The 115,343-nt window shown below is 37.4% G+C and carries 113 protein-coding genes, 15 tRNA genes, 3 rRNA genes, 1 pseudogene and 1 other annotated feature (1 of these 133 running past the window's edge); of the genes and pseudogenes, 116 read left to right on the forward strand and 16 right to left on the reverse strand.

The annotated features are described in order from the left end of the window. The first annotated feature begins 140 nt into the window (after positions 1-140). The 15 genes from ACLHK8_RS00005 (at position 141) to ACLHK8_RS00075 (ending at position 6,234) form a co-directional block, all read left to right on the forward strand. A 16S ribosomal RNA gene (locus ACLHK8_RS00005) occupies positions 141-1,718 on the forward strand. A gap of 90 nt (positions 1,719-1,808) precedes the next feature. Then, positions 1,809-1,883: transfer RNA gene (locus ACLHK8_RS00010), tRNA-Ile, on the forward strand. A gap of 13 nt (positions 1,884-1,896) precedes the next feature. Next, a tRNA-Ala gene (locus ACLHK8_RS00015) sits at positions 1,897-1,969 on the forward strand. Between the two features lie 174 nt (positions 1,970-2,143). Further along, positions 2,144-5,066, forward strand: a 23S ribosomal RNA gene (locus tag ACLHK8_RS00020). Between the two features lie 92 nt (positions 5,067-5,158). Then, positions 5,159-5,275, forward strand: a 5S ribosomal RNA gene (gene rrf, locus ACLHK8_RS00025). Together the 16S, 23S and 5S rRNA genes with 12 tRNA genes alongside form the textbook arrangement of a ribosomal RNA operon. A gap of 6 nt (positions 5,276-5,281) precedes the next feature. Next, a tRNA-Asn gene (locus ACLHK8_RS00030) sits at positions 5,282-5,354 on the forward strand. A 15-nt stretch (positions 5,355-5,369) separates the two neighbouring features. Then, positions 5,370-5,459: transfer RNA gene (locus tag ACLHK8_RS00035), tRNA-Ser, on the forward strand. Between the two features lie 13 nt (positions 5,460-5,472). After that, positions 5,473-5,545: transfer RNA gene (locus ACLHK8_RS00040), tRNA-Glu, on the forward strand. Between the two features lie 7 nt (positions 5,546-5,552). Next, positions 5,553-5,625, forward strand: a tRNA-Val gene (locus ACLHK8_RS00045). 11 nt (positions 5,626-5,636) lie between these two features. Further along, positions 5,637-5,711 (forward strand) — tRNA-Asp (locus ACLHK8_RS00050). Positions 5,712-5,738: 27 nt separating this feature from the next. Continuing rightward, positions 5,739-5,811 (forward strand) — tRNA-Phe (locus ACLHK8_RS00055). Between the two features lie 5 nt (positions 5,812-5,816). Next, positions 5,817-5,899 (forward strand) — tRNA-Tyr (locus tag ACLHK8_RS00060). 10 nt (positions 5,900-5,909) lie between these two features. Further along, positions 5,910-5,983 (forward strand) — tRNA-Trp (locus tag ACLHK8_RS00065). 6 nt (positions 5,984-5,989) lie between these two features. Beyond that, positions 5,990-6,062: transfer RNA gene (locus ACLHK8_RS00070), tRNA-His, on the forward strand. Between the two features lie 86 nt (positions 6,063-6,148). Next, positions 6,149-6,234, forward strand: a tRNA-Leu gene (locus ACLHK8_RS00075). 392 nt (positions 6,235-6,626) lie between these two features. On the opposite strand, the gene ACLHK8_RS00080 is transcribed toward ACLHK8_RS00075, so the two are convergent. The 4 genes from ACLHK8_RS00080 to ACLHK8_RS00095 all read right to left on the reverse strand — a co-directional run bounded on the left by ACLHK8_RS00080 (position 6,627) and on the right by ACLHK8_RS00095 (position 9,074). Further along, complete coding sequence (locus tag ACLHK8_RS00080; protein ID WP_057773643.1) at positions 6,627-7,835, reverse strand: site-specific integrase; 1,209 nt, start codon at positions 7,833-7,835, stop codon at positions 6,627-6,629. A gap of 136 nt (positions 7,836-7,971) precedes the next feature. Beyond that, positions 7,972-8,412, reverse strand: a complete 441-nt coding sequence (locus tag ACLHK8_RS00085; protein WP_057773644.1) for an ImmA/IrrE family metallo-endopeptidase — start codon at positions 8,410-8,412, stop codon at positions 7,972-7,974. Positions 8,413-8,502: 90 nt separating this feature from the next. Beyond that, on the reverse strand, positions 8,503-8,646 hold the full coding sequence (locus tag ACLHK8_RS00090; RefSeq protein ID WP_156406516.1) for a hypothetical protein: 144 nt from the start codon (positions 8,644-8,646) through the stop codon (positions 8,503-8,505). A 14-nt stretch (positions 8,647-8,660) separates the two neighbouring features. Next, positions 8,661-9,074, reverse strand: coding sequence for a helix-turn-helix domain-containing protein (locus ACLHK8_RS00095; protein ID WP_323707397.1), 414 nt, complete (start codon positions 9,072-9,074; stop codon positions 8,661-8,663). Positions 9,075-9,368: 294 nt separating this feature from the next. On the opposite strand from ACLHK8_RS00095, the gene ACLHK8_RS00100 reads away from it, so the two are divergent. The 15 genes from ACLHK8_RS00100 (at position 9,369) to ACLHK8_RS00170 (ending at position 16,582) form a co-directional block, all read left to right on the forward strand. Continuing rightward, entirely contained in the window at positions 9,369-9,584 is a 216-nt protein-coding gene (locus ACLHK8_RS00100; RefSeq protein WP_057773647.1) for a helix-turn-helix domain-containing protein, read from the forward strand. Then, positions 9,574-9,894 carry a DUF771 domain-containing protein gene (locus tag ACLHK8_RS00105; protein ID WP_057773650.1) on the forward strand — a complete coding sequence of 107 codons (321 nt, stop codon included), beginning with the start codon at positions 9,574-9,576 and terminating at the stop codon, positions 9,892-9,894. The genes ACLHK8_RS00100 and ACLHK8_RS00105 overlap by 11 nt, the downstream gene beginning before the upstream one ends. Before the next feature lie 14 nt (positions 9,895-9,908). After that, a complete protein-coding gene (locus tag ACLHK8_RS00110) occupies positions 9,909-10,976 on the forward strand; it encodes a DUF3102 domain-containing protein (protein ID WP_057773652.1) in 1,068 nt (355 codons plus the stop codon). Positions 10,977-10,995: 19 nt separating this feature from the next. Further along, positions 10,996-11,667: an ORF6C domain-containing protein gene (locus ACLHK8_RS00115; protein ID WP_057773654.1), complete on the forward strand. Its 672-nt coding sequence runs from the start codon at positions 10,996-10,998 to the stop codon at positions 11,665-11,667. 10 nt (positions 11,668-11,677) lie between these two features. Further along, positions 11,678-12,592, forward strand: coding sequence for a phage replisome organizer N-terminal domain-containing protein (locus ACLHK8_RS00120; RefSeq protein WP_323707396.1), 915 nt, complete (start codon positions 11,678-11,680; stop codon positions 12,590-12,592). Continuing rightward, positions 12,593-12,751 carry a hypothetical protein gene (locus ACLHK8_RS00125; protein ID WP_323708998.1) on the forward strand — a complete coding sequence of 53 codons (159 nt, stop codon included), beginning with the start codon at positions 12,593-12,595 and terminating at the stop codon, positions 12,749-12,751. It abuts the gene before it with no gap. Between the two features lie 18 nt (positions 12,752-12,769). Further along, positions 12,770-12,949, forward strand: coding sequence for a hypothetical protein (locus ACLHK8_RS00130; RefSeq protein WP_323707394.1), 180 nt, complete (start codon positions 12,770-12,772; stop codon positions 12,947-12,949). A 4-nt stretch (positions 12,950-12,953) separates the two neighbouring features. Then, positions 12,954-13,286: a DUF5839 family protein gene (locus ACLHK8_RS00135; protein ID WP_323707393.1), complete on the forward strand. Its 333-nt coding sequence runs from the start codon at positions 12,954-12,956 to the stop codon at positions 13,284-13,286. Positions 13,287-13,306: 20 nt separating this feature from the next. After that, a complete protein-coding gene (locus ACLHK8_RS00140) occupies positions 13,307-13,759 on the forward strand; it encodes a hypothetical protein (RefSeq protein WP_057773660.1) in 453 nt (150 codons plus the stop codon). Between the two features lie 13 nt (positions 13,760-13,772). Beyond that, positions 13,773-14,042 carry a hypothetical protein gene (locus tag ACLHK8_RS00145; protein ID WP_434520328.1) on the forward strand — a complete coding sequence of 90 codons (270 nt, stop codon included), beginning with the start codon at positions 13,773-13,775 and terminating at the stop codon, positions 14,040-14,042. A 225-nt stretch (positions 14,043-14,267) separates the two neighbouring features. Further along, positions 14,268-14,486, forward strand: a complete 219-nt coding sequence (locus ACLHK8_RS00150) for a hypothetical protein (protein WP_057773664.1) — start codon at positions 14,268-14,270, stop codon at positions 14,484-14,486. Between the two features lie 13 nt (positions 14,487-14,499). Further along, positions 14,500-15,024, forward strand: coding sequence for a thioredoxin domain-containing protein (locus ACLHK8_RS00155; protein ID WP_057773666.1), 525 nt, complete (start codon positions 14,500-14,502; stop codon positions 15,022-15,024). 18 nt (positions 15,025-15,042) lie between these two features. Beyond that, positions 15,043-15,351, forward strand: coding sequence for a hypothetical protein (locus tag ACLHK8_RS00160; RefSeq protein ID WP_323707391.1), 309 nt, complete (start codon positions 15,043-15,045; stop codon positions 15,349-15,351). Then, positions 15,329-16,366 carry a hypothetical protein gene (locus ACLHK8_RS00165; RefSeq protein ID WP_144010366.1) on the forward strand — a complete coding sequence of 346 codons (1,038 nt, stop codon included), beginning with the start codon at positions 15,329-15,331 and terminating at the stop codon, positions 16,364-16,366. Before ACLHK8_RS00160 ends, ACLHK8_RS00165 begins: the two co-directional genes overlap by 23 nt. Positions 16,367-16,378: 12 nt before the next feature. Then, the gene (locus ACLHK8_RS00170) at positions 16,379-16,582 is read left to right on the forward strand and encodes a hypothetical protein (RefSeq protein WP_323707390.1); all 204 of its coding nucleotides are present in this window, start codon (positions 16,379-16,381) and stop codon (positions 16,580-16,582) included. Here ACLHK8_RS00170 and ACLHK8_RS00175 read toward each other — a convergent pair. After that, the gene (locus ACLHK8_RS00175; RefSeq protein WP_434520483.1) at positions 16,571-17,455 is read right to left on the reverse strand and encodes an IS3 family transposase; all 885 of its coding nucleotides are present in this window, start codon (positions 17,453-17,455) and stop codon (positions 16,571-16,573) included. The two genes, ACLHK8_RS00170 and ACLHK8_RS00175, sit on opposite strands and share 12 nt — an antisense overlap. Further along, positions 17,440-17,697, reverse strand: a complete 258-nt coding sequence (locus tag ACLHK8_RS00180; protein WP_017866964.1) for a transposase — start codon at positions 17,695-17,697, stop codon at positions 17,440-17,442. The genes ACLHK8_RS00175 and ACLHK8_RS00180 overlap by 16 nt, the downstream gene beginning before the upstream one ends. 739 nt (positions 17,698-18,436) lie before the next feature. Here ACLHK8_RS00180 and ACLHK8_RS00185 point away from each other — a divergent pair. The 20 genes from ACLHK8_RS00185 to ACLHK8_RS00280 all read left to right on the forward strand — a co-directional run bounded on the left by ACLHK8_RS00185 (position 18,437) and on the right by ACLHK8_RS00280 (position 39,230). After that, complete coding sequence (locus tag ACLHK8_RS00185; RefSeq protein ID WP_323707388.1) at positions 18,437-18,745, forward strand: hypothetical protein; 309 nt, start codon at positions 18,437-18,439, stop codon at positions 18,743-18,745. Beyond that, positions 18,738-19,214 (forward strand): hypothetical protein, encoded by a 477-nt coding sequence (locus ACLHK8_RS00190; RefSeq protein WP_323707387.1) that lies wholly within the window; start codon positions 18,738-18,740, stop codon positions 19,212-19,214. Before ACLHK8_RS00185 ends, ACLHK8_RS00190 begins: the two co-directional genes overlap by 8 nt. A 174-nt stretch (positions 19,215-19,388) precedes the next feature. Next, positions 19,389-19,934, forward strand: a complete 546-nt coding sequence (locus tag ACLHK8_RS00195) for a hypothetical protein (RefSeq protein WP_323707386.1) — start codon at positions 19,389-19,391, stop codon at positions 19,932-19,934. Positions 19,935-20,012: 78 nt separating this feature from the next. After that, positions 20,013-21,977, forward strand: coding sequence for a MobP2 family relaxase (gene mobP2, locus ACLHK8_RS00200; protein WP_434520484.1), 1,965 nt, complete (start codon positions 20,013-20,015; stop codon positions 21,975-21,977). A 253-nt stretch (positions 21,978-22,230) separates the two neighbouring features. Further along, positions 22,231-22,914 carry a hypothetical protein gene (locus tag ACLHK8_RS00205; protein ID WP_323707384.1) on the forward strand — a complete coding sequence of 228 codons (684 nt, stop codon included), beginning with the start codon at positions 22,231-22,233 and terminating at the stop codon, positions 22,912-22,914. An 11-nt stretch (positions 22,915-22,925) separates the two neighbouring features. Further along, positions 22,926-24,164: a hypothetical protein gene (locus ACLHK8_RS00210; protein ID WP_434520329.1), complete on the forward strand. Its 1,239-nt coding sequence runs from the start codon at positions 22,926-22,928 to the stop codon at positions 24,162-24,164. A 27-nt stretch (positions 24,165-24,191) separates the two neighbouring features. Next, positions 24,192-25,352: a toprim domain-containing protein gene (locus tag ACLHK8_RS00215; RefSeq protein WP_323707382.1), complete on the forward strand. Its 1,161-nt coding sequence runs from the start codon at positions 24,192-24,194 to the stop codon at positions 25,350-25,352. 108 nt (positions 25,353-25,460) lie between these two features. Beyond that, positions 25,461-25,889 (forward strand): hypothetical protein, encoded by a 429-nt coding sequence (locus ACLHK8_RS00220; protein ID WP_323707381.1) that lies wholly within the window; start codon positions 25,461-25,463, stop codon positions 25,887-25,889. Positions 25,890-25,903: 14 nt separating this feature from the next. Further along, positions 25,904-26,542 carry a Fic/DOC family protein gene (locus tag ACLHK8_RS00225; protein ID WP_323707380.1) on the forward strand — a complete coding sequence of 213 codons (639 nt, stop codon included), beginning with the start codon at positions 25,904-25,906 and terminating at the stop codon, positions 26,540-26,542. 137 nt (positions 26,543-26,679) lie between these two features. Beyond that, complete coding sequence (locus tag ACLHK8_RS00230; RefSeq protein WP_434520330.1) at positions 26,680-28,779, forward strand: DNA topoisomerase; 2,100 nt, start codon at positions 26,680-26,682, stop codon at positions 28,777-28,779. A gap of 9 nt (positions 28,780-28,788) precedes the next feature. Beyond that, positions 28,789-29,139 (forward strand): hypothetical protein, encoded by a 351-nt coding sequence (locus tag ACLHK8_RS00235; protein ID WP_323707378.1) that lies wholly within the window; start codon positions 28,789-28,791, stop codon positions 29,137-29,139. Beyond that, positions 29,117-30,973, forward strand: coding sequence for an ATP-dependent Clp protease ATP-binding subunit (locus tag ACLHK8_RS00240; protein ID WP_323707377.1), 1,857 nt, complete (start codon positions 29,117-29,119; stop codon positions 30,971-30,973). The genes ACLHK8_RS00235 and ACLHK8_RS00240 overlap by 23 nt, the downstream gene beginning before the upstream one ends. Positions 30,974-31,024: 51 nt before the next feature. Continuing rightward, positions 31,025-31,237 carry a hypothetical protein gene (locus ACLHK8_RS00245; RefSeq protein WP_323707376.1) on the forward strand — a complete coding sequence of 71 codons (213 nt, stop codon included), beginning with the start codon at positions 31,025-31,027 and terminating at the stop codon, positions 31,235-31,237. Between the two features lie 90 nt (positions 31,238-31,327). Next, positions 31,328-31,654 (forward strand): hypothetical protein, encoded by a 327-nt coding sequence (locus tag ACLHK8_RS00250; RefSeq protein ID WP_323707375.1) that lies wholly within the window; start codon positions 31,328-31,330, stop codon positions 31,652-31,654. A gap of 135 nt (positions 31,655-31,789) precedes the next feature. After that, on the forward strand, positions 31,790-33,913 hold the full coding sequence (locus tag ACLHK8_RS00255; protein WP_434520331.1) for a hypothetical protein: 2,124 nt from the start codon (positions 31,790-31,792) through the stop codon (positions 33,911-33,913). Beyond that, complete coding sequence (locus ACLHK8_RS00260; protein WP_434520332.1) at positions 33,897-34,268, forward strand: hypothetical protein; 372 nt, start codon at positions 33,897-33,899, stop codon at positions 34,266-34,268. Before ACLHK8_RS00255 ends, ACLHK8_RS00260 begins: the two co-directional genes overlap by 17 nt. A 202-nt stretch (positions 34,269-34,470) precedes the next feature. Next, positions 34,471-35,202, forward strand: coding sequence for a class A sortase (locus ACLHK8_RS00265; protein WP_323707372.1), 732 nt, complete (start codon positions 34,471-34,473; stop codon positions 35,200-35,202). 1 nt (position 35,203) lies between these two features. Continuing rightward, positions 35,204-36,463: a hypothetical protein gene (locus tag ACLHK8_RS00270; RefSeq protein WP_434520333.1), complete on the forward strand. Its 1,260-nt coding sequence runs from the start codon at positions 35,204-35,206 to the stop codon at positions 36,461-36,463. A gap of 15 nt (positions 36,464-36,478) precedes the next feature. Beyond that, positions 36,479-37,273 (forward strand): isopeptide-forming domain-containing fimbrial protein, encoded by a 795-nt coding sequence (locus ACLHK8_RS00275; protein WP_434520334.1) that lies wholly within the window; start codon positions 36,479-36,481, stop codon positions 37,271-37,273. 1 nt (position 37,274) lies between these two features. Next, the gene (locus tag ACLHK8_RS00280) at positions 37,275-39,230 is read left to right on the forward strand and encodes an isopeptide-forming domain-containing fimbrial protein (protein WP_434520335.1); all 1,956 of its coding nucleotides are present in this window, start codon (positions 37,275-37,277) and stop codon (positions 39,228-39,230) included. A 58-nt stretch (positions 39,231-39,288) separates the two neighbouring features. Here ACLHK8_RS00280 and ACLHK8_RS00285 read toward each other — a convergent pair whose 3' ends face one another. The 3 genes from ACLHK8_RS00285 to ACLHK8_RS00295 all read right to left on the reverse strand — a co-directional run bounded on the left by ACLHK8_RS00285 (position 39,289) and on the right by ACLHK8_RS00295 (position 42,297). Then, positions 39,289-40,887 (reverse strand): GW dipeptide domain-containing protein, encoded by a 1,599-nt coding sequence (locus ACLHK8_RS00285; protein ID WP_323707368.1) that lies wholly within the window; start codon positions 40,885-40,887, stop codon positions 39,289-39,291. Between the two features lie 13 nt (positions 40,888-40,900). Then, positions 40,901-42,040, reverse strand: a complete 1,140-nt coding sequence (locus ACLHK8_RS00290; protein WP_323708990.1) for a hypothetical protein — start codon at positions 42,038-42,040, stop codon at positions 40,901-40,903. A gap of 86 nt (positions 42,041-42,126) precedes the next feature. Further along, positions 42,127-42,297 (reverse strand): hypothetical protein, encoded by a 171-nt coding sequence (locus ACLHK8_RS00295; protein ID WP_323707366.1) that lies wholly within the window; start codon positions 42,295-42,297, stop codon positions 42,127-42,129. Between the two features lie 1,186 nt (positions 42,298-43,483). On the opposite strand from ACLHK8_RS00295, the gene ACLHK8_RS00300 reads away from it, so the two are divergent. The 24 genes and pseudogenes from ACLHK8_RS00300 (at position 43,484) to ACLHK8_RS00415 (ending at position 66,773) form a co-directional block, all read left to right on the forward strand. Beyond that, entirely contained in the window at positions 43,484-43,798 is a 315-nt protein-coding gene (locus ACLHK8_RS00300; protein WP_323708989.1) for a hypothetical protein, read from the forward strand. A 10-nt stretch (positions 43,799-43,808) separates the two neighbouring features. After that, positions 43,809-44,234 (forward strand): hypothetical protein, encoded by a 426-nt coding sequence (locus tag ACLHK8_RS00305; protein WP_323707363.1) that lies wholly within the window; start codon positions 43,809-43,811, stop codon positions 44,232-44,234. 185 nt (positions 44,235-44,419) lie between these two features. Then, entirely contained in the window at positions 44,420-47,290 is a 2,871-nt protein-coding gene (locus ACLHK8_RS00310) for a VirD4-like conjugal transfer protein, CD1115 family (RefSeq protein WP_323707362.1), read from the forward strand. Positions 47,291-47,474: 184 nt separating this feature from the next. Then, on the forward strand, positions 47,475-50,009 hold the full coding sequence (locus ACLHK8_RS00315; RefSeq protein WP_434520336.1) for a pLS20_p028 family conjugation system transmembrane protein: 2,535 nt from the start codon (positions 47,475-47,477) through the stop codon (positions 50,007-50,009). Positions 50,010-50,139: 130 nt separating this feature from the next. After that, positions 50,140-50,475: a hypothetical protein gene (locus ACLHK8_RS00320; RefSeq protein ID WP_434520337.1), complete on the forward strand. Its 336-nt coding sequence runs from the start codon at positions 50,140-50,142 to the stop codon at positions 50,473-50,475. After that, entirely contained in the window at positions 50,402-51,115 is a 714-nt protein-coding gene (locus tag ACLHK8_RS00325) for a hypothetical protein (protein WP_323707359.1), read from the forward strand. Before ACLHK8_RS00320 ends, ACLHK8_RS00325 begins: the two co-directional genes overlap by 74 nt. A gap of 15 nt (positions 51,116-51,130) precedes the next feature. After that, entirely contained in the window at positions 51,131-53,092 is a 1,962-nt protein-coding gene (locus tag ACLHK8_RS00330; protein WP_323707358.1) for a conjugal transfer protein, read from the forward strand. Positions 53,093-53,107: 15 nt separating this feature from the next. Continuing rightward, positions 53,108-53,341: a hypothetical protein gene (locus ACLHK8_RS00335; protein ID WP_323707357.1), complete on the forward strand. Its 234-nt coding sequence runs from the start codon at positions 53,108-53,110 to the stop codon at positions 53,339-53,341. A gap of 69 nt (positions 53,342-53,410) precedes the next feature. After that, positions 53,411-54,550, forward strand: a complete 1,140-nt coding sequence (locus tag ACLHK8_RS00340; RefSeq protein ID WP_323707356.1) for a phage tail tip lysozyme — start codon at positions 53,411-53,413, stop codon at positions 54,548-54,550. A gap of 16 nt (positions 54,551-54,566) precedes the next feature. Beyond that, positions 54,567-55,208, forward strand: a complete 642-nt coding sequence (locus tag ACLHK8_RS00345; protein WP_323707355.1) for a hypothetical protein — start codon at positions 54,567-54,569, stop codon at positions 55,206-55,208. 119 nt (positions 55,209-55,327) lie between these two features. After that, positions 55,328-55,522, forward strand: coding sequence for a hypothetical protein (locus tag ACLHK8_RS00350; RefSeq protein ID WP_323707354.1), 195 nt, complete (start codon positions 55,328-55,330; stop codon positions 55,520-55,522). A 21-nt stretch (positions 55,523-55,543) separates the two neighbouring features. After that, entirely contained in the window at positions 55,544-56,359 is an 816-nt protein-coding gene (locus ACLHK8_RS00355) for a DNA/RNA non-specific endonuclease (RefSeq protein WP_434520338.1), read from the forward strand. A 93-nt stretch (positions 56,360-56,452) separates the two neighbouring features. Beyond that, positions 56,453-57,142: a CPBP family intramembrane glutamic endopeptidase gene (locus tag ACLHK8_RS00360; protein WP_323707352.1), complete on the forward strand. Its 690-nt coding sequence runs from the start codon at positions 56,453-56,455 to the stop codon at positions 57,140-57,142. A 70-nt stretch (positions 57,143-57,212) separates the two neighbouring features. Continuing rightward, entirely contained in the window at positions 57,213-57,455 is a 243-nt protein-coding gene (locus tag ACLHK8_RS00365; protein ID WP_323707351.1) for a hypothetical protein, read from the forward strand. Positions 57,456-57,557: 102 nt separating this feature from the next. After that, positions 57,558-57,628 (forward strand) — tRNA-Cys (locus ACLHK8_RS00370). Between the two features lie 857 nt (positions 57,629-58,485). Next, positions 58,486-59,463 (forward strand): LacI family DNA-binding transcriptional regulator, encoded by a 978-nt coding sequence (locus ACLHK8_RS00375; RefSeq protein WP_323707350.1) that lies wholly within the window; start codon positions 58,486-58,488, stop codon positions 59,461-59,463. A gap of 82 nt (positions 59,464-59,545) precedes the next feature. After that, positions 59,546-60,946, forward strand: a complete 1,401-nt coding sequence (locus ACLHK8_RS00380) for a 6-phospho-beta-glucosidase (protein WP_323707349.1) — start codon at positions 59,546-59,548, stop codon at positions 60,944-60,946. Positions 60,947-61,344: 398 nt separating this feature from the next. Further along, a complete protein-coding gene (locus tag ACLHK8_RS00385; RefSeq protein WP_323707348.1) occupies positions 61,345-61,995 on the forward strand; it encodes an ArsR/SmtB family transcription factor in 651 nt (216 codons plus the stop codon). 252 nt (positions 61,996-62,247) lie between these two features. Beyond that, a complete protein-coding gene (locus ACLHK8_RS00390) occupies positions 62,248-62,895 on the forward strand; it encodes a DsbA family oxidoreductase (protein ID WP_323707347.1) in 648 nt (215 codons plus the stop codon). A 1-nt stretch (position 62,896) separates the two neighbouring features. Then, a complete protein-coding gene (locus tag ACLHK8_RS00395) occupies positions 62,897-63,049 on the forward strand; it encodes a hypothetical protein (RefSeq protein WP_323708986.1) in 153 nt (50 codons plus the stop codon). Between the two features lie 801 nt (positions 63,050-63,850). Continuing rightward, positions 63,851-63,912 (forward strand) — tRNA-Cys (locus tag ACLHK8_RS00400). Positions 63,913-64,614: 702 nt separating this feature from the next. After that, entirely contained in the window at positions 64,615-65,085 is a 471-nt protein-coding gene (locus ACLHK8_RS00405) for an NAD(P)-dependent oxidoreductase (protein WP_063697859.1), read from the forward strand. 3 nt (positions 65,086-65,088) lie between these two features. Continuing rightward, a pseudogene (locus ACLHK8_RS00410) lies at positions 65,089-65,633 on the forward strand (GNAT family N-acetyltransferase). 477 nt (positions 65,634-66,110) lie between these two features. Next, a complete protein-coding gene (locus ACLHK8_RS00415) occupies positions 66,111-66,773 on the forward strand; it encodes an IS3 family transposase (RefSeq protein ID WP_105782202.1) in 663 nt (220 codons plus the stop codon). 182 nt (positions 66,774-66,955) lie between these two features. Here the strand turns inward: ACLHK8_RS00415 and ACLHK8_RS00420 are convergent, their stop codons facing one another. Further along, positions 66,956-67,126: a hypothetical protein gene (locus ACLHK8_RS00420; protein ID WP_057775338.1), complete on the reverse strand. Its 171-nt coding sequence runs from the start codon at positions 67,124-67,126 to the stop codon at positions 66,956-66,958. Between the two features lie 2,120 nt (positions 67,127-69,246). On the opposite strand from ACLHK8_RS00420, the gene ACLHK8_RS00425 reads away from it, so the two are divergent. Continuing rightward, positions 69,247-69,317 (forward strand) — tRNA-Cys (locus ACLHK8_RS00425). 137 nt (positions 69,318-69,454) lie between these two features. On the opposite strand, the gene ACLHK8_RS00430 is transcribed toward ACLHK8_RS00425, so the two are convergent. Beyond that, positions 69,455-69,664: a hypothetical protein gene (locus tag ACLHK8_RS00430; protein ID WP_057775513.1), complete on the reverse strand. Its 210-nt coding sequence runs from the start codon at positions 69,662-69,664 to the stop codon at positions 69,455-69,457. Positions 69,665-69,803: 139 nt separating this feature from the next. Here ACLHK8_RS00430 and ACLHK8_RS00435 point away from each other — a divergent pair, with 139 nt between their 5' ends. After that, complete coding sequence (locus ACLHK8_RS00435) at positions 69,804-70,232, forward strand: CopY/TcrY family copper transport repressor (protein WP_057775515.1); 429 nt, start codon at positions 69,804-69,806, stop codon at positions 70,230-70,232. Then, positions 70,229-72,244, forward strand: coding sequence for a heavy metal translocating P-type ATPase (locus tag ACLHK8_RS00440; RefSeq protein WP_156486336.1), 2,016 nt, complete (start codon positions 70,229-70,231; stop codon positions 72,242-72,244). The genes ACLHK8_RS00435 and ACLHK8_RS00440 overlap by 4 nt, the downstream gene beginning before the upstream one ends. A gap of 83 nt (positions 72,245-72,327) precedes the next feature. Here the strand turns inward: ACLHK8_RS00440 and ACLHK8_RS00445 are convergent, their stop codons facing one another. Continuing rightward, the gene (locus ACLHK8_RS00445; RefSeq protein WP_057775610.1) at positions 72,328-72,837 is read right to left on the reverse strand and encodes a hypothetical protein; all 510 of its coding nucleotides are present in this window, start codon (positions 72,835-72,837) and stop codon (positions 72,328-72,330) included. Between the two features lie 205 nt (positions 72,838-73,042). Here ACLHK8_RS00445 and ACLHK8_RS00450 point away from each other — a divergent pair, with 205 nt between their 5' ends. From ACLHK8_RS00450 to pepF, 5 genes are all read left to right on the forward strand, one after another. Continuing rightward, positions 73,043-73,783 carry an MBL fold metallo-hydrolase gene (locus ACLHK8_RS00450; protein WP_057775608.1) on the forward strand — a complete coding sequence of 247 codons (741 nt, stop codon included), beginning with the start codon at positions 73,043-73,045 and terminating at the stop codon, positions 73,781-73,783. A gap of 333 nt (positions 73,784-74,116) precedes the next feature. Further along, positions 74,117-74,515 carry a transcriptional regulator SpxA gene (spxA, locus tag ACLHK8_RS00455; protein WP_063697853.1) on the forward strand — a complete coding sequence of 133 codons (399 nt, stop codon included), beginning with the start codon at positions 74,117-74,119 and terminating at the stop codon, positions 74,513-74,515. Positions 74,516-74,640: 125 nt separating this feature from the next. Continuing rightward, complete coding sequence (locus ACLHK8_RS00460; RefSeq protein ID WP_063697851.1) at positions 74,641-75,354, forward strand: adaptor protein MecA; 714 nt, start codon at positions 74,641-74,643, stop codon at positions 75,352-75,354. Positions 75,355-75,452: 98 nt separating this feature from the next. Then, positions 75,453-76,565, forward strand: coding sequence for a competence protein CoiA (locus tag ACLHK8_RS00465; RefSeq protein WP_063697847.1), 1,113 nt, complete (start codon positions 75,453-75,455; stop codon positions 76,563-76,565). Positions 76,566-76,607: 42 nt separating this feature from the next. Continuing rightward, positions 76,608-78,410 carry an oligoendopeptidase F gene (pepF, locus tag ACLHK8_RS00470; protein ID WP_057773016.1) on the forward strand — a complete coding sequence of 601 codons (1,803 nt, stop codon included), beginning with the start codon at positions 76,608-76,610 and terminating at the stop codon, positions 78,408-78,410. Positions 78,411-78,489: 79 nt separating this feature from the next. Here pepF and ACLHK8_RS00475 read toward each other — a convergent pair whose 3' ends face one another. Further along, positions 78,490-79,104, reverse strand: coding sequence for a DsbA family protein (locus ACLHK8_RS00475; protein WP_063697844.1), 615 nt, complete (start codon positions 79,102-79,104; stop codon positions 78,490-78,492). Between the two features lie 273 nt (positions 79,105-79,377). Between ACLHK8_RS00475 and ACLHK8_RS00480 the strand changes: the two genes are divergently transcribed. From ACLHK8_RS00480 to mgtE, 4 genes are read left to right on the forward strand one after another with little or no spacing between them, the layout of a single operon-like run. Next, the gene (locus tag ACLHK8_RS00480; RefSeq protein WP_057773020.1) at positions 79,378-80,028 is read left to right on the forward strand and encodes a GTP pyrophosphokinase; all 651 of its coding nucleotides are present in this window, start codon (positions 79,378-79,380) and stop codon (positions 80,026-80,028) included. A 6-nt stretch (positions 80,029-80,034) separates the two neighbouring features. Beyond that, complete coding sequence (locus tag ACLHK8_RS00485; protein WP_063697841.1) at positions 80,035-80,841, forward strand: NAD kinase; 807 nt, start codon at positions 80,035-80,037, stop codon at positions 80,839-80,841. Continuing rightward, complete coding sequence (locus tag ACLHK8_RS00490) at positions 80,831-81,736, forward strand: RluA family pseudouridine synthase (RefSeq protein WP_063697838.1); 906 nt, start codon at positions 80,831-80,833, stop codon at positions 81,734-81,736. The genes ACLHK8_RS00485 and ACLHK8_RS00490 overlap by 11 nt, the downstream gene beginning before the upstream one ends. A gap of 18 nt (positions 81,737-81,754) precedes the next feature. Next, on the forward strand, positions 81,755-83,107 hold the full coding sequence (gene mgtE / locus ACLHK8_RS00495) for a magnesium transporter (RefSeq protein WP_057773027.1): 1,353 nt from the start codon (positions 81,755-81,757) through the stop codon (positions 83,105-83,107). Between the two features lie 52 nt (positions 83,108-83,159). Here mgtE and ACLHK8_RS00500 read toward each other — a convergent pair whose 3' ends face one another. Together ACLHK8_RS00500 and ACLHK8_RS00505 are read right to left on the reverse strand one after the other, a co-directional pair. Then, on the reverse strand, positions 83,160-83,807 hold the full coding sequence (locus ACLHK8_RS00500; protein WP_105782200.1) for a copper homeostasis protein CutC: 648 nt from the start codon (positions 83,805-83,807) through the stop codon (positions 83,160-83,162). Positions 83,808-83,837: 30 nt separating this feature from the next. Beyond that, complete coding sequence (locus ACLHK8_RS00505; protein ID WP_063697835.1) at positions 83,838-84,863, reverse strand: lactonase family protein; 1,026 nt, start codon at positions 84,861-84,863, stop codon at positions 83,838-83,840. Between the two features lie 138 nt (positions 84,864-85,001). Here ACLHK8_RS00505 and ACLHK8_RS00510 point away from each other — a divergent pair, with 138 nt between their 5' ends. The 5 genes from ACLHK8_RS00510 (at position 85,002) to ACLHK8_RS00530 (ending at position 90,630) form a co-directional block, all read left to right on the forward strand. Further along, complete coding sequence (locus ACLHK8_RS00510) at positions 85,002-85,364, forward strand: PTS glucitol/sorbitol transporter subunit IIA (RefSeq protein ID WP_063697832.1); 363 nt, start codon at positions 85,002-85,004, stop codon at positions 85,362-85,364. Between the two features lie 15 nt (positions 85,365-85,379). After that, on the forward strand, positions 85,380-86,525 hold the full coding sequence (locus tag ACLHK8_RS00515; protein WP_057773031.1) for an AI-2E family transporter: 1,146 nt from the start codon (positions 85,380-85,382) through the stop codon (positions 86,523-86,525). 143 nt (positions 86,526-86,668) lie between these two features. Next, entirely contained in the window at positions 86,669-87,514 is an 846-nt protein-coding gene (locus ACLHK8_RS00520) for a methyltransferase domain-containing protein (protein WP_057773033.1), read from the forward strand. Between the two features lie 237 nt (positions 87,515-87,751). Further along, positions 87,752-88,264, forward strand: a complete 513-nt coding sequence (locus tag ACLHK8_RS00525) for a tRNA (cytidine(34)-2'-O)-methyltransferase (RefSeq protein ID WP_057773035.1) — start codon at positions 87,752-87,754, stop codon at positions 88,262-88,264. Between the two features lie 44 nt (positions 88,265-88,308). Beyond that, positions 88,309-90,630, forward strand: a complete 2,322-nt coding sequence (locus ACLHK8_RS00530; protein WP_057773037.1) for an FtsK/SpoIIIE family DNA translocase — start codon at positions 88,309-88,311, stop codon at positions 90,628-90,630. 178 nt (positions 90,631-90,808) lie between these two features. Here the strand turns inward: ACLHK8_RS00530 and ACLHK8_RS00535 are convergent, their stop codons facing one another. Next, the gene (locus tag ACLHK8_RS00535; RefSeq protein ID WP_082623250.1) at positions 90,809-90,928 is read right to left on the reverse strand and encodes a DUF4044 domain-containing protein; all 120 of its coding nucleotides are present in this window, start codon (positions 90,926-90,928) and stop codon (positions 90,809-90,811) included. Positions 90,929-91,264: 336 nt separating this feature from the next. On the opposite strand from ACLHK8_RS00535, the gene mraZ reads away from it, so the two are divergent. The 25 genes from mraZ to recD2 all read left to right on the forward strand — a co-directional run. After that, the gene (gene mraZ, locus ACLHK8_RS00540; RefSeq protein ID WP_057773039.1) at positions 91,265-91,696 is read left to right on the forward strand and encodes a division/cell wall cluster transcriptional repressor MraZ; all 432 of its coding nucleotides are present in this window, start codon (positions 91,265-91,267) and stop codon (positions 91,694-91,696) included. Positions 91,697-91,706: 10 nt separating this feature from the next. After that, entirely contained in the window at positions 91,707-92,654 is a 948-nt protein-coding gene (rsmH, locus tag ACLHK8_RS00545) for a 16S rRNA (cytosine(1402)-N(4))-methyltransferase RsmH (protein ID WP_057773041.1), read from the forward strand. 13 nt (positions 92,655-92,667) lie between these two features. Next, positions 92,668-93,057 (forward strand): cell division protein FtsL, encoded by a 390-nt coding sequence (gene ftsL, locus ACLHK8_RS00550; RefSeq protein ID WP_063697829.1) that lies wholly within the window; start codon positions 92,668-92,670, stop codon positions 93,055-93,057. Further along, entirely contained in the window at positions 93,054-95,228 is a 2,175-nt protein-coding gene (locus ACLHK8_RS00555; RefSeq protein ID WP_063697826.1) for a penicillin-binding transpeptidase domain-containing protein, read from the forward strand. Before ftsL ends, ACLHK8_RS00555 begins: the two co-directional genes overlap by 4 nt. Positions 95,229-95,245: 17 nt before the next feature. Then, on the forward strand, positions 95,246-96,214 hold the full coding sequence (mraY, locus tag ACLHK8_RS00560) for a phospho-N-acetylmuramoyl-pentapeptide-transferase (RefSeq protein ID WP_231908600.1): 969 nt from the start codon (positions 95,246-95,248) through the stop codon (positions 96,212-96,214). Positions 96,215-96,240: 26 nt separating this feature from the next. Continuing rightward, positions 96,241-97,617, forward strand: a complete 1,377-nt coding sequence (murD, locus tag ACLHK8_RS00565; RefSeq protein WP_063697823.1) for a UDP-N-acetylmuramoyl-L-alanine--D-glutamate ligase — start codon at positions 96,241-96,243, stop codon at positions 97,615-97,617. Positions 97,618-97,619: 2 nt separating this feature from the next. Continuing rightward, complete coding sequence (gene murG / locus ACLHK8_RS00570; RefSeq protein ID WP_057773052.1) at positions 97,620-98,714, forward strand: undecaprenyldiphospho-muramoylpentapeptide beta-N-acetylglucosaminyltransferase; 1,095 nt, start codon at positions 97,620-97,622, stop codon at positions 98,712-98,714. A 17-nt stretch (positions 98,715-98,731) separates the two neighbouring features. Beyond that, entirely contained in the window at positions 98,732-99,739 is a 1,008-nt protein-coding gene (locus tag ACLHK8_RS00575; RefSeq protein ID WP_057773054.1) for a cell division protein FtsQ/DivIB, read from the forward strand. 153 nt (positions 99,740-99,892) lie between these two features. Then, positions 99,893-101,239 carry a cell division protein FtsA gene (gene ftsA / locus ACLHK8_RS00580; protein WP_063697819.1) on the forward strand — a complete coding sequence of 449 codons (1,347 nt, stop codon included), beginning with the start codon at positions 99,893-99,895 and terminating at the stop codon, positions 101,237-101,239. Positions 101,240-101,265: 26 nt separating this feature from the next. Continuing rightward, positions 101,266-102,552 carry a cell division protein FtsZ gene (gene ftsZ, locus ACLHK8_RS00585; RefSeq protein WP_057773058.1) on the forward strand — a complete coding sequence of 429 codons (1,287 nt, stop codon included), beginning with the start codon at positions 101,266-101,268 and terminating at the stop codon, positions 102,550-102,552. An 83-nt stretch (positions 102,553-102,635) separates the two neighbouring features. Then, entirely contained in the window at positions 102,636-103,061 is a 426-nt protein-coding gene (locus ACLHK8_RS00590; protein ID WP_057773060.1) for a cell division protein SepF, read from the forward strand. A 13-nt stretch (positions 103,062-103,074) separates the two neighbouring features. Continuing rightward, positions 103,075-103,326 (forward strand): YggT family protein, encoded by a 252-nt coding sequence (locus ACLHK8_RS00595; protein ID WP_269084003.1) that lies wholly within the window; start codon positions 103,075-103,077, stop codon positions 103,324-103,326. 68 nt (positions 103,327-103,394) lie between these two features. Beyond that, positions 103,395-104,186: an RNA-binding protein gene (locus tag ACLHK8_RS00600; protein WP_057773062.1), complete on the forward strand. Its 792-nt coding sequence runs from the start codon at positions 103,395-103,397 to the stop codon at positions 104,184-104,186. Positions 104,187-104,199: 13 nt separating this feature from the next. After that, entirely contained in the window at positions 104,200-105,024 is an 825-nt protein-coding gene (locus ACLHK8_RS00605; RefSeq protein WP_320532048.1) for a DivIVA domain-containing protein, read from the forward strand. Next, positions 105,023-105,234: a binding site (T-box leader), on the forward strand. It overlaps the preceding gene by 2 nt. A 45-nt stretch (positions 105,235-105,279) precedes the next feature. Further along, positions 105,280-108,075, forward strand: coding sequence for an isoleucine--tRNA ligase (gene ileS, locus ACLHK8_RS00610; protein ID WP_057773064.1), 2,796 nt, complete (start codon positions 105,280-105,282; stop codon positions 108,073-108,075). A 187-nt stretch (positions 108,076-108,262) separates the two neighbouring features. Further along, positions 108,263-108,496, forward strand: a complete 234-nt coding sequence (locus tag ACLHK8_RS00615; protein WP_057773066.1) for a cold-shock protein — start codon at positions 108,263-108,265, stop codon at positions 108,494-108,496. A 22-nt stretch (positions 108,497-108,518) separates the two neighbouring features. Beyond that, positions 108,519-109,058, forward strand: a complete 540-nt coding sequence (locus ACLHK8_RS00620) for an NUDIX hydrolase (protein WP_320532049.1) — start codon at positions 108,519-108,521, stop codon at positions 109,056-109,058. A gap of 9 nt (positions 109,059-109,067) precedes the next feature. After that, complete coding sequence (locus ACLHK8_RS00625) at positions 109,068-109,355, forward strand: hypothetical protein (protein WP_320532050.1); 288 nt, start codon at positions 109,068-109,070, stop codon at positions 109,353-109,355. A 9-nt stretch (positions 109,356-109,364) separates the two neighbouring features. Continuing rightward, positions 109,365-110,051: a 5'-methylthioadenosine/adenosylhomocysteine nucleosidase gene (locus ACLHK8_RS00630; protein ID WP_057773071.1), complete on the forward strand. Its 687-nt coding sequence runs from the start codon at positions 109,365-109,367 to the stop codon at positions 110,049-110,051. A 51-nt stretch (positions 110,052-110,102) separates the two neighbouring features. Continuing rightward, entirely contained in the window at positions 110,103-111,266 is a 1,164-nt protein-coding gene (locus ACLHK8_RS00635) for a cysteine desulfurase family protein (protein ID WP_320532051.1), read from the forward strand. Continuing rightward, on the forward strand, positions 111,266-111,607 hold the full coding sequence (locus tag ACLHK8_RS00640; protein ID WP_057773074.1) for a DUF1831 domain-containing protein: 342 nt from the start codon (positions 111,266-111,268) through the stop codon (positions 111,605-111,607). Before ACLHK8_RS00635 ends, ACLHK8_RS00640 begins: the two co-directional genes overlap by 1 nt. Before the next feature lie 186 nt (positions 111,608-111,793). Next, positions 111,794-112,921: a tRNA 2-thiouridine(34) synthase MnmA gene (gene mnmA, locus ACLHK8_RS00645; protein WP_320532052.1), complete on the forward strand. Its 1,128-nt coding sequence runs from the start codon at positions 111,794-111,796 to the stop codon at positions 112,919-112,921. 395 nt (positions 112,922-113,316) lie between these two features. Further along, positions 113,317-113,991 carry a histidine phosphatase family protein gene (locus ACLHK8_RS00650; protein WP_057773078.1) on the forward strand — a complete coding sequence of 225 codons (675 nt, stop codon included), beginning with the start codon at positions 113,317-113,319 and terminating at the stop codon, positions 113,989-113,991. An 8-nt stretch (positions 113,992-113,999) separates the two neighbouring features. Continuing rightward, on the forward strand, positions 114,000-114,689 hold the full coding sequence (locus ACLHK8_RS00655; protein WP_320532054.1) for a tetratricopeptide repeat protein: 690 nt from the start codon (positions 114,000-114,002) through the stop codon (positions 114,687-114,689). Further along, positions 114,689-115,343: the 5' end (the start) of an SF1B family DNA helicase RecD2 gene (recD2, locus tag ACLHK8_RS00660; protein WP_063697797.1), read on the forward strand. 1,826 nt of this gene lie beyond the right edge of the window; 655 of the gene's 2,481 nt are visible here — the first part of the coding sequence; it begins with the start codon at positions 114,689-114,691; its stop codon lies off the right edge, out of view. The genes ACLHK8_RS00655 and recD2 overlap by 1 nt, the downstream gene beginning before the upstream one ends.

Genomic DNA, 115,343 nt, shown 5'->3' on the forward strand with positions numbered 1-115,343 from the left:
AGTAGACCTTTGAAAACTGAACAAAGTTTCGACAAAGTAAAATGTGTAGGGTCTTCAAATGAAAATTTTGAAGCAAACATTTGCGAAGTCAATTCGTTTTAAACAATGAAACAACAAATGAGCTTGTAAAAACTCAAGTATAATATGAGAGTTTGATCTTGGCTCAGGATGAACGCTGGCGGCGTGCCTAATACATGCAAGTCGGACGCACTTTCGTTGAATGATTTAGAGATGCTTGCATCGAAGATGATTTTAACTATAAAGTGAGTGGCGAACGGGTGAGTAACACGTGGGTAACCTGCCCAGAAGTGGGGGATAACACCTGGAAACAGATGCTAATACCGCATAATAAAGTAAACCGCATGGTTTTCTTTTAAAAGATGGCTTCGGCTATCACTTCTGGATGGACCCGCGGCGTATTAGCTAGTTGGTGAGATAAAGGCCCACCAAGGCTGTGATACGTAGCCGACCTGAGAGGGTAATCGGCCACATTGGGACTGAGACACGGCCCAGACTCCTACGGGAGGCAGCAGTAGGGAATCTTCCACAATGGACGAAAGTCTGATGGAGCAACGCCGCGTGAGTGATGAAGGCTTTAGGGTCGTAAAACTCTGTTGTTGGAGAAGAACGTGTGTGAGAGTAACTGCTCATGCAGTGACGGTATCCAACCAGAAAGCCACGGCTAACTACGTGCCAGCAGCCGCGGTAATACGTAGGTGGCAAGCGTTATCCGGATTTATTGGGCGTAAAGCGAGCGCAGGCGGTTTCTTAAGTCTAATGTGAAAGCCTTCGGCTTAACCGAAGAAGTGCATTGGAAACTGGGAAACTTGAGTGCAGAAGAGGACAGTGGAACTCCATGTGTAGCGGTGAAATGCGTAGATATATGGAAGAACACCAGTGGCGAAGGCGGCTGTCTGGTCTGTAACTGACGCTGAGGCTCGAAAGCATGGGTAGCGAACAGGATTAGATACCCTGGTAGTCCATGCCGTAAACGATGAATGCTAAGTGTTGGAGGGTTTCCGCCCTTCAGTGCTGCAGCTAACGCATTAAGCATTCCGCCTGGGGAGTACGACCGCAAGGTTGAAACTCAAAAGAATTGACGGGGGCCCGCACAAGCGGTGGAGCATGTGGTTTAATTCGAAGCTACGCGAAGAACCTTACCAGGTCTTGACATCTTCTGCTAACCTAAGAGATTAGGCGTTCCCTTCGGGGACAGAATGACAGGTGGTGCATGGTTGTCGTCAGCTCGTGTCGTGAGATGTTGGGTTAAGTCCCGCAACGAGCGCAACCCCTATTATTAGTTGCCAGCATTAAGTTGGGCACTCTAGTGAGACTGCCGGTGATAAACCGGAGGAAGGTGGGGACGACGTCAAATCATCATGCCCCTTATGACCTGGGCTACACACGTGCTACAATGGACGGTACAACGAGTTGCGAGACCGCGAGGTTAAGCTAATCTCTTAAAACCGTTCTCAGTTCGGACTGCAGGCTGCAACTCGCCTGCACGAAGTTGGAATCGCTAGTAATCGCGGATCAGCATGCCGCGGTGAATACGTTCCCGGGCCTTGTACACACCGCCCGTCACACCATGAGAGTTTGTAACACCCAAAGCCGGTGGAGTAACCTTCGGGAGCTAGCCGTCTAAGGTGGGACAGATGATTGGGGTGAAGTCGTAACAAGGTAGCCGTAGGAGAACCTGCGGCTGGATCACCTCCTTTCTAAGGATATTTAGAAACGGAAACCTACACATATGTCGAAACTTTGTTTAGTTTTGAGAGGTCTACTCTCAAATGTATACCGCGCGAAACGGGCCTATAGCTCAGCTGGTTTAGAGCGCACGCCTGATAAGCGTGAGGTCGATGGTTCAAGTCCATTTAGGCCCATTGATACATTTTTGGGGAATTAGCTCAGCTGGGAGAGCGCCTGCCTTGCACGCAGGAGGTCAGCGGTTCGATCCCGCTATTCTCCATTGACGGCTTAGCCGTCGAATTTGTTCTTTGAAAACTAAATAATATCGAAAAATTTTCTAATTTTAATTATCAGATAATTAAACCGAGAACATTGCGTTTTATAGAGTTTTACAACAAGATTAGTTCTTAAAATAATCGCTAAACTCAAAACCACTTTATCTTCGATAAAGTTAGGTTAAGTTATAAAGGGCGCATGGTGAATGCCTTGGCACTAGGAGCCGATGAAGGACGGGACTAACACCGATATGCTTCGGGGAGCTGTAAGTAAGCTTTGATCCGGAGATTTCCGAATGGGGAAACCCAACAACATTAATCCGTTGTTACCACTACGTGAATTCATAGCGTGGCTGGAGGTAGACGTGGGGAACTGAAACATCTCAGTACCCACAGGAAGAGAAAGAAAAATCGATTCCCTGAGTAGCGGCGAGCGAAAGGGGAACAGCCCAAACCAGGAAGCTTGCTTCCTGGGGTTGTAGGACTGAACATTTGAGTTACCAAAGATTTTCATAGCCGAACAGTCTGGGAAGACTGGCCAGAGCGGGTGATAGCCCCGTAGGCAAAATGAAGATCCCTCAGTTCAGGATCCTGAGTACGGCGGAACACGTGTAACTCCGTCGGAATCCGGGAGGACCATCTCCCAAGGCTAAATACTCCCTAGTGACCGATAGTGAACCAGTACCGTGAGGGAAAGGTGAAAAGCACCCCGGAAGGGGAGTGAAACAGTTCTTGAAACCATGTGCCTACAAGAAGTCAGAGCCCGTTAATGGGTGATGGCGTGCCTTTTGTAGAATGAACCGGCGAGTTACGTTTGCATGCCAGGTTAAGTTGAAGAAACGGAGCCGTAGCGAAAGCGAGTCTGAATAGGGCGACTGAGTATGCAGATGTAGACCCGAAACCAAGTGACCTACCCATGTCCAGGTTGAAGGTGCGGTAAAACGCACTGGAGGACCGAACTCGTGTACGTTGAAAAGTGCTGAGATGAGGTGTGGGTAGCGGTGAAATTCCAAACGAACTTGGAGATAGCTGGTTCTCTCCGAAATAGCTTTAGGGCTAGCCTCGGACTTAGGATCATGGAGGTAGAGCCACTGTTTGGACTAGGGGCCCATCTAGGGTTACTGAATTCAGATAAACTCCGAATGCCATTGATTTATGTCCGGGAGTCAGACGGTGAGTGATAAGATCCATCGTCGAAAGGGGAACAGCCCAGACCACCAGTTAAGGTCCCTAAATATATGTTAAGTGGAAAAGGATGTGGAGTTGCATAGACAACTAGGATGTTGGCTCAGAAGCAGCCATCATTTAAAGAGTGCGTAATAGCTCACTAGTCGAGTGATTCTGCGCCGAAAATGTACCGGGGCTTAAACATATTACCGAGACTGTGGATGCCACCGTAAGGTGGCGTGATAGGAGAGCGTTCTAAGGGCGATGAAGGCAGACCGTGAGGACTGTTGGAGCGCTTAGAAGTGAGAATGCCGGTATGAGTAGCGAAAGACAGGTGAGAATCCTGTCCACCGAATGACTAAGGTTTCCTGGGGAAGGCTCGTCCTCCCAGGGTTAGTCGGGACCTAAGTCGAGGCCGAGAGGCGTAGACGATGGATAACAGGTTGAGATTCCTGTACTAGTTAAACTTGTTTGAACAATGGAGGGACGCAGTAGGCTAAGGAAAGCACACAGTTGGATAAGTGTGCCCAAGCAACAAGTCTTAGATAGAGTCAAATGCTTTATCTTTTAAGGACAAGTTGTGATGGGGAGCGAAATTTAAGTAGCGAAGTTCCTGATGTCACACTGCCGAGAAAAGCTTCTAGTTAGAGTTTAACTACCCGTACCGCAAACCGACACAGGTAGTCGAGGAGAGTATCCTAAGGTGTGCGAGAGAACTCTCGTTAAGGAACTCGGCAAAATGACCCCGTAACTTCGGAAGAAGGGGTGCTGATCGCAAGATCAGCCGCAGTGAATAGGCCCAGGCGACTGTTTATCAAAAACACAGGTTTCTGCAAAATCGTAAGATGACGTATAGGGGCTGACACCTGCCCGGTGCTGGAAGGTTAAGTGAATGAGTTAGCTTCGGCGAAGCTTTGAAATGAAGCCCCAGTAAACGGCGGCCGTAACTATAACGGTCCTAAGGTAGCGAAATTCCTTGTCGGGTAAGTTCCGACCCGCACGAAAGGTGTAACGATCTGGGCACTGTCTCAACGAGAGACTCGGTGAAATTATAATACCCGTGAAGATGCGGGTTACCCGCGACAGGACGGAAAGACCCCATGGAGCTTTACTGTAGCTTGATATTGAGTGTTTGTACAACTTGTACAGGATAGGTAGGAGCCGTAGATACCGGAACGCTAGTTTCGGTGGAGGCGTTGGTGGGATACTACCCTCGTTGTGTGAACCCTCTAACCCGCGCCACTAAGCGTGGCGGGAGACAGTGTCAGGTGGGCAGTTTGACTGGGGCGGTCGCCTCCTAAAGAGTAACGGAGGCGCCCAAAGGTTCCCTCAGAATGGTTGGAAATCATTCGCAGAGTGTAAAGGCACAAGGGAGCTTGACTGCGAGACAGACAGGTCGAGCAGGGACGAAAGTCGGGCTTAGTGATCCGGTGGTACCGTATGGAAGGGCCATCGCTCAACGGATAAAAGCTACCCTGGGGATAACAGGCTTATCTCCCCCAAGAGTTCACATCGACGGGGAGGTTTGGCACCTCGATGTCGGCTCATCGCATCCTGGGGCTGTAGTCGGTCCCAAGGGTTGGGCTGTTCGCCCATTAAAGCGGTACGCGAGCTGGGTTCAGAACGTCGTGAGACAGTTCGGTCCCTATCCGTCGCGGGCGTAGGAAATTTGAGAGGATCTGTCCTTAGTACGAGAGGACCGGGATGGACATACCGCTGGTGTACCAGTTGTTCCGCCAGGAGCATCGCTGGGTAGCTACGTATGGATGAGATAAACGCTGAAAGCATCTAAGTGTGAAACTCGCCTCGAGATGAGATTTCCCATTCCATTTATGGAAGTAAGACCCCTGAGAGATGATCAGGTAGATAGGTTGGGAGTGGAAGTGTAGTGATACATGGAGCGGACCAATACTAATCGGTCGAGGACTTAACCACAAAGTGGTGTTCTCAAAGAGAAGATTTCGATATTATTTAGTTTTGAGAGAATAAATTTCTTTCACACGAGCCGCGGAAGTGGATCGGAGAAGTGTGGTGACGATAGTGAGAAGGATACACCTGTTCCCATGTCGAACACAGAAGTTAAGCTTCTTAACGCCGAGAGTAGTTGGGGGATCGCTCCCTGCGAGGGTAGGACGTTGCCATGCGAATATTCCGGCATAGCTCAGTTGGTAGAGCCCCTGACTGTTAATCAGGTTGTCGACGGTTCGAGTCCGCCTGCCGGAGTTTAGTTTTGGATATGGAGAGTTGTCCGAGCTGGCCGAAGGAGCATGACTGGAAATCATGTAGACGGATTTATCCGTCTCAAGGGTTCGAATCCCTTACTCTCCGTTGTAATTAGTATGACCCGTTGGTCAAGTGGTTTAAGACACTGCCCTTTCACGGCAGTAACATGGGTTCGAATCCCGTACGGGTCATTTTTATGGAGAGTTAGCTCAGTTGGGAGAGCGTCTGCCTTACAAGCAGAGGGTCACAGGTTCGAGCCCTGTACTCTCCATTTAAATTATTGGTTCCATGGTCTAGTTGGTTTAGGACGCCTGCCTGTCACGCAGGAGATCACGAGTTCGAGTCTCGTTGGAACCGTTAAATGAATATTATATGTCATTTTTTGGCGCGATAGCTCAGTTGGTAGAGCAACGGATTGAAGCTCCGTGTGTCGGCAGTTCGAATCTGTCTCGCGCCATATATGGAAGGGTAGCGAAGTCTGGCTAAACGCGGCGGACTGTAAATCCGCTCCTTCGGGTTCGGTGGTTCGAATCCACTCCCTTCCATTTTTATAATAGGGATATAGTTTAATGGTAGAACTGCGGTCTCCAAAACCGTCGATGTGGGTTCAACTCCTACTATCCCTGCCATTGTTGGCGGTAGTGGCGAAGTGGTTAACGCACCGGTTTGTGGATCCGGCACGCGTGGGTTCGATTCCCACCTACCGCCCTTAGGATGATTGAGCGATTTTTAATCGTCCGTAGGTTAGAAGCTCATTAAGTTGAACTTAGGAAACCGATTAAATATAAAAAGATGCCGCTGTGGCGGAATTGGCAGACGCGCTGGACTCAAAATCCAGTTCCCTTTACCGGGAGTGTGGGTTCGACCCCCACCGGCGGCATTATTGCTCCCTTGAGGGGCTTTTTTTTTACCCTAAAATCCTATTAAACCGGCATTTGATAGAAACGGCGGGCTCCTAAATTACCCTAAAAAGCCCTAAAAAATCCATTAAGTGTGAACGTTTTGTGTACGCCATGTCTCTTGATTTTTCTCTTATTTCAAGAATGCCTTTATACCGGCGTTTATGAGCCTCTCTAAAATAGGAAATGTACACATAGTATTTATTTTTGTACGTAATTCATTGATCCAATCCCTTGGCGTTGTAGGGGATATATCGGGTCATTCAAAAAACTAAGTCGTACACATTTAAACTACAAGCAAATCAAATCATCAAGTAGAAAAGTTCTCTGTAATCGTGACCTAATTAACGCTTGTCATTTTCTTTAATGTACCTTAGTTTTGTGGATCTTTTACAAAGACATGATCGAGAATTGCAATTGTTTTATTACTTTCTTTATCCGACAAAGAACGCAAGAGGTGCGAGTATGTGTCTAGGGTGACGGATATTGATGCGTGGCCCAATCGTTTGGAGATGTAGTAGATAGATACACCCTCAGAAATAAGGAAACTGGCATGAGTGTGACGTAAAGCATGAAAAGTCACTTTCTTGATACCCAAACCGCCTTGGCTTTTAGGACCAGCTAATTTTTTTAATAAGTTACCAACACCGTTAGATCCAACAATATTTTGTCTATCATTTAAAAAAACTAAATTAGTTGGATTTTCTTCATTATTCTTGAAATGTGTCGATCGATTTTGCTTCAGATCGTAACAATTAGATAACCCGGTTTCTTCAAAATAAGAGCTCTGAATTAATTTCCAACTTTTAAGTTGCTTTACCAATTCCTGATTGATATCGATTGTGCGTTGAGAGCTTTCATTTTTTGTTGGCATGAATCCGCCATGATTTGCATAATCCCAGGCGCGTGAAACAGTTAATCGTTTTTCATTTAGGTCTATTTTATCCCAAGTGAGGGCACCAACTTCTTCAATTCGTAGACCAGTATAAAGAGCAGTAGTGATCATGATCTTTGATGCTGCTGAAATACGCAAGTCCTTACGACAATATGCTAAAAGTTTAAGCATGTCATCTTTTTCGAGATATTTTTCTTCTTCTGTTTTACCAGGCTGACCGTATACCGTGGCCGCCTCTGTAAAGTCCCGATGAAGCTTTCCGGTACGGACAGCTGCACGAATACTTGCTCGTGTCTGCGAATGAACCTTAGACACAGTTGCCTTGGCATGTTTTTCACCGAAATCTTTTAAAAATTTTTGGTATTTATCAAAAGTAATATCTTTTAGTGGTGTGTCCTGCCAGTAGCCTACCAGAACTCGATAGGTTTCTTTATAGCGCTTTTTGGTTGCTGACCGTAGACTAGCTTCTTTATACAAATGAAACCAATTAATAAAGTAGTCTGGTAAAGACTGCATGCTTTGAATGACGGCATCACCATTAAAATCACTTATCTCTTGAGAATTTGCCCAAATTTTAGCTTCCTTTTTTGTTCGAAAGCCTTGTTTACTAATTGGTTTTAAAACACCTCCTTGATTAACTCTCAGACGAGCTTGCCATCCAGTATTTCTTCTTGTAATGCTTGCCATAAAAAGAACCTCCGTTCGCTTTCTAATCGGAGTTCCTCATGCTAGAATGAACTTATAAGGGCACATCTGATTAGGGTGCTCCAATATTTATGATAAAACACACTAAACTTCTTGGCGGGAGAGAGTGTGTTTTTTGTTATACTAAATAATCTTCTAAAGAATAGGGAAGACCTAAATGATCTAGTTTTTCAAAAGGAGTTAGTTGATAGTAACTATCTTCTTCTCGTAACTGTGAATCCAATATTTCCATTGCAAAAGTGCTTGCTTCTTTTTCAGCCCAGTTTATCATTCCACTACTAGGCGTGTTGCGATAAAAAGTAGTGGAGAAGCCATGGTGTAAATAACAATGTCCTAACTCATGCGCAAGAACAAAATTTTTCCACGCAAAATTAATGGTTTGATTCAATGTAATTATATCAGTTCTTTTATAGTGATTTCGAATAGCGTAGGTGATATTCCCCATATCTGCTTCAAGAACAGTGATATTAGCTTTTTTAGCAATCAAAAAAGGATCATGTGTATCGTATTTTTTCATAATACGATCAGCTTCTGAAATTTCGTTTTTTTCAAATGCCATTGTTTATCAACTCACCCTCGAGTTTCATTTGTGCTACCTGTTTTATGTGCATATTGTTCGGAATGAGAAAAAGATAAGATAAAAGTTGAATTAGTTTTTTTTAAGTTTGTCTTTTTCAATCTCTAATAAAGTTATGTCCTCTGGATTCATATCATTGAAATCTGTACATTTACTAAGAATATTCAACACTTCTTGTGCTCTTTTTTTTAATTTTTGTTTATTGTCTTTTTCCATATAGTAACCATCCTTTACTTTCGGTATTTTTTTGGTGTGAATTTTTTCCGAGATTCGATCTGAGCAGCCTGTAAAGCAGCCTGCATAGCAATTCTAAGTTTTTGTTTATCTTCCTCTGTCATTGGTTCTCCATAGAAATTAGTTTCGGACTCGGAATCTAACCCTTCTAGCATACGATCGACTTGAACACCGATATCCACAATATCTTGCTTATTTAAATCGTAGTAATTAGTTTTGTTGGATCTACCAAGGAGGTAATCGGTAGATACATTCAAATAGTCCGCTACTTTTTGTAAACGGTCAGAGGTTGGTTGTTTTTTATCCCAACGATAAATTGTGTTTTCTCCCATACCAAGCTTGATAGAAAGTTGTTTTAGGTTGAGGTTCCTTTTGTTGGCTAATTCTTTAATTCTTGAAACAGTACTCATCGCTGTCACCTTTCTATATAAAAGAAGTATCGTTAATGATAAAAAAATCTTGACAAGTACCACGTGTGGTTCTAAACTGAATTTAGCATAAGAAATAAATCAACAGTTTATATTTCCAGTTTGGTGATATGTCAGGGGTTATTCCTACATTTCAATGAAATATTAAGGAAAAAAATAGAAATTAAATATCACGGCTAGATAGGATATTAACTTTTATTTCTGTATGCTTATATAGTATCACAAGTGATACCAAACGTAAACAAAAATATCAAATAAAGGAGAAAAAAGTGAAAATTGAAAGAATCTTTAGTCAAAAATATTAGAAAAGCCGCTGCATTAAAAAATTTAACACTTGAACAAGTTGGTGAAAAATCGGGAGTGGGTAAAAAGTCTATATATAGATGGGATAGGGTGCAGCCCAAGATTAGTAGTGTTGAAAAAGTTGGTGAATTTTTGAACATGGATTATCGCTTGTTACTACCAAAGGAGGTCAAAAGTTTTGCAAAGTAAAACAATAGCTGTCGAATTTCCAGTTCCTGATTTTTCTGAGTCACTTTATAAAAAGGCAATGGAGTCGGTTGAAGGTCGTTGTTGGAAAATGGCCGACTTAAGAGATTGGACTGGTGGAAAAAAAGAAGAATGGATAAAGAAATACATTATAGAAAATCCAAGATATAGTCGGGAAATAAACAAAATGGAAAAGAATGGACAAATTATTGTTAGTAAGGGAAGTGGTAGTCCTTGGAGATTTAAAGCAACAACAATGGCTTGCTTCCTTGAACGCCATTTTGAAGAGTTACCTTGGGATAAGTCTAAGTAATGGGAGATGGAAAAATGAACGGAGCAGCAACACAAAATGATAGTAATAAAGTCCCAAGTTTAAGTACTGATATTAATGTAATTTCGTCGGAAATTAAGGGATACCAGCAAATGGCAGGACAGTCAATTTTTGAAATTGGGCGTCGGCTTAGTTGGGTAAAAGAAAATGATTTAGTACATGGTGAATGGCTTAACTGGCTTGATTCAATAAATATTGAAAAAACGTTTGCTAAACGTGCCATGAAAATTGCAAAGGAGCTAAATGGTGCCCCGGGGCACCATTTGAATCAGTTAGGTGTGAAAGCTTTGTATGAGATTGCTTCTTTGCCTGAGGAGGAACGTGATAAGGATCAAGTTACGTCCGCTGGTGAAATTAAGAAGCCTGATGAGATGACTGTTCGTGAATTGCGTGATCTTAAGAAAAAGTTGCATGAAGCACAGGGAGATTTACATCAAGTTTCAGCTGAAAATGAACAATTACAAAATCAAATTGAGACTCATGAAGAAACAATCGCGAAACAAAGTCAAAAATTTAATGAACTTTTGAGTAAAAAACAAGAAGTCAAAGAAGTTCCAGGTGATCCAGTTGAAGTTGAACCAGCTGATTATCAAAAAATTAAACAGGATAATCAAAAAATGATTAGTGAAAAGAAACAAATGGCTCGTCAAGTACAGGCCGCTAAGAATTCTGAACAGTTTCAAATGGCAAAGGTTCAGGCCCTTCAAAAGCAATTAGATGACACCAAGGAAGGTACCGAAGAATTTAAAACCATGAAAAAACAGTTGCAAAATCTGCAATCCAAATACTCCGATGCTAGTAACAAATTAACTGGTGTTCAAGATTATCAAAAAGTTTTTGAAGCCGCTACGAAACTTATTTCAACGGTGGCACCAATCATGTATTCCGGAACGCTTAAGTATGTAGATGCTGACTCACTAGCGGCACAGAAGGCCGATGATATTGCTAATTCCATGATTGATTTCGGGAATGCCCTGCATGAAAGGATTCCACACCATGGTGAAAAACAACGTATAAATATCGGTAAAGACAATGTTATCGAAGGTGATATAGATGAACAGTGATTTGAGAGGAGCAAGCAGCATGAATAGTGATAAAGAGGTTTCAGTTAGCAAGAATACGGAACCAGTTAATGAAAAGCTTCCAAAGGTTTTTAAAGAAATTGGTCATAGGTTACGTAACACGGATGAAAAACTGATTGATCATGACTCACGTTTAAAAAAACTAGAAGGTCAGGAAAGTATTAACGCCATTGAGGGTGGTCGCTTGGACAAAACAATTGTTAAGCGGGCTACAAATATTGTTGGTGGCTATCAGTCAAATGCTTATCAAGATGGACACACCTATGCCATGATTTCTCGAGAATTACGTAAAGCCGTTACACGCAGATTCGGGGTTAAAAGTGCCAAAGAAGTATTACGCAAGGACTTAGATAGTGCTAGTGAATTGGTGGAGAGTTGGCAACCATCTTCTGATATTTCTGATGACATCGCGCTTGTAAATGCTGGGCCACGCGTTGAAAAAAAGAAGTCTCCTAAGTTAACTACAAAGCAGCGTAAAACTTTGGAGGTGTTCTTAAATGCATTAAATAAACACACTGCCAGTAGTATGAATCGATTAGATCAGGTCTTGAGTAGTTTAGATAATTTGAGTGGTGTAGAAGACGATAAATTCGATGCGGCAATGGATAAATTTGACAGTTTTGTGGATAGCATTGCACGCTCTGAGAGGCCAAATAAGCACGTTAAAAAGTAGGTGGTGAATTATGGCTGACAAGCGATACTACTGGATCAAGGTTAGTTCTGATTGGTTTCAGAGCCCAGAAGTAAAGGTACTAAGAAAACTTCCGGGTGGTGATACCTATGCATTGATTTACCTTGAAATGATGGTGCTCTCAGCTCCAGATGGCGGTTATATTTATTTCGAACATATCGCTAGTGATTTTGCTGAAGAATTGGCAATTCGATTAGATGAAAAAAAAGAAGCCGTATCAATTTTGCTTAGCTGGCTGGAAGCAAAAAAATTAGTTTCGGAAGGTAAATCAACAGATATTATTCATTTTGATCGAATTGATGAAATGACTGGTTCCGAAACAGATGCAGCACGAAGAATGCGATTAAAACGTATGAGGCATCCAAAACTAGTAAACAATAATACAAATTTGAAACTAAATAATACCAACAGCCTCCCACGTAACAATGTTCAAAAATGTTCGACATCTAGAGTCAGAGATAGAGACAGAGTTAGAGATAAAGATAAACTTAAAAAGCTACAAAATAACTTCGAGCAATTATGGAATCTGTTCCCGGTAACAAGAAGAGTAGGTAAAGAAGACGGTCTTAAAGCATATATCAAAGCGGTAAACGAAGGCATTAAAGAAAACGAGATTAGTCGAGGTACGAAAAATTATTTGAAATTCGTTAAAATTCAAAATTATTCTGAAACATATATTAAGCTAGTCTCCAACTTCTTCATTTACAGAACTTGGAAGCAATATATGTCATTACCTGAAGCAGCTTTAAAAAAACAAGGGGACAAAGTTAAAGAGCACCTTCCTGATTGGGCTCAAGGGGATAGTCAAACAAAACTTACAGAATCTCCAATTAATCCAGAAGCAAAGAAAAAATTAGATCAGCGGTTAGCTCAAATACGTAATTTTAATAACAATGAGGTGAATTAGATGTTACAAAAACGATCAAAAATAGCGGTTCAAAATTTCCGACTGAAAACTAAACGTGAACAAAAGATCGGGATGGCATTGTTGTATTTGATATCGATTTTAGTAGCTTCTGGAATTTTAATCGTTTTACTGAGCACATTGGGAGAATTACAATTTTAAAAATAAGGAGTGGTGAAGATGATTCAAGTAGGAGATCAAGTGAAATGGATAGATCATTTAGTTAAGAATAAAAGAGTATTTTTGAAAGGCAAGGTAGTTCGAATTATTGATCATGGGGCATATTTAACAGGCCAGATTAATCGACATAATCAAGAGGTTCCGTTAGATCAGCTAATTTTAACTTCGAGAGGAGATTAATATCATGAAAAGAAATGAAGAAGATCCTTTATATTTCAATACCGTTGAAGTTCACTTTTTTCAACCAGTTACAGAAATTTTGATTGCACATCCAACTAATGGAAGATTACTTAAGAAAAAAGGGTATGTGTTCCATCTTCCGAAGAGTTTACGTTCTTCAGGAATTGAGAGTGGATCAGTAGTCGTAGTTGCTTCCCAAGGCAGACTTAATCATTCAAACGTCAATTATGATCAGGCAGTAGTAACGAAGGTTTGGCGTGAAGAATTTGAATTGACTGATCGAAAATACAAGCCAGTGGTCGCCAATCTTTATTGTGATTACCGAGGTAAGTTCTAATGACGGGGAGGAGTGGCCTATTGAATTCAGATAAATTATTTTATTTTGAAGAAATGAAAGCGATACTCAAGGAACTAAAAACTGCCAATAAACAAGGCTATCAAACATATGAAGACCAGAAGGTAAACGAGAGCGTTATTAAAATTTTTTTAGACAGCATGGAAAAAAGGTTTGTGCGGGGGACCGGGCGTAAACCAGAGTTGCTCTGGCATTTGATGCGCGTCCATATGCAGGCCGATGCTACTCTTTTTACCGTTTGTGATTTGATGATTGATAATCCTAAGCAAAATGGTGTGGAACTTTGGGGACTTACTTGCGTTGATTTGGCAAAAGAGCTTTGTAATGATTCTGAGAATCGTTATCAACAAATTCTTAAGGCTGCATTTGTAAACGGTAATCTTGGGGTTGAACAAATTGCGGTTCAGGTGTGGTTACAAAATAAGCATTATCTGGTTAGAAAATTAAAAAGATAAGAAGGTAATCATTATGAATATCTATCCAGTAGAAGGTACACATGGAAATTGGAAAGCAAAGACTGAGCATGTTTTTGATTTAAATGATCATGTTAGTTTTCCAAAGCAGATTATTGCGGGACATTTGGTTAATCCAGCAGGTGATGGAATTGTTATTGGACATCATGCACTTAGTGAAGATGATCCAACGATTGTTGATGAGATTCACACCAAAAAAGGAAATATTCGAGTTTTTAATCGAGACTGCAAACTATTCAAAAAAGAGGCCGATATTGATTCCTAATGATGGTTAAAGCAGACGGCAGATTTTGTGGCGAAATTTACGCACTATTTAAAAAAAGAGAACCTAGACGATCCAGTATGATTTAGCAAGCTACGCTAATCTAAGGGATCTTGTTGATAATAAAGAAAAATATAGAATGATTGATAACAATAGTGAAAGACCAATAGTTACTTTAAAACAATTGACAGAGAACAAATAGTATTTTTTAAAGAAAAGAGTGATTAAGTGCTGAAATATATTATTATGAATGCCATTACGAAAGATCCATTAAAAAATGAGTTTGATCAAATTATTGAATTTACGAGTCGAGCTAATGCTAGCAGATGGTTAAAACAGGAATTTCCAACGCTGGTTAAAACCAATAATCACCGTTTTAAATTCGGCCTTAGACCGCCCATTACAGTGCTGCACGATCCGGTCAAAATTGTGAGAGTAACAAAATAAAAAGAGGTTAGTTATGAAAATAAAACAATTATTTACGGAACATTTTAAATTTGTAGTTATTGGATTAGTAATTTTATTCTCGCTTATTGACTTAATGGTATTTGCGATTGTAAAACATCAGCGAGCGGTAGTTTGGCAACAAACACCAAATGTTTCACAATTGTCGAAGGCTTCAACGATGAAATCTGGTAAATATGTAGTGCTGTTTTATCAACGTGGATGTGTTTATTGTCAGAAGGCCATGCCAACGATTCAGAAAGAAAAAAAATTAGCTGCAAAGCATCACGTTAAATATTTACAGGTTAATACCAGATCAAAATTGGGACGTGAGTTAACTGGTGATTACACGATCGAAAGTACACCTACTTTTTTACTGATCAATAAAGAAAAAGGTAAGAAAGTTCAAATTGCCCCGGTTTCTATCACGTACGATAAGAAAAAACAAAATAAAAAAATCAATCCAAAAAATATTGGTGTGAAAACAAAAACGATTAAGTCAGCTATGAAAGGTGATTGGAGTTGGATGAACAACTATTAAACGCCAGAGGTGAAATTTATGTTATTAGTAAAAGGCAAATTTTTAAAAACTCATGGTTTAACAAACTTGGCGTATAGTTTTGAAGTTCCGATTGATCTACCACATGATCAGATTACACTTTTTAGCCCAGGAATAATTTGCTTGGTAGAAATACCCAATCTTGAATTCGTCAGTGCTATCAAAGTTGATACAGGATCGTTATTATCGTGCCAAAAAAAAAGCGATTCACCTGATTCACCTGTTGGCAAAATTTTGTGGGTTTTATCCGCCGATAATAGTGATCAAATTATTCAAGATTTGGCCAATGAACAACAGAAAACAAAATAAGATTTTAAGAAGGGTGGAGGTTTTAATCAAACAACTTCAAGACAGTTCTTTTTTTAAAAAATTAAAAAATAAGTATAGTCGTTTTCAGGATTGGCATGATGAACACGTTTCAGTAATCAGAATATTGACCGTAATTAGTTGTGTTGCAATTATGGGATTATTGTTGCTTGGAACCAAATTTGCTCCCGTGCCACTCCAAGTTAATGTGACCGGAGTTAATAAGACGTTAGATTACGAAAATGAAAGTGGCTCAATTAAATTACTGAGTAAAATGTATAACCCTAAAGAAAATATCATGGTTCTTAGCATTCAAACAACCCGGCAATTGGATGCAGGCAGTACAGTACCGATTCCACAAAATCAGTTGAAATTTAAATTACAAACATATAATCCTGAAAAGGCAACTATGCAAATTATTCCAACAACTTCTGACAAATTCACTTTGGTTGTGCGTCATTTGACACCGAAGTATAGAGCTTTAAAAGTGAAGGTAATCAACAATACTCCAACATCGACTCCATACGTTGATGGAGATGATAGTGATACACCAGCACAAAAAAGAGCCTATAAAAAAGCTGGAAAAACAGTTACTTTGCGAGTGGTTACTAATAAAAAAATGATTAATAGTTCGATTCGTGATAGTGGACGTAAGACGTTTGCTATTCAAACAACAAAACGCGAAATTGACCATCAACAAAATTTAATCACAAGTAACAAAAAGAAAATTATCGCCGCTAAGAAGTTAATTTCAATTGATAAAAATAATATTGCAGCGAAAAAATCTGATGATCAATATAATACAACGGGTGAGAAAAAATCCACGCAAGATACTCTTGATAATTTGCAAAGTGACATCGCTTCTCAAAACGCCACGATCAAAACAAACCAGGATGCTATAAAAATTCATAATCAGAAAATTGAATTGCTACAACAACAGATAGCAGATGTTCAAAGTGGCGTTTACAAATTACCTGGTGAAATTCAAAGTACTCAGAATCAAAACTTCGCTAAATAAGTAGGTGATTGAATGAGTAAGATTTTTAAATTGGTGCAACAAAAAATCACAGAAAAATGTGGCTTGGGTTCGGCACTTATGGCTAATTTAGTGTTTGTTTTGGTGATTATTTTGCTTGAAATTATAGGCAGCCTTTGTTATACAGGCTTTGAATATACAACTGTTGGATTTAGGTCAAGAATCTGGACACATTTTATGTATAATTTAAGCGACTAATTTTTCCTTTTCATTTGGAGTTAAATAATCAATGCTACTGTGAATTCGAGCACTGTTATAAAAGCTCTCAATGTAGCTGAATATTGCAGCATTTGCTTCTTCAAAATCCTGATAATGGTGTTGGTAAACCTCTTCTTTTTTCAAACTGGCGTGAAATGATTCCAAACATGAATTGTCATAGGGACAGCCACGCTTGCTATAAGAATGGCGAATATGGTGTTGCGCTAAGATCTGTTCAAAGCCAGCACTGCGGTACTGGCTACCCAGATCGGTATGCACAATTAAGTTATTAGTCGTCTTTCTAGTTTCAAAGGCTTGTTGAAAAGTGCTGATCACAAGATCAGCAGTCATATGACGGCTGATTTTATGGGCAATGATTTTACGTGAATATAAATCCTGAATGCTTGATAAATAACACCAGCCATTGGCTTTGGTGTGAATATAAGTTATGTCTGCACACCACTTTTGATTTGGACTGGTTGTACGAAAATCTTGCGCGAGTATATTTGAATAATCAGTCGCATCAATATCATTAGTTTGTTGATAATGCCACTTCTTGCGCGTGATTGATTTTAACCCCATTTGGCGCATTAATCGTTGAACTAGCTTAATACTGGCAGTCTTACCTTCTTTTTGTAACGCTTTTAGAATTTTAGTTGCCCCGTAGGTACGTCTAGAATTAAAGTAAATGCGTTTAATCGACTGGCTAAGTGTCTTACGACGCTTGGCTTGTGGCGATACATGATTCTGCTGATGTTCATAGTAAGTTGAGCGTGGAACTGAGAGTACTTTACAGGTTTCTTTGATACTATGGTGCTTCAAATTAATATCAACGGCTGTCTGCCAGTCATCTGGGTTTACTTTTTGGCGAATATGGTTAAGGCTTTTTTTAAGATGTCATTCTCACTTTCTAGCTGTTTCAAACGTTTTTGCAACGCTAAAACATCTGATTTGGAAATTCCACTTCCTTTGTCTTCTTTATATAGATTAATCCATTTGTAAATAGTTACATTTGATACACCATATTCGTCTGTAAGATCAGCTACCGGGGCGCCATCCTGGTACAGCTTGACAATCATTTTTCTAAAATCTACTGAGTACTTTTTCTTGGTCATAAAAACACAATCCTTCCTATTATGGAATTATACTAAATCGTGTCCATGATTTCATACTACCTTCATGTTGACGGCTGCTGGGGTATCTAATGTTTTTGAACTTGATAAAAGTACCATCCTCAAAATTGGAACTATTTTATTATCCAACAAAGGGTTACTTGAATATTGGTTTCTCGCACAAATCGGTATTTTTTTTATGTTAATGCTTTTAATTTTTATAACAATTAGAACTTGGTTTAACGCTTTGAGTGTGGGTAGTAAAGAAATCAATATTGCCAAATGTGATATAGATTATTTAAAGACAGACAACTTGAATAATCAAACGAGTGAACATTTGGACCGAATGAAATTTTTAAGTCAGAAACATTCAATTCGAAAAAAGAAAGAAGTGCATTAAGTGTTGAACATTTTTTTGTAGAATTGCGTTAAGAACTATCCTGAGTCAATTCAGGGTAGTTCTTTTCTAAAAGTGGGAAGAACAAATTGCTTGTGTAAGAATTGAGGTATGCAAATAGGGTGCAAAAAGGTATGCAAACAGGGGGCACCCGCGAAAATTTGTGGGACTCTGGAAACGCCGACACTGTCGGCTCCACTGCGTAGCTGTGGACTGTTTCCCTTATGCTCTTTCTTCAAGACTGAAGAAAAGGGCCCATAAGAACTTATGGGAAAGTAGTTGATGGCGAATTTGCGGTTGGCTCTGGTGAATTAGTTTTAAAAAAAGGAGGACTTTTAAAACAGCATGATCGAAAAAAGTGAAATAAGAATTCGCAATGTTGATATAAACGTGAAGCAAAAATTAAATGAGATGGCAAAAAAAGAAGGCTATCAGAGCTTGAGTCAATTCATTTATGATTTGTTAGATGAGTTTGTTGAAGATCAACAGATGGAGAGTACAAAAAATGTAATGGCGCCAATTTTAAATGAAGTTATAAAGAAATTAAATTTGGCTACTGAAAATCAAACAAGAATCATTGAACAGAATGCAAATATTCAATCAGCTTTAACAGACATGTTCGAATTTTTTGGAATGGGTGGTAGTGATGACTGATAGATTAACAATCAAATTGACGGAAGAAAATCAAGAGAGGTTTAGTGCGATTGAAGCTTATGCAAAATTAAACGGAATGGGATTTGGAAAAACGCCAGCCCATCTTTCGAGAAATAAAATTCTGAACCTAATTATTGAAAACTTTTATGAATTATTTTTAAAATCTGAAAATGATATACAGCATAACTATCGTAAACAACTTGTAAAATATATACGCGTTCGTGATCGTAAGATGGATCCTAATACACAAAAGTTGAATCGATTAGATCTTATAACGACTCAGAATTTATATATGGTGTTGGAATTGTATCGAGCCCTGGTTCTTGACCAAGATCAAATTGATAAGATGGAGAGTATGTTCATTAAAGACTCGGCGGAGTTCAAGATGGTAAAACTGCTAACTAATCAAATTGTTCAGGACAAGAATCGAAACTTTAATCTAAAAGGAAAAAAAGGAGTAATCAAATGAATCAACATTTGATATTGGAAATATTAATAACAATTTTTTTGATCATTTCGGTAATTTTGATTCCTATTTTATATCTTGGAAAGAGGAAAACTGGAAAAGGATTGTGCGTGATTGGGGATATAGCGCTTTGCACAATTTTCCTTTTTACTAACATGTGGTCAGCAGCAATTTTCTTTGGCATATCAGGAATTGCTTGGATGGTTTTGCTATAACAAAAAAGTAAAAACGGGAGAAGAAAATATTATGAGAACACAAGAACAAATTTTAGCAAATTATACAAAAATTACTCGTGTAGAAGAGCTTCTAAGTGATCTAGAAAAATATGACACAGTAAATGATCATTGGTATGAAGAAGTAGGTGAAGATGTGAATGGAAAGTTTTTAAAATATGCCTCCGAACTGCACGATGGTCATGGTAATTTGTTTGATCAAAACAGAATTCATCAAATTCGTATGCAGCGTAAAACGCTGTTGGAAATTCGAAAAATGATTGGCTTTAATGAATATCATCCTCATGAGCAACGAGATAGAATTGTAAGTCTGTTTGGAATTTATAGACGATTTGGAGAGTCATATGAAAAAATTGCGGAATTGACTAATCGAAAAGTTTCTTATTTCAGATCTGCATATTTTAAACAGAGTGACTATTCTTCTTCAGTTCTGTTCACAAAAGAGAATTTAGTTGTTTTGAACGAAAAATTAAAATTAGCCTTTATATAAAAAATGGAGTGTTGCTGAACGGCCAAAAGGAAATCAAGTTATGTTTTTAAAGAAGATATCCGTAAAGATGCGGAAGTTATTTTAACTATGAAGTTTACAAAACCAGGAGCAGGATTTAGTGGATTTGTTGATTACACGCAGCGCGATGGCGCCGTTGATGTTGGAAATGATTATGATCTAAGTGATGAAACTAGTTTTGAAGAAAAAAAAGAGTATGCAGGCTATGTTGATTATATGAAAAGGAATAAGGCAACACAGCTTGAAAGCCAGTTAACTAATCAAGAATTGCTGCCTACGTTCACGGCGACCAAATTAAATATTACTAAAAGTGATGAAAACGAACTACGTAAAAAATTAAGTGAAGCCGAAAAACAAGATCATTTACTTTTCGAAGGCGTGGTTAGTTTTCGAACCGATTTGATGATCAAACAAAAAGTATACGATCCAAATACTGGACATGTTGATCAAAAAAAAATTAAAAAAGCTCTACAAAGTTCTATGCCCGAATTTCTTAAAAAAAATAATTTAGAAAATGCGACCTGGTGGGGTGATATTCATCTTAATACAGATCATTTGCACATTCATTTTGGGATTGCTGAAGATAAAAAATCTAATCGGCCGCTTGTAAAAAATGGGGAAGAAAAGGGAATGCTGAGTGAAGCCAGCATGCGTCAATTACGAGGCCGGTTTTATCGAAACTTATTGCAAGCTGATCAGCAGGCAGTAATTGAAAAAGTACAGGATCATCAAGGAATGCTTCGGAAAAAAATCAAAGAGTCTTCCAAATTAAATACACATAAATTTATAAATGACGAGCTACTAATTAAAGCTTTTCAGAATTTACCAGATAAGAAATATCGATTTAGTTCAAATGCCAAAGATTTGAAGAAATCAAAACAATATTTGAACGAGTATATAAACACTACACTGATTCAAAATCCGGAATATCAAGCGTGGACTAAAGGGCTTCGCTCTGAACGCAATCGGTATAAAAAAATATATGGTGAAAATAATCAAGACTATGCAAATAATCAAATCAAAACTTTAAAAAAACAAGTTGGCAATGAATTATTAAAAAATTTGTATAGTATTTCACCAGAAGATTTAAAGACGACAGAATTAGACACTGCAAATAAGACAACAGTGGCACAAGATAATTTTGCAATTGAGTTGTTAAAACGTCAAATTGCAGATTTGAGAAAAGTACCTAATGCTAATAAAGGGAAATTAGGAAAATTACGCTATGAACTGGGGGTTCGAAGAGGTAAACTTCGAAAGAAAAATATTCAAATTGCAGACAAATTAATATTAAATAATATGGATGTACTTAATTTGGCCGTTGATAACAAGTCCGTTAGTAAAGACGATGAGCTACTAGTTTTTAAAAGCAACGAATTTTCTGGATTATTAAAGTTACACCAGTTTGAGTTGCAACCTAATTATAAATTAGCCACCAAGGAGAAAAATAAGAAACGAGAATTACAACGACTGTTTGTAGACCCTATCGAGATACCTATCAATTCCAGATTGTTAATGGAAGTGGATTTGTACAGTAGAAAAATTAATCGGGAAATTAAAGCACTTCGAAATACGAGAATACAACCAGCAACACTTCAAAAAATATACGGTGAAGCTAGTAAAAGTAAAATTGAACGAAACCTTGATCTAAAATTGCAAAGCTGGTTGTTGAAACGGAAGATTGCTACCAATAATCAAGATATCAAAAATAAACCAAATAAAAAAATGAATCTACAACATAAAAATGGATTGCTTTTTTCTGAGTTGAAAGACTTATATAAACGTATTGGCGTTGATAATAAAAAAATTTCACAGGAAAACAACCAAAAATTTAAACAGATTGAAAAGGGGTATCTTGCTAAGCTTCCTAAACGAAAAAAATCGAGGCCAGAAAACAAGTCCTTGAGGTCTTTAAGCAACATTTCGCAGGCTGCAACAAGTGACAGAGTGCGAGCACTTTTCGAACATGAACAACTTGAAGAGGCCGTAGAACGAGATGTTGAACGTGAAGAACAAGAACGATGAAATAATTATTTTTTCTAATTCTTGGCTGAATTTTATGATTAAGTTAAATTAGGATTGCGGGATAGTGTAACGGCAACATAGCAGGTTCATTCCCTGAATATCTCGGTTCGACTCCGAGTCCCGCAATAATAAATCAACAAGGTAAATAGAGAATTTGAAGAAGGCTTTTGCCTTCTATTTTTTTGTTCTTTTTTTGGTATTAAATATGTTCTTTTGGGTAGGTTATTGACGCCCAGAAAGGATGATAAGTTTAATGACAGAAAAGGCAGTAGTTGAAAACTATGAAGAGGAGGTTAAAGCGAGACTTATCAATGGTACTAAGTTCTATCATGGCAGTGATCAGAAGTTTACAAAGTTTGATCTGGAAAACTATGGAAAAAACGGTGTGGCCGGTGGACGAGGAATCTACATTACCAGCAGCAAAAAGTTTGCGGATCAATATACAGGAAATATTGATAAGACTGGTTATCTTTATCAGGTTGATTTTAAGCCTGGACGGGAACTTTCTGCAAAAAAATTAACACTCACGAAAAGAGAAGTTAGTCGCTATGTCACTATTTTAGATCGCAAATATAATTATCTAGAAAACTGGGGAGATGTTGAATTTGAAGGCCGTCAAGCGGTTAAAAACGAAGCTGTTTCTGGACTGATGGAAGGTAATTCTAACGATGTCGATCTGTATAACGAAGTGATTAATGAAGTTGGTGGTCAGCCAGAAGCACTTCACGCTTTACGGCAAGTTGCTAATTTTACACACTCCATTGTTACGCATGATGAGTCACGGTCAGACTATGACGAGGTTGTGGTGTTAAACCCAAATGATCTTAAAATTCAGAAAATGGAAATTCGAACCCCTAAACAAAATCTAAAACAAGGCTTGAAAGCGGGTATCCAAGGTATTGGCGGTATTAACCCAAAGGATAAGTTAACAAGATAAGGAGATTTCAAATGGAAACACAACTAGCAGATGAGAAAATTAGACAATTGGATAATTACACGTTATATGCTGCCAACACGTTTATGACAGCTACTAGGACAGAAACTAGTGAAATGGCAAACCAAAAATATAATGATCTACTGCAAAATTCACCTTATGATCCGAATAGTGATAAATTTGAAAAGTTGGGGTTGGCTTTGGACGAAGCAGAAGACAGGTCTTCAAATGCATTTTTTCGAAAATCATTAGATAACGAATTAATTGCAAGGTTAGTAACTTACCATAATACAGATCTCGGTACTGGGAAGAATTTAGCACAAGACTATCCAGAGCTAACAGGAAACGATATGCGAGCGTTAAAGGAACAGAAAGGAAGAGACAATGAAATGGTTAAAGAACAGCAATTGAATCAGCGGGAGGTTCGAAGCAAGGCATCAACTGACTTACGGAAAGTGTATGCACAGGCTAAGACTAACCAAGAAACAGCATTTAAATCTGTTGAAAATTTAAAGAGCTATGTACAAATGATTGGTTCATATCAGCAGACCTATAAACAACATTATGATTTAGGCCAAGCAAATGTGCTGGCTGCACAAGGATTAAGTGGTAAACAAATTGTAACCAGTTCTGCCTTAGAAAAGAACTTCATTTCTTATAAAGGTAAGAAACAAGTTGGAGCGGTAAATGTTAGACACAAGGATGAACATGATAACTTTACCGAACATATTGAACCTGTATTTGACTTAAGTGATTTTGATAAAAAGGCACGCGCAAAGATGGCAACCGCTACGATTGATGATTACAAACGATATTCATACGAAGAGAAGAAAGCTGCTAAGGATGCTTTCTATAACCAAGATGGTAATCATCGAAGCTTTAAAGCAACAGGAGATCCCAAAAAGGATTTACAAGTTGCTAAAAATCGAACTGCTGACTATCTTGCCAATGTTCAACTTGGACTTTGGAAAAAGACAACCAAGCCAAATTATGACAAGTTAAACTTTGATCCATCTAAAATAGAAGTTAAGGAACAGTTTGAATTTATGAATAAGGCATTTAAATCATCGCGAATCATCACCGGTGGGGTTCAAAAGCAAATTGATGAGGTTCATCAAGAACGCGCAAAAGAACGTGCGGAGAATGTAAGAAAGCAACGGCAAAATCAACCCAATGTTGGAGTTGAAAAATCTGGATCAACCAGAGTAAGCCGAGTTGGTTTAGACCATTCAAATACAGGAGTTCAACGATAATAAGTAGTTAAGAGGCCTTATCCAGAAATGGATAAGGTTTCTTTAAAAGAAAGGAAGATGCTGATCACAGCTAAAAATACGAATGAAATTCTGGACTTTATGGATTATACTGGCATCAAATATGATCATGATCGAACTGAGGCGTGGCCGGTGGAACATGATTCTCTCAAGATTGCATTAAAACCAGGTAAAGATTATTATAATTGGTATTCTCAAGGTACCTGGGGCCATCTCTATGATTTTGTCCAAGAGTATAATGACTCGACTTTCACACCAGCAAAGAATCGTCGGGAAGCTGCAAAGTTGATCAAGCAATTTCGTAAAGAACGCGGCGTAGGAAAGATTCGCAGTTTTGACGTAGCCAAGGATCGTCAATTTGATCCAAAAGAACTTGTCAAATCACCAAATGCTACGCGTTTGATGAAGTATTTGCATGGTAAGCGCCGTTTGGATTCTGGAATTTTGAATAAACTGATTCAGGCCGGAAAATTAACTGAAACGGTTAGCAAGTACAAAAAAGATGGTAAAGAATATATTTTTCACAACGCGGCCTTTTTATGGCGTGATCACACTAATAAACTGGTAGGAGCAGATATTCAGGGTACTAATCTGAAAAATAATCATCAAGGTAAACATGATAATATCAAGCTAATTCAAACTGGTTCCAAGCATGATTTTGGGTGGAACTTTAAAGCAGGCGATAAAAAGAGTACTGATAAATTGGTAGTCACAGAAGCTCCAATCGATACCATCAGTTACTATCAATTATTCCGTCGTGATATTGGTTTAGTAGGGCAAAATGTTGCTTACACATCACTTTCTGGAGCCAGCACCAAAATTGAAGGTGTTGGGGCAATGACCAAGGATTTAGTTGAGAGTAACGGCAATTTATTAAAAGAACTGCATTTTGCTGTTGATAACGATAAGGCCGGACGCCAGTTTATCAAAAAATGGACGGATGCAGGGTTGCATGATAGCAAAGATTTACGAGTATTTGTGGACATTCCAAAAAAAGGGCATAAAGATTGGAATGAGGAATTAGTGGCTGGTGATCATGGGAAAATACAAATGACTATTGACCAATTTGCTAAACTTCAGGAAAAACCACAAAAGGTACAGATCAATGAGCATCCAAGAACCATCAAACGGGCACAACCATTGGAGCGTAAAGAAACTATCTATCGATAAGGGAATTGTTGTTTTTATTAATGTTGGCTTTGCTTTCTAACGTTCTATAACGATATTTGGTTATTTTACAACTAAATTGTGGTATAATACAGTTGTAGAGGTGATATTATGGATTATACATTACAGCAATATTTAAAAGTGGAAAATGTACCGATGATACAGGTTAGCAAAAAGTTGAGAATGCCAACAAGTACTTTTCAAGCACGAGCTAAAAAGGCATTAGGCAAAGTATCGTTAGAAGAGATTCAAGCAATTGCTGAAATTAAGAATAATGATATTAAAGAGGTCGTAGCTAAGATGGTTGATTTAACAGATAATGAGGATATGTTGGAAACAAGTTTACATGATTTGACTATTTTAGGGGTGAAATTTCCGGATGCCAAAAGCTATTGGGACGTTAGAAACGTTTTGACTAGTAGTATTTGGGAGGGTGGCAACGTTACTAGAGATCAAGTGACAGACTTACGTGATAATGCCCACATGTCTTCTGAAGAACATTTCCAGTATTTGCTAAAAAAAATGCATCTTAATAAGTAAGCGAAGGTGAAGCTATGAATTTTTCAGACACCTTATATTCCAACGGAACCAAAAGAAATAAACTTGGCATTAAAGATAAACAAATTTTAAAAGAGCTAGAGTATCAAGAGGCACAATTTCAAGGGATCAAGATTCTAAAAGATAACCCTGAAATACAGAATTTGAATGATCTTAAAAAAATTCATAAACAATTGTTTGAAAATGTTTATGAGTGGGCAGGAGAGTTTCGTACATATGATATGCAAAAAAATGGTCACACTTTCCAGCCGTATGAAACTTTTCCTGAGGGCATGAATTTTTTAAATAATATGATTAAGCATATTAATCACAAGCAGTATGTGAATAAACATTATTTGGCAGTTGATTTGGGTGGTCTATTATCTGATTTGAATGAATTACATCCTTTTCGAGAGGGTAACGGTAGGAGCCAAAGAATCTTTATGCAGTTGTTGTCTCAACAGAAGGGATATAGATTACATCTGGGCAAAGATAGAAAATCGTACCAGATGTATTTGTCGGCGGCTGTTCATGATGATCGTCAGGAGATGCAACATGCGGTGGAAAAGTCAATGACGCCAATTGTACCGAATGGTGGGAACAGGTCGTTGGATAATTTTATTGGATTAAAACACCATAGAGGACCAATACGGTAATTAAAGAATTAGTTATAATATAAGAAATAAAGGACATCGATCAGTTGGTCGGTGTCCTTTTTCTATATCTTTGCCAGCTAATCGCTTTTGTATATTTTGAAATTATGAAAAATAAAATATAGAAAGTGTGTGGTGAAATGAAAGTTTTATTGGCTGAAAAACCAGATCAAGCGGAGAAATATGCACGAAGTTTTGAGAACGCTAAGAAACAAAAAGGAGTATGGATAGTCAATGATTCACAACTTGGCGAGATCCATATTGTGAATGCGCTGGGACACTTGTTCGAATTGAATGAACCAGAAGCTTACAATCAAAAATGGAAACAATGGAATATGGCAGATTTACCAATTATCCCTCAGGAATTTGTCTGGCATTTGGACACAAAAAAAGCACGTGCATTCAAGACGATCAAACAAGAAGTTGAAAAAGCTGATGGAGTGATTATTGGGACAGATGCAGATCGTGAAGGCGAAAATATTGCCTATTCAATTTTAAGCCATATTCCAAATGGTACTTCTAAAATTACCAAAAGATTGTGGATTAATTCTTTGACGAAAAAGGGTATCAATGATGCTTTTCAAAATTTAAGGAATGCTTCTGAAACCAAAAATTATTATTACGAAGCTCGGGCACGACAGAAATCAGATTGGTTAGTTGGTATGACTATGAGTCGTTTGACTACCATTCAATTGCAGAATCATGGATTCGACATAAAGGGTGGATATCCTGTTGGCCGAGCACAAACGGCAACTGTTGCTTATATTGTTAACAATGATACGTTGATTAAAAATTTTAAGAAACATAAATTCTATGAATTGGAGCTTACTGACAATAATGGTATTGTCTATCAAAATAGTGAACAGAAATTTAAATCATTTGATGAAGCCCAAAAGGCTTTAAGCAGTCTATCTGCTAATTCATTGGTCAAGAGTTTTGAGGAAAAAAAGGACCAACATAAATCAGCACCAAAACTAATGGCTTTAGCACAAATCAGTAAGGTGGCCGCCAATCGTTGGGGATATTCGGCCAAACAAACTTTAAAAATAGTACAAAGTCTATATGATGTCCAAGGTGTTGAAGATGGCTATATGTCATATCCACGAACGCATTGTCGAATGATCACAGAAAATGAGTTTAAATATTTAAGTGAAAATGTTAACCAGTATCAAAATTTATTGAACTTTCATTTTAGCGTTAAAAATCCGCAACCACGAAAAAAGTACGTTGATGGGACTAAAGTTAAGGAACATTATGCCTTAATTCCAACGGCTGCTTTACCCATACTGGATAAATTAAGCGAACCGCAAAGAAATATCTATGAAACGATTGTGAAACACACTCTGCTCATGTTTGCTGGTGACGAAATTTCAAATCAAAGGAAAATTACTTTGCAAAACCAAGGTTATGAGTTTGTAGCTACTGATAAAAGGATCACTGATCCGGGTTTTATGGCTTTAGTAAAAGAGTCTGTTTCGCAATCACGTAAGAATGATTTTCCCGAATATGAGATTGGTCAACAAGTGATGGCTACTGGAAAGATAGTAGAGAAAGAAACGAAACCAGTAAATCGTGTGACTGAAGCAAATTTGTCTGATCCAATTCTTCCCAAATTAGGTATAGGAACACCAGCCACTCGTGCGGACATGATCGAATTGATTAAAAAGCATGGATATGTGACTAAAAATAAGAAAGGTGAACTGCTTCCAACGGTCAAGGCATATGTGCTTTGCCAATATCTGGAAGGAACTATGTTTACTAAGCCAGAATTAACTGCTGGTTGGGAAAAGTATTTGGCAAAAATTTGTGTCGGTAATGGGACAGAAAATAAGTTTGTTGGTGAAACTGAAAATCTAATTACTAAGTTAGTTCAGGAACTCCCTCACCGTCCGCTTCATATTAGCGCAATGGAAAGGCAAAAAGTGATCACACCTACCCGCGATGTCGTAAACGATTTTGGTGAATGTCCTAAGTGTCATAAAGGCCGTGTCAAAGAAATTAACGGGAATAGTCGAAATGGCAAATATCATGGCTATTTTTGTGACAATGAAAAATGTGAATTTGGAATTCCGGGGACTTGGGGTGGTACGATTGTTTCCGAAGAAATGGTTACTCAGTTGTTAGAAAATGGGAGAACTCCAGTTTTAAAATTTAAAAGTAAAAAAGGAACCACTTACCAGGCTAGTCTGAATTTAGATAAATCATTAAAAGTTATTATGAATTTTGTAAATAAGAAATGAGGTGGCTATATGGATAACGATAAAAGTAATTTAAAAGTGGTTGATGAAGTTGTGACTGATCCAGAAAAATTGACCAAGAAAATAAGGATCCCAGAGTTTACGGTGGCGGAGCCGGAAGCAGTAGTTCCAAAACCCAATTTAGAAATTGACCGTAAAAAAACACATGTAAATGAATTTGATTTCAAAGATAACGACGTTAGCGCTGCTAAAACCACAATACCGGAGGAGACCTTTGAAGAAGACTTCGACGCCAGTGAATCGGATTCTGATACTAATGACGATCCATTCTCCTCCGAAAGCGTTGATCCAACTGTGGAAGGGGGACAAGAAGGAGCTGATGATGACGATGGAGACTTCTGAACAAATTCAAACACCATTGTTGGATCAGTATACAACTGATTTGACCGATAAAGTAATGATGGCACCGGATGAATATCAAGCAATTGGACGAGGGCAACAAATAAGGGATCTTATTCATTCATTGACGAGAAAAACAAAAAATAGTCCTTTACTCATTGGTGAGGCAGGAGTTGGAAAAACGGCAACGGTCGAGGGGTTGGCTAAGGAAATCTGGTTAAACAATGTTCCAGATCGTTTACTGAATCACCACATTCTGGTTTTAGAAATGGCTTCAATTCATAGTGATTCAAGTGGGACTTTTTCTGAAAAATTTAATGGTCTAATTCAAGAACTAAAAAAAACTAAAGGCCGTAATATCATGTTTATTGATGAGATTCACGAAATTGTCAATACAGGAGCGTCAAGTAATGGCAGTGCTTTGGATGCCGGCAATATTCTTAAACCTGCATTAGCACGTGGTGAAATTTCAATCATTGGATGTACGACCATTGACGAGTTTCACAAATATCTTGAACAGGATCGTGCTTTGCAGCGACGATTCCAAGTAATTGAATTACCAGAACCAACTACAGATGAAGCAATTCAAATTATTTCAGGAATTAAAAGAAATTACGAAAAGTTTCATGGGGTAAAGTATACAGATCGTGCAATCAAGGAAACAGTCTTGTTATCAAAGCGATATATTACAGATCGTTTTTTACCTGACAAGGCCATTGATTTGTTGGATGAGGCTGGTTCTATTGCTGAAAACAAATCAGATAAAACAATTAGGGCAAGAGAAATTGCTGAAGTTTTGAAAGATTGGACTGGTATTCCGGTCACCACTATCCTCAAAGATGAAGCAACTCGGTTACTTAATATAGAAAAAAAATTAAGTGACCGCGTTAAAGGCCAATCACAGGCAGTGCACGAGGTGGCCGATGCAGTATCTATTGCCAGTGCTGGTTTGCAGGACGTGTCTAAACCGATCGCTTCATTTTTATTTCTGGGGACGACTGGGGTTGGCAAAACAGAAATGGCAAAAGCCCTAACGGAGGCAATGTTTGATCGTGAAGATAACTACATTCGGTTAGACATGTCTGAGTTCTCCGGTAAAGATGGGGTAGAGAAACTGATCGGTAAAGGTGATCATAAAGGTGTACTTACTGAGGCTGTTAAGCATCAGCCATATGCAGTGGTGCTATTTGATGAACTGGAAAAGGCAAGACCAGAGGTTTGGAATTTATTACTGCAAATTCTAGATGATGGAAGATTAACTACTGGTGACAACACCAAACGTTTGATCGATTTTAAAAATACGATCATCATTATGACTACTAATGTTGGTTCTGAGTTTATAAAGGATATTAAGGATTTTAAAGGTACTGAGGAAGCGAAAAATAAAGATCGTCAATTCCAAAAAAATGTGAATGCTGAATTGATTACTGCATTTCATCGTCCAGAATTCATTAACCGAATTGATCATATAATTGTATTCAATGTGCTGGATAAACCGGTTATACGAGTAATTGCTCGTAAACGACTCGCCGAACTACGACAGAAGCTGAACAATCAAGGATATGAATTACATTACCAAGATGAAGATAAACAAGACAGCAAATTAATTGATTATCTGGCAGATATTGGTACTGACGTAGACAATGGTGCTCGGCCTCTAGCTAGGGCAATTTATAATGTGATCACGGCACCCATTGCCCATATTGTTTTGCGATTTGATCGATCTAACCCGCGAAACTTTCACACATTTTTTATTGATATCAAAGGTAAATCGGCTGATGAAATTGAAAACAGTTTGATTGATGAGCGTAAAGTTATTTTCCATGCTCGTCCTTAGTGTTATATAACTTCGACATAGAAAAATAGAAAACAGAAAAGAGGAGTTCATATGAATATCGAAACGCAACTAGCTAAGGCCAAAGAAAAGGTTGCTGAATTAGAAACTAAGCGAAAAAAGTTACAAACTAAGAACTACGAAAGAATTGGTGTTTTAGTTTGTAAGCAACTGAATTTAGATCCATTTGATTTAAAAGAAAGTTTGGCTAAAATTAAGCAAATTAATGAGTCTAATGAAGAAAAAAATCGGGGCACCGAGAATTAGTTTCTAAAACTTGGTGATTAGAACATCATTAAATAAATTAAGAACGATTAATAGTGATGTGCTATTGATGAGTTTAATTGATAGGGGGAATTGCGAATCACAAGTTTTGGGACGATTTTTTTAAGCACTTTTATTAGTAAGACCGCGGAATTGCAATCTAGTGTGTTGCTAGCTAGTAACCCATTAAGCAACTTTGCCACACTATTTAAAGGTTGGAATGGACCAGGAAAACTGTTAGTTTCAGCTGCGGCTGGATTGATGGTCATATTATGGTCAGCTATCCACTCTACTGGTGGTGAGGGTGCAAAACGTAAAGCCAAAGATGGTTGGTTAGCTGCTGGGGTTGCGGTGCTAGTAGCATATGCAGCTGTTTCGGCACTATCTTTCTTGAGTGCTCAAAGTACAAAGAGTTTCTAGTTATATTTACGAGAGCTTCAATCTTGATGATTGAGGCTTTTTCTTTACCTAATTTTCTATAAGTTTGTGAACTCACAGCAATTGATTATTTTGAGAAGGTAAATTTCAGTCAAAAAAATAAGGAGTGAACGTAGAATGAAATTTTTCGATAAGTTTAAGAAAAATAAAGATATTTTCCCTGATGAACTAATAGTTCTTCAAATCGATAATTTAGAGAACGTAAGTAGTAGCACGCTGCAAGATGCAGGAAAAGTATTGACCGAGAAAAATGAACCTAGTATTCAAGAAACACTACCAAAACTAGATTTGATGCAGGCCAATATTTTGATTCAAAGAATTTTTGAGTTGCAGGTAGCACCAAAGGCAACCGCATTTGTTATCCCAGAAGTTGTGGTTCATCGAATGGATAATTCTGACGAATTTACGATCCACAATTTTACGATTGACGTTGATTTTCAAAATATGACCAAGATTATTATTGATGCTTTGTTTAATGAACACGAATTAGAAAATACGGAATATAAAGATAAGGTTGAATTCGCACGCTTTTTTCAAAACGCTTATGAGCAGAAGTTAGGTGTGGACGATCAATCAGTTGCGCAAATTCCTAGTGAATTTGAGGTAGAAAAAGGGAAAGTGTCAACCTCAGTACCTTCATTAAGCTTGGGAAAAGAATTGAATCTGGGCGCAGGTAAAACTGCTGTTCAAAAAGGAGTTTCGAAACTTCCTAAGTCTCCCTTTGTTAAAAAGACAAGTGAGAAAAACTCAAAAGAAAAAAATAATAATTCTACACCAAGCTTTTCACGTGAAGTCATACACGCTAACGAAGCGAATGGCAATATTGTCACACTTGGGGAAGATGTTAATAATCAAGTTGAAAGCAGATATCAGATTATTTTACCTAAATTTGCAACATCTAATATGGAATCTGTTTCTCCAGAAAGCGATCAATATGTGGCTTACCGTCAGAATCAAAAAAAGATTGAGTTTAATCAATTCTTGATTGAAAAAGAAAAGCATCTTAATGCAAAACTCAAACGAGAGATCTTGGCGTTACGTCAACAGCAACAAAACTATTTAAATGAGCAGTTGGCTGAATTTATTAAAAAAAATGATGGTCGCAATCAAGTTCATGATCAAGTTCTGGCAAAAATGAAAACCGTCAGAAAGCAAATGCTAAAGGACAAGCAAAGCGACATTGACAGTGAACGTGATAAAAAAATTACGGCGGAAAACAAGCGACATAACGATATTTTGGTCCAGATCAAAACTAGTGCAGAACAAAATATGGTTACGGCTGAAAAATCTATAACGACGGATATTGCCAATAAGACCAATACGGAAATCGATGCAGAAATTAATAAACAGACAGAAGCATTGGAGAAATCACAAAAGAGCTTTGCAGCTGATTTGGAAAAAGCTCAAGAAACTGATGTTGAAGATTTGGCGCTTTCTGGGCAAACAAAGGGAACAGATTATGGTGGTGAATTATTTAAGAAACTATCAAATTCGTTAGATAGTTTTACAACTCAGCTAGTTAATGAACATAGCAATGCTAACGAATCATTAGCTGCTAAACGACGCGCAGAGAATAATGGAAAAGATATTGATGCTAAATTCAAGGAAAATAGTGTGTTGAGTGAAGAGAACAGGCAGTTGCGTGCGAAAGACGCGACTACGATTACAGAACTAGCTCGCTTGAAAAGCGAAAACGCTGAACTAAAAGCTAATGATCACAGTGCAGACTTTTCCAAATTACTTTTGGCTTCACAGCAAGGCAGTACACAAAAGTCTCCTGAACAAGAACAAATGGCGAGTCTACTTCAGCTGGCTATTGCAAAGCAAATTGGGTCAGCCTCTGAAAAAAACACGGAAGAAAAATCTGATCGTGGCAAGAACAATGGAGTAAAAAATTGGTTAATTGGTGGGCTTGCTGGTCTTATATTATTAGTGGGTGGAGGAACTGGGATCATTGTTCATAATAATGATCAAAATAATATCCGAATGGCAAAAATTGAGGCTAACCAGTCAAGCGAACATTCTCGAAATAATCAATTACAAAGTAAAATTAAAACGGAATCTTCAAAACGAACGGACGCGGAGGCTACTGCTTCTGCTTCAGAACAAAAATACGAAAAACAGAGTGAAAATTTAACAAAGGCCAATAAACAAATTCAAAAACTTGAAAAAGCTGCTAAGAACACCAATACTTCAAGCAGTGAACGGAACGGAGGTTCTAGTGATGCCAATGTCAATTAAAGTATCAAAAGAAGAGCAACAATTTGAATATAATCTTGAGAAGTTATATCTACAGCTGTCGTTGAAACAGAAGCTGTATGTTAATTCATACTGGAGTCAGCAAAAAGCGATGAGAAACCTGTGGCAGATTAAACTTCATCCAAAAATACAAAATACGAGTAATCTAGATGAAGCCCTCACTTTCCATACTTTGTTGAAGAAGAATTCTCAAAAGAGATGGCGTGAACTGTCTAATAAAGAACAAGAAGATATGAATGTTCAAACATTAACTAGCATGATTGATCCTATTCAAGGTAATAGTTTAATCCTGATGGGAAAAGTGATTATTCGAAATTATCAAGAAGTCAAAATATAAAAGCTTGACTAAATAAAGACAGTAAATTGCGAAATAAAAGATCATAAAACTTGATCTTCTATTTTTTTGCCAAAAAATTATTTTTACTTATTCTTACGTCAGTTATTTAAGAAAGGGGAGTTTTGACTGACCAAAAAATTAAAGACAAATTCTGAATTGCATGTTTTAACATTGGATCATCATGGAGGCGAGGCAATATAGAGTGAGAAGAAGAATATTTGCGATTTTTCTAATTATTATCGGAATTGTTTTGTTTGTAGCTGGAAGTAATTGGCGAAAGATTGGTAATGCAGTGGTACGCCATGAAAGTACCAATATTGTAAATAAGCAAAAGTGGCATATTCATAAACCAAGTCAAAAGCAGAGTAAGAGATTGGCGTATGGCAATGAAAAAGATAAGCTTTCTAGTCCATATCAAATTTGGAAGTATGCCCATGCCAATCATTATCCGTTGTACCTAGCAGGATACATTGCAATCCCGTCGAGAGATGTTTTGTTACCTATTAATCATGGTAATTCTAACCGAGTATTGGCGGTTGGTGCTGGAACGTTGAAGGACAGTAATGCGCCAGCTCCATACAATGAAGCAGATGTAATGGGGAAAAGTAACTATGCATTGTGCGGACATAATATGGACGATAAGTATACTTTGTTTTCACCAATCACTCATATGAGTAAGGGAGAGAATATCTATGTAACCAATGGAAAACAAATTTTCGTTTATCGAAAAATCAGTACCCATGTTATTCCACCCACAGATATTCAGGTGATTTTTAATACCAAAGAAACAAATCAACATCCGGTTATAACATTAACAACGTGCAACTGGACAGGTTCTATGCGTTATGAAATTCGTGGAAAGTTAATTAAAAAAATTAGGTGGAGACAAGCCAGTCAATATCAACGAAGCTTGTTCCCACGGAGGAGTGTATAGAATGAAAAATATCAGTAAAACAACAAAATTACGTAATCGGATTACCGGTTTCATCATGTTGGCAGGCTCATTATCTACAATTGTTGTTGCACAAGTAGCAAATGCTGCAACTGGTGCAACGGATGACGGTTGGGGAACCTCATCAGATGATAAGGCGGTAACTACAACAGCCGATTCTAATGGAAAGACTATTAATTTAGTTAATCAATTACATTCAAATTATGGTGATGCAGTTACCTATCCAATGTATTTTACATTTCCAAATAATGAAAAGATGACAACAGCTGGTTTCCTAGATAATCTACCTGACGGAATTACGTATAAAGATGTTAAAATTTATCATCTTAATAAAACTATTTCCTCATCAGATGATCTCAAGGGATTAAATCTTAAAACAGATGCAACGGACGTTACAAGCAGTGGCACTACGGACAAACAGGATAACGGTTTTAAGTTTACCTTCAAAAATGCGTCTGATACTTTCGGCCAAAGCTATGCAGTTATGGTAACAGCAACTATGGATGCTGACGGGACGGCTAATTTAACTAAGTATGCTGATGCAAATGGAGTTATCAAGATCCCTAATACTGCTCATCAGTTCTGGAACGATACAGATAAACCAACACCAACACCAGTTGTGATTCCACCAAAGACCGTTACACCAACTACAGATAAGAAAATTGTTGGAGCAGATGGTAAATTGGTTGATAATTTACAAGTCGATTTTAACAAAACATATCACTATGCGATTACTAATAATGCTGGATCAAATACTCAATTAGATAAAATTGTATCTACTGATGATTTGGAAGACGTAATCAACTTAGAGGGTGTAACGGTACATGATGGTTCCTCAGTTACTGGTAAAGATATTTCTAGTCAATTCGATATTGCAATTGATAAGGATAAAGAAAGCTTTACTATCACGCCAAAAGTTAAAACTGACTGGGCCAACAAGGAATGGACAATTGATGTTAGTGGTAAATTACAAAACACATCTAAGTTAATGGATTACCTTAAAAATGGTATTCCAACTGTACCAAACAAAGCTACTTTAAATATTAATTCAAAAATCTATACGACACCAACCGTTACTGTTACAGTGCCTAAGATTTCTAATAATGCGCAAAAATATATTGAACAATCCACGACATCTAGTTCAACGAGTAAGTCTACTGATTCTAGTTCAAATGCATCGAACAGTTCAAGTAGTAGTTCAAGCTCAGCTAAAACAGTAAGTACATCTAGCTCAAGTAAGTAATTGGAGGTGAATTAAATGAAGAGAGGAATGCGAAGAAAGCTGGCAACTGGAGTTACAGCCGTACTTAGTACGATGATGTTTATGACACCAGTATTTGCGAGCACGTCTAGTGCAACAACAGCTAGTTCAAGTTCATCTTCTGTTGCCACTAGTTCTAGCAGTACTGATTTAAGTAAGGATTTTAGTTTGCCTAAATCTACTAAATTAGTCAAAAGTAAGTTTGCTAATCGTGGGTCAGTTGTGACGTTTGATTTGTTCTTCCAAGTTGGAAACCAGGAAACAAGTAAGTCATTGGAATTAGTCGATCCGTTAAATAGCAACTTTCAATTTTTAAAGACAAAAGTTTTCTATAATAAAATCGATGCTGACGGTAATAGTCAAACAGTTGATGTTACCGACGAAGGCAAAGCAGCCTTTGATTCTAAGACCAATACCACGAATTGGAAAGCTAACAATGCTTCAGATTGGTTTGGTCAAACGCTAGATATGCGTGTCAAAGTAAAGGTAAACAAACAAGTTGATCTTAGTAAGATCCCTAATCAAGGCTACAGCCTTGTTAATGGCAAGAAAATTCCCACTAATACAGTGAATGTTGAAACATTGAAGCCTGCTAATCCTAAACCTGTTGTCAAAACGCCTACGCCAACTGTTACTAAGCAGGCAAAGGTTGCACAACCAGCAAAAGAAGGACTATTACCGCAGACTAAACAGATGATTGAGAATCATCCATGGATCGCAGCTATTGGTGCAGTAATTATTGTGCTTGCTGGCGTAACTCTTTGGCGAAACAAGAAGAGAGGGGGAAAATAGGATGGATTTTTCTAAAAAATCAAAGTTTAAAAGCTTCTTGAAAAGGCCACTGGTGCTGTTAGCAGTTGTAGCAATGGTCGCTAGTAGTTTGGTTGGAAGCTTAGCAGCTTTTACTAATAAAGCCAGCGCAGCCTCCATTACTACTGCACCGAATGCCACAACTATTAAATCGGGTATGATGGCAGACGCAAAATATAACTTTATTGCACAATGGAATGGCTCTGGTAAAAGTACAGTTTCTGTTTTTGGTACTCCAAACAATTATGATGCTAGTGCAATGATTGCTCATTATAATGGTAAAGTGAGCTCAAATGCGACTAGTCTCAAATCGGTTAAAACGGGATTTGTACCCAAAGCATCTTTGAAGGGTAAGGCTGGTTTTACTTTTTCGAATGTTGGCTATGTTGGAACACAAAATGTAGATTTACGGGCAACCATGATGAATTATACTTTGGCAAGTGATATGGGTAGTTACAAACCAAATATCGGTGTCAAACCTAATGAAATTGGTTTTTTTGAATCAGCGCTATTAAATACAAAATGGAAATATGAAATTGTCAAACACGGTACAACAACTTCTGTGACTACAAGTGGTTTTTATACATTTAATGATCTAGACGCAGGTCAGTATATTACCTTTGATAAAGCAACTGTAGCGGGTCTGCAAAATATTTATGTGCCAACGGCAACAATCCCTACCGGTAAATATATGGGCGGGAAAAATACTAACTGGATTAGTTATAGCAAGGGAACTGATGGATCAGAAAAGTTCTACACCAACGTTCCTGTTATTACGTCGGGTGCAAATACAACTCAAGCAAATTCATCTAGCGATATGGATAAATATGCTATGTTTACGGCTACGTATAATAGTTTATCCGCCGTCACATTCACATATGGGGAACTACACAACAACAAAGATGGTTCGGCTGCTAATAAAGCTGTTAATCATGCTGTTTGGTACTTTGGCTATGCTGCTTCAAAGCCATTACCTTCTGCACCAACCCCGCCAAAGAAGTTGGTTAGTGATTCGGATCAGAAAAATGTAACGGATAATACGTTGACGTCTTCAGTAGAGCCATACACATATACTATAAGACAATTGATTAATAAAGAAATTTCAGAAAACTATTACTCAAATGCTGATTTCACTGACAATGTAGACTCACGAGTTAAAGTAACAGGTGTTAAAGTAGTACTTGCAGGTACTTCAACAGATGTTACTTCAAAGTACTTTACAAATAAAACATCTGGAAACAACGTAAAACTATCTGCTACAGCGGCTGCACTAAAGGATAGTACTTTCTATGGTAAAAATTATGATGTTCAAATTAGTGTAAAGCCTAATGGGGGGAATACGACGAAACTTGATATTCCTAATACTGGTAGTTGGAATATTAATAAGCAACCAGTAACTTCTAATAAGGTTATCACCCATATTCCCCCTAAGGTTGATACTGGCATAACCAAGACAGTTTCTACTGATAACGAGACATGGGGCAACACAGCTACAATTGATGATCTTACTAAAGATTATTTTTATAAATCTGAAGTAACGGTTGGTGATCATAATGGTTCTGATGTTGTTAGTTCAGTTGCGGTTCGTGAAAACTTTGAAAATCTTCAGAGCTATTCAAATCTTAAAGTGAGTGATAGTACTGGAACAGATATTACGGCGAATGGTACGGTTACTAAATCAACAAGTGGTAAAACAACTCAAATTACTTGGACGGCAAAAAACCCAGCAACTTTAGTTGGTAAAAAAGTTATCATGACCGTGAATGCTAATCTCAAATCGGCTACAACAAGCCAGTTAGAGGATTACATGACAAGTGGTAAGATTCAAATTCCAAATACTACTGATGCAGTTATTAACGGTACAGCTACTCCTTCGAACAAAACGGAAGTAACACCAAAACTTATTAAAGATTTTCAGGCCAAATATTTGGAAAAATAAATTTTTGGTGAATAAAAAGTCCACTTCAAACGAAGTGAACTTTTTTTGCATATAGTTTTTACTCTTGAATTATAGGGGATAGCCATCCTTTTGGAGTTCCAAAATCAACGACGGCTTCTAACCCATATTTGCTGTTGATAACGCCGACCCCAACATCTTTATAAGGATTTAGCATGATACTTGCATGATTGGGGCTAACTTTCCAGATATCAACAAAGCTTTGTGCTGTTTTGGCATTAGTTTCGCATTGGAATCCCTGGGTTAAAATTTCGGCTGTACCATCACCAGTTGACGCAAATTGAGGGTCTACTGGGTAACCACTCTGATCAATGGCTGTAAAAAACTGTGTACCATCTGGACGCGTGTGAGAATAGCCATTTTCTGTTGCAATTTCTTTAATTCGTACATTTGCGGCCTGATTGAGTTGACTATTTTCAGTAAATGACCAATACTGTTCATTTAAATCTGTGACACCCTCTTGCTTGGCTTGTGCGAAACGATAAGCATTGATGTCTTTAACAATGTCTTTTTTGATTTCAGCAATATTAACATCATCAAAATGTGGTTCTATATAACCATCATTGTCGTCACTAGAGCTGCTAGCACTTGAAGCTTTTGAGGAACTAGAACTTGTAGGCTTGCTAGAACTGCTGGCTTTTGAAGATGAACTAGAAGTTACCGGTTTGCTGGAAGTATTATTAGCATTAGTAGATGACGATCCATTCTTTGGTGGAGTGATTGTGTTACTTGTACTACTTGATTTTTTAGAACTGGATACTTTATTAGCACTGGTAGTATTGCTACTTGAGCTAGTAGTGTTCAAAGCGTTTTGGTGAATCCAACCATAGTTCTTTCCATTATAATAGACACGATAATAGTAGCCCGAAACACCGGATTTTTTAGCTTTCATATCGGTAGTGAACTTTTTTCCATGATAGCTTTCACCAAAATGGATCAAATGGTTGAGATAATTACCGCGGTTTACATGATTATAAAAATCGTTAGTTGCGTTTGTTTTGACAGTTACAGTTGGTTTACCATTAATTGCGGTATAGGTAGTTTTGCTACCCTTATAAGTTACACCGTTCTGATGAATCCAGCCCCATGTTTTACCATTATATTTAACCCGTAAATAATAACCTGAAGTACCACTTTTTTTTGCCAACTTGTTAATTTGCATGCGATGGTTGCGATAATTGTGTCCATAGTGTTTCAGGAATGATTTGTAATCACCCTGATTTACATGATTGTAGAAATTAGTTGTATTTCCATTGACTGTCACGTTCCCGGAACCATTGATATAGCTGGTATTCATACCTAGGTAACCATTCCAGATCCAACCAGTATAGCCTGCTGGGCTTTTAACATAATAATAGGTTTTGCCGCTGATCTTGGCTGACTTAATCAATGTAAATTTAGTGAAATTGTGGATGTAATGCACAGATTTCATTGTGTAGTTATTATGATTTTTTCTAATTAAACTGTACATTCGTTTATTATTGTTATGTGAACGATAATCGTTCAACACCACACGGGCAGAGTGGGCAACGTTCTTCATTCCGGTTACTTTGTGGACAGTGCTTGCTTGAGCAGCAGTTGCACCTAGAGCAATGAATGTTACTGCACCAGTGATGGCTGTGATAATTGTTTTATTCATGGTTTACTTCCTCCTAATTTAATTCAAACTGTTTATTGTTTTTGATTACGTCTTTAGCGTATTCTGAGCCACTTCCGAAACCTGAATCTTCAAAAGCAGAAGAATCAGAAAGTTTTTTAGAAATCATAATTTTACCATTACTATTCACATGGAAAGTATATTCGTCAAAGCTGTAATTGTCATCTTCGCCTTCATCGAGATTTGAATTTGATAAAAGCCCAATTGCAACGGTCGCGTGTGTTGGATGGCTTTTGATACTTAAATAATTACTTGTTTCGGTTCCAAACTTACCACTAGACTTCATATAAGTGTGTGTAATTGGTTTTATAAAGTATTGATGTGCGGTTAATTTAAAAGCTCCAGATCCTGCATAGTTGCCTTTTTGGTTAGCATATACGGTTTTATAAACTGTCGTTTCAGCAGCTTTAGTATTAGTTATCTGAGCCAAGTTTAATAAATGATTTATTTTGAGAGACTTTTTGTGAGAACCTTTGAAAATAATTCCATCTTCACTGTTTCGTAAGGATATTTTTAGATCAACAGTGTCATTATTCTTTAGATTCTTAAACTTAGAAGCTTTAATCTTAATTGCAGGTAGTCCCCTTTTGCTAACATAATATGCTGTCAAAGTTCCTTTACCATTAAATCCAATTGCTTGTACTTTTACTTGTTTGAGAATTTGATTAGTAGAAATCGTTTTTGTTTTCTCTAGTCCTTTAACTGTAACTGTTTTCTTTTCACTTTTTACTAAAGGTTTTGCATTTTTATCTTTTATATAAAGGGAAACCTTATCGCCATTTTTTAAGAGTGTTGATTTATTAAAATCGATACTGATATTTCTGTAATCCTTATCTATGGCGTCAATAGTGGAAGGGGAAACACCATTTTCATCTCCATTTTGTAAGCTAGTTATTTGTGCTTTAGACAATTTTTCTCGTTTTCCAGCTAGTTCAATAACTTCATCTCGTATTTTTCCTTTGGTATCTAAACCATTGGTAACATCTATACTTCCGTTGTCGTTGTAACCGGAAGTGGCATATTTGACGTCTGCAAGCAATGAAACAGGTTGACGAGAATGTATGAGCGCCCCACCGATTATGACAATTGCTATAACAACTGTTGCGGTAATGATTGCATGTTTATTTTTGAACATAGGTATACTCCTTCATTTTTAGTAATATTCAATAACTTCCTACAGCACCGATTATAAGCTTCACATGTTCTATTTAAAAGCAAAAATTAATACTTATGGTGTATTTGCTGAACTACTACATTGGTGTGTTGTTGTTCTTGAATAACTTTTTCACTATGTTGGATTGATGCTCCCAACATTAAAACGACGAATGTGATATTGATCAGAATTGCCAGTCCAATAAATTCTATGAATGATTTGAAATGTAAATTGTGCATAATAAATACCTCATTTCTTTATTTTTGTGATAGTTAGTTCGTAGCCCAGGGCTTTTAATACTTTAATATTTTCAAATGACCAGGTTGTTGTATATCCATCACTATAATTACTAAATTTCAAAACATTTTTTAAGTCTTCAAAATTAAAACTTTGTTGAGTTCGTTTTTTTTGTTTTTTATCCAACAAGTGTTCTGATTGATAATTAAAATTTGTGAATTCTCTTTATAGTCTCTGTAATTATCTGAGACATTAATTGTTTCTTGAAAACATGGTAATTTAATTTCTGTTCTTGATATTTTGTTCAAATCCATCACTCCTAATTTTATTTATGTATTCGCTGCTATCTGTGTTACCCGAAACTTTTTTCTCAACAACTCCTTTGGTTGAGTTTTTATTCTGTTCGGGAATGACTGAGCTGAAGTGAATCATTGGATTCAACCCCTAGTTGACTGCAAGCAAAGTGAGCTAGGAAAACTGTGGGTTGTCAAATGAGAAGCGGAAGCTTTTATGGAATGGACGACAGAAGAAAAATTTAACCAAAGTGGTTTTAGAGTTGAAAAGGGAGCTTTTGCGACCGCCAAGCAGTTGCCGAGAGCTTAGATTTATGGCTCGAAGTAACTGAAAACAGCTTGTGAGACGTCAGGGATATGCGTCGAATGAGATGCTCGAGCAGTCCGGATCGGTGGGGAAGGCACGACTGCGCACAAATAAAAAAATAAACCATACATACGTATGGTTTGTTTTTGTCCGGTAATTATTTGTTGTGTTCTGATATATAACAAACGAGTGATAAAATGATGATCAGCCCAATAATCATAGGAACCCCTCCTTTCAAAAAAACAAACAGCGAATTTATAGCTGTTCGGGAAGAATACAACTTTTCGTTGTCAAAAGTAAATGTTGGCTGACGTTAATTTATTATTTTTTGCATTTCAGCACAGAACGCAAATAAATTACTTCAATATCACAAATCCAATATAAAAAGCACGATAAAGAGTGACGAGGAAGAGATTATAAAATCGTTTTAGTATAAATACGCTTAATTAAAGTGTTGGGCCTTAAAACGAATTTTTATAACGATTAAATAAACCACATTTATTTTAGAAATTTTTCGTTAATTTTGATTGACTTATGCAAACATGTGTTCGTATAATTAAGACATTAGAGAAAGGACAGGTAGATAATATGAATGTAAATGAATTTCAGGATTACATAGAACATTATTCAAGAATAAGTGAACTTTTTTATGAGAAAGTTTTGGGTCATGAAAACGAAAAAAATGATGAGCGTGCCAAGGCTAAGAAAAAAGATGAGGCTGTGATCAAACATGACGTTGATCGAATGTACGATAAAATGGTCGACAATTTGTATGAACAAATAAAAGGTGTCTTAAAGAAAGATGCTTATAAGAAACGAGAAAATTGGATTGAATATTTCGAAAATAGTGACGCCTTATTGGATATTGAGGATTCAATGGCAGAAATGGAATTCGAAGAGTAGGAGATTAGTAATGATAATTGAACGAGTCGATGAGTCGGTAACTGAAAATTTTTTTGAACATGATTATAAAGACCGAGGCATGCTGAAATGGGGAGGCTTTTTTCTTTCTGATCATACGAGTGCTTTAAAGAAAATGAAGGCGGAGGTTGAAGAAAAATTGCTTCCTAAACAAGATCAGAAGACGGTTAGTTCATTATTGTTGTCAGCATGGAAAAGAAAACGCATAGTCCATGTGCAACTGCTAGCTCTTAGGAATGAAGAAGTGGAGTCATACACTGGTTTAGTTATGGGCCATAATGATGAAGGAGTTGTGATTCAAGAAAATAATGAAGCACAGAATAATGTGGTAGTTGAATTAGAGCTGGTACGAAATGTTCATAATTATGTAGATAATCAATCATGGAAAAACTCTTGGAAAAATGATGTAAAAAAATAGTTGTTCATTAATTTCTTTAATGTGAAATTAAAAAATTTGCTCATAAAATAATGATAGCGTTTAAAAGTACAGACTAGATCAGTTAGCTGAAATGCTAGCTGTTTTTTATGCGGCTTTCTATTTTTTTCTGTTCTCAAGCTTATTGCCTATCTTTAACACGAATATCAGAGGATAGGAGAGTTGAAATGAGGAAAGATAAAATTGGAAAAAGTGAAAACCGCGGTATTTTTGAGTTGGCTGGTCCATTCATGCTGTTGGTTTTCTTTGTCATTGGTGCTTTGTTAACATGGGTAGCTACAATGTGGACAGTTCATATGCTGCATACGATTCTACCATGGCTAGCTCCAGGTATTAAACTTGGTCATTGGATTAAGCCACCGACAACTAATGATGTATTTACGATGAAGCTTTTTCATGATACTTATTCACTTAAAAGGTATCAAACCATTTATCGTGGTATGTTGGCGATTGGTGTTGGATTGACGGCTTGGATCGACTTTCGAATTTGGCGTAAATATCATCATATTAATCATAATGAATACGGAAAAGCCTCTTTAGCAACACCACATGAAATTAAGCGTGAGTATCAGGCAATTCCAGACCGAAATAAAAGTTTCCCGGGATATGGTGGTGTACCAATTAGTCATGTGACCAATCATACTCCAGCAGGCCTAGACCTGATGGATAAAATGGATCCAAACAATATTCAAGATTTAAGTACGAAATTAATTTCAAGATTTGGCAAATTAACTACTTTGGATTTGGCTTCTAAAGGGATCCCAGGTAAATATTATATTGATCAATCAACAGTTAACAGCTTAGTTATTGGTATTACTCGATCTGGTAAAGGTGAGATGTTTGTAAATCCTTTGGCAGACATTTTATCGAGGGCTGGTAAAAAATCTTCCATGGTCGTTAATGATCCAAAAGGTGAGCTTTTTCAGATGGCATATGTGGCCTTAAGGAAACGAGATTATAATGTGCAAGTTTTAAATTTACAGGACATGAATAGTTCTATGGCCTATAATCCATTAGCGGTTGCTGTAGATTTTGCCAAACGAGGTTACTACGATAAAGCACAGCAATACATTAACTCAGTAAGTAATGCCATCTATACAAAACCGGGTCACCAAAGTGGTGGCAATGACGACTTTTGGATTAAAAGCTCAATTAGTTTATTAAATGCCTTGATTTTGGCACTGATGGATATTGCGAAGCGGAACGATTCCTGGGAAAAAGTTACCTTGAGAAATGCCCAATTGATGCTTAATGAAATGGGCGGGGATCAAGTTATGGTCAATGCGGATAACGAAATTGTTGATGATCCGCAATTAGCGACGGAACAAAAGTCTAAATTGTCTTTATACTTTGAGAACTTCCAAAAAATGCCCTATGCAGCATTTCGAAAGATGGCTTTTAATGCTTTCCAACAGTCTAACTTTGCTGGTAAAGAAACGGCTGGATCCATCTATTCATCAGCGTTGGAGGGCTTACAGATTTACCAACAGGACAATATTGCCCAATTGACTAGTATGAATTCCATTGATTTAAATACAATCGGATTTCCGCGTCAATTTAGGGTACGAATTGGTGGCAATGATCCTGAACAAAACCCTTATCTATCAAAGATTGCTAAGGTTCATGTCTTAACCAATGAGGGTAAAGAAATTGAAAGCCGACAGGTTAAAATTGATCGTCAGGGTTACGTCGTTTATCCAATTGAAAATAAATGTCCAGATGAATTTGTGGTCAAAATAACTTTTGATAACCCTAATAATCCGTCAGACATGCGTAGTGAATTTGTGACGATTGTTTGCCATAAAAAATATAAAAGACGAGGATTGTCTTCAAAACCAGTAAGAGATCAATATACAGGAAAACCAATTCTTATTGGTGTTACTCCTATAGTTCTTCATGGTAAAACACAGGTTAGAGTTGAAGTTTCTAATGTGGAATGTGAATATTCTGAACAACCAACTGCATTGTTCTTAGTTACACCACCACATAATCCGGCCTATAATGTGTTAGTTTCGTTTCTGGTTGATCAAACTTTTAATTTAAACTATGATATGGCGTTGAGCAGTGGACGTAAAACGTTTAATCGTATTCACTTCCTACTAGATGAGTTTGGTAATTTGCCGCCAATTCCAAATATGCCTACTAAAGTATCTATTGGGCTTGGACAAAATATTTTGTTTGAAATTATTGTTCAGAACTTGGAACAACTTTCTGATAATTATGGTAAAGAAGGTGCAGCTACAATTCAGTCAAATTGTGCAAATATTTTTTACATTCTGACAAACTCAACGACCACTGCGGAAATGATCAGTAAAATTGTAGGAAAACGCACAGTTAACGTGAAGAATCTTTCGGGAGATTTACAAAACTTAAATCGTGGAAATTTATCAGATCAACGAATCGGTCAGAATATTTTTGAACCCAATGAATTAATGGATTTCAAAGATGGTGAAATGCTGGTGTTAAGGGCTACTACAAGACGGGATAAGTATCATCGCCGAGTTAAACCATCACCGATTTACAATGTTTTAAGAAAATATCTAATTCCTTCACGATGGATGTTCTTAAATCATACATTTAATAGCGATATGACAATGGGTGATATTCCAGTAGAAACGCCTCATTTGGGATTGAATTTAGCGGATGTAAGCTTTGACTATAATGAAGTCTTAGAATCACAATTACAGGACATTGATGTGGATAATGCTTATGATGTAGGCACAGATGATGATGCAACGACTGCTATGAACAACGACTTAAATCGACAACCGGTGTTGTTTAATAATGATCAGTTAGATCAAAGTGCATTTATGCAAACTGTTGAGGACGCCTTTGTAGGTACACTGAGTCAAACAGATACTGATACAATAACTTTCAATCAAATTAAACAGAACATTCGAGAAGAACGTGGACGTTTCTTTACGATCTCGCCACATAATCAAATTAATTGGTTGCAGGAACAATTGGGTACTAATTATGAAAGTTTTGTGGACACTGTTAAGGATACTACACAAAAAACAATACAAAAGGACCGTTAAGTTAAAAAAATGAACTAAAAAATTTTAATTTTAACTTGGAAGAACATGCAAATGTTCTTCTATTTTTTTGCCAATTTTTAAATCATGACTACCTTAATAATGAAATTCTTTTAGAAAGGGAGCTGATCTACTGATTAATCAATTATTATTTAAATTCACATCACTACAAAGCCTGCTTGTTGCTATGCCAATAGGGTTGAAGGATGCGAACAACTCAAAAAATGCCATTCAATTCTATACGGAGTGGAACCATTATTTGAACCCAACGACCTCTATCATTGCAAAAATTATCAATTACTTATTGGGTCACTTATTGATTTTTGTATACGGTTTGGTTAGTTCAACCGAGAAAGTTTTTATGGCTACATTTAAACTGATCGGTTTAACTGACACATTTAATGATAAAGGATCAGTGGCGTATAAGTTCTTTGTTGGATTTCATGATTTAGGGCTGGTGATGGCTGGTCTTGCAATTTTGATCCTAACAATTACTAATATATTAAGAGCCAAGTCCAAGTATAAGAGCGCATTAACCAATATAATTTTGGTATTGATGGTTTCTGCTATCTTACCGTGGGGACTATCACAAATTGGTGGTGCATTAAACAAAACGGTTGCTAGTACACAGGGTGTTAGTGCAACGAAAATGAAGCAGACCCTTGCTTCACAACCAATTACTGATAATACTGTGGATTTGATCAAGCTAGCAAGAGGAGGCTTTAATGATTCGCTAACGAAAGATGGAGTACTAAAGGTCGGAAAATCAGGTGGTAGTGCTTTTAACGATCTGACTTCTAGTGGTAATTCTGAAAATTCAATTACGCATGTTGATTTTGGACAGACGATATCCAGTGCAGATACGGATATGGTTAAATCATTGAACAACTACAAAAAGGGATCAGGAGATGTTTTCACGCATGAATTGTATGCCAGCAAAATCAATTCCAAAACCGGAAAAGTTGTTAACGATGTCATTGAAATTTCCAAACATTCATTCTTATTAAAAAGTTTGAATGCTTTCGAACCAGTTTACACTCGTTACCAGGTTAATTGGATCCCGGCATTTGCACAATTACTTATTTTAGGTGTTTTGTTTCTAACCTTAGCCATGCGAATTGTCAAAAGTGTATTTGATATCACCACTATGGGAATCATTTCTCCATATGTTGGCTTAGTTAATTTACGATCATCGCGAAAATATAAAGAATTGTTGACCTCCATTGCTGGTGCTTTTGCTTCAATGGAACTAGAAATTGTGGTAATTCGCATTATGATGTTAATCATGGATTATGTACCAACAGTCATTAGTAAAGCAGGAAATTTGGGCTTAGGTGAACAAGGATTGTTAAATATTGTCGTTTATCTCGGTGCTTTTTATGGATGCTTTTCTGGTGTAGGATTCATTGAGAAATATACAGGTGTATCTCAGGGCCATGGTGATGAAGCACAACAGATTGCAGCTACTGCTGGTCTTGGCATGGCAGCAGGAGCAATGGGTAGCAGTTTGATCAGTGGTGCTAAAGGTGCCAGTCAATGGGCCACTGGTAAAGGCGGTAGTGTTACCGGTCGTGCCGGCAATGGTTCAACTGGATTACCAGGATTGATTGGTAAAGGTGCAAGTGCCATGGGTGCAGTTGGAGAAGCTGTCAGTCATCCAGTACAGTCTGCCAAGGCTGGTGTTTCGGGAATTAAAAATGGCGTTCAGAGTCGTGCACAAGGAATTGCGGATAAATTTCATAGTGGCCAAGATAGCGTAAATAGTCATTTTGATGCAGGAACTGCCGGAAGTAATGGTGTAAATGGATCTGAAGGTGCAGGAACTACAGGAAGCGATGGTAGTTCAGGTACATCTTCAAATGGCGTAAATGGCGCAGCAACCGGTTCAAATGATGGTCAAAATGGCAGTAATGGAAATACTGGTTCTACGACTAATTCGCAAAATGGTCAAAGTGGTATTAATGGCACTGACTGTGCTGGAACAAATGGAGAAAATGGGAACACTGGTATGAGTGGCACGTCTCAAGATGGTCATTCAACCAACGGGATCAATGGTATTGATGGACGATCTGGAGAAAATGGACAAGCTTCTGCGACTGGCTTAACTGGAAGTGAGTATTCCGGAACAGCTGGTAATGATGCTAATGATACAGCAGATTCCCATACAGTAGTTCAGAACAGCGATCATAATGAGAATGGTATTTCTGACACTCCATCTGGTACATCAACCACTAATGGAAAAACAGGCGGAATACCTAGTTCCAGCGATCCAAGAATAAATGGAAACAATCAACCTACTGGATCAACCAGAACAATGCCTGGCGTAAGTACACCTCAAACTAGCAGTGGTAAGAGCAACGGATTGCCTACAGGTAATAATTCTGTCCGTAAGGGGCAGGTACCAAAAGGTAATGCCTATAAGCCTAAACCTGACAGTAAAGTAAGAGGTGGTGTTACTTCAAGTAAGCATGCCACAAAACCTAGTGTTAATAAGAAACCAGAAAGTGGTATCGATAATAAAACAGCAAGACAAAATTCACAGCAAACGGAAAAGCCATTAGCTGGCCCATCCAATGCAAAACAAAGTTTTAATACAAGTGAACAGAAGTTTGCAAATGGTAAGCAACAACTTTCACAAAGTATGCAGAGAATGACACAAAGTTCCCAGAAGGATCATGTTACTGGTCGAGATTTCGAGGACTATGATGATGATCAGGGCTAAATAGTTTTAATTAGATTCTTTGACTAACAATCAAAGAATCTTTTTTTCTAAAAGTTCCGGAACTTTTATTGATTGCTTACAGTAAATATTGTATTTAAGAGTTTATCTTTAAGCGAAAAGAGGTAAAAAAATGGCTTTACAAATTAATGGAAATTATGGAATTAATCGAGGTATACGGGCTCGTACTAAGATCCTTTTTTTGAACGTTCGTGATGTGGTTGCGTTTGGGATTTGTATGTTGCCATCGATTCAGTTTGGCGGTTCCTTTCCACATTCTCAAATAGATCAAATGCTAGCGTTTTATAGTGTTAATTTTTATTTTTCGTTCTATATGGTACATCATCCATTTACTAATCCAGGCAAAAATATGTTCGAACTAATTTGGGCAAGTCTTGCAAAACGGCGAACCATTTTTAAATCAATTGATCGGTATCAAATTCGCAAGGGGGGTCAACGTCATTCTTAAAAATAAAAAGAAAGTAAATTCACCAGAAACAAGTAACGTCCGTATCGATAATATTTTCCCTTTTCTAAATTATAAGCGTTTTGATGAGAATGGTTATTTAGTATTACCCAACCGTTTTGAAAAAGGAAATTATTATGCTGATATTTTATCAGTCGAAGGTAAGAATTTGGATGCACTGAGCCATGCAGAGCGAATTGAACTGTTGACTAGTTGGGGAAATTTTAATGGTCAATTTCTAGATGATATTCAACTTATATCTTCGAAATTTCCGACCAATACAGAATTACAACAAAGTTATTGGGGAAAGAAATATGCTACGTGGCGAGATCGAGCTGCTAATACATCTGATGAATTGGAGAGAGGCCAATGTAGAATTCGCATGCATCTGTGCATGACTTATATTACACAGGAACAACAAATTGAGACGAAACTGTACAACTATGATTTTTGTATGGTGTTTTTTGCAAACTCGGTAAGTAAGCTAAAAGACCGCGTCCGTACGGCAAAAGAGTTAGGTATGAACTCAGGAAATTCAGGAGTTAATAAGGCAACTTCAGCAGTTATTCTTCATGATATGACGCAATCAGCTAAAGAAGAGGTTTTATTCAAATTAAATAATCCTAATGCAAAAATGAAGTGATTGAGGAGAGATAGCGTGAAAAAATATGATTTACCAACTCTAAATAAAAAGGATATTAGAAGATTAAATGAAAATGGATATGATTTGGGACTGATCGCCAGGACACAACCGCAAGGTAATGTAATTCCGCATGAACGGTACATCGAATACGGCGATGGGTATGCGGCAATACTTACATTATACAGTTATCCAAGCCATGATCTAAGGGACTACTGGCTACGTTACTTGATGTCTAATGACAACACTATTGGCATAGTTTCGCTGGGAACAGAAAATAAAGAGGAAATTTTACAATCATTAAAAAAATCGGTTGATGAAAAAGCTTCACAAATTTCTGATAAGAATCGAACGTCAGATAACTTAGATGCGCAAGATGATTATTTAGATGATGTTAATGTATTGCGTGAGCTTCGAACAACTAATTCTCAAATGAAGCGTCTTTACGTAAGAGTGTTGGTCTATGCCGACACAAGAGCTAAATTAGATGAACGGATTCATAAGATTAAGGAGTCTAGTGGTGAGTTTGGCATGACTGCCTTTCTGGGGGAACAGGAAGAGGAATGGCATAGCACGTTGATGCCGACCATGCAGCAGGAACATTTAAAGTTTCATCGTAAAGGAGTACCAGCTGATTTATCTACAGTTGGGGGTATGTATTATTTTGATCATACTAAATTAGAGGATGAAAAAGGCTCGTACTATGGGTTTACGTCAACTGGTGGCGCTATTAACTTTGATCTTTGGAAACGTGACAATCAGCGGACACGTTCATTTATGTTTGTGACCGGACAGCCTGGTATGGGGAAGTCAACTTTTCTTAAAATGAATACCATGGATGCTTTCGCGAGAGGTCACTATATTAGAAATTTTGATATTTCCAATGAATATGCTGGGTTAACTAATTATTTAGGTGGAGAAACGATTGATTTGGCTAGTTCCGAAAACAAAATTAACCCCTTTGAGATTTTTGCAACGGATACTGATGCTTCTGGAGAACAGGTTGATCAGATTAATTCGTTCAACAATCATATAAATAAATTAAAAACAATTTTTTCAACAATGAATGCAGCAGCAACGGCAGACGACATGTTAGTTCTTGATCAATTGTTAGTTAGTTTCTATATAGATTATTGCCATATGTGGAGTCACAATCCTGATAGGGATCGAGATAAGTTAAAAGTTACTGGGCTGCCTCATAATCAATATCCGTTACTTAGTGATTGGAATACGTATCTTGGACAAATTAAACGAGCAGCATCGCAAGAACAACGATCACCATCAGAGCGACAATCAATTGATCGCATCCGAATGACGTTCGTTACTATGCAGGAAAAAGAAGGTAACATTTTTGAAGGATTCACTAATATACCAGATTTTGAGAAAGAATCATTTGTAACATTTAATACTGGATCACTGAAAAGCCACGGACAGGCAACATATAATGCACAATTACATTCAGTTCTGAGTTTGGTGTCTTCACATATTGTTAACAACGGAAAGTATTGGCGTAAACAGGTCAGTGATGGGAATGCAACTGATGATGATGTTCAGAAATATCTTTTAAATTTGGATGAAGCCGAAGAAATTATCACCCCAAAATTTCCTGAAGGAGCCGACTTATTGGCAGCAACTATGGAGCAAATGCGGAAAAATTACTGTGGCATTGCTTTGGCAGCTCCTACAATTAAAGGAATTGTGATGAATAATAGTGATTCTGAAAAAGATACTCCCTATATGTCAGCAGTTAAGAAGATTTTTAGTTTATGTCAATTTAGAGGCTTCTTCCAATTACCAACAGAAGATATTGATTTATTGTCAACGGCACTCAAAGGTTCAATTACTAAAGAAGAGCTGGAAGCCATCACTAAACTTTCTAAACGTCATATTTTTCTAAACATTAATGGAGTTACGAATTTAACATTTGAGGTGCAAACAACAAACGATATGATCAATTTATTCGGCGGTGGACAAGGCTAAGAAATAGAGGCAATCATGAAAAGAAAACGAGTAAAGAAACATCGTTTAAAAAGAGTTGTCACTAGTCCTAGGAAAAAAATTTCTAAATTTAAGCAAGCAACTCAAGAACGGATCGCAAAAGAATCTAAATATTATGCTAATGGTGGCAAAAATGAGTCTATTGAAAGCACTGAAAAGTTGGTTTTAGTAGTTTCGTTAATCATCGTAGTATTAGGTACCGCAGCAATGCTATTAATGAACTTAATCTAATAAGTAAAGTGGTGAAAATGAATCTCAAAAAAACTTATTTGGTGGTCTGCAGGTGGGCTGTCAGTTTTTGTGGCAACTTTTTTGGTTTTTATTATGTTAATTGCAGCTATAGTAGGGGCTATTCAAAGTCCCCCTAAAACCTGTAGTACAAATGAAGAAAGTAATATTAATGTAACTACTAGTAAAGATATGACGAAAAATGCAAAAAGTATTTATTCTTTTATGCGCTCCAAAGGTGCAACACCACAAGCGGCCTCGGGTATATTGGGTGTTTGGCAATTTGAATCTGGTCTAAGCACAACCGCGCATAACCCAAGTGGAGCGACCGGCTTGGCTCAATGGTTAGGTGGACGATTTACTGCGCTTCAGTCATACGCGAGCAGTCACGGTGGTAAAACATCTGATTTAAATATGCAACTAGGTTATTTTTGGAAAGAGGCTAATTCTGGGTATTATAAAGGTGCAGGAGTTATCAAAGATTTAAAAATAACTGATGTTCACAAAGCCACTTATCGGTTCCTGATGGATTATGAGGGTATGTCACAGAATCCTGAACAATGGTATCTAACGAATAATGGATCTGGAGGACCTGGGAGATATCAAATGGCTGATGCATGGTATGGAAAGCTTGGAGCTGATGATAAAGTGTCTGGATCCATCATTGCTGATACCAGTGATGATTTTAGTAGTAATTCAGGATGTTCCTCAGACGACACAGATAGCATTGGAGGAACTTGGGGCTGGCCATTTAAAGGACATGGAAGTTTTGGGAGTGAACAGGATTTTGGCGCCTCCGCTTCTCGTCAAGGTAATTTCCATGATGGGCTCGACTTTGGCACTGCCAGCTGGCCTGGATCTAATGTTATGGCAGTTCATGCTGGAAAAGTGATTTTTGCTGGTGATCCAGGAACTGTTGGAATTGACAACAGTTTTCCTAACGGTTTAGGAAAATCCGTTGTGGTTACCAAAGATGGCAATATGGAGATTGTTTATCAGGAGTTCAATACTTCAACTGGTGGTATCAAAGTTCATAAGGGTGACACTGTTAAAACAGGTCAAGTGATAGGAACACGAAATACCGATCATCTTCACCTGGGTATCACAAAGAAAATGGGTTGGCAACAAGCTGAGGGACATGCTTTTAAGAATGATGGCACTTGGTTGGATCCTCAAAAGCTAATTACTGAAGGTATGAAGAAAAATAAGTAGCAAAGGAAGCTGAAAATTGAGACGCGATAATGAAAAATATAAAACGCAACGAAATTGGTTGATAGTGTTGGTGCTATTTCTTTCGGTGGGTTTAATTGGTTGGATAATGTATTCTGGACAGCAACTTAATCAAGTAACACATCGAACACGTGAGCAAATTGCTTATGCAAACGCACAAGTAAAGAAAGAACAAAAAAACGAATCTCAAATCAAACAACAGGCTGATCTGAGGGTGGCAACAGCGGAAAATAACAATAGTAACCCAGAAACAGATAGCAACAAACAATTGAATCAGCTATCTAATGACGTTTTTAAAACATTTTATACTTTTACTCCAAGAACATATGTTAACCGTGGTAATAAATTGAAGGGGAAATTGTCTGAATTGTTGTTAAAGAAAATGTTCCCATCTAACATAAAAAAATATGCAGGGACAATAACTGCTAAATTAACAGACTTACAAGTGTTCCCACATATTGTACAAGGATCTACGGATAAGACAGCTGTTGTTCTAGTCAAATATCAAAGCAAGTACAATACTCAAGATGAGATGAAATCTCATCAACATTTATTTAGAATTCATTTTGATAGTAAAAAAAATCAAATTGATGAGATTACTGATTTAGGAGATTTACAACAAGGATCGCAAGGATTTTAAAAAATCTATGGCAAAACAGGTCTTGACAGATAACGAAATTGCAAATATGATTTTTTATAGCTGTTCATTTTAAAATGAAATGTAACAGCTATTTTTGTATACGAGGAGAGAAATGGTGAATGGCATATAGAGTAAAAGATGTACGTAACAATAGATTCGTTTGGACATATTTAGATTTAGTTGAAGTCGATGCTCCGGAAAAAGAAGCAAGTAAGTTTAATTCTTACGATGAAGCACAAGACTATGTTGCAATGGCAAATATCATTACAAAGAAGTCTAATAAAGGGCATTCATTCATTGTTGAAACTATTTAGATTAAAAATTGGAGAAGAATTTTGAAAAAGAGAAGAACTAGTTGGCTAGCTACCCTAGTAATTATTATTGCTGCCTTGTTGGGAGCAAATCGGCAACAAATTGGACAGTATATTGATCAATTCAACAGTAGACCAGCAAGCGAGCAGCAAAAGACAATCAATACCAGTACGCAAAGTGTGAAGGACAGTAATTTGCGTCAATTAACATTTAAGAGTGGGTTTTCTTCGTATATAAATGTTAATCAGGGCAAAAGCATTTTGGATGTTGCTAATTGGAGGTCTAACAAGATAGACTATGGTGATTTGGATCGTTTCAACAGAACAACTACTGTCACTGGATATTTAGAGCATCGTAATTTAGTTCGATCCAGTACACGAACTGGCCAGGATTGGCGACCAACCGGCTGGCATCAAAAGGCAGTAACGATGAACGGCAGAAAAATTGAGATTCTTAATCGTGGACATCTATTGGCGTATTCAATCACTGGGAAATTCAATAAAAACGGTCAATACGATGTTAGTGAATTAGGATCACTAGATAATCCGAAAAATTTAGCAACACAAACGGAATTTAGTAACCAAAAAACAATGCAAATTTTTGAAGAAAAGGTTCGCGATGCTTTGGAAGCTAACAAAAAAGTAATTTACCAAGTATCAACAGTTTTCAAAGGTACTGATTTAATGCCCATTGGTTATCATTTACAGGCGTTGTCTACAGACAAAGCGCTTAACTTTAATGTGTTTGTATGGAATGTAGAACCAGGAGTTAAATTTGACTATAGTACGGGGCGTTCCCGGATTGATCGTTCAATGAAAGTAACTGAGCAGAATAAGTAATTGGAAAATGATGGAAGCGAATGCTTTCTATTTTTTTTGTGTTCTTTTTTTATAAAGCATGATTATGATATTCAGCAAGGGAGGTTGAGCAGCTTGAGTAGTAAGGCTAAAGAAATAAAAAGTTGGTTAAAAAAGCATCCTAATCGAACCACTACCAGTGCCTATTTGATGATGTTTGTTTTACCCATAATTTTTCAAAAGATAATAAATGAAGTTATCGTATGGTATCTATTGGTGCCAATTTTTATATTAACGTTTGATCTTTGGATTAGAAAGTTTCAATTTAAATGGTCAAACATATGGCGAAAAGTTCGAAAATTCTCATATATTAGAGCAACAATTTACGCCATAGTTTTGTATTTCATCAACATTGGAGTTATATATGGTGAAACGTTTTTTTCAGGAGTAAGACTAAATTCTAAAAATACTGTTTCGTTGATGAATACGGTGGGACATGTTCCATTGGTTTTATTGTATATTTTAATAATTGCGCCAATTATTGAGGAATTTACTTTTAGAGAATCCCTTTTTAGTGGTTTGAAAAATAGGCTTGAAGATTTAGATTATCGACCCTTTACTTCAAGAAAATTCGTGATCGCAATATCTGCTTGGGTAGTAGCTCTGACGTTTGCGCTGGTTCATAATGACGTTTATTTAATTAGTTACGAGATTGTGAGTTTGTGGCTTCAATTCATTTACTGTCATGAGAAGAAAATAAGTTATGCAATTTTTGCACATATTGGTAGTAATTTAATTTCGTTTTTAATTCTTTTATTAGCCTAAAACGCCTTTATACCAGTATTTAGTGGTACAATAAGGGTATAAAGAATGAAATTGAAAGAATTATATTCTTATGATTAGTGGAATTATAGTTGGTATTCTGATATTAGGATTTTTTGGTTGGCTTGCTTTGTTTTTCGTGACGCCTATTTTGAAGTTTGCTGTTCCAATTGCTTTCATAATTGGAATTATTTTTTTAATAAAAGTTGCGCTGGCATTATGGATATTTTGGGTACCAATTGTAGTAGGTTTGATTATTTTTCATGAAGTACGCTCAAAATCAAAAAAAGTAAGTAAACCAGGTATAAACAACTAAAAGAAGGTTGTGATAGGTAACCTTTGACCAAACCACACCTTTACAAAAGGCAGTTGCTGTGATAATCTGTTAAACGTTGGTAATTTTGCAATTTACAGCAATGGCGGTATAGCCAAGTGGTAAGGCAGAGGTCTGCAAAACCTTCATCACCGGTTCAAATCCGGTTACCGCCTTAAAAACATATTTAAGAAGATTTAAGAAAAACGATCGCTTCTCGGTAACATGAGAGATTGGTCGTTTTTGTTTTATAAATAAAAAAAGAGGCCTTTCGGTCTCTGGTCTTTAGCATGAGAATTACCAATTTTGTTATAAAATGTCAAAAAACGTTAAGATGTGTGAACGCCTTGTGTACGCCAATCCCCCAGAAAAAGCGTTATACAGGCATTCTTTGAATTACAAAACTCCACCGACGAGCTTCCCATACTAAAATAAACGCAAGGAATGTTGCGCAACTAGAAATATTTCTTTCCGTAAATACATTTATTTTTTTGGCGGGATGAAGTGCTTCATAATTGTTAGACAAACTTTCTAAGGAGTAGGGAAGACCAAGATGATTTAATTTCTCGAAAGGGGTTAATTAATAGTACGTTTCTTCTTCTCTTAATTTTTGCTGAATATGTATGTTAAGTGAACTTGCAGGTTAAAAAAGTACCTTTTGAAAATCTTTTATATTTTGTTCTTAAAAAATAAATGGCGTCATACTAGGGATTAGGGAACGTGGTTCGATCCCCGCAACTCCATTATATATTATACGTGTCAATAGTCTTCTGAATGCCGTTTTCATTATTAGGCAATACTTTTTATTTTTTGTTAATTTCTGCTAATGGAATAATTGGAGATTATCTAAACGAGGTTCGGACCAGTGCGTGTATATCGAGGACATTAATTTTAAATACTTTTAAAACAAAAGCTGTTTGAAATTCTTCAGAGTTAAAGTATGATTTAATTAGTTTGATGGATCACCTTTATTCGAATAAGAGGTGAGTACGTAGGGGATTTTAAAACGATAATTATTTAGGAAAGGGAAAAAATGACAACTATATATGATATTGCAAAATTAGCAGGAACTTCTAAATCAACAGTTTCTCGGGTGGTAAGCGGCAATGGTTATGTAAGTAAAGAAAAAAGAGAAAACGTTTTAAAAGCAATGCATAATTTGAATTATATACCGAATCAAACTGCAAGAAATTTAAGCCAGCAGAAGTCAAATACATTAGGTTTTTTAGTGAGTGATTATTTTCCGCTTATTGGTGAATTTACAAGTGTATTTATACAAGTTGCGCGCAGAAAAGGGTATAACGTAAATCTTTACTATACACAGGATAAACAAGGAGAACGAAATGCGCTAGATTTAATGGCAACTAAAGTACTTGATGGGATTTTTTTAATGACTAGAAATAATTCTTGGTCAGTTATTGAGTCTTATAAAGCCTTCGGTCCACTTGCGACATGGCATCGAGTAACATTACCTGGTGTTTATTCTGCCTACGTTGACCATTATCCGATCTATACAATGATATTGAAGCGATTAACTAAACACGGATATCAACGTATTGGACACGTTTTTTCAAGCTTACGTGACGCGAATACACAGGCTCGTCTTCAAGCATTAAAAGATTTTTCCAGAGATTGCCCAAGGGTTGAAGTAAAATGGCAAAAGCACTTTAAAAAGCAAGCAATGGCAGGCGAGATTGCTGCACAGCAATGGTTGCAGGCAAAACAACCTCCACAAGCTGTTATTTGTTACTCAGATTACGTGGCGGCAGAATTTATTGCAACCTTACGTGATGCTGGTAAAAAGGTACCTGAGGATTGTTTAGTTATTGGTACTGATAATAGTCAGATTGCAAAATTAGTAGGTTTTCCGACTGTTGATTTGTGTTTTCGTGAGCAAGCTCAGAATAGTTTTAACTATTTGTACAATCAATTGCATAATGAAAAATTACCGATCACAAGATTAAATCCACAGTGGGTAGACTGGGGTAGGTTTTCAGATTTAAAAAAATGAATTGAAAACGCTTGACATGGGAACGTTCCCATCAATTAAAATGCATTTGTATTAAAAAATAAAAGTAATTGGGGGAATTAGTATGTCACGCGGAGCGTTAAAAATGGTTACAATTGGTGGAGGTTCTAGTTATACACCAGAATTAATTGAAGGTTATATAAAACGAAAGAAACAACTACCAATTAAAGAAATTTGGTTAGTCGACATTCCGGACGGGGAAAAGAAACTGGCTATTACTGGAGCAATGGCCAAAAGAATGGTGAAATCTGCCGGATTGGATTGGGAGGTGCACACAACACTTAATAGAAGTGCGGCACTAAAAAATGCCGATTTTGTATCTACTCAATTTCGAGTTGGGCTCTTGGAGGCTCGTGTTAAGGATGAGCGGATTCCCGGCAGCTATGGATTTCTGGGACAAGAAACTAATGGTGCAGGTGGTATTTTTAAAGCTTTTCGTACGGTCCCCGTTATTTTGGATATCGTAAAAGATATGAAGAAGTTATGTCCAAATGCATGGTTGATTAATTTTACAAATCCAAGTGGTATGATTACAGAGGCAATTCGGACGTGGGGAAAATGGGATCGAGTTATTGGTTTGTGTAATGTTCCAGTGATGGCGATGATGAATGAACCTGCAACGATTGGAAAGAGGTTAGATGAATTAACTTATAAATTTGCGGGTATTGATCATTTTCATTGGCATCGTGTTTGGGATAATACTGGTCGTGAAGTCACAATGGATATCATTAACAAAATTTATGATGGATCTGACGTTGGGTTACCAAAGAATATTTTTGATGTAAAGTTTTTCCGGGAACAGTTACAGCAAATGAAAATGATTCCATGTGGTTATCATCGTTATTATTATCGCGAACAGGAAATGTTAAGTCATAGTTTAGAAGAATTCAACGATATTGGCACACGAGCACAGCAGGTTATGCAAATTGAACATGAGTTGTTTGCACTATACCAAGATACAAATTTGGATCATAAGCCAAAACAGTTAGCTGAACGTGGTGGTGCGCATTACTCTGATGCTGCCTGTGAAGCAATCGCGTCGATTTATAACGACAAACGAACGCATATGGTTGTTTCAACAATGAATAATGGCTCTATTCCTGATTTACCGGATGATCACGTGGTAGAAGTTTCTGCTAGAGTTGGAGCAACGGGGGCTATTCCGTTGGCGTTCGGTCCTTTACAGCCAGCAGAACGTGGTTGGTTACAGCTAATGAAAAACATGGAATTGGTTATCGATGAAGCAGCTGTTACTGGTGATTACGGGTTAGCGCTTCAGGCATTTATTATGAATCCGCTTATCCCAAGTGGACAAAAATCGAAAAATCTATTAGATGAAATGTTAGTTGCAAACAAGCGGTATTTACCACAGTTTTCAAATAAAATTGCTGAGCTTGAAAGTGCAGGAGTTAAAGTTCAGGATCAGATAGCGGCAACTATTGATGAACATATTGGCCAAATCTAATCAGGTAATATGAACCGGATAAAAGGTTTTTTTTGAGGATTTGAAATTTTCAAGTCCTTTTTTTATTGCTTATAACCTGATTTAAGTTAGCATTTTAATTGTGTGCAATAAAATCCACTCGCTATGAGAGTGAAAAAATTCAACTCACTAAAGAATGTGATATAGATTTAGTAGGTATCGAAAGCAACATCGTAAAAGGACTAAACAATTCTTCTGAATTTTATGGAATGATTGAAAGAAAAAGTGTTTTAAGGATGTTTGGTCAAAATACAAATTTATATTTTGATATTTTTGTTTAAGGGAATGCAATGTCTTGAATATAGTTTTGAATTGACAAATATAAGCAAATCTATTAAACTATTCAATAAAATTGTTGAATTATAGTAAGGAGTACAACTATGGATAAGGAAGCACAAAATTACAAAAATCAGTTGTATAGTGAATTGGCTCGTCTTGGAAAAGGGATATCCAGTGATAAACGGTTGGAAATCCTAGATCTCTTGACACAATCGTCTAAATCTGTCGATAGTATTTCAAAAGAGGCTGGCATAAGTGTTGCTAATACTTCGCGTCACTTACAAGTATTAAAGGGAAGTCACCTTGTAAAGACGGTAAAAGACGGCAACCGAGTTATTTACAGCTTAACCTCAAAAAAAATCGGCAAGCTAATTCATTTGCTAGTTAAAATTGGTGAGGAGGAACTTTCTGAAATGAGGGCCATTGAACAACAAGCTGACCACGAAAAAGGGGTCAAAATAATTTCGTTAGAGCAAGCGTTTAGCTGGCGGAGAAATAGTGTTTTGTTGGATGTGCGCCCGGTTGATGAATATGAGGCGGGCCACGTGGATGGGTCCATAAATATTCCCTTAAGCGAACTTGAAAATAATTATGATAAGTTGCCTAAGGGAAAACGAATTATTGTATATTGTCGGGGAAGACTTTGCGTTAATTCTAACCAAGCTACACGTAGTTTAAATGAGCACGGTTTTGATGCTTCCAGTTTAAATAGTAGCTATCAAGAGTGGAGAGAACTAAGTTATGCCAGATAAATTTAAATTGAGTAGCGTAAGGCTTAAGAATTGACAAAATTCCAAGCTGTGGTAATATTCAACTGTTCAATTAAATAGTTGAATAGTGATCAGCAAAGATATATCTAAAAGATATATCTATAGTATAATTTTATTTGTTTCACTAAAATGAAATTAAAAATGCTAAGAATTTTTGTTGATTAAAATTCCTTAGAGTTGATTGAACAATTGAGCTATAGAACCGTGCTTGGGAGTAGAGAGGAGATAAATATTATGGAAATCAAGTATTGGTCTGACATTGCTTGTCCTTTTTGTTATATTGGTTCGAATAGAATGAAGCGGGCAATGAAAGAAATTGGTATTTACGATAGTACTCAGTTAAAGTTTAAGTCCTTTGAATTGGATCCGAATGCACCAAAAGCAACAAATGATGGGTATATTAAGCATTTTACACATGGCGATAAGACGCTAGAGTCCCAGGCAAAAGAGCAAATGAACTATATTGAATCAATGGCTAAAGGTGATAATTTACCAATGAGAATCAATAGCGTTATTCCAACCAATACGGTTGACGCTCACCGATTAATTAAGTTAGCAGAAAGTAAGAATAATTCAAAGCTAGTTGAACGAGTTATTAGTAAGTTTTATAAGGTATACTTTAGTGAAGGAAAGTCTATCGCTGATCATAGTGTTTTGCTTAATGCTAGTATTGAAGCTGGGCTTGAGCAAAAAGATGTAAAAAGTGTTTTAAATACGGATAAATATCATCAAGATGTGATTAATGATGAGATGGAAGCTCAACAATCAGGAATTCACGCAGCCCCATTTTTTGTGATTAATAATAAATATGCGATTAGTGGAGCTCAACCTTATGAAACTTTTATTAAGGCACTTAAACAGGTTCAAGTAGAGGAGAAATAAAATGGAAAAAAAAGATTTTATTACGATTGAAGCATTCGGTAGTCAGAGTGACGCCGGCGTGTGCGGTCCCGATGGCTGTAGTATTGTGGAACATAAAAAAAAGGACAAAATTAAAAAAAATGATACAGAGAAGAAAGAGCATCAAACTAGATAGTTAGTGTAATAGCTGGTTCAAAATAAAAATCTAAAATCGGTTTTGTTTTCTTGAATTAGAAGAATGCTTAAGATTAAAGATGTGGAGTATTTGTAATGGTGTGAATTTATAGTTGTACATTATTTCTAGTTGGACAGTACCTATGAATACATCGTCATTTTACTAAATATGAAATGCTTTATCCGTTTTATACTCATTACATCCTGTTCTATGAGTATAAAACGGATTTTTTAGATGAAATTAGGTCAAATTGGTTAACCTGATGAATCAATATATATTTGAATTGAAGTGTTAGTTAAATGATATTTAATGTATGCAGGCTGATAGAAACACCGCTCAAAAATATTTCGATATGTGTTTTATGCTCATGATTAAATGTTAATTCGTTTCAGTTGAGTTTGGGAAATCAGTGCTATACGTTTTTTTGAAAGATACTTCCTTAAGTTTCTTACTTATCTGAAACGATTGTGTGCGAACGGTCATTCGTATGGTTACAAAGAAAAAATAAATTTTATGAAAGTGCTTGTTTGGATCACCTGCTGGTGTCTTGCTACGGTCTTTTGGTTGCTTTGATGATTCTAAAATTTGCTGTACCAATTGCTTGTGTTGTTGGAATTATTATTTTAATTAAATTTACGCTGGCGTTATGGATATTCTGGATTTAGATTGCAATTGGTTTGGCTGTATTTCATGGGCTGTGGTCTAGAAAACAAGCAAAACAGACATAAACGTGTTATAAAGCTTGGTGTTTGAATGATCTCCATCTAAACAGATCCTTTACAAAAGGCTGGTGCTGTGATTAAAGCCAAGTGGTAAGGCAGAGGTCTGCAAAACCTTCATCACCGATTCAAATCCGGTTACCGCCTTAAAAATATGTTTAAGAAGATTTAAGAAAAACGATCGATTCTCGGTAGCATGAGAGATTGGGCGTTTTTGTTTTATAAATGAAAAAAAAGAGGCCTTTCGGTCTCTGGTCTTTAGCATGAGAATTACCAATTTTGTTATAAAATGTCAAAAAACGTTAAGATGTGTGAACGCCTTGTGTACGCCAGTCCTCCAGAAAAAGCGTCATACAGGCATTCTTTGAATTACAAAACCCCCACCGGCGGCACTAGTGCCCCCCTGAGGGGCTTTTTTTTTACTCTAAAATGCCGATTTAATAGTTTTTTGCTTTTTTAATTTTTAGCAAAACACTCTAAAACCCCAAAAAATGAATACTTTGTGGACGTTTTGCGTACGCCGGGGTGTCAAATATTTCGATTTTTATTGATTCAATCAGTATCTGCTGGAGTTGATTACTTTCCCTTAAAAGAATTGAAAGAAAATAAAATAACTTTAACATCTGCTTCAGGAATCAATTCTAACAGAAATGCATTGATGGTGTTGACTTATATTTTGATGGATACTCAGGGAGTTCAGCAAAGTATTGTGAATAGACAGTATGAGAGGTGGAAGGAGCCATCCGCTTTAGCTGATTTAACGGAAAAAAGCTACTTGATTTTTGGAACTGGAAATCTGGGCAAGTCTGTGGCTTCAGTTCTTAACTCACATGGAGCTACTAAGATATGGGGGTTAATACAAGCGGTAAGATGCCCGCCAAAAGTCATTTTGTAGCTTCCATGAGTTTAGAAGAGTGTATTAAGTCAAAAAAATTTTCAGCACCAGATTATATAATTAATTGCTTGCCTGACACCATTATGACTCATGGATTGTTTACGTATGATTTACTCAAGAGTTTTAATAAAGGGATGGTTTTTATTAATGTTGGTCGGGGTGCAGTTGTTAAATCTGATGATCTTTTACGTCTGTTAAAAGAAAAGTATATAAGGCTAGCAATGCTAGATGTTTTTGAAGAAGAACCATTACCTCAAAGTTCTGAGATGTGGATAAATGAAAGGATAATTATTACTCCTCATATTGCTGGAATTATGCCACATTTTAGAAAATCAATATATGCACTTTTTATTGAAAATTTTGAGCGCTACTTGAATGACAAACAACTCATAAATATTGTCAATTTAGATAGGGGGTGTTGAATCGTGAAAATTGAAATACCATTAAATATACCCGGGCATATAGCAAAACTTAGGTTAGCGGAGCAACAAGATGCGGATGCACTTTTTCAAATTATTGATCACGATAGGCAAGAATTAAAGAAATGGATGCCCTGGGCGTATACAACATTATCAAAAAAAGATGAATTAGTTTTTCTTCAATACGTTGAACGACAAAATGTTGCGCATAAACTATTAATGTTCACAATATTGTTTGATGAAAAAAAGGTTGGAATGATTGACCTTCATGAATTAGACAATATTAATAAGCACGCCGAATTTGGATACTGGTTGGGGGGGAATTTCACGGCTTAGGAATTATGACTAAATCGGTAAAGGCAGTATCCACTTATGCTTTTGAAAATTTACATTTTAAAAAAGTCATGTCTTATATTGATGTGAACAATACGGCGAGCTTGGCAATACCTAAACGTTTGGGGATGTTATTAGAAGGACATTTTCATAATCAAGTTGTGTTAGATGGTGTTATGAAAGATATGCTTGTTTTTTCGATTTTTCCATCGAAATAATCACTTTTTGTGGGGGAAAACAGTTAAGTCTGTTAATTTTGGGTAGAATTTGAAGAAATTGCAAAAAAACTATATTTTTCATAAAATATCGTGACTGTTTAAACAAAATTTGACGTATTATGAAAATTGGCAATTATCACTGTATCAATTCGGATAGCTAAGCATGAATGCAATCAGTAAGTTGTAATCACATGCTAGAATTCAAAGAAAAATAGAGGTTCATCATCATCGGAGAAGACGAGCTTTAGTTACTGGCATGTTAGTAGCAGTAGATAGCTGAAATGTTTAGAAAGCTTGGATTTTATGACTTGGTGTTCATAACTAAAGGGTAGCATTTGGTTGAATGTAGTATGAATTCATGGACACGATTTAGTATAATTCCATTATAGGAAGGATCGTGTTTTTATGACCAAAGCAGAAATACTCAGTTGATTTCAAGAAAATGATTGTCAAACTCTATCAGGATGGAATCCTAAAATTCTAAAAGAACTCCATAAAGAAGGTAAAAGCGTCAGTATTAAATTAGTGCAACGTTTGATGCGAAGAATGGAACTCAAATTAATTACGCGTAAAAAATGGCATTACCAACAGGCAAATGACCTTGATAACTTTGATTATCCAAATATTCTTTCACAAGATTTTAGTAAAACAGCTCCCAATCAGAAGTGGTGGGCTGATATTACTTATATTCACACCAAAGCTGATGGCTGGTGTTATTTATCAAGCATTCAAGACCTATATTCACGTAAGATTATTGCCCACAAACTGAGTCGCCATATGACTGCCAATCTTGTGAACGATACTTTACAACAAGCTTTTGAAACTAGAACAATCACGGATAAGCTGATTGTGCATACCGATTTAGGGAGCCAATATCGAAGCACCAGCTTTGAAGAACTGCTGACGGAACGTGGTATCCGCCATTCTTATAGCAGGCTTGGTTGTCCATATGACAACTCAGTTTTAGAATCATTTCATGCCAGTCTTAAGAAGAAAGAAGTTTATCAGCATCATTATCAAAACTTTAAAGCAGCAACTTATGCCTTATTTAGCTACATTGAGGGCTTTTATAATAGCAATTGGACTCATAGCAGCATCGATTATTTAACCCCAAATGAAAAAGAAAAATTAGTTGCTTAAATTATACATAAACGTGTCCAGATTCTTGACTTAAATCCAGTGTACTCACTGTCCTGAGTCCTTTTAAATTTAATCATGTTTATAATTTCACTACCATTCATTCAAATAAAAGGCGATAAATTTTTAGTAACAAACCAATTCATCGCCTCAAAGTCTTTTTTTAAATTACCAACTTCAGAATTCTACGGAAATTTTAATTGCCAAAGGTCGGATCCTTCTTCGGCTACTTTTCTGATTGCGGTAAGAGTCTTATACCACCATTTATTTTTGTAGCTCGTTCTACCTTCGATAGTCTTCAAATCATTTTCTGATAATTCTACACCCAGTTTAGAAACTTTATCTAAGCTTTTCATAATATTTATCTCCTGTACTAATTATAGTAAAATCGAGATTATTATTACTAAAAACAGTAAAAGTCTTTGAATGCAAACGATTACATAGACTTCGAAAACACACCAACAAAAATAACGTGCTCTTAAGACGCTCACTACCTTCATCAACCGCGTTATACACTCTTCCACATAAAGATTCACAAGCAATTTTAAATTAATTTAAAATTGCTTTAGCATCAGCATAAAACCAATAAAAACCATAATGAGGCCAAAGAAAGCAGCGCTCCATAAGGATACTAAAATAAATGAAGAGGTCTCCTTTCCGCCATGCTGCTTTAAGTGCCTAAATGTCCTGTAAACAGAATAGAATTGCCATATTGCCAACAATAAAGCCACAACTCCAGTTAATCTTTCAACCAATGAAATCACCTTCCTTTAAAAAGTTAGAACTACCGACCATAATACCACCATCATGTTTGTTATTTTCACTTAATTTGAAATAGTGGCTATTTTGTGAACATTTTGAATTTTTTAATATACTTTTGTGTCAGCAATGTTATTTTGGAGTCTTTAAGTGCGACTTTTAAAATGATACATTTATTTTTCCGTAGAAGGACTTAATAAGTGTCCATTTTTTTGTAAAATGTTTTCGATTTAAATCCTTTTCGAATGATTCCTTATAATATGCGAATATAGGAATAGTTTTTATGAAATTGATTAAAAAACGCCCACATCTTGCAAGAAGTGATGGATAATTTTAAATTGCGGTCTATACCGCACGGTAATGAATAGGTGATACTCCCATAAAAGGTGCGGACGACTCATTAGTATTACGATACAGTGAACCATTATTAATTGGCGTCATAGCCAATTCCATAGATGATGCCAATAACTTCCAGGCAATGATCAGGAGTCTCGAGCGAGAAGGTAGACCAATGATAAATGCTTGGAGAAATCCAGCGTATACAGTGTTTTGAAAGTGACAGCGGGACAGCAAAGAACTATTACGTTTGTATCCTAGTTCATGGACAAATAACATCATTAAAATTCGATAGTAAAACTGGGATACAAGTGTTTCCTGAATACCGATCAAGATGCTTTTCCAGTTACGAAACACTGTGTGAATCAAAATTTTCTGAATTTTCATCCTATAAAGTTAGCAGCAGGAAGAAGTTTTTGAAGTGGTAAGCGTGAGAAAAAAGTTTTGGATATCTTAATTAAAAAAGTCAAATGGTGATAAGATCATTTTATAAAGATCTTAATTTAAATGTTGAGGGATGAGAAAACGTCATAATTGTTGGTGAATCGGAAGCGTGGAATCGACATTACTGAAAACTTGCGGGATTGATAGCGTGTTCCTGTGAAGGCGACATTAGTTTTCTGAGTAAAAGTTTTACGGAACTAAATTAAAATGAATTATTTTTTCACAACCAAGTAATTGGTTATATTCCGCAAGAGATTGATTTGATACATTAAGGGCTTTTCAAAATATTCAGTTGCTATAGCTGTATAATAAATGGGCTTAAGTCAAGAATCTGGACACGTTTATGTCTAATTTAAGCGGCTAACTTTTTTGTTATTTGGTGTTAAATAATCAATACTACATTCAGTATATTTAGTGAGTTATGAGCCTGTGGCTTCAATTCATTTATTGCAACGAGAAAAAAGTAAGTTACGTAATTTTTGCACATGTTGGTAGTAATTTAATTTCGTTTTTTCTTCTTCTATCGACCTAAAATACCTTTACATCAGTACTTAGTTGTATAATTAAGATATAAAAAATGAAATCGAAAGAAGTGCATTTTTATGGTCAGTGGAATTATAGTTGGTATTCTGGTATTAGGATTTTTCGGTTGGCCTGCTTTATTTTTCGTAATGCATATTTTGCAGTTTCACTTGCTTTTATAATCGGAATTATTTTTTAATAAAATTTCGATAGCATTATGGATATTCTGGGTAACAATTGTAGCAGGTTTGATTATTTTTTATAAAGTATGCTCAAAATCAAAAAGGCAAGTAAACCAGGTAAGGACAACTAAAAGAAGGCTCTGATAGGTAATCTTTGGTCAAACCATACCTTTACAAAAAGCCGTCGCTGTGATAATCTGTTAAGCGTTGGTAATTTTGCAACTGAAAGTAATGGCGGTATAGCCAAGTGGTAAGGCAGAGGTCTGCAAAACCTTCATCACCGGTTCAAATCCGGTTACCGCCTTGGTTTAGACCATACGTTGTAAAACGATTTTTCCTGTTTTAATGGGAGAAATCGTTTTTTTGTTTAGAAATAATTTTATTAACCAAGCATGTACAGACGATACAAAAGAAAAAGAAGTAGAATTCAAGCACTGAATTCTACTTCTTATTTTTTTTATTTTCAAGAATTATTTTCCTAATACTCATAATGATATCCGTAAAATCATAAGCAGCAAATGCAGTAATCAGCCAGCGATATCCGGAAGACGAGCTAACCGTATCGCTTTGCAAGTAATAAATAAAAAAGATACCAAATAATAAATCGAGAATCATATTTATAATAAGCGGGCGACTAATTTTTATTTTCATATTGAACCTTTCTTTGTATATTGTAATGAATTAATCATAGCACAAATAAATAAGTATTTATGAACAACGGCCTTGACATTTTTTGTTTACAAATGTAATCTTATATTTGTAGATTACATTTGTAAACGAAGGAGATATTATGACCGAGGATTTAGCTATTACTACTTCCGAATGGGAAGTAATGCGAATTGTTTGGACCTTAGGAAAAGCAACTAGCAGTGAAATCATTCAATTATTAGTTAGAAAACGTCCATGGAAGGCATCAACGGTCAAGACTTTAATTGGTCGGTTAGTGCAAAAAGGAATGTTGACAGCAACAAAAGATGGACACACAAATACTTATCAGTGTGCAATATCTGAGCGGAACGCTATGCAACAAGAAGCAAATAGACTTTTTCAAAATATGTGTGCTATGAAGAACGGAAAAGTTTTAGCGCAACTTATTCAAGAGATTCAATTAAGTAAAACCGATATCCAGAATCTTCAAAAGGTTCTTAATGATAAATTGCAAACGGCACCTGACCAAGTAGCATGTAACTGTATACCAGAGGAGGAGTTAACAAAATGAATGACGATATGATGGATATGAATATGGATCACGATACCATGAATCATGGTGGACATATGATGCATATGGGTAATTTAAAACAAAAATTCTGGGTGTCACTTATTTTGACGATTCCAATCATTTTAATGAGTCCAATGATGGGAATGGATTTACCTTTTCAATTTAGTTTTACTGGATCCGACTGGATTGTCGCAGGGTTAGCTACGATTTTATTTTTCTATGGAGGAAAACCATTTTTCAGTGGTGCAAAAGGTGAGTTGCAAGAGCGTAAACCGGCAATGATGATGCTGATCGCTTTAGGAATTTCGGTTTCATATATATATAGTATATATGCTTTTATCGCAAACGATATTTTGAATATTCAACCACAAAAAGAGAGTTTCTTTTGGGAATTATCTACGCTAATCGTAATTATGCTTTTAGGTCACTGGATTGAAATGAATACAGTTAGCCGAGCCGGTAGTGCCGTGGATGCCTTAGGAAAGCTATTGCCAGATAAAGCCCATCTTGTCGAAAATGAGAAACTGCGCGATGTCAAGATTATGGATATTCAAAATGGAGAAACTTTACAGGTTCGTGCTGGAGAAAAAGTTCCTGCAGACGGGGTTATCATTTCAGGGAAATCCACGATAAATGAAGCAATGGTTACGGGCGAGGCAAAACAGGTCGAAAAAGTTGCGAAGGATAAAGTCATTGGCGGTTCAATTAATGGTGATGGTACATTTGAGTTTAAAGTCACCGGGACAGGCGAAACGAGTTATCTTGCGCAAGTACAAAAGATGGTTGCCGACGCCCAACAAAATAAATCTAAAATTGAAAATACAGCAGACCGTGTAGCAGGATGGCTATTCTATGCAGCTTTAATCATCGGAATTATTGCTTTTACAGTGTGGACCGCTTTTAATGGGTTATCTGTTGGTCTGTCCATTACTGTGACGGTTCTAATCATCGCCTGTCCACATTCATTAGGTTTAGCAGTTCCACTAGTCACTGCTCGTAGCACGGCACTGGCGGCCAATCATGGCCTTCTAATACGCAATCGAGATGCGATGGAATCAATTAAAAAAATTAAGTACGTTCTGATGGACAAAACTGGCACTTTAACTGAAGGATTATTTAAGGTTCGTCATTTTGAGAGTTATCAAAATGATTTAAGTGACAATCAGATGCTTCAAATTATGGCTAGTTTAGAAAATGGATCTAGTCATCCAATGGCAATTGGTATTTTAAATGAAGCAAAGCAACAGAAATTAACTGTAGCGCAGGCTCAAAATGCGACCCAGCTGACTGGCGTTGGGTTACAGGGGACAGTTGAAGGTCAAACTTATAAAATTGTTTCTGCAATGTATTTGGAAGAACAGAAGTTAAGTTACAACGTAGATTCATTTAAAAAGTGGGCTAGTGAAGGAAATTCAGTCGCCTATCTAATTTCTGAAGAGGTTGTTGTGGGAATGGTTGCTGAAGGAGATCTGATTAAGCCTAGTGCGAAGCAGGCAATTCAAACATTCAAGGATATGCGTATTGAACCGGTTATGTTGACTGGAGATAATGAAGAAACCGCGAAAGTAGTAGCGGATCAGCTAGGAATCACCACTTATCGTGCACAGTTGCATCCAGAAGATAAACAAAAAATAATTGGTGAGTATCAGGGACGAGGAGATCAAGTGATGATGGTCGGAGATGGCGTAAACGACGCGCCAAGTTTAGCAAAGGCCAATATTGGAATTGCTATTGGTTCTGGAACAGATGTCGCCATTGAATCAGCTGATATTATATTAGTGAAGAGCGACCCGATGGATATTGTTAGTTTCATTAAATTAGCTAAAAACACACATAAAAAAATGATGCAAAATTTATGGTGGGGCGCAGGATATAATTTGATTGCATTGCCACTTGCTGCAGGAGTTTTAGCTCCCATTGGGTTTATGCTTGACCCGATGGTTGGGGCAGCTATTATGTCATTAAGCACAATTATCGTAGCAATCAATGCGATGACCTTAAAAGTAAAATAAATAAAAACACTTCGGACACTTGGACTTTTTAAAAAAGCTCGAGTTTACGGAGTGTTTTTATGATTTTATACAAACTAAAGGTACTATGGTTGCAAACTATGCAGCTGGTAGGCACTGTAATTTGTATCGTGATAGTTATAAGCGCCACTATCACTGTATATCTTAAAAGGTTCGTAGCTCTTGGACCGCCGCCAAAATGAGTAGTCAGAGTCCAATTGCCAAATGGTTAGTAAAACGCGTGCATTTGGTTTTTTGTCAGGTTGTAACAAAAATAAATCATTTAAACCTAATGGAAGATGCCCGGATGCCGTAAATCTCATGACTTTAGCATCGAGTACTTTAATTTCCTCTTTTGAAAGGGTCATAAATGCAAAACGATAAAATCCGTTCCAACTGAAATCGCCAACGTGAAATGACACATTATAAATTAGTGGATTAGCAAAAACGGATGGTTTATCGGAAATGTCTAATAATTGAAAATCATTTTTGATTGCTGAACTAGAAAGGGTAATAAATTTATGTTCTGGATTATTTTTTTCGATTTGGTTAAGAACCGGCCAGCTTCCGAAAGTTGATGAAATTGTTTTAAGCATTATAATTCCCTCCTCTTATGTCATACTTAATTATTTAAGCATCAATACTTAACTTACACTTTCATTATACCTTGTTAGCAAAAAAATATGAAAAGGTTTTCTTTTTTTGAGCCTGATATGTTAAATTAAGTATAGGAAACGGTTAATTACTTGCGGGACGCAGGTGAAAAGCATAATCTAAAAGTAAACGAGAGGGGCGTATAAATTGAAATTAACGGTGTTAGGTTATTATGGTGGGTATCCTTGGAACAATGTTGGGACTAGTTCATATTTGATCCAATCTGGAGGCTATAATCTCCTCTTAGACTGTGGAAGTGAAGCTTTACTGACGCTGGAAAAGGTTCTTGATCCCTTACAATTGGACGCTGTTTTGTTATCTCATTATCACCATGACCATACGGCGGATGTTGGTGTTCTTCAGTATTATTGGCAGTTGAAGAACGGTTCAAAAAAGGAAGCAGTTTTACCAATCTATGGACATACTCAGGATCCGTTAAATTTTGGTGCATTAACCTGGCCAAACTCAACGGTTGGAAAGGCTTATAGTGAAGATCAGACCTTAGATTTAGGGCCTTTCGAATTAACTTTTATGAAAACACAGCATCCGGTTCCGGCTTTTGCAATTAAACTTGTTGAAAAAGTTTCGCAGAAAGTGCTCGTTTTTACTTCTGATACAGCTTATTTTTCTGGTTTAGTAAGTTTTGCGCAAAATGCCGATATGTTGATGACAGACACAAATTTTTATGCAGACAAAACAGGAAAAAAATGGCACATGACGTCAGCTGAGTCTGGAGACTTAGCAAAACTAGCACATTCCAAACGCCTTCTCTTAACGCATCTTCCCCAAGAAGGTAGCTTAGACACATTAGTGCAAGAAGCCCAAACTAGTGCGGGAACAAGCGTTCAAGTGGAACGTGCACATAAACTCCGAACATATCAGATTTAGCCGCCTAATTTGCAAATTGGTATAGTTTACATTTAAACGATTTGACCGTTCTTTTATGTGCTTTTTGTTATTATGTATAATTATTGTCTTCAATAAGAATTTAATTAAGAAGACTTATTGAATAAATTAACGTTAAAGATTAATATGTTATATATTAACTAGGTATGAAACAGAATATCCGATAGTGTTCAATAGTAATTTACAAAAAGTAAGAAAAAAGTTTGTAGAAACTATAGCTTTATAAAGCGCGGCGGGTTATAATAGTTTATGTAAAGAGATTGAACTTGCTTATTAAAAGCTTAATTTGGTTCGATTTGTTAAGGAGGAAAAAATATGGTTACTTTATATACTTCACCGAGTTGTACATCTTGCAGAAAAGCGCGTGCATGGCTCAAAGAGAATAACATTCCATTTCAGGAACGTAATATTTTTTCCGAACCATTGACAATGGATGAAATTAAATCCATTCTGAGAATGACAGAAAATGGAACGGAAGAAATTATTTCAAAACGTTCTAAAGTATTTCAAAAACTAAACGTAAATCTTGATGAATTACCATTACAGAAACTTTTTGATTTAATTCAAAAAAATCCTGGCTTACTAAGAAGACCAATTATTTTAGATGAGAAACGTCTTCAAGTTGGGTACAATGAAGATGAGATTCGTCGATTCTTACCACGGGATGTTCGGACATACGAGCTTCGCGAAGCACAACGTTTAGCTGATCTTTAGAATTAAGGGCAGGTTAATTGCAAAAAGTTAGATTTGTGGGATAATATCCATGAATCTATTTTTTTAGTTAGATTCTGTTGTGACACACAGCAGATAAAAGTAACGAGAAGCTGGAGGTGCGACCCATGGAAATGGAACGAATTAATGATGACACAATTCGAGTTGTAATTGGTAATGAGGATCTAAGCGAGCGTGGCATTACCGTTCTTGATTTGTTAGGCAGTCATAAGCAGATAGAAGATTTTTTCTACAGCATTTTACAAGAGGTCGATACGGATCATCAATTTCAAGAAAATGATGCTGTGACTTTCCAGGTGTTACCTAATCAAAATGGGTTAGAACTTTTTATTAGTAAAAATTCTGATATGAAGGGTAATTCAAAGGTAAATGCTGATAGTAATACATTTAATATTAACAATGAAGATGATGTTTCTGAGTTCATTAAGCATCAGTTAATGCAACATGATGACGAAAGCAAAAAGAAGGTAGAGTCCACAAAGGATTCTAGTCCAGCTGATTTGGATCCCTATCTTAATGATCCAGATACGAATACGCAAGAGTTTGTTTTGAAATTACCAAACTTTGAAAGCATGCCTGAGATTGCTCGGGTTTTGCGACTCGAGAGTGCAGCATCTAATCTGTTTAAATATAGGGATGAGTATTATTTAGATTTGATCTTTTTCGTTGACGAATCTAGTCCGAAAACTGTCAAAAATGAACTTGCAATTGCCTATGAATATGCGGATGCTTCTGAGGTTACAGCAGATGTTTTGCATGAACATGGTAAAGAAATCATGAGTCAGAGCGCCCTTGAACTTACGCGCCACTATTTTAAGTAAATATACTGGTCTTAGCTTTTAAGCTTAGATCAGTTTTTTTGTTTTGAAAAAGTTTTACCAGCTTCTTACGTATTTTAAAAGTAGGGGGAGATGGCAAAATGTTTGTTGCAAATAAGAATAATCAAAGCGTGCTGGCAGTTGATGCAAGGCGTAATAGTAAATATACTTGTCCTGGATGTGGGGAGGCTGTGATTTTAAGGCATGGTCAAATGCGGCTGTCGCATTTTGCCCATCACGCAGGATCGAATTGTGAAGTTTTCAGCGAGGGAGAAACCAAGGCTCATTTAGAAGGAAAAACACAAATATTTGATTGGTGTCGAAAAAATCATCTGGCGGTTAAATTAGAAGCTTATTTACCGGAGTTACAACAAAGACCAGATATTTTAGTGAATTGGCATCACCATTGGACGGCAATTGAGTTTCAATGTAGCCCCATTTCTTTGGAAAAGCTTTCCGCAAGAACGCGTGGCTATTATGAGCATGGATATAAAGTTTGGTGGATTTTGGGGCCAACTTATTTGGCGAGAAAACTAACATTAGAAAAAATATCTAAATTCGCTTATTTTCAAAAATCACTTAATCTATTTCTCTCTTTCTATAATCCGCAAACTGAGCAATTTATAGTTAAACATCATCTTACACAAGATTTGTTTGGAAAAATTAAGTGGGCTGACCACGCCTTTTCGCCTAGTAAAACTACTTTTAATGAGTTATTTCATCAAACCCAAAGGTGGACTCGTGAAAATCATTATAATGCCAATCGAGAAGCTTTCGAATTACAAAGGAGATTATTGGGTAGATACACGGATCCGCGGTTGGCGAAGGCACAGAGGTATTGCTACATGCATCATTTAAATTTAGCGGGGTGTCCGTGGTTTGTTCATGGCGAAGATTTTGATTTTCCAACGGGAACCATGATACCTATCGAGGTGAAAGTACGGTTTTTAATTAGATTGATGGAAGCTAAACGAAGTCAACTATTTTCATATCGAATGCTGTTTTCATGGTTTGAGAATTCAACTAGTGAATACAAGTTACAATTTCCAAATATTTCTCGCTCGAAATTCGATGTTGAAATGAATTTTCAACATTTTTTAGATGACTTACTTTCAAATGGAATTATGCAAATTGAGCATGAACACTATCAAATTAAAAAATTACCTTATTGGTACAATGATTTGAACCAAAAATTACATTTCTTACCGGCTTGAGTATGTTAAAGTAAGGTTAATTTAAAATGGGAGGAAAATTAAATGTCGGAAATTAAGCAATTACCAAAACGTAGTGAAGTACCAATTGAATTAACTTGGGATCTTTCAACAATTTTTAAAAATAAAGAGGCTGTTAATAAGGCTATCGCCGAGTTACATCCACGGGTAAATGAGCTAGTGAAGCTTGCTGGTGGTCTGGACAAGGACAGCAATAGTTTGCTAACAGCTATTCGAAGCGAGCTTGAAATTGAAAGCCAACTGGAACGTATTTATGTTTATGCAGAACTAAAAAATGATCAAGATACTTCAAATAATCAAAATCAAGCACTAAAAGATCAAGTCACTAGTTTAGTGGCCAAGGTGTCTGCAAAATTAGCTTGGTTTGAACCAGAAATTTTAGCAATCCCTAAAGCTACTCTGGAAAAATATCAAGAAAATAATACAGAACTAAAACCTTATCAGCATTACTTTGAAGTACTTAACTTAAAGAAAAATCATGTTCTTACAACAAAAGAAGAAGCCATTTTGGCTGGTGCAGGATCCGTTTTTGAAGTTTCTTCTAATGTTTTTGGAATCTTAGATAATTCTGATCTCAAGTTTCCGTTCGTAAAAGATGAGGCCGGAGAAGCGGTCCAATTGTCTCAAGGCGTGTATTCAACCCTGCTGCAGTCAACTGAGCAGTCTGTTCGTAAAGAAGCCTTTGAACAGCTTTACGCAGTGTATGAGCAGTTTAAAAATACGTTTGCCATGACACTTGCCGGAGAAGTCAAGGTTCATAATTTCAAAGCACAAATTAGAGGGTATAAAGATGCCCGTCAGGCTGCTATGAGTGCAAATGCAATTCCAGAATCGGTTTATTCTAATTTGATAACTGAGGTGCATGATCATTTGGATTTACTTCATAGGTATGTCGGTTTACGGAAGAAGATTCTTAATTTAAAAGAATTACATATGTATGATTTATACACACCGATTACAGGAAAATCGCCTTTAAGCTACACGTATCAGGAAGCACAAAAAGAAGCTAAAGCAGCCCTTCAAATTATGGGTAGTGATTATGTGGGCCACGTGGAGGACGCGTTTAAGAACCGGTGGATTGATGTTGTTGAAAATGAAGGTAAAAGAAGTGGTGCTTATTCTTCAGGTGTGTATGGGACCAATCCGTTCATGCTACTTAACTGGCACAATGATTTGGACAATTTATTTACATTGGTCCATGAGATGGGACACAGTATGCACAGCTACTACACAACCCATAATCAACCTTATCAATATGGTGATTATCCGATTTTTGTTGCTGAAATTGCGTCGACAACTAATGAAAATATTTTGACACAGTATCTTTTAGATAAGTATGATGATCCACAAATTAAGTTGTTCGTGCTGAACCATTATCTAGATGGATTTAAAGGGACAGTTTATCGACAAACACAATTTGCCGAATTTGAACAATTTATTCATGAGACAGATGCCCGCGGAGAAGCCCTAACTGCAGAAATGATGTCGGATTATTACGGTAAATTAAATCATCGTTATTATGGGAATGATGTGATAAATGATTCACAAATTAAATCAGAATGGACTCGGATCCCGCACTTTTACTATAATTTTTATGTTTATCAATATGCAACTGGTTTTGCGGCTGCATCAACTTTGGCTAACGGTATTTCATCAAAAGAACCACATGCAAGGGAAAACTATTTAAACTATTTGAAGTCAGGTAGTTCTGATTTTCCTTTGAATGTGATGAAAAAAGCCGGGGTTAATATGGCTGAAAAACAATATTTAGAAGACGCGTTTGCTGTGTTTGAAAAGCGCTTGAATGAATTCGAAGCCTTACTATAAAAAAATAAAGAGCTTCTTAACAACAACGGCAGGTACCGCGATGGTTAAGAAACTCTTTATTTAAATCTATAGAGAAAAATTATAGAACGTGGGGAAATGAAACTGATGCATGTGAAAAACTGATGGCAGAAGAAAGCGGACACTCGTCATCTTGGCAAATCTGTTGCAAAGTTTCATTATTGAAATCTTCCACGAGAATACCACAATTATCATCGTCGTCATTAAAGATAACAGCGGCTGGGGAGATATTGACGTTCATTTCCGAAGCGGTTTTTTGATCGGCCTTAAAGGCATCTTTGGCTAATTGAGAACGCCGGTCGGTTTCAAACATCTCAAGGTCTAGGTTAGCTTGTTCAGCAATTTTAGAGCCCAGTTGTTTAGAATACGAAAGTTGATTGCCATTAATTTCTTGTTGAATTAATTTCAAAAAATTTCGGCCGTGTCTCTTACATTGAAAAAGGGCCGCCTTGTAATCTAAAATCATATTGTACATGTCAGCTGACAATTCATTGTATGAGTCATAAGTTTTATTATTATTATTATGCAAGTAATCTTGAACAATTTGCATATTCAGCATGGGGATGATCTGAAAACCGACTTTTTGATCAACATTATGGACAAAATCCATCATGACCTTTTCAGATTGCATGCACTTTTCGCCCCATGGTGTCACGAATAAATAGACATCAAGCATTAAACTCTCCTCCATCAAAAATTCAAAATTAATTATTTTTTTAAGTTATATTTTGTAGGACAACAATATAGACTTTACCAAACTTTGAAAAAATATCAAATAAAATGTTTTATTAAACTTTGATTCAGCTGTATCTTAGCGCATTTAACCGTTTAAGGTAAAGGAAAGCGAATCAAGAATAAGATGGAATAAATGGAATAGCGTTTGAGAAGAATAAGTGTAGGTTTTATGCTAAAATTAGAGTTAGCGTTTTAAAAAAGTGAGGCAATTTACGTGATTGATAATTGGGAACAATTCTTATTACCATACAAACAAACCGTTGATGAATTAAAAATAAAACTACGGGGAATTCGAAAACAATTTCAAAATGATGATCAACAAAGTCCAATTGAATTTGTAACTGGAAGAGTTAAACCCGTTTCTAGCATTAAAGAAAAAATGGTTCGCCGTCAGGTCCGCGAAGATCGGCTTGAACAAGACATGCAAGATATTGCGGGCGTCCGGGTTATGTGTCAGTTTGTTGAAGATATTTATCAAGTTGTTGATTTGCTTCGTAAGCGAACCGATCTGACAATTATTGAGGAACGTGACTACATTAACAACGAAAAACCAAGTGGTTACCGATCTTATCACATTGTAGTGGAGTATCCAGTCCAGTTAATATCCGGAGAAAAAAAGATTTTGGCTGAAATTCAGATTCGGACTTTGGCAATGAATTTTTGGGCCACGATTGAACATTCTTTAAACTACAAATATCAAGGCGAATTTCCTAAAGAATTAAGTGATCGGCTGCAAAGAGCGTCAGAGGCGGCCTTTTCCTTGGATGAAGAAATGTCGGAAATTCGAGAAGAAATTCAAGAAGCTCAAAAATTATTTTCCAGAGAACGTTCGGATCATAATAATTACGGCTCACATAAGGACTGATATCAGATGAAAGTAGCAGTTTATAATACGAAAGCAAATAATTCTAAAAGCGTTGCTGATCAACTAACAAAAAAATTAAAAGAAAACCAAATTGGTATTGATAATAGGCATCCAGATATTGTCATTACAGTTGGTGGAGATGGCACCTTACTTTCCGCTTTTCAGCATTATAAAGCTCAGTTAGCACATGTCCGCTTTATTGGGGTCCATACAGGCCACCTAGGTTTTTATACTGATTGGCAAGATTATGAGTTAGATGACTTAATCAAAGCGATTAAAGCAGATACAGGTGAGTCCGTTGGTTATCCCATTTTAGACATTGATGTCACCCTAGTCGGGGAGTCTAAGCCAAGGCAATATCAGGCGGTAAATGAGTCTACAATTAAGAAGATATCGTCCACATTGGTTGCCGATGTTTATATTAAGGATCAATTGTTTGAACGTTTTCGAGGGGATGGACTTTGTATTTCAACACCGACTGGATCCACAGCCTATAACCGATCCATTGGTGGTGCGGTTATACATCCGCAACTAGAAGCTTTACAGATGGCAGAAATTGCATCAATAAATAATCGAGTTTTTAGAACCTTGGGCGCATCTGTTATTATGGCTCCAGATGAATGGGTAACCATTCGACCAGCGCATGGCGGTAATTTTAATTTTACGGCTGATCAGGTGGATGTCGTGAATTCACCAATTGAACAAATTGAATATCGTATTGGTAAACAAAAAATTAATTTTGCGAAATATCGGCATATTGGATTCTGGAATCGTGTTCATAACGCGTTTATTGGTGACGGAAATGAAGATTAGTTGGCAGGTAAAAGTCGAAAGTCCGGAGAAGATCCGGACCTTTTTATATCAAAAAGGGGTTTCCCGGACGCTACTAAAAGATGTCAAATTTCATGGGGGCAATATTGAACTTAATCAAAATGAAGTTCGGGCCTCAGAAGAAGTGGTGACTGGGGATGAATTGACCTTAACGTTACCACCTGAAATTACGAATGATCATGTGGCCGTTTCCAGTGAGCCAATTGAAATTTGTTACGAAGATGATCATTTTTTGGTTGTTAATAAACCAGCCTATATGGCGACTGTCCCATCACATGTCTATTCAAACGATACCCTTGTAAACCGCGTGAAGGGTTATTATCAACGACAAAAATATGAAAGCCAAGTTACTCATGTCGTGACTAGGTTAGATCGGGATACTTCTGGATTGGTTATTTTTGCTAAGCATCATTTTGCACATTCTGTTTTGGATAGAGAATTAAAGGAACATCAGATAAAAAAAATCTATACAGCAGTTGTAATGGGACATCTCCCGCAAAAACATGGTTTAATTGACCTGCCAATTTCGCGTGATCCAGGATCTTTTATTCGACGCCAGGTTTCTGCGGAATCTGATGGGCGCCGTTCAGTTACAGAATATTGGGTAGTTAAATCTTTGCGTGATGCTTCATTATTGCGTGTGCAGTTACATACGGGAAGAACGCATCAGATTCGGGTTCATTTTTCAGAACTCGGCCATCCGTTAGTTGGTGATGTGTTGTACGGTGGGAGCTGCAGTGGTTATATGCAACGTCAAGCGTTACATTGTGCCTCCATTTCTTTTTTTAACCCATTTACAAATCGTCAAGTTAAGGTCATGGCTCCTTTACCAAAAGACTTAGCGGCGTATTTGGAACAGGAAACTCGTAAGCTATGAGGCTGAGGAGAATCAGGTATGACAGAAGGATTAGAACAACTTAATAATCAATTAACAACTGCGTTAAACAAAAGAAATCGGAAAAATTTTCGAAAACTTTTTCTAGGACTCCATGGATATGAACAAAGTCAATTATTTGCTGAATTTGATTTTGCACAAAGAAAATTAATTTATACATTTTTATCTCCAGAGGAATTAGCAAATGTTTTTGATGATACGGAAGAAGACCCCGGAGAAATGGGGAAGTATCTTGATGAAATGTCTGATGCATATGTATCACGGTTATTATCTGAAATGTATATGGATAACGTGGTGGATATTTTTACAGATATTCGACCAATAAAACGCAAAAAATATATCGGTTTATTGCCATCAGATGAAGCTGACCAAGTTCGTGAACTCATTCATTATGAAGACGAAACGGCCGGTTCCATAATGACTACGGAGTTTATTAAAGTAGACAAGAATCAAACTGTGGACACGGCCATGCAGCATGTTAAGCAAGAAGCGCAGGAAGCCGAAGTTATTGCTTATATATATGTGACGGATGAAGCAAATAAGTTAGTGGGTGTTTTATCTGTTCGAGATTTAATTACGCATTCTGATGATGAAAAAGTGGCTGATGTCATGGCAACCCGGGTTTTGGCAGTAGACGTTAATGAAGATCAAGAAGCGATTGCCGAACAGGTTCGTGATTATAATTTCGTGGCTATTCCTGTTGTGGATGCTTCTGAAGAGATTGTTGGAATTATTACGGTTGATGATATTATTGATGTTATTGATGAAGAATCTGCCGAAGATTATTCTCATTTGGCTGGTGTTGACACAGAGACCATTTCGCGTAACCCATTCCAAACGGCGTTAAAACGATTACCGTGGTTAATTACTTTACTTTTTTTAGGAATGTTAACAGCAACCTTGATCAATCATTTTGAAGGATTGCTTTCTCAAGTTAGTGTATTGGCTATTTTCATATCCTTAATTACAGGGACGGCTGGTAACGCGGGGACACAAAGTTTGGCTGTGGCAGTGCGCCGATTAGCTACTAATAACCACTTAAAAATTGCCCGTTTAATTTTAAATGAAATAGCAACGGGAATTATAATTGGCGTGATAACTGGTGTTTGTGTGTTTATCATGGTTGGTGTTTGGAAACAAAACTTTTTGCTTGGCGCAGTGGTTGGCACTGCAATGGCAAGCGCAATTTTTGTAGCCAATTTGGCTGGTAGCTTAATTCCAATTGGCATGGAAAAATTAGGCGTGGATCCGGCTGTGGCGAGTGGTCCGTTTATTTCAACTCTCAGTGATCTTACAAGTGTTTTAATTTATTTCAACATTGCTCAATATTTCTTACAACTATTTATAAAATAAAAAAATAGCGGAACAGTCTCAACCAATTTGGTTGTCAGCTATTCCGCTATTTTTAATTTTCAAGTTTACCGACTATTTTACTACCATGAGCTTCAAAAACGCCTAACTCGTTAGTAACTTCAGTTAAATTATCTGATGTAATGCCACCACCTGGTAATATAATTAAACGTTGATGGGCGTTTGCAATGGTTTGCTTTAGATCAGCATAATGACTGGCGAGAGGCGTGTCTAAGGCGCCCCCATGGGTTAAAATCCGATCGATTCCAGCATCAGCAAGCCAGTCAATGGATTCGGCTTGTTTTGCTTTTGGAATGGCATCAAACGCCATATGAAAGGTAATTTGCATGCCACCGGCGGCCGCAATCAGCATTTCAAGAGCATCAGTATCCAAACTACCATCTGCATTTAAAGCTCCAAAGACAACGCCATCCATACCAAGTTCTTGTGCCTGAAATACGTCAGTTTCCATAATCTTTAGTTCCGTGTCCGTATAAACGAAGTCTCCACCACGGGGGCGGATCATCGCCATTACGGGGATGTGATGTTCATTGGCATATTTTTGGGTTTCTGCCATAACGCCTTTGCTGACCGTAGTCCCTCCGACAGCGAGATTATCGCAAAGCTCAATCCGATTGGCGCCAGCATGAATGGCTTTAGGAACATTCGTGAAATTTTCTAAGGCTACTTCTTTAATTATCATAAATAACTCCCGTCTGTTATCAAAATTTAGTTATTCAAACACAACACAAACGCCTTCGGGTAAAGCAACATCTTTTTCAAATAAGGTAAGTTTTCCGTTTTCTTTTGATCGAGAGAACAGGGTTAAATTATCGGTATTTTGGTTAGCACAAACGATGAATTTTTCCGTTGGATCTAAGGCAAAGTCACGCGGAAAATCGCCTTCAACAGAAATATTTTGAATTAGTTTCAAAGAACCATCTGAGCTGATTGCAAAAACTGCCAAGGAATTGTAACCACGATTAGAGACGTACAGAAATTTATCATCTTGACTAATTTTGATTGCAGCTGCCCCGTTATGTGCGTCCCAAGTGGAAGGAATCGTGCTGATTGTTTGCAAATGTGAGAATTTGCCGTTTTGTTGGTCATAAGTTAAAACCTCAACAGCACTGCCGAGTTCTCCAGCTAGATACGCAGTTGAGCCATGTTTTGAAAAAACAATGTGGCGAGGGCCAAAGCCAGCTTTGGTTTTATAGCGGGTCACTTCAGTGAGCTTTCCTTCGTCAGAAACGTCATACGTATATACTTCATCGGTTCCTAAATCACAAACTACTAATCGATTGTCAGGTGTCAAATCGCTAAAATGGACATGGGCACCATCAGCTTGTTCCGGTTTTGGCCCTTTACCAGAATGGGTAACCACATCTGTTTGGCTGAGGGTACCATCGGCTGCAATTTTATAAACAGTCACAGTTGCTAAATGGTAATTTGAACTGTAAAGAAGTTGTCGATGCTCATCAACTGCCACATAAGCCGGTGAATTTCCGGGAGTTACAGCATGTTGAACAACTGTTGCAGGTTTGGTGTTAAGGTCGATGACAGCAACTCCACCATCTGCATTTTTTTGATCGACTGTGTAGAGAAAATTATGTTTAGATTTTGCTAGATAAGTCGGATTGCCAATCTCAGCCACTAAATCAGCTTGGCTTAATGCGTTTGTTTCGGTGTCTAAAGACATTTTATAAACACCATGACTTGTTTTTTTTGTATAAGTACCAACGAAAAATGATTCTTTCAAAATAAAAACCTCCTTCTATTCTCTAAGGTAAAATTATAGCACAAATATGGATATCTCTGTGCACGCTTCCATTTTCTTTATTTGATGAAGCTTGCTATGCTACAATGTAAGCAAGAATTCATTTGAGGAGTGGTATTTATGATGATTACATCTGAGGTTACAGAAATAGGGCCAAATGCTATTGTAGAAAGTGATCCAATCGCCATTTTATTCGGTCCAGAGGCAACGAACAATCTTAAGGATGTTGCTGTGATTCAAAAATTTGATGTGCGTCATCCTGAATTTAATTTAAGACGTGGTTCACAAATTAGTATTCGCAACCATACTTATACAGTTACCTTCTGTGGTAAATTGGTTAATGCAAATTTGCAGGGAGTGGGTCACGTCACACTTTGTTTTTCCGCAATTCCCGAAACGCCTCTTGAAAGCGCAATTTATCTGTCGCCTGAGAAATTTCCTGGATTTACAGTTGGCGATAAAATAATTTATACATTTAAATGATTGAGTGGTGATTTTTTGAAGACAGAAAAGGATTCGTGGCGCTCATGGTTCACAAAACTAGTTTTAAATAACCGACTTATTGTTAATCTCATGATTGTGTTACTATTTTTATTAATTATTTTCGTATTTTCAAAAGTCACTTGGTTTTTCCAACCAATCAGTGATTTTGTTGATATTGTAGGTTTTCCGGTTGTGTTAGCAGGTGTATTATTCTATTTATTTAATCCGCTTGTTGATCGTCTAGAACGAAAGTATCATGTTAACCGGGTATGGACGATTACTGGTTTATTTGTGATTGTGGTGTTACTCATCGTTTTAGCTGTGGTTTCCTTGATTCCAGTTATTCGAAATCAAGCAACCGATTTTTTGAAAAACTGGCCAGATTATTGGAATCATTTGGTTAATCAGATGGATAAGTGGTTGAATGATCCCCGTTTTGGGCAGTTTCAAAAGGAACTCGAAGAATTAAGTAAATCGGCGGTAAGTTCTTTTTCCAGCTGGTTTAGTAATGCCGCTAATCATACATTTACATCGGTAGGCGGTGTGATTAGTTCTGTTACAAAAATTGTCGTTGGTCTGATTACCATGCCATTTATTTTGTTTTATCTCTTAAAAGATGGTCATCGGTTGCCCAAGTACTTAGCTCATTTTTTACCGATTCGAAAAAGAACTGGGTTTATTCAGATTCTTGATGAAGTTAACGGCAAAGTGAGTGGTTATATCCGTGGACAATTGATTGTGGCTTTTTGCGTAGCAATTATGTTTTTTATTGGGTATTTAGTAATTGGCTTAAAATTTGCTTTAACTTTGGGGATTGCAGCGGGCGTTTTGAACTTAATTCCGTATCTTGGCTCATTCTTGGCCATGATTCCGTCTCTTGTATTGGCGGCGTTCATATCGCCTTGGATGCTTGTTAAGGTCCTGATAGTATTTGCGATTGAACAAACAATTGAAGGACGAATCCTTTCTCCATTAATTTTGGGAACCAATTTGGCTATTCATCCGGTCACAATTCTGATCGTTTTACTGGCATCTGGAAGGATGTTCGGCGTACTAGGAGTTATCTTTGGAATCCCGGTTTATGCAGTTTCTAAAGTCCTGTTAACGCATCTATTCCATTGGTACAAGCAGCAAAATGGTGGCTACGAAAAATCCGATTAGGTTAAATTATCAATCCTAAGTGTACTAAGAGAATTTCTTAGATAGACTTGGGATTTTTTGCTTTTTGGATACTACCCTAAACGCTGCCATGTTATGCTTAACTACGTGGATTTATGAATAATTTTAATGAGGATGATTAAAAGTTGAAAAAAAGAGAAAAAGGCATTCAGTTTATTGAAAATAATTTAACCTTATTCCGCTGTCCCGTTTGTCATGAAACTTATGATCACGTGGATTCGGGGAGTATTGTCTGTCCAAATCAACATGCAATCGACATTTCAAAAAAGGGGACGCTATATTTTTTGAATCATGCTGTCTCAAGTGAATATGATGACGCGATGTTAGCCTCAAGAAGACGGGTATTAACGGCGGGGTTGTTTGATCCAATTTGTCGAGAGTTTGCACAACATTTGACGAAAAAAGAAGTTATTTTGGATGTTGGGTCTGGCGAGGGAACTCCGTTGAAAAAAACACTCTCGATGGTAGATGATGCAACAGCAATTGGGTTTGACATTTCAACGGCGGGCATTAATCTAGCCACTCAACTGGATAGTGAGGCGTTTTTTTGTATTGCTGACTTGGCAAACCTGCCATTTACTGAAGATAAATTTACTACCATTTTGGATTTATTTTCACCATCTGCCTATGCCGAATTTCAGCGTGTTTTGAAACCTGGTGGGCAAGTTCTAAAAATCGTGCCTAATTCCAATTACTTAGGTGAATTACGCCATTTGTTGTATGACGAAAAAAGTCAACATGCTGACTATCAAAATGATCAGGTTGTCCAGTTATTTGAAAAGCATTTTGCTAATTCACAGGCTAAACGACTTACCTACACGTTTAATTTTGCGGAATCTTTGTTGCCGGATCTGATCCAAATGACGCCTTTGCATTGGGGAGCAAGTCCAGAAATGATTCAGCACGCAAAAGACTCCCATTTAGATCATATTACGGTGGATGTAACTTTGTTGAAGGGCACGATTGCTTGAACACTAGGCCTAGTAGAGGTTGCACATCTTTAGTTATGGTGTTAACATTTATAAGAAATCGGTTGCTAATCAACATCGAGAAATCGTTGGTGGTCAGCAAGTTGTACTTCACCTAACGTAGAAGCTCGCCGTGCCTACACCGAGTGTCTACGCTTTTTTTGTTGTTTGAAAAAAATTGTAGCAGTATGATAGCTTTTAGATAACGATTTAATTTAATTTATGAGAGTGAGAATAAAAATGACAAATCATATAGTACTTTTTGAACCTTTAATGCCTGCAAATACGGGTAATATTGCCCGAACTTGTGCAGGGACGGATACTGTTTTACACCTGATCAAACCCCTTGGTTTCTCTGTTGATGACAAACATCTTAAGCGAGCTGGGCTTGATTACTGGAAAGATGTTGAACTTGTCTATCATGAAAATTTACCGGAATTCATTGCTTCCGTGCCAGATTTGAATTATCTTTATCTAGTTTCCAAATTTGCGGATCACGATTATACCGATGTGGACTATACAGATAATGATCAGGATCATTATTTTTTGTTCGGTAAAGAAACGACGGGTTTACCAGAGCCTTTTATGCGTCAATATCCTGAAAAAGCCATCCGAATTCCACAAGATGATGACCATATTCGGGCGCTTAACTTATCTAATAGTGTGGCAATTGTGATTTATGAAGCACTCCGTCAACAAGCCTTTCCTGGGCTTCAACGAGTCCATCGCTATGAAAATGACAAGCTTAAATAAAGTTATTTGAGCGATTTATAAATTTGTTGAAAGGAGGACACATAATGGCAACGAAAAGAAAAACCACAACCAAACGAAAGCGAAAACGCACTAAGAAAAGTAATTGGCAGCATTTTCTGCAATCCAAACACTTCTATGGCGGAATTTTTGTTTTATTAGCTTTATTAGGATATTTTTCTTTGGGATACATTGGTGTTTTATTTGCGAATGTTTTTCGCTTGTTTGTCGGGGATGCCTTCCAAATTTTGATTTTAGTGTTTGGCTTGTATGGGGCAATTTTGTTGTTTACTGGCAAAGAACCAAAGCTAAAAGGACGTTTACGATTTTTGGTTGGAACTGCCTTGGTTTATGTTGGCGCACTATTAATAATTACAACACGTTTTTTTGAACAAATGAATCAACACAATCATTTTATCGCTACAACTTGGCAATCACTCTCGGATGCATTTAAGTATGCTTCGATTGGCGAGCCAGTTGGTGGTGGCATGATCGGAAGTATTCTGTATTCTGCAACGGAGTTTTGTTTTTCTGAAATTGGTAGCCTTATTTTAGGGTGGTTAGTGGTTATTCTTGGCGCAGCAATCTTCTTTGGAATCCCAATGGATAAAGTTCTTCAGACGACGGCTGTCGCGCTCAGAAAGCTAATCATTTCAATTCGAGAGGCTAGTGAGCGTTTTGGACAACAACTAAAACTGAAGTGGCAGCAAAGAGAAAAGGGTAATTCCACCGGACAAAAGGAAGAAAAACAAGTATCTTTGAAAAAAGATGTGGAAGCAACTGTTACGGGCAAAGATTTGATGGATGATCAGATGAAAAAATCAAACCCAGCCGGACAGCCTGCAATCAGAATTGCTTCAGAACACGAGCAAGCGCAAACCAAAGAACGGCCTGAAAAGGTAACTCACACAGAATCTGCTTTTCAAAATACTGAAGAGCTTGAAAATCCTAATTATCAGTTGCCATCTACGGAACTTTTAACAACTATTCCTAAGACAGATCAGAGCCAAGAATATAAGACAATTCAAAAAAACACCAAAATTTTGCAGCAAACGTTGACTAGCTTTGGTGTCAAAGCCACAGTTAAAAGTGTTAATTTAGGGCCATCAGTGACTGAATACGAGTTACACCCCGATATTGGTGTGAAAGTAAGTAAAATTGTGGGGCTTTCAGATGATATCGCTTTGGCATTGGCTGCAAAAGATATTCGAATTGAGGCGCCAATTCCGGGAAAATCTTTAATTGGTATTGAAGTACCCAACACGGAAGTTTCAACGGTTTCTTTTCGAGATGTCGTTGAAGCACAAACGGAGCATCCAGACGCAATTCTCCAAGTGCCAATTGGAAGAGACGTTTCTGGAAATTTGGTTTTAGCAGACTTGGTCAAAATGCAACATTTACTAATTGCGGGAGCGACGGGTAGTGGGAAATCTGTCATGATTAATGTCATTATTACAAGTTTGTTGATGAATGCCAGACCAGACCAAGTGAAATTTATTTTAATTGATCCGAAAAAAGTTGAGTTGGGTGTTTATAAAGATATTCCGCATCTTTTGACGCCAGTGGTCACTGAGCCTAAAAAGGCAGCGAGAGCTTTACATAAAGTTGTTGCTGAAATGCAGCATCGCTATGACTTGTTTGCAGAAAGCAATCAACGAAATATTAAAACTTATAATCAATATATCAGTGAAGAAAATAAAAAAGACGGTAAGAATCGTCCTCATTTGCCATATATTGTTGTGGTTGTTGATGAACTAGCGGATTTGATGATGGTGGCACAAAATGCTGTGGAAGACGCAATTATCAGATTGGCTCAATTGGCTCGGGCGGCTGGAATTCACATGATCATCGCCACCCAGCGACCATCTGTGGATGTGGTAACTGGACTAATTAAAGCTAATGTTCCTTCACGAATCGCTTTTGCGGTAGCGAGTGGAACAGATTCGCGGACCATTATTGATTCAAATGGGGCTGAGAAGCTTTTAGGCCGTGGAGATATGCTTTACTATCCTATGGGTAAAAGTAAACCAGAACGAGTTCAGGGTGCTTTTATTTCGGATAAAGATGTGAAAACTGTCGTTGAATATGTCAAAAATCAACAAAAGGTGTCTTACGATGAAGCGTTAGTTGTAACGGATGAAGAAGCGGCAGCTGATGATCAATCAAATAATGATGAAAAAGATGAGTTATATGATCAAGCGGTTGCTTTAGTGACTGAAATGCAGAAAGCTAGTACGTCAATGTTGCAACGTCGTTTTAGGATTGGTTATAACCGCGCTGCAAGAATTGTAGATCAGTTGGAAGCAAATGGCGTGGTTGGCCCCCAGGAGGGTAGCAAGCCACGACAGGTGTTTACCAAAAAAGAGTAAAGTTTGATAAAGTAGAAAAATAGCTATGACGATTTAGGAGGATAATCCTATTAAGTCATAGCTATTTTTGTTTTATTAGAATGTTGTGAACTATGGTGTCCGGCTGTTTAAGAAACTTAAAGAGTGAATTACCACAATAATAAAAAAGAAACGCCAATTAACAATTGGAGTTCCTTTTTTATCCCAAGAGATTTAAGGATGATAGGGCAGTTAAAACAACTGAACCAACCATACTAATAATCATGATCCAAACAACGACCATTGTAACTTTTTGAAATGTACTTTTCTTTTTTTTCATAGGTGCACCACTTTCCGAAATATTACTCACTATTCTAACGTGTAAGTTTTAACAATTCAAATTTTTTTATGAAGCTGTCAGGATTTCAGTGGATTTTAAGACAAATTAAACAAAAACTAAAAATAATCCCCACCATCCTTCCACTAATTAATGAAATCGATTTAAAATACTGATATACTAGTGTTTATAAAGAATCCGGAGTGGAAAATAAAGTGATTAAATTATCACTTTTATAATAATTTGTAAGCATTTTAAAAATGTTTTATAAATTGGTGGTAGGTAGTGGGACAAAGTGGTAAACTAAGTTTGTGATTGAGAAGGAAAGGGGCAATTAGTATGTTCATGGGCGAATATCAGCATTCACTTGACACTAAGGGACGACTAATTGTTCCGGCCAAATTTAGAGAAGATTTAGGATCTGATTTTGTGATCACTCGTGGGTTGGACGGTTGTTTGTTTGGCTATCCACTTGAAGAGTGGCAAAGGGTTCAAGACAAATTAAAAGCATTGCCGTTAAATAAGCGAAATAACCGGGCCTTTGTCCGATTCTTGTTCGCAGATGCAACGCAATGTAATTTTGATAAACAAGGTCGTATTAATATTCCTAAACAGTTACGTGAACATGCAAAACTTACTAAGAAGTGTGTGTTGGTTGGTGTTTCAAGCCGATTCGAAATTTGGGATGAAGCACAATGGAATGCGGTAACGGCGGATACGGAAGAGAATTTTGATGATATTGCTGAAAATTTAATTGATTTTGGCTTATAGGAGTAGAAAAATGAGTGAGTTTCAACATACAACTGTTTTATTAAACCAAGCAATTGATGAATTAAATCTTAATCCAGACGGTGTTTATGTGGATTGTACGCTTGGCGGCGGTGGTCATAGTCAACTGATTTTGAGCCAACTGAGTCAAAAGGGTCATTTATATGCGTTTGATCAAGATATTGCAGCAATTGAATACAATCAAACTCATTTAAAGAAATATTTGGATAGTCATCAGGTTACGTTCATTGAAGATAACTTTAAAAATATTAAAAAAGATTTGGAAGAACAAGGAATTCAAAAGGTTGATGGCATTGTCTATGATTTAGGTGTTTCATCACCACAGTTGGATGACGCTAAGCGAGGGTTTAGTTATCAACACGATGCGCCACTGGACATGCGCATGGATCAATCCGCGGAATTAACGGCGCAAACGGTGGTGAACCAGTGGTCATATGAAGCATTGGTCAGAATCTTTTTCCGTTACGGGGAAGAACGCTATTCAAAACAAGTTGCACGTGAAATTGAACGGGAGCGTGAAGTAGCACCCATTCAAACGACTGGACAATTAGTTGAAATCATAAAAAAAGCAATTCCTGCTGCCGCACGAAGAACCGGTGGTCATCCAGCAAAACGAGTTTTCCAGGCTGTTCGAATTGCTGTTAACAATGAGTTAGGCGTTTTAGAAACTTCGCTAGAACAGGCTTTAGATATATTAGAGGTTGGTGGCCGAATTAGTGTGATTACATTCCAATCTTTAGAAGACCGACTGGTCAAAAACATTTTTAAAGAAAATGCAAATCTTCCGGATCTTCCACAGGGACTACCCGTTATTCCTAAAGAACTCGAACCACATTTTAAATTGGCAACACGCAAACCCATTTTACCTAGTAAGGACGAATTAGAAAATAATCATCGCGCACATAGCGCAAGACTCCGAGTTATTGAAAAAATAAAATAGGGACTGATTTATAATGGCACAAAATAATTTAGCAGAAGCATTTCCAGCTACCAAACCGGTTAAACGACGAATACCGGATATAAAAGAAGGCACTTTACATAAAGCAAAAGCAGTCGTTATTCCGAATTCTTTACCATTTTCAAAATTTGAGAAAATTTTAATGACATTCTGCGGTATAATCTTGACAGGCTTAATGATTTTTGTGATTTCTGGTAAAATATCATTATCAAGTGCTGAACATGAACTTTCTAGTTCACAAGGACAGGTGACAAAGGTAACTTCCAGCAATAGTAATCTCAAGCAGGAAGTGAACCAACTCTCCAGTCGCTCACGCTTGGACAAAATTGCAAAACAATATGGTTTAAGCCTGACAACTCAGAATATAAGGAATGTTAATAAATGAACAACAAAGAAAAACGTTCAAAAAAGGACAACAACAAATCAAGCCAAAATCGAAGAGCGTTCGGTCAATGGCTTTTTTTCATAGCGATTGCCTTATTCGTAATTTTAATTCTACGTTTTTCCTATATTGCAATTGGCGGGACTGTAGAACACATTAATTTGAGTTCGCAGGCCCGCCGTTTGTATACGGATAATAAAGTCTTGAAAGCGCAACGGGGGTCAATATTGGATGCTTCTGGGCAGCCAATTGCAGAAGATACCAGTACGTATTCAGTTTATGCTGTTTTGAACAAAACACAGGTTGGTGCAAATAAAAAGGCACTCTATGTGACTAATAAAGAAAAAACGGCTAAAATTCTCGCAAAATATTTACCAATTAGTGAGACAAAAGCTTTGAAGGCTCTGAATCCTAGTAATAAAAATACTTTTCAGGTTGAATTCGGTACTGCAGGGAAAAATATCTCTGTTGCAACAAAAGAAAAAATTGAATCATATAAGTTAACGGGAATTAATTTTGTTCAATCCGAGGCACGTCTGTATCCGAATGGGACTTTTGCGTCTAATTTGATCGGAATTACCTCTCAAGTACAGAAAAAGAATTCCGATGTAACTCAATTAAAGGGTGTCATGGGAATTGAAAGTGCATTTAACAAAAAGTTAACCGGAACAGATGGTGAGCGTTCCATTCAAAAAGATAAGTTTGGTTATCAACTGCCGTCTTCTCAAGAGAAAAAAGCGGCTGTAGATGGAAAAAACATTTATACTACTTTAGATACAAGGCTTCAAACGTTGTTAGAATCCGAAATGACGAAGGTTCAGTCTCAGGTTCATGCCAAGTCAATGACAGCGACAATTATTAACGCAAAAACAGGAGCCATTTTGGCGACTTCCCAACGACCATCATTTAATCCCACAACTAAAAGTGGAATAAGCAAGGCTTGGAGCAATTCCTTGGTACAGGATACTTTTGAACCTGGATCAACAATGAAGGTCTTTACAACTGCTGCCGCGATTGATAGTGGTCACTTCAATGCAAAGGAAAAATATAAGTCAGGAACATATAAAATTGGAACTCAAGTGGTACCTGATTGGCAGACGTCAGGTTGGGGATTAATTACCTATGAAGAAGGATTCGCACGTTCTAGTAATGTGGCAATGGCCCATTTGGAACGAAAAATGGGAGCAAAAACGTGGAAAAAGTATATTAAGAAGTTTAACTTTTTAAAGAGTACTAATTCAGGGCTGTCCGGAGAAGCTAGTGGAAGCATGCAATTTACCTATCCAATTGATCAAGCAGACACGGCGTTTGGTCAGGGAATTGATGTGACTGATATGCAGATGCTCCAAGGATTTACGGCGATTGCTAATAACGGTAAAATGGTCAAACCACAATACATCAAAAAAATTTTGGATAGTCAAACTGGTAAAGTGACGTATCGAATGAAAACTAAGAGTCTTGGAAAACCAGTTAAAAGTTCGACGGCCAAAAAGGTTCGAAAACTGATGGAAGACGTTGTTTATAAGAGTTATGGAATTGGTCAGGAATTCAAAATTTCGGGCTATAAAGTTGCTGCTAAAACTGGTACAGCACAAGTTGTTGGTTCCGGTGGCACGTACTTGAATGGTAACGATAGTTATTTGTATTCTGTTGTGGGGATGGTACCTGCCGATAATCCGAAGTATATTATGTACATCACCATGAAACAGCCAACATTGCCAGCCACCAAAACGGCCACCCAGCTCTTAAATGAAATTTTTGGCCCAGTTATGAAACAAGCACTTGGTGAGAATGCCTCAACTGCCAAAAATCAGGTATCTGGGAAAGTTAAGATTGCCAACATGGTTGGTGAATCGGCTGATACTGCTGCTAAAGATTTAGGTAAACAAAATATTGCGGCAACGGTTGTCGGAACAGGCAGTATTGTTACCCAGCAGTCACCTCTAGCAAATACAGAAATGCTGGCAGGCCAGCGAGTTATTTTAATGACAAGTGGTCAGATGAAAATGCCTAATCTATCTGGATGGTCACGAAACGATGTCCTTAAGTTAACCGATCTAGTAGGAATACAAGCGAAATTTTCTGGGACTGGGTTTGTAAAATCACAATCAATGAAGAGTGGCGCGGTTATTCAAAGCGGTCAAACACTCACAGTTAAACTAAAACAAAAGTAAAAAGAATGGAGTTTATTATGAATTGGATAGCGCAAATTGGGACGGCGGTTGTTAGCTTTTTAATTACTGTAGTTGCCATGCCATCATTTATTAATTATTTTCGTAATCGTAACGAGGGACAAATGATTCGCGAAGAGGGTCCTAAATGGCATGAAAAGAAGTCTGGCACCCCAACAATGGGTGGTTTGATTTTTATTATTGCTATTAGTTTAAGTAGCCTTTTATTTGATCTTGTTACTCATCAAATGAATGCTACGGGATTGATCCTAATCTTCATTCTGATTATGTATGGAATTTTAGGCTTTTGGGATGATAGTATTAAGTTGATGAAGAAACAAAACGAAGGCCTGAAAGCTTGGCAAAAATTTCTTGGACAAATCGTGGGAGCAGTTATTTTCTTCCTTGTCTACCAAAATGAAGGTTTTTCCCAATCACTAAATGTTCCTTTCTTGGGCACTTGGCATATGGGAGCCTGGTTCGTTATTTTTGTAGCTTTTTGGTTAGTGGGCTTTTCCAACGCCGTCAACTTGTCTGATGGTTTAGATGGCTTGGTCAGTGGACTGGCTATTATTGCCTTTGGTGCCTATGCAATTATTGCTGGGGTGCAACATCAATTTGATGTTCTAATCTTTTGTTTAGCGGTGATTGGCGGGCTGGTCGGATTTTTAATTTTTAATCATAAACCGGCCAAAATATTTATGGGTGATATGGGCTCACTTGCCTTAGGTGGCGCATTAGCTGCCGTTTCAATTTTAGTGCATCATGAATTGGCTTTATTACTAATTGGAATCGTGTTTGTGTGTGAAACGGCGAGCGTTATTCTCCAGGTATTGTCATTCAAGTTAACTGGCCATCGAATTTTTAAGATGAGTCCCATTCATCATCATTTTGAAATGATGGGTTGGAGCGAGTGGAAAGTTGATATTGTTTTCTGGGTTGTTGGACTAATTGGTGCTGCAATTGCGTTAATCGGTATTTTAGGATAATTAAAGTTTAGGTGAAGGGAAAAATCATGAAAGATATTACGAATTATCGGGATAAAAAGGTCTTAGTATTAGGGTTGGCCAAAAGTGGTGTAAGTGCAGCAAAGCTCTTACAAAAATTAGGAGCTTTAGTGACAGTAAACGATGCAAAACCGTTTGATGAGAATCCTGATGCACAGGAATTATTAGAAAATGGTATTAAGGTTGTTACAGGGGGACACCCGTTGACACTTTTGGATGAGGGGTTTGAGCTTATTGTAAAAAATCCCGGGATCCCATATACTAATCCGATTGTGAAGGGCGCCCTTGAAAAAGAAATTCCCATTATTTCAGAACCAGAGCTTGCCTATCAAGCTTTGAGTGGTGAAATGATTGGAATTACTGGAAGTAATGGAAAGACCACCACAACCACGCTTATTCAGTTAATGTTAGATAAAGACCGTCAAGCTGGGCACGCTTTTCTTGCTGGTAACATTGGGATTCCTGCAACAACAGTTGTTCAAAAGTTGCATGCAGAAGATACAATGGTGACGGAACTATCCAGCTTTATGTTAGCAAGTGTGACAACCCTGAAACCACATATCGCAGTAATTACAAATATTTTTTCTAACCATTTAGATTGGCATGGAAGTCGCGAAAATTATGTTCGTGACAAAATGCACATCACCAAAAACCAAACGGCCGATGATTATTTTGTCATCAATTGGGATAATCCTGAATGGCAACAATTAAGTAAGCAGACGAAGGCTCAGGTTGTACCATTCTCACGAAAAGATTTGAGCGAAAAAGGTGCTTACCAACGCGGTGAATTTTTGTATTTTCGCGACGAAAAAATTATGGCCGCTGAAGATATTAAAGTGCCAGGAGTTCAAAATATTGAGAATGCATTAGCAGCCATTGCAGTTGCTAAAGTAAGTGGCTGTTCTACTGAAGCGATTATCGAAGTTTTGAAAACATTCTCAGGTGTGAAACATCGTGTGCAATATGTCACCACTTTTGAAAAACGTGTCTTTTATAATGATTCAAAAGCAACCGATATTGAAGCGACTCAGGTGGCATTGCGTTCTTTCAAACAGCCGATCGTTTTGATTGCGGGTGGTTTAGACAGAGGATACACGTTTGAAAAGTTGGTACCCGATTTTAAAGATCATGTAAAAGCCATAGTTCTGATTGGCGAAACAGCTCATTTATTAGCAGATGCTGCCAAAAAAGCTGAGGTACCAGTGATAAAATCTGCCAATAAAGTGGCTGACGCGGTACCACTTGCGTATCAATTGAGTAATCCCGGTGATATCGTATTGTTGTCGCCGGCAAATGCAAGTTGGGATCAGTACAAAAATTTCGAAATTCGTGGTGATGAATTTATCACCGCGGTTAATAAGCTCCAAAACGGAAAGAAGGCTTAATTATGCGTTTAATGATTTCAGGTGGTGGAACCGGTGGCCATATTTATCCAGCTTTGGCCCTTATTGAAGCTTTGAAAAAACGTGAGCCCAATTCCGAAATATTATATGTGGGGACCGAAAAGGGACTAGAAAGTCGGATTGTCCCTGAACAAAACATTGAATTTAAAACAATTCGAATCCAAGGGTTTAAGCGGTCACTGTCCTTAGAAAACCTCAAAACAATTGGTTTGTTTTTGAAGAGTGTTGGTGATGCACACAAAATGATAAAAGATTTTCGTCCAGATGTTGTGGTTGGAACCGGTGGGTACGTCAGTGGAGCAGTGGTCTTTGCTGCGAGTCTTCAACATATTCCAACGGTTATTCACGAGCAAAATAGTGTGGTGGGTGTGACCAACAAATTTCTCAGTCATTTTGTGACAAAAATTGGCATTTCGTTTGAAGATGCTCGTAAAGATTTTCCGGCCAAAAAAGTTGTTTTTACAGGAAATCCAAGAGCCACTCAAGTTGCTCAAATGCAACCTAATAGTGCCCTTTCTGAATATGGCTTAAAAAGCGATGTTCCAACGTTATTAATTTTCGGTGGCAGTCGCGGGGCAGAAAAAATTAATTCTGCAATGGTTGCGGCACTCCCCGAGCTAAAGAAAAGGGATTACCAGGTTTTGTTTGTGACTGGAAATGTGCACTATAAAAAAATCATGGCGCAGCTTGATCCTGAAACACTTGGTAAAAATTGTGTTGTGCGACCATATATTTCAGAAATGCCAAGATTATTGCCAGATTTTGAAGCCATCCTCGGGCGTGCTGGGGCAACTAGTTTGGCGGAAATTACGGCTTTGGGGATTCCTTCAATATTAGTGCCAAGTCCCTATGTAACCAATGATCACCAAACCAAGAATGCAAATAGTTTGGTTAGAAAAGGGGCAGCAAAGCTTTTACCAGAATCAGAGCTGACTGGTAAAACTTTGTTAAAAGCGACTGACGCATTAATGAATGATCAAAGTTTAAGACAACAAATGGGTGATGCTGCAAGAAAAATGGGTCGTCCACATGCTGCCGAAGATCTTTTAAACGTGCTTGAATCTGTGGTTAAAAAATAGAAAACGGGGTGGCGATCGTGTTTGGAAAAAAGAAAACGAAAACTCCTCAAGTTAATCGTGACTTAACACCGTGGGAAAAAGCTCAACAAAAACAAAAAGCAGCTGAAAAGATAACCGAAAAGAAATCTAAAGAAAAGCATTCATCTTCGCCTAAGTTTCTAAATTCACGCAAAAAACGAATTTATTTATTTAGCGGATTATTACTTATTCTGATCGGAGCAGGCTATTTGAGTTCACCACTGAGTCGTGTTCAGACAGTTAAGGTAGCCGGAAATACCCATTTTTCCAAAGAAGAAATTCAAAAAATTGGAAATGTTCATCATAACGATTGGATTTTTCCATATTTGTTAGGCAATCGAGACAAATCAGAGCAAGTCTATAAAAAGAATCCTGAACTGATGAGTTACAAAATTAGCCGCCAAGGAGTAAATAAACTTAAGATTACCGTCAAAGAAAATATGATTGCCGGAGTTGTGCTTCGAAATAAAAAATATTACACAATTTTAGATAACGGGAAGGTTGTTAAAAAATCAAAAACACAACCGTCTGGAGATTATCCGATCTTTAAAAATTTTCATACAACAAAGGTTTTGAATGCTTTGCTAACTCAGTTTAAACAATTACCAGCTGTTGTGCGGAATGGAATTTCTGAAATTGATTATGTGCCAAGCAAAAACAATCCGAACCGCATCCATTTGTATATGAACGATGGGAACGAGGTTTACGCAATTTTATCCACGTTTGCAGCTAAAATGAAATATTATCCACAAATGGCAGCAGATATGAAACAAAAAGGCATTATTGATTTAGAAGTGGGTGCGTATTCCTATCCCTTTAAAAACAAGTCTTCAGAGTTAACTAGTAAGACAGCCTCTAGCAGTTCTGGTTTGGTCACTAGTTCAAGTAGTTCTTCTTCTACGGTTCCAAGTAGTTCGAATTCAACTGCAAATTCTTCGTCGACAAATAGTTCTAGTTCAGTAAGCGTTTCTAGCAGTTCTACAAGTACAGTGCAGGCAACAAATTAATAAAAATGAGAAATAATGGAATTTAATTCGATTTTTTAGCATATTTTCTCATTTTTTTAAAAGAATGCACTATTTAAATGTATTGAAGTTATGGTAAACTTGAGAGTATATACAAGAGTCTAAAATAGGGTATGTTTAGGAGGTTCCTTTATTATGGATAATTCAGGGATTTATGTTGGACTTGATATAGGGACCACCTCAATAAAAGTCATTGTCGCTGAACATGTAAATGGGCAAATGAGTGTTATTGGAGTGGGAAGCGAACGCTCTGATGGAATGAATCGTGGCGTGATTGTCGATATTGACAAGGCGTCAGCAGCTATCAAGAGAGCAATATCAGTTGCAGAAAATAAAGCAAATTTAAAGATTCACGAAGTAGTCGCTGGAATTCCAGCAAATTTATTAAAAATTGAGCCTTGTCGTGGTATGATTGCGATTGCAGAGACGTCTCGGGAAATCACGAATCAAGATGTGGTTAACGTGGCTAATGCGGCTTCTGTACACAGTCTGCCTCCAGAACAAGAAGTAATCGATGTTTTGCCTGATGAATTTGTTGTTGATGGTTTTGATGGCATTAAGGATCCTCGGGGAATGGTTGGCGTTCGTCTAGAAATGAACGGAACTGTTTTAACCGGTCCTAAGACCATTATTCACAACACAAAACGGGCAATTCAGCAAGCCGGATTACATTTGACAGATCTCGTCTTGAATCCGTTAGCATTAGGAAAAACCGTTCTAAACGACGGTGAGCAGGATTTCGGAACTGTCTTAATTGATTTGGGCGCGGGCCAAACGACAACGGCAATTATTCATGACCATCATTTGAAGTATACATATGTTGATCAAGAAGGCGGTCAGTTTGTTACAAAAGATATTTCCGTTGTTTTAAATACCTCACTGAGTAATGCTGAAAAGCTTAAACGTGAATATGGTTATGCTTTTGCTGAAGGTGCCAGTGATGATGGCTTTCCAGTGGAAGTGGTGGGGCAATCAGCACCTACCCAGGTCACTGAGAAGTATTTAGCGGAAGTTATTGAAGCAAGACTAGAACAAATCTTAACCAACGCTTATAATCATCTTGACAGCATTGATGCATTAGATATGCCAGGTGGTGTTGTAATTACCGGAGGCGCAGCTGCAATTCCTGGAATTCAGAGTTTAGCAGCCGACATTTTTGGAACAAATGTAAAAATATATGTTCCAGAACCAATGGGATTGAGACACCCGGCTTTCTCACAGGCGTTTGCATTACTTAATTATGAAGCTTCCTTGAGTGAAGTGGATTTCTTGGCTAAAAGTGCAATGGTTTCGGGCACACGGCCAGTACCTGAGCAACAGACGTTTGATGATACAGAGGATGTTGACCAAGCAGAGTCAGAGCCTAATACGCAGTCAGCTCCTAAACGAGTTAAAAAAACCAAACCAAAGAAAGAGACATCTTTTTCTTTTAGCAACATGTTTGCTAGTTTGAAACGTTGGTTTAGCGAATTCTTTGATTAACTTTTAAAATAATGGAGGAAAACGGGATGGAATTTACAATGGATGATGAACAAAATGCTGGCGCAAATATCAAGGTAATTGGTGTCGGTGGCGGAGGTAGTAATGCCGTTAATCGGATGATTGCTGAAGGTGTAAAGGGCGTTGAATTTATCGTCGCAAACACTGATGTCCAAGCTTTGAAACAATCTAAAGCAGATACTAAAATTCAATTAGGACCGAAATTAACTAAAGGACTAGGTGCTGGTTCAACTCCTGAAGTTGGGAGTAAAGCGGCACAAGAAAGTGAACAAACTATTTCTTCTGCACTTGAAGGCGCCGACATGGTGTTTGTAACTGCCGGAATGGGTGGTGGTACCGGTACTGGTGCTGCACCATTAGTTTCTAAGATTGCTAAAGAAACAGGTGCTTTAACTGTTGGAGTTGTAACACGACCATTCAGTTTCGAAGGACCTAAGCGAGCTCGTTTTGCGGCCGAAGGGGTTGCCAAAATGAAGGAGCAAGTGGACACTTTAATCATTATTGCTAATAATCGTTTATTAGAAATGGTCGATAAGAAGACTCCAATGATGGAAGCATTTGGTGAAGCAGATAACGTTCTTCGCCAAGGTGTTCAAGGAATTTCTGATTTAATTACCTCTCCAGGTTATGTCAACCTTGATTTTGCCGATGTTAAAACAGTTATGTCTAATCAAGGCTCAGCTCTAATGGGAATTGGTTCTGCAAACGGTGAAAACCGGACTGAAGAAGCAACTAAGAAAGCTATTTCTTCACCATTATTAGAAGTTTCAATCGATGGTGCAGAACAAGTTCTGTTAAATATTACTGGTGGACCAGATCTTTCCTTATTTGAAGCACAAGCTGCTTCAGAAATTGTTGCCAAAGCTGCTACTGATGACGTTAATATCATCTTCGGTACATCAATTGACGAAAACATGAAAGATGAAGTTCGAGTTACAATTATCGCAACTGGAATTGATAAGAAGAACGAGCGTCCACTTCATCGAGCAACACCAAGAACAAGTTTTGATACACCCGCAAGCACAAACTCTACGGTATCAACACCATCGTTCAGTGAACCAACGACTAACAATGCGGCACCAAAACAAGAAGAGAAAGAAACTAAAAAAGACGATCCGTTTGGAGACTGGCAGTTACGTCAATCTAATTCAAATGGTGTACGTCCAACATCTGTCGAGGATGATAGCGAATTTAAAGATATTGAAAAGAAAGATTTCAACGTTTTTAATGATTCTGATAATGACGATGATAAAGGTATGGACACACCTCCATTTTTCAAACGTCGTCGCAAGTAATTAAATAGTAATTTGGAACTGGGAACAAGACAGCTGTTTTGTCCCAGTTCTTTGATACAGCGTCAATTTAGGAGGCGTTCTGTATGGCATTAAGCGATCGATTTAATAAGTTGTTTGGCATAGACGATCCAGATCATGCGTCAGATGAAGATCCTGATCTCAATGTGGCAACAACGACAGATAATAGGGTGGAAACAATGGACAATATTTCGGGTTCTAAAAGTCAAATTGCGTTATTTGAGCCACGTATTTTTAGTGATGCCAAAGAGGCGGCTAAACAATTAATCTCAGGGCAAGCCGTAATTTTAAATTTTGAACGAATTGATGATAGTCAAACGAAGCGGATTGTTGATTTCCTTTCAGGTACATTATTTGCCATCGATGGCTCAATCGAAGAAGTGGGAACACAAATCTTTTTGTGCACCCCAAATAGTTTCGAAATAAATGGTAGTTTGTATACAAATATTCAAAATGGAGATCTAAGCAAAAACGATCTAAATAAGGAGTAAACATTTGGTCTTTATATTTACAATTTTAAGTAAACTTATTCAGTTATATATGTTATTGATTTTTGTCTTTGTCTTAATGTCATGGTTTCCAGGAGCTTATCAGACCAAGTTAGGACAATGGCTAATAAAGTTATGTATGCCATATCTAAAAATATTCCGATTTATTCCTCCGTTTTTTGGATTGGACTTTTCTCCAATTGTGGCTATTCTGTTACTTGAAATGGCACAATATGGAATTGCTGCGCTTAGTAGTTTTTTCTATTAGGGATAAATTTGAATGCTCCTTAATGAGGATATATTTAGATTAGGTACTTTCTAAGAGGTAAGTTAAAAATGGACAATATTATGCAACATTTTCGTTCTGAAGAAGCTCCATTTGTTGAAGAAGCGACAGGATGGATTCAGGAAGTCCGTGATCAAAATCGTTTTATCTTAACCAATTTTCTTAATCCACGAGAGAAGTTTATCTTAACGACTTTAGTAAATCGTCTAGATGAAATTAAGATTCAGAGTTTTGGGGGATATCCGGGTGCCGAAATGAGTCGTTCACTCATTTTTCCGGACTATTTTGTTCCTGAACAACAAGATTTTAATGTCACGTTATTGGAAATTCAGTATCCTATTAAATTTGCCAGAATTCACCATCGAAATGTACTTGGAACGATCGCAAACATGGGGATCGAAAGAAATACGTTTGGTGATATTATTTCTAATGGTGAAGATTGGCAGTTTTTTGTGAAGTCAGAAATGGTTGATTTTTTCCTCTCTCAGGTTGGAAAAATTGGAAATATTAAGGTTCGTTTAATCGAAAAAGAGTTAAATGAAGCTATTGAACCAGATAATGATTGGGAATCTGGAACCACAACTGTTGCTTCAGTTAGAGTTGATGCAATCGTGGCGGAAGGTTTTCATATTTCACGAAATCATGCCAAGGAACTGATTGAAGAACGAAAAGTGCAGTTGAACTGGAAACTGCATCAACGTCCAGACTTTGAACTGGTTGAAAATGATTTATTATCGGTTCGTGGTTATGGTCGAATTCGTCTTGATAGTATTGAAGGTAAAACTAAGAAAGACAAAATTCGAGTTTTGCTTTCAATCATAAGTAGCAAAAAGAAAAAATAATGGAGGAATCAGTATGACTTTAGATCCAGTTGATATTCAGAATAAACAATTTTCGAATAAAATGCGCGGATATAATCCAATTGAAGTTGATGAATTCATACAACATGTTGCCATTGAATATCGGCAGGCTCTAGATAAAATTTCAAATTTGGAAAAGCAAGTTGAGAATGCAGAAACAAAGCTTGAATATTTTGATGATATGAAAGAAGCACTCAATAAATCTATTTTAGTAGCTCAGGATGCGGCTGATAAAGTCAAGAGCAGCTCAAAACGAGAAGCGGAACTAACTATGGAAGAAGCCCAAAAAGAAGCAGATGGAGCTGTTCAGAAAGCAAAAGTTAGTGCCGAGGCTGTCATTGATGAGCAAGCTGAAAAAGCGAAAAAATTAATTATGGCTACCAATGAATTGAGAAAGAACGCGCGCTTGTATCGCCAAAGAGTGCAGGTTTTGGTTGATTCACAACTTCAGATGATTAATGGTAGTGAGTGGGATAGTATCTTAAAAGAGGACCAAGACGTGCAAGTTAGTGATTTAAAAGAGGCAATGTTGCATACAGGAACGCTTGACAAGATTAAATCTGCAAGTGTAAACTCAGTTGATGAGGAAGACGCTGGTGACATTACACCTGCTGTAGAGCCAACTACTGAAAGTAATTCTTTGGTTGAGAATCCACAAACGTCTACCGAGTCAAAAGATAAAGACAAAGCTGAAGAATCTGATGAAAAATCGGAAGAAACGGACCGTTCTCAGAGAGAGACAGTCGTTGTTTTCCCTGATGAAGAAATTACGTCTTCTCATCAGAATTCTGGCTTACATGTCAGTGCTAAAAATAAATAATTTTTCTATGAAGAGAACACATTGAAAGTGGGTTCCTGTCAGCGAGCTAGCGAATTGATGAGAGGCTAGCCAGGAACTACTTTACGATATCATCTCTGAGTTATCGAATCGATTTTTGTAGATGCGATCGGTTGAAAGGCCGTTATTTAATTAAGAAAAACTGTTAAGGTTTTTAAAATTGGGTGGTACCACGAAGACTTCGTCCCTTGTGACGAGGTCTTTTTATATTCAAAAAAATAGAGGAGTGACAAACTTATGCGTATAAAAGAAACCCTTAATTTAGGGAAAACAAAGTTTAAAATGCGGGGAAATTTACCTGTTAATGAAGCCAAGCGTGAAGAGGTTTGGGCAGAAAACAAGATTTATGAAACACGGCAAAAATTAAATGAGGGCAAGCCTTCGTTTGTTTTACATGATGGACCTCCATATGCAAATGGAAATATCCACATGGGTCACGCAATGAATAAGATTTCTAAAGATATCATTGTCCGGTATAAATCGATGTCTGGCTACCGTGCTCCTTATGTGCCAGGATGGGATACTCATGGTTTGCCAATCGAACAACAATTGACCAAAGAAGGCTATGATCGCAAGAAGATGTCGACAAGTGAATTCCGCAAACTTTGTCGTGAATATGCCTTAAAGCAAGTTGATATGCAAAGAGAAGACTTCAAACGCTTGGGTGTAGCTGGCGAATGGGATAATCCTTATTTGACTTTGAAACCAGAATTTGAAGCGCAAGAAATCCGTACCTTTGGGAAAATGGCTGAAAAGGGCCTGATTTTTAAAGGTAAGAAGCCGGTATTTTGGTCATGGTCCTCTGAATCTGCGATGGCAGAAGCGGAAGTTGAATATCATGATGTAACTTCGCCATCAGCATTCTTTGCTGAACAAGTGGTTGATGGCAAAGGTGTTTTAGATACTGATACGTATTTGGTTGTTTGGACAACCACGCCGTGGACAATTCCAGCTTCTGAAGGGGTAACAATTGATGCTAGTTTTGATTATTCAGTTGTACAACCAGCAGGTGATGATCGTAAGTTTGTGATTGCATCTGAATTAGTTGATAATGTGGTTGAAAAATTTGGCTGGGAAAACGTCAAAGTTCTTAAAACTGTTAAAGGTAAGGAGCTAGATCGGGTTCTTACCCAACATCCTTTCTACCCAGATCGTAAATTGGTTGTTATGTTAGGCGACTTTGTCACATTAGATGCCGGAACTGGATTAGTTCATACTGCTCCTGGATTTGGGGAAGATGATTTCCGAGTTGGTAAAGAATACGGACTAGATATTCTAGTACCAGTCAATGATCAGGGCTACATGACTGAAGAAGCCGGTAAAGATTTCGAAGGTGTCTTCTATGAAGATGCGAACCAAATCGCATTAGATAAACTGAAAGATGCTAATCTTTTACTAGATTACATGCCATACAAGCATAGCTATCCTTTCGATTGGCGGACTAAGAAGCCAGTGATTTTCCGAGCAACACCACAGTGGTTTGCTTCTGTTGATAAAATTCGAGACCAAATTTTAAGTGCCATTGATGATGTAAAATTCTCACCAGATTGGGGTAAGAAGCGTCTTTACAACATGATTCGTGATCGTGGCGATTGGGTTATCTCACGTCAGCGTGTTTGGGGTGTGCCATTGCCAATTTTCTATGGCGAAGATGGTGAAGCAATCATGACCCAAGAGACGATTAATCATGTTGCCGATTTATTCGAAGAACATGGATCTGATATCTGGTTTGATTGGGATGCTAAGGATCTTCTTCCAGAAGGGTTTACTAGTGAGCATTCACCAAAGGGCACATTCACTAAAGAAACTGATATTATGGATGTTTGGTTCGATTCTGGTTCGTCACATCAAGGTGTGCTGGCAGAACGTGATTACCTTACTTATCCAGCTGATCTGTATTTAGAAGGATCTGATCAGTATCGGGGATGGTTTAACTCTAGTTTGATTACTAGTGTGGCCGTTTCGGGTCATGCACCATACAAGCAAGTTGTTTCCCAAGGATTTACCCTTGATGGTCAAGGCCATAAGATGAGTAAGTCACTTGGCAATACAATTGTGCCAAGTGAAGTGATTAAACGAATGGGTGCTGAGATTGTTCGTTGGTGGGTTGCTTCTGTGGATTCTTCGTCAGATGTACGCGTTTCGATGGATAACTTTGTCAAGACTTCTGATAGTTATAAGAAGTTGCGGAATACGTTACGCTACTTACTTGCCAACACGACAGATTATGAACCAGCAACTGATAAAGTAACCTTTAAAGATTTAGAATCTGCAGACCAATACATGTTGATTAAGTATAATAAATTGGTTCAAGCTTTACTGGATGATTATGAAGCTTATGACTCCTTAAATATTTACAAACGGGTTATGAACTTTGTGATTACTGATCTGTCTGCTTTTTATCTCGATTTTGCTAAGGATGTTGTGTATATTGATCCTGAAAAGAGTCAATCACGGCGATCAATGCAAACAGTTTTCTATGAAATCTTGGTTGGTTTAACAAAACTGTTAACCCCAATCTTGCCACATACCATGGAAGAAATCTGGGAGTACTTGAAAGAACCTGAAGACTTTGCTCAATTATCAGAAATGCCAGTTGTTCAAAAATTCGATAATCAAGATCAGATTTTTGAGGATTGGGAACAATTCAAAACTGTCCGTTCTAATGTGTTAAAAGCGTTAGAAGAAGCACGGGATAGTAAGATGATTGGGAAATCAATGGAAGCACAAGTTAATCTGTATGCTGACGCCGACACAAAGAAGCTTTTGGATGAATTAAATACAAATGTGCGTTTAATTCTGATTGTGTCAAAATTAGAAATTCATGACTTGAAAGATGCTCCTGATGATGCTGAACAATTCAAAGGAATGGCCGTTAAGGTCCTTGTTGCAGAAGGTTCTGTTTGTGCCCGTTGTCGAATGACAAAGACGGATGTTGGAGCCGATGATGCCTATCCTGAACTTTGTGCACGTTGTGCTAAAATTGTTCGTGAGAATTATCCAGAAAGTATTGAAACAGGCCTAGAAGAATAGGCTGTTCAAAAAAATCCGATTTAAATTTTGTTTGAGTTTGACTCTGACAGAATTTTGATCGGATTTTTTGTTCAGTTTTAGTAAATGTGCACGGTAATCAATTTACTTTTTTCAAAATAATCAGTATGATGTTAGAAGGAGTAGGTCGTAGCCTAGATTTTAAAATTAGGCTAATGGGAGGTTTCGTATGGAACACGGCACAGTAAAAAGTTTTGATAAAGACAAGGGCTTTGGATTCATTAATTTGGACGATGGTACAGAAGTGTTCGTCCACTATTCAGCTATCGAAGGTGAAGGGTTCCGTTATTTGCACGAAGGCGATGAGGTTAGTTTACTAGTTGTTCAAGGTGCTAAGGGATTACAAGCAGTCAAAGTTAGTGTGCTTCCCCTTGATACTGATTCGGAATCGTCAGTAGAATAATTAAGCGAAAGAGAAGTTATTTATGGAATTAGAAGAGAAAGTTGTAAAAAATGAGCCCCGATATAACGGAGAAATTATTGATGTTTATCAACAAACGGTGAAATTACCAAATGGCGATTTAGCTAATCGAGATGTTGTTTTGCATCAAGATGCAATTGCAGTTCTAGCAATTACAGATGATAATAAAGCCCTTTTTGAAAAACAATGGCGGGCACCAATAAAAAAAGTTACAATCGAAATTCCGGCTGGCAAAGTTGAATCTGGTGAAACTGCCGAGGTCACTGCTGTTCGAGAATTAAATGAAGAAACTCGTTATCAAGCTGGTGAGCTTAAACGAATTTCAGGGTTTTATTCAACTCCTGGTTTTGCAGATGAATACATGACGCTTTATATGGCTACGAATTTAGAACCTGTAAAAACTGAATTGCCACAAGATAAAGATGAAAACTTGCAATTACTTGAGCTTTCGTTAAAAGAAGCATTAGCAGGTGTTGCAGATGGTTCTATTGAAGATGCAAAAACCGTTTTGGCAATTTACTATTGGCAAAGTTTGAATAAGTAGGTGAAGTCTGTGAAGGATGATGAACAACAAGAAAATCTCACACGTGAAGATTATCAACGCCAAAAGCAAGCAGAAGAAGAAAAGTTTAGCCAACGAGATCGAAAACGGGTCCAAGTAGAAAAAGAGTATGCCTGGACACATGATGAAAATATTGATGAAGAAACGGTTGTAGAACCAAATGTACGAAATACCGCGGAACGTAAAAGTCGTAATCTCGGAAGAAAACTGAATTGGGTTATTTTCGCGCTGGTTGTGGCCATTGTGATTGTTTATTTAATACTATTTTTTGTGAAATGAGGATGAATAATGAAGTATGGTGTAATTTGTGCAATGGAAGAAGAAATTAAGAGTTTGCACAGCGCGTTAGATATTGAAAAAGAAACAGAAATTAATGGCATTATTTTTTATGAGGGCACGATTAACAATAATGAAGTTGTCTTGGTGCGTTCTGGAATTGGTAAAGTGGAGGCCGGTATTACAGCCGCTCTATTAGTAACTAATTTTAAAGTTGATGCCTTAATCCATTCTGGCTCAGCTGGTGGGATTGGTAGTGGTTTATCAGTAGGCGACGTGGTTATTTCAACCCAAACCCTGTACCATGACGTGGATGCAAGAGCCTTTGGTTATGAATTAGGCCAATTACCAGGTCAACCTGCACGCTTTGATGCAGACCAAAATTTGATTAGTGAATTATCACTAGCGGGTGAAAAAACAGGCCTAAATATCAAAACAGGTCTGATTGTAACTGGGGATCAGTTTATTAGTAGCTCTGAAAAAATTCAAGAAATTTTAAAGAACTTTCCTGATGCACTCTGTTGTGAAATGGAAGGTAGTGCGATTGGACAAGTCGCCCATCAATTTAAGGTACCTTTTGTAGTTATCCGTGCAATGTCTGATGTTGGTGACGAAAATGCGGGAGTCTCATTTGACGACTTTATTATTGAAGCTGGCAAACAGTCCGCAAAAATGTTATTGGCATTGTTTAATAAGTAAGAAAGGCGATCATTAATTTTTAGTTGAGACATAAAGGAGAGTGGAATTAGCATGAAACAAGTTTATTTTGATAATGCCGCAACTACGCCGATGGCTCCTGAAGTGGTCGAGAAAATGACTGAAGAAATGAGTCACGATTTCGGTAATGCTTCAAGTACCCATGCGTTTGGACGCAAAGCACGAATGACTTTAGACCAAAGTCGGCAAATTATTGCAGACAGTATCAATGCTAATGAAGACGAAATTGTTTTTACTAGCGGTGGGACTGAAAGTGATAATACTGCGATTATGGAAACGGCGATTGCACGCAAGAATTTAGGCAAACATATTATCACGACCGCGATTGAACATCCTGCAGTTTTAAAGACCCTGGCTGCTTTAGAAAAAACGGGTTATGAGGTAACCTATTTGCCAGTTGATAAAAATGGTCTAATTAGCTTAGATGATTTTAAGGCGGCTTTGCGGGATGACACCATTTTAGTGACAATTATGATGGGAAATAATGAAGTTGGCAGTCATATGCCAATCCACGAGATTGGTGAGATTCTAAAGGACCACCAGGCTTGGTTTCATACAGATGCGGTTCAGACTTATGGCTTGTTGGATATTGATGTTAAACGCGACCATATTGATTTACTATCAACATCTGCCCATAAACTGAATGGACCAAAGTTTCTCGGTTTCTTGTACAAACGTGACGGTGTGAACTTTCCAAGCTTTTTAAAGGGCGGCGAACAAGAAGACAAACGACGTGCGGGAACTGAAAATGTACCTGGAATCGCTGGATTTGCAAAAGCTGTTTCTTTATTAACTCCTGATGTTAAAGCAGCGATGCAACAAAAATACATGGGTTTTAAGCAACAAATTATAAAGGGACTAACCGATGCTAACGTTGATTTTGAAATTAATGGGTCGCTTGATCCTAATAATTTGCAGCATGTTTTTAATATTTGGATTAAAGGTGTTTCAACATATGTGATGCAGACTAATCTCGACTTAAATGGGATCGCAGTATCAGGCGGGTCTGCTTGTACAGCTGGGAGCTTAGAGCCTTCGCATGTGCTGATTGCAATGTTTGGCGAAGACTCTCCACGAACCGGTGAATCAATCCGAATAAGTTTCGGGAAATATAATACGAGCGATGACGTAGATTATTTGATAAGTAATCTGGTTCAAATTATTCAGCGTTTGAAATTAAAGGAGGCTGTAAAATAATGGCATTTACGACAGAAGTAAAAGTTGATGGGGATAGTGATACGTATCAAATGAGTCCTGAGGTAAAGAAGTATACTTTACGGGATGTCGGTTTTACTGTATCAAATGGGGGAAACTTTATTTATGAGCGATCCTTAGATCCAACTTCACCATATAAACAAGGTAATAAATTAAAAGTGACGTTTGCTAAAGATTTAAGTGGTTTTAAAATGTCAGTCACAACTGCTAATGGGTTAAAACGGGTTAATATTTTCAACAAAGAAAACGACAAACCCTTAGTAGAACAATATCATTACATTTTGGATGATATGGTTGAACGGCAGATTTTTGTTAAAGCTTAATTTGGCGCATAAATAAGATAGTAACTCATAAACTGGGTTACTATTTTTTGCTTTTTATAATAAAAAATCGATTAGCTGGCTAAATACTTGCTCAATTTGCTTACTTTGATATAATAAGCGTTACTGGATGTTGCGACCTTCAATCGTAGATTCTCCAGAATCTGATAGAAATGATGGTGATTTTTGATGACAGACAATAGCAAGACCCGTGTCGTTGTCGGCATGAGTGGTGGTGTTGATTCATCAGTAGTAGCTTATTTGCTCAAGCAACAGGGCTACGATGTCGTTGGTGTGTTCATGAAGAATTGGGATGACACTGACGAAAATGGTTTTTGTACGGCAACTGAGGATTATAAGGATGTAGCGAAAGTGGCTGCAAAAATTGGGATTCCTTATTACTCAGTTAATTTTGAAAAAGAGTACTGGGATCGTGTGTTCACGTACTTTTTGGATGAGTACAAGAAGGGTCGGACTCCAAACCCAGACGTAATTTGCAATAATGAAATTAAGTTCAAAGCCTTTTTAGACTATTCAATTAGTTTAGGTGCAGATTATGTAGCAACTGGACATTATGCAAAGCTTGAGCGTGATGCTCAGGGTAACCAGCATTTATTACGTTCAGAGGATATGAATAAGGACCAAACGTATTTCTTAAATCAATTAACTCATGAGCAATTAGACCATGTTATGTTTCCATTGGGTGGTATGGTAAAAGCTAAGGTTCGTAAGATTGCTGAGAAGGCTGGATTGGCCGTAGCAAATAAGAAGGATTCTGTTGGAATCTGTTTTATTGGCGAGAAGAATTTCAAGGAGTTTCTTGGCAATTACTTACCTGCAAAAGCGGGTAAGATGATGACTGTTGATGGTGAAGTTAAGGGCGATCATGCTGGCCTAATGTATTACACCATTGGTCAGCGTCGTGGCCTTGGCATTGGTGGCGGCAGTCAGAACAATGATCCTTGGTTTGTAATTGGCAAGGATTTAAAGAAGAATATCTTGTATGTTGGTCAGGGTTACCATAATGAGCATTTATATGCTGATCGTTTGGTTGCATCTGATTTACATTTCGTAAACGATATTGCTGATCGTGGCGATTCATTCCGTTGTACAGCTAAGTTCCGTTACCGCGCAATGGATGTGGACGTTACCGTTCATTTCAATGAAGACCGCACACGGATGACCGTTGATTTTGACGATCCTGCGCGTGCAATCACACCTGGTCAGGCCGTTGTTTTGTATGACGGCGAGGAGTGCTTGGGCGGCGGAATTATTGATGCTGCTTACAGCAAGGACCGTGAGTTACAGTATATCTAAACATTAAACTTGCATAGGCGTTGGTTATCCGAATTCGTTTGGACGACTGGCGCTTTTTTAATTCTAAAAAATAGTTTAATGGCTGATTTTAGGACAGCTGCATGAGACAAGCCAAAAAATATAAGCACACTTCCAGCAGGATGCGATCCCGCCTCCAATGTGCTTATACCTTTTTGACTTATGCGGTCTCATTCCGCTCACTTTTTAGGACAGCTACATGAGACAAGCCAAAAGATATAAGCACACTTCCAGCGGGATGCGATCCCGCCTCCCATGTGCTTATATCTTTTGACTTATGCGTCTCACTCCGCTCACTTTTCTTTTACTATTTTTTGAATTTTTCTCCTGACACTGGCATAATAGTTTTAGCTATAGAGATGAGAAGGAAGATAAACGTGACCAAATTATATTTTATTCGCCATGGAAAAACACAGTGGAACCTAGAAGGCCGTTATCAAGGCGCAAGAGGCGATTCACCACTACTCAAAGACAGTTATTTAGAAATTGACGCATTAGCGCATCACTTAAGTCCAATTACGTTTCAGCACATGTATGTGAGTCCTGTACGCCGAGCTCGTGTGACTGGAAATACGTTGCAACATGATATGGATGAACTTCAAGGTTATCCAATTCCGTTGACCATCGCAAGTCGCCTCCGGGAGTTCAACTTAGGAAAAATGGAAGGCATGAAGTTTACGGACGTTCAAAAAAGGTATCCGCAAGAATTTGATGATTTTCGCAATCATCCTGATCATTATGATCCCAGCACAATTCAAGGGGAGTCGTTTCCACAATTGATTCAGCGGATGACCCCTACCATTAAACGCATTACAGATATTTATCGAAATCCAACTGATAATATCTTAATTGTGAGTCATGGAGCTGCTTTGAATGCGTTAGTTAACACGCTTTTGGGGACTGATCTCCACGATTTAAGAAAACGGGGCGGATTGTCAAACACAAGCACAACGATTCTAGAAACTAACGATGTGGGACGGACTTTTTCATTAATAAAATGGAATGATACTAGTTATATCAAACGTCAACCAGATGCCACAGATATGATTTGAGGGAAAACATGACTGAAAAGGAAGATTCACAAAGAAAACAAGCAAAACAAAACGCTCAAGAAGCCGCTTCAGCGCTGGTAAAAGCTATTGATAGTGACCCTAATGATTTTCATCGGTATTATAACCTAGGTGCTTTTCTAACGACTTCTAACAATTTTGAACAAGCTGAGGAATTATATATGAAGGCCCTTGGTCTCTTTCAAAAAAATGATAAAGCCAAGAACTTGCTACATTATGGACTGGGCAACGCATATTATGAAGCGGGCGAGTTTCAAAAAGCATTCGCCCAATTCAAGGTGGTAGAAGATACCGAACTTAAAAGTTCTGCTTATTTGATGATTGCCCAAACCTATATGGCACAAGATGATTATAAAAATGCGCTCGTGTTTGCGCTCACCGCTCAAGATAAGCACAAACAAGATCCTACGATTAATGGGCTAATTGGAGAAATATTCTTGGCGATGGGTGATTTCACACATGCCGCGACTTATTATGATGAGGCCCTGAAGGCTGATCCTAAAAACGGTAAATATCAGTTTGAACGGGGCATTATTGCACTTGTTTTAGATGAAGATGAAACGGAATACTTTAAACAAGCCCAAAAATTAGATCCCGCTTATTTTGAAAAGGGTCAACAACGATTAGTAGATATTGAAAAATTTATTCAAACTCGTAACGAGTCAAAGGATGAGAAGTAATGCAAAACGAGTCGCTTAACTTATTTGATGAAGATGCTAAAGCTACAGGGAAACCCACAGAACAATTTGTGGTCGGAAAAGTCTCTGCAATTTTTTTTGAAAGCCCAGATAGTTTTTATAAAGTTGTCTTAGTAAAAATCAGTGAAACCAATATTGACTGGCATGAAGATGAAATTGTGGTAACTGGCAGTTTTGGTGATATTAAAGAAGAACAAGCCTATCGATTTGTTGGAAAATCAGTGACCCATCCCAAATACGGGATGCAGTTTCAAGCAACCAATTATGAAAATGCAACGCCAACGACTAAAGAGGGACTGGTGACCTATTTATCTGGTTCTGATTTTAAAGGCGTCGGCAAAAAAACAGCCGAGCGGGTTGTTGCCCTTCTCGGCACGGATGCCATCAATAAAATTATCCGCGATCCAAAGGTATTGGACCCGCTAAAACTAAAAGATGCGCTGAAAACTGAATTAGTGACTAAACTCAATGAAAATAATGGTATGGAACAAATCATTATTGGGCTTAATGGCTATGGGTTCGGAAGTCAGCTAGCTGCTAGTATTTATAACAAATATCGAGAACAGACACTAGATATTATCCACAAGAATCCGTATCAACTTATTGAAGATATTGACGGGATTGGATTTAAAAAAG

Origin of the sequence: Pediococcus sp. M21F004 (genome assembly GCF_051122535.1) — a bacterium.
Lineage (GTDB): Bacteria > Bacillota > Bacilli > Lactobacillales > Lactobacillaceae > Pediococcus > Pediococcus inopinatus.

Bases quoted from the DNA above. Each gene is read 5' to 3' on its own strand.
- ACLHK8_RS00395 (WP_323708986.1), top strand. From the start codon at position 62,897: ATGGAAAAAAAAGATTTTATTACGATTGAAGCATTCGGTAGTCAGAGT.
- ACLHK8_RS00155 (WP_057773666.1), top strand. From the start codon at position 14,500: ATGAAAATAAAACAATTATTTACGGAACATTTTAAATTTGTAGTTATT.
- pepF (WP_057773016.1), top strand. From the start codon at position 76,608: ATGTCGGAAATTAAGCAATTACCAAAACGTAGTGAAGTACCAATTGAA.
- ACLHK8_RS00295 (WP_323707366.1), bottom strand. From the start codon at position 42,297: ATGCACAATTTACATTTCAAATCATTCATAGAATTTATTGGACTGGCA.
- ACLHK8_RS00475 (WP_063697844.1), bottom strand. From the start codon at position 79,104: ATGCTTGATGTCTATTTATTCGTGACACCATGGGGCGAAAAGTGCATG.
- ACLHK8_RS00255 (WP_434520331.1), top strand. From the start codon at position 31,790: ATGAAATTTTTCGATAAGTTTAAGAAAAATAAAGATATTTTCCCTGAT.
- ACLHK8_RS00225 (WP_323707380.1), top strand. From the start codon at position 25,904: ATGAATTTTTCAGACACCTTATATTCCAACGGAACCAAAAGAAATAAA.
- rsmH (WP_057773041.1), top strand. From the start codon at position 91,707: ATGAGTGAGTTTCAACATACAACTGTTTTATTAAACCAAGCAATTGAT.
- ftsL (WP_063697829.1), top strand. From the start codon at position 92,668: ATGGCACAAAATAATTTAGCAGAAGCATTTCCAGCTACCAAACCGGTT.
- ACLHK8_RS00320 (WP_434520337.1), top strand. From the start codon at position 50,140: ATGGCTTTACAAATTAATGGAAATTATGGAATTAATCGAGGTATACGG.
- ACLHK8_RS00365 (WP_323707351.1), top strand. From the start codon at position 57,213: ATGATTAGTGGAATTATAGTTGGTATTCTGATATTAGGATTTTTTGGT.
- ACLHK8_RS00510 (WP_063697832.1), top strand. From the start codon at position 85,002: ATGATGATTACATCTGAGGTTACAGAAATAGGGCCAAATGCTATTGTA.
- ACLHK8_RS00280 (WP_434520335.1), top strand. From the start codon at position 37,275: ATGGATTTTTCTAAAAAATCAAAGTTTAAAAGCTTCTTGAAAAGGCCA.
- ACLHK8_RS00375 (WP_323707350.1), top strand. From the start codon at position 58,486: ATGACAACTATATATGATATTGCAAAATTAGCAGGAACTTCTAAATCA.
- ACLHK8_RS00440 (WP_156486336.1), top strand. From the start codon at position 70,229: ATGAATGACGATATGATGGATATGAATATGGATCACGATACCATGAAT.
- ACLHK8_RS00460 (WP_063697851.1), top strand. From the start codon at position 74,641: ATGGAAATGGAACGAATTAATGATGACACAATTCGAGTTGTAATTGGT.
- spxA (WP_063697853.1), top strand. From the start codon at position 74,117: ATGGTTACTTTATATACTTCACCGAGTTGTACATCTTGCAGAAAAGCG.
- ACLHK8_RS00500 (WP_105782200.1), bottom strand. From the start codon at position 83,807: ATGATAATTAAAGAAGTAGCCTTAGAAAATTTCACGAATGTTCCTAAA.
- ACLHK8_RS00165 (WP_144010366.1), top strand. From the start codon at position 15,329: ATGAACAACAGAAAACAAAATAAGATTTTAAGAAGGGTGGAGGTTTTA.
- ftsA (WP_063697819.1), top strand. From the start codon at position 99,893: ATGGATAATTCAGGGATTTATGTTGGACTTGATATAGGGACCACCTCA.
- ACLHK8_RS00555 (WP_063697826.1), top strand. From the start codon at position 93,054: ATGAACAACAAAGAAAAACGTTCAAAAAAGGACAACAACAAATCAAGC.
- ACLHK8_RS00350 (WP_323707354.1), top strand. From the start codon at position 55,328: ATGGCATATAGAGTAAAAGATGTACGTAACAATAGATTCGTTTGGACA.
- ACLHK8_RS00535 (WP_082623250.1), bottom strand. From the start codon at position 90,928: ATGAAAAAAAAGAAAAGTACATTTCAAAAAGTTACAATGGTCGTTGTT.
- ACLHK8_RS00210 (WP_434520329.1), top strand. From the start codon at position 22,926: ATGGAAACACAACTAGCAGATGAGAAAATTAGACAATTGGATAATTAC.
- ACLHK8_RS00085 (WP_057773644.1), bottom strand. From the start codon at position 8,412: ATGGCATTTGAAAAAAACGAAATTTCAGAAGCTGATCGTATTATGAAA.
- ACLHK8_RS00465 (WP_063697847.1), top strand. From the start codon at position 75,453: ATGTTTGTTGCAAATAAGAATAATCAAAGCGTGCTGGCAGTTGATGCA.
- ACLHK8_RS00525 (WP_057773035.1), top strand. From the start codon at position 87,752: ATGACAAATCATATAGTACTTTTTGAACCTTTAATGCCTGCAAATACG.
- ACLHK8_RS00300 (WP_323708989.1), top strand. From the start codon at position 43,484: ATGAATGTAAATGAATTTCAGGATTACATAGAACATTATTCAAGAATA.
- ACLHK8_RS00605 (WP_320532048.1), top strand. From the start codon at position 104,200: ATGACTTTAGATCCAGTTGATATTCAGAATAAACAATTTTCGAATAAA.
- ACLHK8_RS00130 (WP_323707394.1), top strand. From the start codon at position 12,770: ATGATTCAAGTAGGAGATCAAGTGAAATGGATAGATCATTTAGTTAAG.
- ACLHK8_RS00335 (WP_323707357.1), top strand. From the start codon at position 53,108: ATGAAAAGAAAACGAGTAAAGAAACATCGTTTAAAAAGAGTTGTCACT.
- ACLHK8_RS00490 (WP_063697838.1), top strand. From the start codon at position 80,831: ATGAAGATTAGTTGGCAGGTAAAAGTCGAAAGTCCGGAGAAGATCCGG.
- ACLHK8_RS00090 (WP_156406516.1), bottom strand. From the start codon at position 8,646: ATGGAAAAAGACAATAAACAAAAATTAAAAAAAAGAGCACAAGAAGTG.
- ACLHK8_RS00145 (WP_434520328.1), top strand. From the start codon at position 13,773: ATGAATATCTATCCAGTAGAAGGTACACATGGAAATTGGAAAGCAAAG.
- ACLHK8_RS00655 (WP_320532054.1), top strand. From the start codon at position 114,000: ATGACTGAAAAGGAAGATTCACAAAGAAAACAAGCAAAACAAAACGCT.
- murG (WP_057773052.1), top strand. From the start codon at position 97,620: ATGCGTTTAATGATTTCAGGTGGTGGAACCGGTGGCCATATTTATCCA.
- ACLHK8_RS00385 (WP_323707348.1), top strand. From the start codon at position 61,345: ATGGATAAGGAAGCACAAAATTACAAAAATCAGTTGTATAGTGAATTG.
- ftsZ (WP_057773058.1), top strand. From the start codon at position 101,266: ATGGAATTTACAATGGATGATGAACAAAATGCTGGCGCAAATATCAAG.
- ACLHK8_RS00620 (WP_320532049.1), top strand. From the start codon at position 108,519: ATGGAATTAGAAGAGAAAGTTGTAAAAAATGAGCCCCGATATAACGGA.
- ACLHK8_RS00445 (WP_057775610.1), bottom strand. From the start codon at position 72,837: ATGCTTAAAACAATTTCATCAACTTTCGGAAGCTGGCCGGTTCTTAAC.
- ACLHK8_RS00185 (WP_323707388.1), top strand. From the start codon at position 18,437: ATGATCGAAAAAAGTGAAATAAGAATTCGCAATGTTGATATAAACGTG.
- ACLHK8_RS00435 (WP_057775515.1), top strand. From the start codon at position 69,804: ATGACCGAGGATTTAGCTATTACTACTTCCGAATGGGAAGTAATGCGA.
- ACLHK8_RS00230 (WP_434520330.1), top strand. From the start codon at position 26,680: ATGAAAGTTTTATTGGCTGAAAAACCAGATCAAGCGGAGAAATATGCA.
- ACLHK8_RS00285 (WP_323707368.1), bottom strand. From the start codon at position 40,887: ATGAATAAAACAATTATCACAGCCATCACTGGTGCAGTAACATTCATT.
- ACLHK8_RS00290 (WP_323708990.1), bottom strand. From the start codon at position 42,040: ATGTTCAAAAATAAACATGCAATCATTACCGCAACAGTTGTTATAGCA.
- ACLHK8_RS00590 (WP_057773060.1), top strand. From the start codon at position 102,636: ATGGCATTAAGCGATCGATTTAATAAGTTGTTTGGCATAGACGATCCA.
- ACLHK8_RS00215 (WP_323707382.1), top strand. From the start codon at position 24,192: ATGGATAAGGTTTCTTTAAAAGAAAGGAAGATGCTGATCACAGCTAAA.
- ACLHK8_RS00170 (WP_323707390.1), top strand. From the start codon at position 16,379: ATGAGTAAGATTTTTAAATTGGTGCAACAAAAAATCACAGAAAAATGT.
- ACLHK8_RS00160 (WP_323707391.1), top strand. From the start codon at position 15,043: ATGTTATTAGTAAAAGGCAAATTTTTAAAAACTCATGGTTTAACAAAC.
- ACLHK8_RS00220 (WP_323707381.1), top strand. From the start codon at position 25,461: ATGGATTATACATTACAGCAATATTTAAAAGTGGAAAATGTACCGATG.
- ACLHK8_RS00615 (WP_057773066.1), top strand. From the start codon at position 108,263: ATGGAACACGGCACAGTAAAAAGTTTTGATAAAGACAAGGGCTTTGGA.
- ACLHK8_RS00190 (WP_323707387.1), top strand. From the start codon at position 18,738: ATGACTGATAGATTAACAATCAAATTGACGGAAGAAAATCAAGAGAGG.
- mgtE (WP_057773027.1), top strand. From the start codon at position 81,755: ATGACAGAAGGATTAGAACAACTTAATAATCAATTAACAACTGCGTTA.
- ACLHK8_RS00305 (WP_323707363.1), top strand. From the start codon at position 43,809: ATGATAATTGAACGAGTCGATGAGTCGGTAACTGAAAATTTTTTTGAA.
- ACLHK8_RS00430 (WP_057775513.1), bottom strand. From the start codon at position 69,664: ATGAAAATAAAAATTAGTCGCCCGCTTATTATAAATATGATTCTCGAT.
- ACLHK8_RS00080 (WP_057773643.1), bottom strand. From the start codon at position 7,835: ATGGCAAGCATTACAAGAAGAAATACTGGATGGCAAGCTCGTCTGAGA.
- ACLHK8_RS00405 (WP_063697859.1), top strand. From the start codon at position 64,615: ATGGGGGTTAATACAAGCGGTAAGATGCCCGCCAAAAGTCATTTTGTA.
- ACLHK8_RS00135 (WP_323707393.1), top strand. From the start codon at position 12,954: ATGAAAAGAAATGAAGAAGATCCTTTATATTTCAATACCGTTGAAGTT.
- ACLHK8_RS00315 (WP_434520336.1), top strand. From the start codon at position 47,475: ATGCCAATAGGGTTGAAGGATGCGAACAACTCAAAAAATGCCATTCAA.
- ACLHK8_RS00275 (WP_434520334.1), top strand. From the start codon at position 36,479: ATGAAGAGAGGAATGCGAAGAAAGCTGGCAACTGGAGTTACAGCCGTA.
- mraY (WP_231908600.1), top strand. From the start codon at position 95,246: ATGAATTGGATAGCGCAAATTGGGACGGCGGTTGTTAGCTTTTTAATT.
- ileS (WP_057773064.1), top strand. From the start codon at position 105,280: ATGCGTATAAAAGAAACCCTTAATTTAGGGAAAACAAAGTTTAAAATG.
- ACLHK8_RS00205 (WP_323707384.1), top strand. From the start codon at position 22,231: ATGACAGAAAAGGCAGTAGTTGAAAACTATGAAGAGGAGGTTAAAGCG.
- ACLHK8_RS00530 (WP_057773037.1), top strand. From the start codon at position 88,309: ATGGCAACGAAAAGAAAAACCACAACCAAACGAAAGCGAAAACGCACT.
- ACLHK8_RS00630 (WP_057773071.1), top strand. From the start codon at position 109,365: ATGAAGTATGGTGTAATTTGTGCAATGGAAGAAGAAATTAAGAGTTTG.
- ACLHK8_RS00310 (WP_323707362.1), top strand. From the start codon at position 44,420: ATGAGGAAAGATAAAATTGGAAAAAGTGAAAACCGCGGTATTTTTGAG.
- ACLHK8_RS00245 (WP_323707376.1), top strand. From the start codon at position 31,025: ATGAATATCGAAACGCAACTAGCTAAGGCCAAAGAAAAGGTTGCTGAA.
- ACLHK8_RS00180 (WP_017866964.1), bottom strand. From the start codon at position 17,697: ATGACCAAGAAAAAGTACTCAGTAGATTTTAGAAAAATGATTGTCAAG.
- ACLHK8_RS00240 (WP_323707377.1), top strand. From the start codon at position 29,117: ATGATGACGATGGAGACTTCTGAACAAATTCAAACACCATTGTTGGAT.
- ACLHK8_RS00235 (WP_323707378.1), top strand. From the start codon at position 28,789: ATGGATAACGATAAAAGTAATTTAAAAGTGGTTGATGAAGTTGTGACT.
- ACLHK8_RS00095 (WP_323707397.1), bottom strand. From the start codon at position 9,074: ATGAGTACTGTTTCAAGAATTAAAGAATTAGCCAACAAAAGGAACCTC.
- ACLHK8_RS00600 (WP_057773062.1), top strand. From the start codon at position 103,395: ATGGACAATATTATGCAACATTTTCGTTCTGAAGAAGCTCCATTTGTT.
- ACLHK8_RS00390 (WP_323707347.1), top strand. From the start codon at position 62,248: ATGGAAATCAAGTATTGGTCTGACATTGCTTGTCCTTTTTGTTATATT.
- ACLHK8_RS00120 (WP_323707396.1), top strand. From the start codon at position 11,678: ATGGCTGACAAGCGATACTACTGGATCAAGGTTAGTTCTGATTGGTTT.
- ACLHK8_RS00485 (WP_063697841.1), top strand. From the start codon at position 80,035: ATGAAAGTAGCAGTTTATAATACGAAAGCAAATAATTCTAAAAGCGTT.
- ACLHK8_RS00125 (WP_323708998.1), top strand. From the start codon at position 12,593: ATGTTACAAAAACGATCAAAAATAGCGGTTCAAAATTTCCGACTGAAA.
- mraZ (WP_057773039.1), top strand. From the start codon at position 91,265: ATGTTCATGGGCGAATATCAGCATTCACTTGACACTAAGGGACGACTA.
- ACLHK8_RS00110 (WP_057773652.1), top strand. From the start codon at position 9,909: ATGAACGGAGCAGCAACACAAAATGATAGTAATAAAGTCCCAAGTTTA.
- ACLHK8_RS00260 (WP_434520332.1), top strand. From the start codon at position 33,897: ATGCCAATGTCAATTAAAGTATCAAAAGAAGAGCAACAATTTGAATAT.
- ACLHK8_RS00640 (WP_057773074.1), top strand. From the start codon at position 111,266: ATGGCATTTACGACAGAAGTAAAAGTTGATGGGGATAGTGATACGTAT.
- ACLHK8_RS00635 (WP_320532051.1), top strand. From the start codon at position 110,103: ATGAAACAAGTTTATTTTGATAATGCCGCAACTACGCCGATGGCTCCT.
- murD (WP_063697823.1), top strand. From the start codon at position 96,241: ATGAAAGATATTACGAATTATCGGGATAAAAAGGTCTTAGTATTAGGG.
- ACLHK8_RS00380 (WP_323707349.1), top strand. From the start codon at position 59,546: ATGTCACGCGGAGCGTTAAAAATGGTTACAATTGGTGGAGGTTCTAGT.
- ACLHK8_RS00115 (WP_057773654.1), top strand. From the start codon at position 10,996: ATGAATAGTGATAAAGAGGTTTCAGTTAGCAAGAATACGGAACCAGTT.
- ACLHK8_RS00270 (WP_434520333.1), top strand. From the start codon at position 35,204: ATGAAAAATATCAGTAAAACAACAAAATTACGTAATCGGATTACCGGT.
- ACLHK8_RS00420 (WP_057775338.1), bottom strand. From the start codon at position 67,126: ATGAAAAGCTTAGATAAAGTTTCTAAACTGGGTGTAGAATTATCAGAA.
- mnmA (WP_320532052.1), top strand. From the start codon at position 111,794: ATGACAGACAATAGCAAGACCCGTGTCGTTGTCGGCATGAGTGGTGGT.